Here is a 115,343-nt window from a genome sequence, read left to right as displayed (position 1 = left end):
ACGTCTATATCACCGACTGGATCGATGCCCGGATGGTGCCTCTTGCCGATGGCAAGTTCGATCTTGATGACTACATCGACTATGTCATCGCGATGATCCATCACCTGGGGCCGGATACGCATGTCGTCGCCGTCTGCCAGCCGTCTGTCCCGGTTCTCGCCGCTGTTGCCGTCATGGAAGGTCGCGAGGATCCGCTTGCCCCATCCACGATGACCCTGATGGGCGGTCCAGTGGATACCCGCGTGGCGCCCACCGCCGTGAATGATCTTGCGATGTCGAAGGGCATCGACTGGTTCCGGCGCAATGTCATTATGACGGTGCCGTTCCCGCATCCCGGCACCATGCGCGAGGTTTATCCCGGCTTCCTGCAACTGTCCGGCTTCATGTCGATGAACCTCGACCGTCACCTGATTGCGCATCGCGACTTCTTCCAGCACCTGGTCAAGGGCGATGGCGACAACGCCGAGAAGCACCGCGACTTCTATGACGAGTATCTCGCCGTCATGGACCTGACGGCCGAGTTCTATCTTCAGACTGTCGAAACGGTGTTCATCGATCACTCGCTGCCGAATGGCACGATGATGCACGGGGACACTCCGGTCGATTGCTCGAAGATCCGCAATACGGCCCTGTTGACCGTTGAAGGCGAGAAAGACGACATCACCGGCCGTGGCCAGACCCGTGCGGCCCATGATCTGTGCTCCTCGCTGCCGGACGATATGAAGGTCCATTACGAGCAGCCGGCGGTTGGTCACTATGGCGTCTTCAACGGTTCGCGGTTCCGCTCTGAAATCGCCCCGCGGATGATCGACTTCATCCTGACCCACTCTCAGGACAATCGTGCGAGACAGGCACGCGCGGCAGCAGCCTCGACCCCGGCCTCGACCCCGGCATCGACCCCTGCCTCGCCTGGTGGTGTGGCACCAGCCGCAGCCAAGACTCCACGCGCCACCCCGTCTGATCCGTTGGCGAAGATCCTGTTGTCGAAGCCGAAGGGCGTCGCAGATGATCTGAAGGCAATCACGGGTGTGGGTCCGAAGCTGGAAAAGACGCTGAACGAGGCAGGGATCTTTCACTTCTGGCAGATCGCCGGGCTGACCGAGGCGCAGATCGAGGCTCTCGACGCACGCCTTGACATTCGTGGCCGCATGGCCCGCGACCAGTGGATCGAACAGGCTCGCCGTCTGTCTGAAACAGTCGACTGAGGACTGGCCCGGCGGCGAAACCGCCGGGGCCATGCCGCAAATTTTTCCCTTGCGTCAAGCGCGTTGCTGTTGTCCGGTCCGCCGGACAACAGGAGCACTCTTGGCGTGATGCAGGATCTACTCGACGAAATCGCCGCAACGCTTGGGCCCAGGCCAGATCGTGGTTCGGTGGCAGATTACATTCCGGAACTCGCCAAGATTGATCCGCAGCAGTTCGGCATGGCCATAGCGCTGGCCGACGGGTCAGTTCATGTGGCCGGTGATGCTGATACGCCGTTTTCCATCCAGTCTGTCTCGAAGGTTTTTGCCTTGGCTTTGGCCCTTGGCAAGGTCGGGGACCAGCTGTGGCGACGCGTTGGCCGTGAGCCCTCTGGCCAGAGCTTCAACAGCATCCTTTTGCTGGAACGCGAGGAAGGTATTCCGCGCAACCCCTTCATCAATGCCGGTGCCCTTGTCACCACGGACACCTATCTTGCGTTGTCCTCACCGCGCGAGGCACTGGGCCATCTGCTACGCTTTGTCAGGGCTGCTGCAGATGATGAGGGCATTCACATCAACCACGATGTGGCCCGGTCGGAGCTGGAGACCGCGCATCGCAATTTCGCACTGGCGCATTATCTCGCCGCCTTTGACAATCTCCATAACAGTCCGGACAAGGTGCTGGGCACCTATTGCCACCAGTGCGCCATCGACATGACTTGCCGCCAGCTTGCGCTGGCCGGCCGTTTCCTGATCGAGGGGGCTGGGTTTCCGCGTCTCCTCAGCCGGGATCGACGCCGCCGCATCAATGCGCTGATGATGACCTGCGGGCATTATGACGGCTCGGGCGATTTTGCTTTTCGGGTCGGCCTTCCCGGCAAGAGCGGTGTTGGCGGCGGTATCCTCGTGATTGCACCGGGCCGGGCCTCAATCGCCGTATGGTCGCCCGGACTGAACCGCTATGGCAACTCCCTGCTCGGCACGGAGGCCATGGAAGTGTTCGCCCGTCGGACCGGCTGGTCGGTCTTTGGCTAGACCGCCGGACCTTGGTCCATGCGGGACGAATATGTCCCGGTTTGTAACAGCTCTTGAACAGGCGGCCTCGACCCCCCACGTGATTCGCTGTTGAGGTAACCGATAGGGAGCAGACATGACCGCAACTTCCGTCATCCGCCCGGGCTGGTCCCCGGTGACCATCGGCCTGATGGTCTTGGGTTTCGTCGTCTTCTGGCCGCTGGGCCTGGCGATGTTGGCCTATATTCTCTGGGGCGACCGCTTCCAGTCCATGGCTCGCGATGCCAGGGACCAGTGGAACGCCAGCCCGATGAAGGGAACTTTCTGCAACATGAGCAAGAACACCGGCTTCAGCCGCACCGGCAACGTCGCCTTTGACGACTACCGCGAGCGCGAAATCAAGCGCATCGAGGACGAACGGGCGAAGCTGGACGAAATGCGCGCTGACTTTGACAGCTATCTCCGCGAACTGCGCCGCGCCAAGGACCAGGAAGAGTTTGATCGCTTCATGGCAACCCGGGCCAACCGCACTCCGGCAGACCTGCATCAGGGCTGACCTGCAGACTGATCCTGGACCCGACCGGAAGCGGCGCCCACAGCGCCGCTTTCGTCGTTCTGGACCTTGAAGGCAGTTGGCACTCGAACTTGCGTTCGCCAGACAGCCCAAGGTTCTCTCAACGCTGGTCCCGACGGTCACAATCCCGTACTACGCTTGGGTTCCGTTTCGATTCCTTGGGCGCCGATGCTGTTCCGTTCCCGCCGTGTGAAACTGCCTGAAGCCGTCATGCTCGCCCTGACCAGTGGCGAGGTCAGCATCCGGCTGCGCCAGGATCCGCGGGCCCGCCGTTATCTGTTGCGGTTGCCGACAAATGCCCCAGAGCCTGTCCTGACCATTCCACGCGGAGGCTCGCTGGAAACTGCCCTCGACTTCGTTGCCCGCAACAGGGGCTGGCTGGAAAGCCAGTTGTCGGCACGCCCTGCCGTCACCCCTTTTGCGGCAGATGCTGAGATCCCTGTTCGCGGTGTGCTGCACCGGATTGTCGCCACGGGGCGCCTGCGCGGGCCGGTCACCTGCGTTGCCGCGCCGGACGGCCCGCAGCTGCACGTTCCAGGCGATGCTGCCCACGCCAGTCGAAAGGTCACAGACTGGCTGCGCCGTCAGGCACGCGATGATCTTGTGCAGGCTGTTGATCGCCACTGTGCCACAGTCGGCCGTCAGGCCACGGCGATTTCCCTGCGGGATACCCGCAGCCGCTGGGGCTCCTGCGCTGCGAATGGCCGGCTCTCGTTTTCCTGGCGGCTGATCCTCGCGCCGCCTGAAATCCTGGACTACGTTGCCGCCCACGAGGTTGCCCATCTGGTCGAGATGAACCACTCGGATCGCTTCTGGGCTGTCTGCCGGCGTCTTGCCCCGCAGACACCGACTGCCCGCGAGTGGTTGCGGCAGCATGGTGCGGGACTGCACACCTACGGCTGACAGCCAGGGTAGCTGGTCTCGGGGATCAGTTTCCGAAGATGCGTTCGATCAGGTTGAGAGGGCCCGGTGCCCCTTCCTGCGGCGGAACCAGCTGACTGCCTGAGCCAACATCTGCCGGTGGCAGCGGTGCATCGTCGCTTGGGGCAGGTCCGGCTTCGAGGATCATCTGCGCGGCGACACCAGGAAGCGGGGCCACAGGTAGGCCGAGATGCGCTGCCTCCATGGTTTCGCGCCAGATATCGGCAGGCAGTGAGCCACCTGTCGCTTTCTTTGTCGGGCTATTGTCATCATTGCCAAGCCAGACGGTGGCCGTGAGATTGGCAGTGTAGCCGATGAACCAGCCGTCGCGGAAATCCTGGCTGGTGCCGGTCTTGCCTGCGGCGGGGCGCTTGTCGAACAGCACCGCCTTCTTGCCCGTCCCGGTGATCAATGTCTGCGCCAGCATATGGTTCATCTGCGCCAGATGAACTGGACTGATGATCTTGCCCGGACCATTACCCTGGCGCGCATACAGCGTCCGTCCTTCCGTCGTGCGGATCCGCTTGATCACATGTGGCACAACGCCATAGCCGCCATTCGACAAGGGGACGAATGCAGCCGTCAGTTCCAGCGGTGTGACCTCAGACGTGCCGAGCGAAAGCGACAGGTTCGCGGCCATAGGCGATGAAATGCCCATCCGCCGCGCCGTGCGGATCACTGCTTTCGGTCCAAGTTCGGACATCAACCTGGCTGCAACGGTGTTGAGCGACATGGCCAGCGCTTGCGTCAGGGTGACGTCGCCATAGAACTTCTTGGTGTAGTTCTGCGGCGACCATCCCTTGACGGTGAACGGCTGGTCGCGCCGGACAGTGTCGGGTGTCAGGCCGGCTTCAAGTGCGGCGAGGAAGACAAAGGGCTTGAATGCGGAACCCGGCTGACGCCGCGCAGCAACAGCCCGGTTGAACTGGCTCTGGCTGTAGTCGGCGCCACCGACCAGCGCCTTGACGGCGCCTGCCGTATCCAGAATGACAACGGCACCCTGCCGCACCCCAAGCGTCTGGCCTTGTGCGGCAAGATTGCCGCGCAAGGCCAGTTCGGCAGCCTCCTGCATACTGCCGTCGATCGTCGTATCGACGACGATGTCCGCATCGATGGCGCCGACATATTGCGGCAGCATGTCCATCACCCAGTCGGCAACATAATTGGCGCTGGAGCTGTTCTGGATCGAAACCACCACGGCTGGTTCGTTTATGGCCTTGCGTGCGGTTCCCGCTTCAATAAAGCCAGCATCATGCATTGCGGCCAGAACCACCTGGGCCCGGTCTGCCGCCAGTTTGGGATTGCGTGTCGGTGCATAGCGCGATGGTGCCTTCAAGAGGCCGGCCAGTGTCGCGGCCTCGGCAAGCGTGATCATGCGCGCCGACTTGCCGAAATAACGTCGCGCGGCCGCGTCGACGCCATAGGCGCCGGCACCGAGATAGACCCGGTTCAGGTACATCTCCAGGATTTCGTCCTTGGAATAGGTCGCTTCAAGCCACAGCGCGAGAACCAACTCCTGGACCTTGCGGCCAAGTGTACGGTCCGGTTCCAGGAACAGGTTCTTGGCCAACTGCTGGGTCAAGGTCGACCCGCCCTGCACCAGCCGTCCGGAAGACACATTGACCGCCATCGCCCGGGCGAAACCGATCGGATCAAGGCCGAAATGGCTGTAGAAGCGTCGATCCTCGATAGCGATCACCGCCTGCGGCAGATACGGGGGCAATTGTTCCAGCCGCACGGCCTCGCCGCCCGTGTCACCGCGATTGGCAAGCAACTCGCCGTTGGCCGCAACGATCTTCACATTTGGCGGTCGTTCAGGGACATGCCATTCGGATGTCGGGGGTAGGTGCGCCGCATAGTAGCCAAGAATGCCGACAGCCGCGATCACGCCCCAGATCGACAGCACGAAACCCCAGTAAAGCGTACGCCGGACCAGCCTGCCAAGAAAACCGCGTCGTTTCCGTCTGGGCTTGCCGGAGCCGCCGCCGCGCGGAGCGGAGCGTTTTGGCCGGCCGCGGCCCGACGGGGACATCTCCTCCTCGTCAGGTTGGTCCGGCCTCTGCCTGCGGCGTTTGCCGGATGCGGGCACAGAAGTGCTCACCCGATCACGCGACGTGGGACGCAGGTCCAGGAAGGCTGCATCACCACCGTCGAATATCGGCTCGATTCGAGGTCCACTTTTGCGCTTCTGCGCCATGATCTCCCGGCAACGCTGGCAACCGCGCGCACAAATTGTTCTGCGGCCTGTCATTCAAAATAGAAGCCGGGTTTTAAGGCGGCGTTAAGCCATGGTGGTTGTTCGAAGGGCAGCACTGCATGGCTTGAGCCGTCTCGGCATTGAGGGGGGCTGAAGTCCAGACGTTGTTTGGCTCACCGGGCGCGGTCAGAAGGACCCGAAACGGTTGTGCCGGTTGCCAGAACAGGCGAAAAAGTCGAGGTTGGCGGCGCTGCCCGCATCGGGATCCCGGCAAACGGAAAGGACAGCGGAATGGCGAAAGGTTACTGGATCGGACGGGTCGATGTAACGGATCAGGAAGCCTACAAGGCCTATGTCGCGGCCAATGCCGAGCCTTTTGCGGCTTATGGCGCGCGCTTCCTCGTGCGTGGCGGACAGTTCGAATGCGTTGAAGGAGAGGCCCGGGCTCGCAATGTGGTGATCGAGTTTCCGAGCTATGAAGCCGCTCTGGCCTGCTATCAGTCGCCGGGATATGCCCATGCCAAGTCGCTGCGCGATCAGGCAGGCATCGCCGACATCATCGTCATCGAGGGTTATGAAGGCCCGCAGCCGGTATAGTTGTGTTCTGGCAAGCCGTGGTGCAGCAGGACTCCCGAAGCACTGGGGCTTGCTTGGATACGGACGGAGGGACCGGTTTGAGCTGGCGGACTTGAGTTTGCTGCGGCCGCTGCGCTCCGGAATTGGCTTCTGTGGCTGGCTCTTTGAAGCTTGAACCTTCCCCTTTGGATGCAGTTTCTCGTCCCGTGCGGACGAGAACTCCCGGCCCGGGGATATCTCCGCTTTGCGACAGGTCAACCCGGCTGTGATCTGAACCTGCTAGCAATCCTGAAGAGGCGGCAGAGCCGCCGCTCAAGACAGAAGGATGGCGATATGTCCGTGAGTGACTGGCAGAGCTTCATTTCCGAAACCGATAGCCGGATGGCCACATTGAGGGCCGGCATTCCGGGCGTTGCCAAGGGCTTCGGCGAGACGGCCCGCGCGGCTATTGGTGCAGGGGCGCTGGATTCCAAGACCAAGGAACTGATCGCGCTGGCCATCGGCATCACCGCGCGCTGCGATGGTTGCCTCGCTTATCATGCCAAGGCGGCGGCGAAATATGGCGCCAGCCGGGAAGAAATACTGGAGACCATCGGCGTTGCAGTCTACATGGGAGGTGGGCCGTCCATGATTTATGGTGCCGAAGCGCTGGCGGCCTTTGACGCCTTCGCACCCTCCGCCCCCCAGGGCTGACAGACGCAACGCAGGTCTCGGCTGCCGTTTGCCCTGCCGGCCTCCCCACCCATGGGGGCAGCAAGGCGAACGGCATGTATGACGCGGTGATCTTCGACCTCGACGGAACCCTGCTTTCCACCGAATCCGTTTCGGTGCGCGGCGGCATGAGCGCGCTCAGGTCGCTAGGGCGGACGGCTGAGGAGCACCTGTTCCACCTGCTGGTCGGCAAGGATGATGCCGCCAGCCGGCTCATTCTGGTTGACCATCTGGGTGAAGAGGCGGTGAACGCCTTCATGCCGGCCTGGGGCGACGAGTGCCAGCGCATCTTTACAGAGGAAGGCATTCCGTTGCGCCCGCGCGTGACCGAGCTGTTGGAGCATCTGGACACCACGGGACTGCCGCGCGCCATCGCGACCTCAAGCCGGCGCGACAGCGCCCGGACCAAGCTGAAGTGGGCCGGACTTGAGAGGCAGTTTGCATCGGTGGTGTGTTTCGAGGATGTGGCGCGGCGCAAGCCGGCGCCTGATCCTTACCTGCATGCAGCCGAATTGCTGGGTGTGGATCCGGGCCGCTGCATTGCATTTGAAGACAGCGAGACAGGGGCGGAAGCGGCGATGCTTGCCGGTATGGTCGTCGTGCAGGTGCCGGACCTGCTGCCGTCCGAAGGTCAGTTTGCCCATCACCTGGCTGAGGATATCTGGACCGGAGCCCGGATGGCCGGGCTGATATGAGCCGGAGGCGGCTTCCGGCCGAAACCGGAAGCCGTTGTCATTTCACGGGCGCGGGATGTGGGCGCCTGTGGCCGTATCGGTGCCGAGATAGCCGTAGCCGGCCGCTTTCCAGGCGGTGAAGCCGCCGGTGACATGGGTGATCCGATCGAAACCGGCTTCGATGCAGCGCTCGGCCATCAGCCGTGAACGAACGCCCGAGCCGCACATCAGCACCAGCGGCCGTGGCCCGCCGGTCGGCAGGCGGGCCGGATCAAACCCGGACACGGGCGCCAGCAATGCGCCGGCGACATGCTCATAGGCGTACTCGCCCGGCGTCCGGACGTCGATCAGGACAATCTCGTTGCCGTCATAAAGCGCCCGCGCCTCCTCGACGGTAAGGGTTTGCAGAATTGCAGTTCCGATGTGGTCTTCTGTCGACATGTCGCCATTCTCCAGTTTTAGATTGTTTTCGTATATTCGAAATTTATGACATTTAAAATCCGTGATTTTCGACTCATTCCTGTAGAAAGCACCGTAGCGTCAGCTTTTTGTCACATGGGCGTTGCCGGACAATTCTAGACAGGCCGCGCCGGAAAGTTTCCGAATCGAGAGGCGCTGCATGAGCACTGCCACCGTTCTGTTTGTCTGCCCTGACAATGCCCTGCTGGGGCCCCTCGCTGAAGCCTATCTGAACGCCATTGGCGGACATCGGCTGCGGGCGTTCTCGGCAGCTCCGATGCCGCGTGTCAATCTCCATCCGGCGGTTCCGCGTCTTCTGTCGGATCAGGGACTGGCTGGAACAGGGCTCATGCCGAAGAGCTGGGACATCTTTTTGTTGCCTCATGCACCGCAGCCTGACCGGATCGTCGCCTTGTCCGCATCGGTGACAGGATCGCAGCAGCCGCTCTGGCGTGGCGCGCCGCGTCAGACGCTCTGGGACATTGCAGGCAACGGCGAGCGCAATGACAGTCTTGCCGTTTGTTCGGAGTATTTCAGGCGCATCCGGTTGTGCATTGACCGGATCCTGCAGGATCCCATGGCCGCCCGGCTGCCTGCCCTCGCCAGCTGAACCGGTCCGACAACGCCGAGGTCCGGCTGGGTATTCGATCATCGCGCGGCCCTGCCACTGTCGGCATTGGCAATCGTGAAACCTTCGCGTGCTAGATACCTGTTGAGCCCCCAGAAGGCTGCCTATATGCAGGCAGCGACTGAATCGCGGCGGCAACGTTCCGCGTCCAACAGGGCGAGGGACGGAGGACCTTGCGCCCAGCCCTTGCACGGACACGCGACTTGACAGAGTACCTGAACCAGATCGTGACGTTTCTGGGCGATAATCCGGACCTGGCGGGAATCATCGTTTTCCTGATCGCGATGGGCGAGGCGCTGTTCATCGTTGGACTGTTCGTACCCAGCACCGTAGTTCTGGTGGGGGCAGGCGCTCTTGTGGGTCTCGGCAAGCTCGACCCCTGGTCCATCTTCATCTGGACGACCATGGGTGCCATTGCGGGTGATGCAGCATCCTATTGGGTTGGCTGTATCTACAAGGAAAAGTTGCGCGGGCTGTGGCCCTTGTCGCGCTATCCGGCCCTGATGGCGCAAGGAGAAGCCTTCTTCCGGCTGCATGGCGGCAAGAGCATCTTCATCGGCCGCTTTGTGCCGGGCGTGAAATCCGTCGTGCCAGGCATCGCCGGCATGGTTGGCATGAATTTCTGGTACTTCACTTTCGTCAATGTGACCTCGGCCATCGCCTGGTCGATCGTGCATCTGGGCCCCGGCTTCCTGGCCGGAACCGTGCTCAGCGCCATTGGCGAGGTCTCAGGACGTCTGGCGGCGGTGCTGGGTGGGCTTTGCGTCATCCTGTTCGTCATCATCATGCTGGGTCGCTGGCTGATCCAGATCGTGATGCCCCTGTTTCCCGGGACCCATGCGGTTGTGGTTGGCTGGTTTGCCCGCCGCCCGGACAGGCTCTCCCAGTGGGTGGCGCGCACCTTTGATCCGGAACATCCGCGCTCGGTTGGCATGCTGGCATCGGTTGCGGTGCTGCTCGTCACCATGCCGATGTTTTTCTGGCTGATCAGTGAGGTGGGCCCTGGCGAGAGCCTCGTCCAGGCGGATATAGCGATCCGCAACCTGTTCGACACGCTGCGCACGCCCATTGGAGACCGTATCCTCGTGCCGGTCACCATGCTGGGAGACGGGTTTATCATCTTCCTGCTCACCCTCGTGGTTGCTGGCTATCTGTTCCTGCGCAAGGCCTGGCGACGCGCCACCGGCTTTCTGATCTCGATGACCGGTGCGGCGCTGTTCGTGCCGCTGATGAAAGCCATCGTGCTGCGCGAAAGGCCGATGGATCTGGCCGAGGGGGTGCATGCCTACTCCTTTCCTTCCGGTCATGCGACGCTCACCACGGTCCTGTTCGGTATCGTGGCTGTGCTCGTCGCTCATGACCGCTCGGCCTGGGTCAAGGCTGGCGTCTTCACCATTACGGCAATCTTTGTCCTGACGATGGGCTTCTCCCGCATCTATCTCGGCGTCCACTGGACCACGGACGTGGTCGCCGGGCTGCTGTTCGGCACGGCAATGGTGTCAGTGTTTGCGTTTGTTTTCGGCTCGATTCACAACGAGAAAATCGGTCGCGGTGTGTTGTCCGGGTTTGTCGCCGTTTCGCTTGCCGGCATTGGCGCCTGGCATATCAGCCGGAACCTGCCGGATGCGCTGGTCGTCTACAGTCCGGTGGCGCGTGAGGAAATACTCACGCAGGACGCCTGGATGTCCGATGGCTGGACCCGGGTGGCCGGTCGTCGTATCGGGCTTGGGGGTGAGTTCAACGAACCGCTCGTGATCCAGTATGCTGGCACCCTTGACGCCCTCGCGCGGCGGCTGGAAGCCGACGGCTGGAGGCGTCCGCCGGACTGGTCCGTCAAGTCGGCCACCGGCTTTGTTGAAGGCAAGACAACGCCGGATGAACTTCCGACCCTGCCACGGACCCACAATGGCCGCTATGCAGCGCTTGCGCTGATGCGCGACGACCCTAACGGCGGTTTGGGTGGCAAGCGCTGGGTGCTGCGGTTCTGGCCGACGAGCTATCTTGTTGACGCAAGTGGCAGGACGTTGCCGCTCTATGCCGGCGGTCTGCTGCGCGAGGAAATCCTGCATCCCCTCGGCGAGTTCTCCAGCACGATGATTGACCTGCCGGCTCCAGCTCTCGCGGACAATCCTGTCACAGCACTCCCCGGTGCGGCGGTGCGCACCCGGGAGGACGGCACCCAGACCGTATTGGTGCCGGATCTGGCACCTGGCATCGAATAGTTTCGCTTTATTGAAAATAAGACTTGGCGCAGGCGGTCTGATTTCATATATTCGGAACTAGAGGGGCTTGCTTTCGGGCCAGCCTCTGCATGCGAAGAGGGGTTCGAACATGCCTACCGAGTTCACGCCGATCCTGTCATTGGCAGGCGGCGCATTGATTGGCCTTGCGGCTGTTGCATTGATGGCCACCCATGGCCGCATCGCCGGCATTACCGGCATCCTTGGTGCCTTCCTGCCTGGCTCCGGTGACACCGACTGGGGCTGGCGAATTGCCTTCCTGGCCGGCATGATCGCCGCACCTGTCGCCATGATGGTGGTCACCGGCACCATGCCGCAGATCGAGGTGCCGGTTTCGACCACTGCCCTGGTCATCGGCGGCTTCCTTGTCGGCATCGGCGCGACCTATGGCTCCGGCTGCACCAGTGGACATGGCGTCTGCGGTATTTCCCGCCTGTCGCCGCGCTCCATCGTTGCGACGCTCAGCTTCATGGCGACCGGCGGCGTCACTGTCTTCCTCGTGCGCCATGTGTTCGGAGGCTAAGCAATGCGGTTTGTATCTGCTGTCCTCATCGGCCTTGTCTTTGGTCTCGGTATCATGCTCTCCGGCATGGCTAATCCGGCCAAGGTTCTGAATTTCTTCGATATCGCCGGGACATGGGATCCCAGCCTCGCCTTTGTCATGGGCGGCGCGCTGGTGGTGACGGCCATTGGCTATCGCCTCGTGTTCCGCTCGGCCCAGCCGCTGTTTGCACCGCGCTTCCTCGTGCCGACGCGCAAGGACATCGACGTCAAGCTGGTGGGTGGCTCCGCCGTCTTCGGTATCGGCTGGGGCCTGTCCGGCTTCTGCCCGGGTGGCCTGGTTCCGGCGCTGGGCATTGGCGACAGCGCACCCTGGATCGCCTTTGCAGCCATTCTTGCCGGCATGATGGCCGCGCGTGTTCTGGCCAGCCTGCAGGCCCGCCAGAAGCTGGCCCCCGGCGAGTAACAGCAACAGCCAGCGGCTGCGGCCGCTGGTCATCCGAAACGGAACCCGCCAGTGGCACTTGATCCACTGGAGCCCGAATGGAGCACCTGATGAGCGCGTTGTCCTATCCTGTCGACATGTCCGTGAAGCCCGAGGTGACCGCATTCTTTGATCCGGCCACGAACACGATCAGCTATGTGGTGAAGGATCCGGCATCGACGTCCTGCGCTGTCATCGACAGTGTGATGGACATCGACTACGCCGCCGGCCGCATCACTTACGACTCTGCGGACAAGATCGTTGCCTTCATCGAGAGCAACGGGCTCAAGCTGGAATGGCTGATCGAGACGCATGTCCATGCCGACCATCTGTCCGGCGCGCCCTATATCCAGGGCAAGCTCGGCGGCAAGCTGGGCATAGGTGACAAGATCACCGTCGTGCAGGAAACGTTCGGCAAGATCTTCAATGAAGGCACCGAGTTCCAGCGCGATGGCAGCCAGTTCGACAAACTGTTTGCCGATGGCGATATTTACCGGATCGGGAGCATGGCGTGTTTCGTTATGTATACGCCGGGCCATACACCGGCCTGCATGACCCATGTGGTCGGGAATGCAGCCTTCGTTGGCGACACACTGTTCATGCCCGATGGCGGTTCGGCCCGTGCCGACTTCCCCGGCGGCGATGCGGGTGTTCTGTATGACTCGATCCAGAAGGTTCTCGCTCTGCCGGACGACATGCGCCTGTTCATGTGCCATGACTACGGCCCGAATGGCCGAGACATCCAGTGGGAGACCACCGTCGGGGCGGAGAAGGTGCACAACATCCATGTCGGCAGCGGCAAGAGCCGCGAGGAGTTTATCGCCTTCCGTACCGCTCGCGACGCGACCCTCGACATGCCGAAGCTGATCATCCCGTCGCTGCAGGTGAACATGCGCGCAGGCCAGCTTCCGCCGGCCGACGACAGCGGCAAGACTTATCTCAAGGTGCCGATCAACGGACTCTGAGCCAGTCAGCTCTCCGGCGGCCTTGCGATCCGCAACCGGGGATGGCACCGTCACAGGCGCCAAGGCCTGAAGAGGATCGTTCTTTCAAAAGGACCGGGGCGAGGGAACCCGGAGCCGCATGCCATGGACGGGATGGCGGCTCCGGGAACCTGATGCCGAGCAGGCAGCGGGCGCAAAGCCCCGCGACGGATGGCTGGGCCAGATGAACCTGAAGCGCTATTTCCCCATCCTCGACTGGGGCTCCACCTACACCCGCGACACGGCGACGAATGATCTCATCGCTGCTGTGATCGTGACGATCATGCTGATCCCGCAGTCGCTCGCCTATGCGCTGCTGGCCGGGTTGCCGCCGGAAATCGGGCTCTATGCCTCGATCCTGCCGCTGGTCGCCTATGCGATCTTTGGCACGAGCCGGGCGCTCGCGGTGGGCCCCGTGGCGGTCGTCTCCCTGATGACCGCCTCGGCGGTCGGCGAACTGGCGGCGCAGGGCACGGCCGAATATCTCGGCGCGGCCATCGCGCTCGCCTTCCTGTCCGGCCTGATGCTGGTGGTCATGGGCCTGTTCCGGCTCGGCTTTCTGGCCAGCCTCCTGTCGCATCCGGTCATCTCCGGCTTCATCACGGCCTCGGGCCTGCTGATCGCCGCCAGCCAGCTGAAGCATGTGCTCGGCATTGGCGGCGGCGGGCACACGATGGTCGAGATCATGGGCTCGGTGCTGTCGCGGCTCGGCGAGATCAACCTGATCACCCTCGTCATCGGCGTCAGCGCGACGGCATTCCTGTTCTGGGTGCGCAAGGGACTGAAGCCCTTGCTGATTTCCTTCGGTCTGCGGCCACGCCTTGCCGACAGCCTGGCCAAGGCCGGGCCGGTGGCCGCCGTTGCTGCAACGACGGTGGCAGCGACGGTGTTTCATCTCGGTGACCAGGGCGTGAAGCTCGTCGGCGACATCCCGACCGGGCTGCCAATGCCGACCCTGCCGCCCTTCGATGCGAAGCTCTGGCTGGATCTGGCCGGCCCGGCGCTGCTGATCTCGGTCGTCGGTTTCGTGGAATCGGTGTCGGTGGCGCAGACGCTGGCGGCCAAGAAGCGGCAGCGGATCGTGCCGGATCAGGAACTGATCGGGCTCGGGGCCTCCAACATTGCCGCGGCCGTCTCCGGCGGCTATCCGGTGACCGGCGGGTTTGCCCGCTCCGTGGTGAACTTTGATGCCGGGGCCGAAACGCCGGCGGCCGGTGCCTATACGGCTGTCGGCATTGCACTGGCGACCCTGTTCCTGACGCCGCTGCTGGCCAACCTGCCGCAGGCGACACTGGCAGGGACAATCATTGTGGCGGTGCTGTCGCTGGTGGATTTCAAGGCGCTGAAGCGCACTTGGGTCTACTCCAAGAGCGACTTCACCGCGATGGCTGCGACAATCCTGGTGACCCTCGGCATCGGCGTGGAGGCGGGGATCACGTCGGGCGTCGTCCTGTCCGTGCTGTTGTATCTGTTCCGGACCAGCCGCCCACACATGGCTGTCGTCGGCATTGTTCCTGGCACCGAACATTTCCGCAATGTGCAGCGCCACCGGGTGCTGACCGGCACGAAGGTGCTGAGCGTGCGTGTTGACGAGAGCCTTTACTTCGCCAACAGCCGCTTTCTGGAGGATCGCATCCTGGAACTTGTGGCCGAACGCCCGAGCATTTCGCATGTGGTGCTGATGTGTCCGGCGGTGAATGTCATCGACGCCAGTGCCTTCGAGACGCTGGAGGAGCTGAACCGGAGGCTGAAGGATTCCGGCGTCAAGTTCCATCTGTCGGAGGTCAAGGGCCCGGTGATGGACCGGTTGCAACAGACGGATTTCCTTGAACATCTGACCGGTGAGGTGTTCCTCACCCAGTATCAGGCCTTCTGCACCCTGGATCCGCATACGGCCCATGTGGCCGAGGCGCGCAATCCGAAACAGAAGGCCACCAGTGACCTGTGGAGCGGGCCGGAGATCTGAGGCGCGGCGAGTTGCCCCGCTTGCGGCAACGCCCCGGCAATGGCAGCATGCGCGCATGGTCGCTGTACGCAAAAGTTTTGAAGAGGGACACCGCCGCAAATTCCTGGTTGTCGTTGACGACACGCCGGAATGTGATCGCGCGATTGTCTATGCCGCCAAGCGCGCTGCCCGCACGGGCGGCGTGGTCGTGCTTTTGTTCGTGATCGCCCCCGGCGATTTCCAGCACTGGCTGGGCGTCGAGGACATCATGCGCGCCGAAGCTCAGGAGCTAGCCGAAACGACCCTGGCCAAGGCCTCGGATCGGGTACGGTCGGTCGCAAGAACCGAACCGGAACTGGTGATCCGCGAGGGCAACATGTCCGACGAGATCGTAACGCTTATTGAGTCGGACGCGGATATCGCAATTCTGGTGTTGGCCGCCGGGCTCAGTTCTGATGGACCCGGCCCGCTGGTGACCCAGATTGCCGGCAAGGCAGCCGGGCATTTCCCGATCCCGATCACGATTGTACCCGGCAACCTTGATGATGACGCCATCGCAGCTCTGGCCTGAGCTATCTGCCAGACTCCGGCTTGACCTCTGGCCTCGGTGGTCTATCTAGTTTACAAGAATTCCAACCTGGGGCTTTTCCGACCAGCCACCGCCAGTCGATTGAGCGCTGCCCCGAACGTTCGACTGAGGACAACACCGATGTTCATCCAGACCGAGGCGACGCCGAACCCGGCGACCCTGAAGTTTCTTCCCGGCCGTGTGGTCCTACCGGAAGGCACCCGTGATTTCCGTTCTGCGGATGAAGCGGCAATGTCGCCTCTGGCCCAGACCTTGTTCGCAGTGCCAGGCGTGCAGGCCATCTTCTTCGGCCATGACTTCATTACTGTCACCAAGGACGACACCGACTGGCAGCACATGAAGCCTGCCATTCTCGGTGCGATCATGGAACAGTTCATGTCCGGCCAGCCGGTCATGCTGGCGTCAGCTGGAACCGAAGAGGGAGACGGCGAGGAGTTTTTCGAGGCCGGCGACGCGGAAACCGTAACGGTCATCAAGGACCTGATCGAGACGCGTGTCCGTCCAGCCGTGGCGCAGGACGGCGGCGACATCACGTTCAAGGGCTTCAAGGAAGGCATCGTCTATCTGTCGATGCGCGGCGCTTGCGCCGGTTGCCCGTCGTCGACAGCCACCCTCAAGCACGGCATCCAGAACCTGCTGCGGCACTTTGTGCCGGAAGTCGAGGAAGTCCGCTCCATCTGAGGGCTGCCGAAGATTAAAGCAAAAAGCCCGCTCCGGCGGGCTTTTTGGTGTCCACAAACGGCGGGGCGTTAAGACGCGACGAGACGATTGCGGCCAGCACTCTTGGCGGAATAGAGATAGGTATCGGCAATCCGCAGCGCCTCCGACACATCGCTGCCGTGGACACGGGCGAGGCCGATACTGACGGTGATGCGAAAGTTTTGATCGTCGCGGATCACATCGCGGTTTTGTAGTTGAACCCGGAACCTTTCGATGAGCCCACGCGCCTCCGCTTCGCTGGAACTGCCAACGACGGCGCAGAACTCGTCCCCGCCAATACGCACGGCAAATCCGTTCTCAACGGTCAAGCGGTTTAACTCACTGGCGAGCAGCAGCAAGGCCTCATCGCCAGCACCATGACCTCGGCTGTCGTTGATCGATTTGAATTCGTCGACATCGATCAGGGCAAGCCATACCGGCTGCTGTTGCTGGGCTGCTACTTCGCAGCGTCGCACGCCTTCGCCAAAGAGATATCGGCGGTTGTAGAGACCGGTCAGCGTGTCGCGAAGGCTACGGTCCGAAAGCGTTGCAAAACGGTCAATCACGTCAAGGTTTTGCGAGATGCGCAGAAGCAATTCTTCCGGCGGGCAGCTTTTCTGCAGAAAATCGCTCGCACCATATTTCAGGAAACGGATGCGGTTCTCCGTATCCTCAAGGCCGGACATGCCAAGAACGGCCAGCTTCTCGCGACCGTACTTGCGACGCACCGTCTTCAGGAAAGCAAAACCATCTTCGTCCGGCATGAAATAGTCAACCAGGACGAGCTTGATGTCCAGATTGTTGGCCAGAAGATCGAGCCCCTCATGGGAAGAGCGGGCCTGATAGACCTTGTAGCGATGGCGCGACAGGGTTTCGGCCAGTATCGCGCGTTCAACGGACGCGTCATCAATGACCAGAACCCCGATCGACGGGTTCCGGCCAAGACGCTGGACCAGCTCACCGAGATATTCAAGGCTCGATGGGCTGTCCTTGACCACATAGTCAAGGACTCCCTTCTGGCGCATGGCTGCACGAAGGCGTGGCTCGAACCGGCTGGTGAAAACCACGGTCGGAATATCGTGGCCAATGCAAAGATCAACGATCTCGCCGTCCGGCGCATCCGGCAGCGTGAGGTCGACAAGGGCAAGGTCCGGCCTCTGTGCGTTCGAGGCAAGGATATCCTTTGCTTCGGCATAGTCACGGGCAACCAGCACCTGATGTTCGCCGATTTCGGTCAGCTTCTTGAGGGCCGCCTTCTCGAAGAAGGAAGCATCCTCAACAAGGAGGATCGTCTGCATCCGCGTTCCTGATGCTCCTGATTTGTCCAAGAAAATTGCGCGCAAATCACGAAGAAAGCGTTAGTATCTGACGCAGCGGAATCAAGTTTCATGTGAAAAATGACAGGATCGTGAGATGCGATGCCACAAGGGCAGCGCGCGCGTCAACCGGCGCTAGTGCGCACGGAGGGATCAGGGATCCGCTTTGCCCGGAACAAGATCTAGAGATGCGCGACCGAAACATCCTGGTTGGTACCAGAGGCAGCAGCCACCGCAGCTTCGAGCATAGGCAGTATATCTTCGATCCGCTCGGCGACCAGATAGGGAACCTCGGTCTCCGGGCGAATGAACGCTTCTGCGCGCATATGATCCATAAGCTCAAGCAGGGGCGACCAGAAACCGTCAATGTTGGCCAGCAGGATTGGCTTGCGATGCTGACCGAGCTGCGCCCAGGTCATCATCTCGACGACCTCTTCAAGCGTGCCAATGCCGCCGGGCAGGGCGACAAAGGCGTCCGACTTTTCAAACATCAGGCGCTTGCGCTCATGCATGTCGTCAGTAACGATAAGGTCAGTCACGTCGCGCAGCATGACTTCGCGCTGTTCGAGAAACTGCGGGATGATACCCGTGACGTGGCCACCAGCCTCAAGGGTGGAATGCGCAACGGTCCCCATGAGGCCGATAGAGCCGCCACCATAGACGCAATTCACCTCGGCAGCAGCCAGAGCTGTGCCGAACTGACGGGCAGCTTCGATATAGGCCGGATTTCGACCATTGCTCGAGCCACAATAGACGCAGACGCTTTTGAGAAGTTTCATGCTCGACTGTCTGACATTGAGGGCGCGGTGCCGTCAAGTCCGGCCCGCAATCGTTTCAAACGATGCAGACAGCAATGAAGGGTTGGTTAACAAACGAGCTTTGCTTGCCGCACTGCGAAAAGACGTATAAAGCAGCGGATAAGGAACTTGGCAGAAAATCTGTGACAAGTCCGTAAGTTGACGGGAAAAAACCCTTGCCGGGCTGTAACGTCGGGTAAGGGTGGTCGCAAGGCCAGGCGATGGTGGGCATCGCCAAAGGTGGGGTCTAATCAATGACGCGAACAGGCGTGATCTGGAGCCTTGTCGTTGCCGCAGTGGTCGGCATTGCGGCAGTTGTGACAGGTGTTCTCAACTTCGGTCCGGACAAGTTGCCGGCACCGCTGGCGGAGCTGCCTGCCCAGGCACCCGCAGCACAGGCACCCGCAGCACAGGCGCCCGCTGTTCAGGCACCAGCTGTTACGGCACCGGATACGCAGGCACCTGCCGCACCGGCTGCAATCGCCGAATCCCCGCAAGCTCCTGCCCCGGAAACACCGGCCCCGGCGGCCGCGCCATCGGGAACGGAGGCAACGTCACAGCCGGCCCCAGCACCTCAGGTTGACCAGGCCCAGGCCCCGACCCAAGCACCGGCACCGACAGATGCCGCGAACACGCCGGTTGATGTTCCCAGCTTTGACGTTGTCGGTATCCAGCCGGACGGGGCGGCGGTCATTGCCGGCCGCTCTGAACCGGGCGCAATTGTCGCTCTGCTTGCCAATGGCGCTGTTGTTGGCAAGGGCATTGCCAACAAGGATGGCGAATGGTCCATCATTCTGGAGAACCCGCTGCCCCCTGGCGATTATGACATGCAGTTGCAGTCTGAGCGCGATGGCAAGTCGCTGGATTCGGAACAGCGTCTGGCCGTCTCGATTCCGGAAGGCGGCAAGGACCGGCCTTTGATCGTGCTCAACACACCGGATGCCCCGTCGAGTGTGCTGCAGACGCCCGAACCGGTCGCCGCGCCGCTGCAGGTCGCCGAGGCACCCGTTCCCGCTCCTGCTGCTGAGCCTGCTCCGGCGCCAGCTGACGCAGTAGCAGCCGAAATTCCAGCCACTGCTCCAGCCTCTGCTCCGGCAGAGGCCCCGGCTGCCGCCCCGACGCCGGTGGAAGCACCCGCATCAGCACCCGCTCCGGTGGCAGCAGCTGCAGAAGCCGCGACACCAGCGCCAGCAGCTGAGGCTGAGGCTTCTGCTGCAGCGCCGGCTGCGGAAATCCCGGCTCCTGTTGCAGATGCTGCGACAGCCGTTGCAGAGCCGGCGGCCCCTGCCGCCCCTGTTGCATCGCCAACGCCCGAAGCACCGGCAGCCGAGATGTCAGGTCCGTTGACGGTGGAAGCTGTTGAATCTGAAAACGGCAAGCTCTACGCGGCTGGAACCAGCGCGCCTGGCGCGTTGCTGCGAGTATATGTTGCCGACCAGCATGCCGGCGATGTCGATGGCAATCAGAACGGCAGCTGGCTGCATGAAAGCCAGACCGAAGTCCCTGTCGGGTCTGTGGAGATCCGGGTTGACCAGGTTTCGCGGGCAACCGGGGAAGTCCTGGCCCGTGCGGCGGTGACCTTCGAGAAGGCTGTTGAAGACGAAATCGTCCTGTCCAAGGTCGAGGAGCCGAAGCCCGGCGAAGCGGCACAGTCTGCCGGAGAGGCGCGTCCAACACCGAATGTTATCATCCGCAAGGGCGATAACCTCTGGAATATCTCACGTCGGCTTTATGGCACCGGCTATCGTTACACCACGATTTACCAGGCCAACCGCGACCAGATCCGCAATCCGGACCTGATCTACCCCGGGCAGGTGTTCCTGACCCCGGAAGCGGCAGCACCGGCCGCTGAGTGAGTCGTATCTCCAGGCATCAAACGGCAGGAGCCCGGTGAACAGCCGGGCTTTTGTCTGTTTGGGACACGCCGCGCGAAGGCATAAGTCAAAAGCCCGGCTCGACAAGTGCGGCCCAGGGAACTAAGCGATAGGCATGAAGAGGCTACTTGCGATCGATACCGCGCAGACAACCTGCGCGGCAGCTGTTCTGGTCCAGGACGAGAACCGGGAGCATCTGGTGCGTCGCTCACGGGTGATCGGGCGCGGCCATGCTGAAATGCTGCTCGCCATGATCGCGGACGTGATGGCGGAAGCAGATTGCGCCTTTGACGATCTCGACCGCATTGCCGTGACCAACGGCCCGGGAAGTTTCACCGGCCTGCGGGTCGGGCTGTCAGTGGCCCGCGGCTTCGCCCTGGTGAAGAACACACCCGTGGTTGGCGTTTCAACTCTGGATGCAATAGCATCGGAAATGCTGGAGCGCTCTGCCGGCCATCCACTGCTCGTGGCCCTCAGCGCGCGGGAAAACGAAGTCTATGCGGGGTGGTTCGATGCGGATGGCCTGCCACGAGAGCCCGCCCATGTGGCGCTGGTCGAAGACCTGGCGGCAAACCTGACCACAGGCTGTCGGCTTGCCGGATCGGCCGCAACGACAATTGCCAGCGCAGCCCGGCTTGGCCCTGAGACGGTGCTGTCCGCCTCTGCGGAGGTGGACATCGGCACGATCGCCCGCCTTGGCCTCGCCGCTCCGGCTGATGCTCCGGCGCCGGTGCCACTGTACCTCCGGCCGGCGGACGCCAAACCTCAAACCCGGGGAAGGATCGAACGGATATGAGCTTCTGGTGGTTCTGGACTTCCCCGCCGGTGATTGAAGTGGCACTGGACGACGACCTTCCGGCACTTGCCGAAATACATGGCCAGTCATTTGCCCATCAATGGGACGCGGACGAACTGGCGCGGCTGCGTGATCAGGACGGGGCGACCCTGCTGCTGGCCCGCAGGGCCAGTCCCTATGGGACACGCCGGCCCCTCGGCTTCCTGCTGCTGCGCCAGGTGGCGGATGAGGCAGAGGTGCTGACGCTCGCAGTTGACCCGCGCCATCGCGGCCGCGGCATCGGTAAGCGCTTGATGCAGGACGGTATGTTCCGCCTCTATGGCGACCGCTGCAAAAGTCTGTTCCTTGAAGTTGATGCGGCGAATGAAGCGGCCTTACTGCTTTACAAGGCACTGGGTTTCCGCCAGGTCGGTGAGCGCAAGGGATATTACCGCGACAGCGAAGGCGGCGGCACCGCGCTTGTCATGCGGGTTGATCTTCGTTAATCGCTGGCGATGAAGCAGGTGCCAGGAACCAAGGGGCGTGCCATGACGGATGAGCGGCAATCCACGCTCGCGGATCAATGCGTTGCCAAGGGCATGCGCATGACCGACCAGCGCCGCATCATCGCCTCGGTGATCGAGGAGGCGAGCGATCATCCCGATGTGGAGGAACTCTATCGTCGTGCCTCTGCCCTTGATGCCCGGATCTCGATCTCGACGGTTTATCGGACGGTGAAGCTGTTCGAGGATGCGGGCATGATCGAGCGGCATGATTTTCGCGACGGCCGTTCACGGTACGAAACCGTGCCAGAAGAGCATCATGACCACCTGATTGATCTGCGCAGTGGCAAGGTGATCGAGTTCCGTTCGGAGGATATCGAGGCGCTGCAGGACCTGATCGCGCGGCGCCTCGGCTATCGGCTTGTTGACCACCGCCTCGAACTCTATGCCGTTCCGCTTGATCCGGATTCAAAGGAACCGGCTGATGATGGCGCTTAGGGGCGGACTGGCGCTGACCTTGCTGACCATCGTCTCGCTGACGATGATCCCGATGCAATGGTTGGCCCTGCGCTTCGACTGGTCCATCAAGCGTCATCTGCCGTGCCTCTGGCACCGGATCGCCACCCGCCTGATCGGTATCCGCATTCACCAGATTGGCCGGCCGACGGCCGGCCGCCCATTGCTGGTCACCGCCAATCATGCCTCCTGGGTGGATATCACGGTGCTGGGCTCCGTGATGCCATTGTCCTTCATCGCCAAGTCTGAAGTGGAGGGATGGCCGGTGTTCGGGCTGTTTGCCCGGCTGCAGCGGACTGTCTTCGTCAACCGCACCCGGCGCAGCGAGACCGGCGCGGTGGCCAGCCGCATTGCCGAACGGATCGGCGACGGCGACGTGATGGTGCTCTTTGCCGAGGGCACCTCGAATGATGGCAATGGCGTGCTGCCGTTCCGCTCGGCCTTGCTGGGCGCAGCGACCAAGGCCCTTGCGGATGGCAGGCCGGTCCAGGTCCAGCCCTTGTCCATCGCCTATACGCACCTGCAAGGATTGCCGATGGATCGCCGCACCCGGCCGCATGTGGCCTGGTATGGTGACATGGAACTGGCCGGGCATCTGTGGTCCATTGTGCGGGAAGGCGCGCTGGATGTGACCCTGACCTGGGGTGAACCGTTGCGGCTGGATGCCGGCACCGACCGCAAGCAACTGAGTCAACGGCTGCATCGGGACGTGAGCGCAATGACGGCGTCCGCGCTGACGGGCCGTCCTGTGAACCCGGATGACACTGACCCTGATGCCCTTCCGCTGGACATGCAGACCGGCGAGACAGAGGCGGTTGGCTGAGCCGGCTATTCTCAAGCGCGGCAAAAGCCGTTAAAGCAGGGAAAGTCAGGGAAACCCCTTGGTGTGACGGCAAACCGTCACATGTATTGCCTTACATTCACATGATCCGTGTGCCAGGTCGCGCCGTCAGGCGCCGTGCCGGCACCGGCGAGGACCATATGACCGAGCAGCCGCGTCACGTGACCATGACCAGCGATGCCCTTCCCGACGTCAGAGATGGCGGCGTTGAAGGCTCAGAGGACGCCATCGTCAGCCGCCGTGCGGAAGCCGGCCCGGCCGGCGAGAACACCAGGCGGGTGTTCGTGCGCACCTATGGCTGCCAGATGAATGTCTATGACAGCGATCGCATGACGGATGTCCTGGGCAGCGAAGGCTATCGCACCACCGACACGATGGAGGATGCCGATCTCGTCATCCTCAACACCTGCCATATCCGGGAGCGGGCATCGGAAAAGGTCTATTCCGAGCTTGGCCGCATCCGCAAGCTGAAGGATGAGCGCGGCCCTGACGGTAAGCCGCTGATGGTCGGCGTGGCCGGTTGCGTCGCCCAGGCAGAGGGGCGCGAGATTGCCCGCCGCGCGCCGGTGGTCGACATGGTGTTCGGACCGCAGAGCTTCCACCGCCTTCCCGATCTGCTTGCCCGGGCGGAGCGAGGTGAGCGTGGCCTCGTCGAGACCGAGTTCGAGAGTGATGAGAAATTCGATGCACTGACCCGGCAGTCGGATGGGCAGGCGCAGCGACAGGCGATCAAGCGCGCGCCCTCGGCCTTTTTGACCGTGCAGGAAGGCTGCGACAAGTTCTGTACCTTTTGCGTGGTGCCCTACACGCGCGGTGCCGAAGTCTCCCGGTCGCTTGACCAGATCGTCCGTGAGGCTGGCCAGTTGGCCGCAAGTGGCGTGCGTGAGATCACGCTGCTTGGCCAAAATGTCAACGCATGGCATGGCGAAGGCGCGGACGGCAAGGCCTGGGGTCTTGGGCGCTTGTTACGGCGTCTGGCCGAGATCCCTGGCCTCGACCGGCTGCGCTACACCACCAGCCACCCGCGCGACATGGACGATGAACTGATCGAGGCGCATGGCGAGCTGCCGGAACTGATGCCCTATCTGCATCTGCCGGTGCAGTCCGGATCGGACCGGATCCTGGCGGCAATGAACCGCAAGCACACCCGCGATGACTATTTCCGCCTGATCGACCGGATCCGGGCCAAGGCGCCGGGCCTGGCGCTCTCGGGGGACTTCATCGTTGGCTTCCCGGGCGAGACCGACGCGGATTTCGCCGACACCATGGATCTGGTGCGGCAGGTGGAATATGCGGCCTGCTTCTCGTTTAAGTACAGCCAGCGGCCCGGAACGCCCGGTGCCACGATGGCAGACCAGGTGCCGGAAGAGATCAAGACGGAACGGCTGCTGGAGTTGCAGGCACTCTTGACCGAACAGCAGCGGGCGTTCAACCGTTCGCGCGTTGGTATGCGCATGGACGTGCTGTTCGAGAAGATCGGACGCATGCCGGGACAGATCACCGGCCGCTCGCCCTGGCTGCAACCGGTGCAGGTGGATGGCCCGCTCGACATGCTTGGCACAATTCAAACCGTGGAAATTACCGGGATCAGTTCCAATTCCCTGTTCGGACGCCTCATCGCAGGGCACAATGATCAGGCAGCCGGGCTCCCGGCCGCCAGCACGGAGGACGCCATTTGACGCGTGACAGCCAGCCATCGGCTCGCAAGTTCCCTGCAGACCGGGGCGCAGTCCCCGCCTCAGACATGACCCACATCGTCCTTGCCTTCGATGACAACAGGCTGATCGGTGACCTGTTCGGGCAGTTCGACCAGAATCTCGCCCTGATCGAACAGCGTCTTGGTGTCGACGCGGTCGCGCGCGGCAATCAGGTGACCCTGAAAGGCAAGCATGGCCAGTGCGAACAGGCCCGGCTTGCCCTGGAGGCGCTGTATCATCGCCTGCAGCAGGGCCATGAAATCCATCCCGCCGATGTTGACGGTGCAGTGCGCATGGCGGTTGCCGCCGATGCGCAGTTGCCCCTGCCGACGCTTGAACCGCGCTCGCGTTTGTCCTTTGCACAGGTGTCGACACGGCGCAAGACGGTGGTTGCCCGCACGGCGGCGCAGGATGCCTATATCCGCTCCATGGATCGCGCCGACATGATCTTCGGTACGGGCCCGGCGGGCACCGGCAAGACCTTCCTCGCGGTTGCCTATGCTGCAGCGCTGATCGAGCGCGGCGACGTGGCGCGCCTGATCCTGTCCCGTCCGGCGGTGGAAGCCGGTGAGCGTCTCGGCTTCCTGCCCGGCGACATGAAGGACAAGGTCGACCCTTACCTGCGCCCGCTCTACGACGCGCTCTACGAGATGATGCCGCCGGAAAAGGTCGATCGTGGCCTCCAGTCCGGTATGATCGAAGTGGCGCCGCTGGCTTTCATGCGCGGCCGGACGCTGTCCAATGCGGTGGTGTTGCTCGACGAGGCGCAGAACACCACGACGATGCAGATGAAGATGTTCCTGACGCGCCTGGGTGAAAATTCCAAGATGATCGTCACGGGCGACCCGACGCAGGTCGATTTGCCGCCGGGACAGAAGTCAGGCCTGCGCGAGGCTCTTGAGCTTCTGACTGACATCGAGGGCATCGCCCATGTCCAGTTTACCGATGTCGATGTGGTGCGTCATGAGCTTGTCGGGCGGATCGTCAAGGCCTATGACGATGCCAGCCGCGATATGCTGCAGGAACGCGAGCGCCGCATTGACGCCCGGGGAGAACGAGTATGACGGCATCGCCGGATCTGGCCACCGCTGACGACATCGAGATTGAAATCGCGATTGAGAGTGGCGACTGGCCTGACGAGGACCGGTTGTTCGACCTCAGCGAGGCGGCGGTGGCCGCCGCCTTTGCCCGCGCGCCGTTGAAGGCCATGCCCGGGTCCGAGCTGTCACTTGTCTTCGTCAATGACGCAAGGATCCAGGAACTGAACGCCGAATGGCGGGGCAAGGACAAGCCGACAAACGTGTTGTCCTTTCCTGGTGGCGAGGCGATGAAAGGTGTGTTCGGTCCTCTTCTGGGGGATGTGATTTTCGCGCAGGAAACCGTTGCCCGCGAGGCTGTGGAGCAGGTTGTTTCCTTTGAACATCATTTTTCTCATCTTGTTGTCCACGGACTGCTTCATCTTTTCGGCTATGATCACCAGATGGAGGCTGAAGCCGAGGTGATGGAAGGCCTGGAACGACAGATCCTGGCCGATCTTGGCATTGCAGATCCTTATGCTGACGCACCGCTCGTGGCCGACGAGCCCGCCGCCGGGGCGGCAGCGTCCAATTGATTGACGGAACCCATGACCGTTTCTGACAGTCGAAGTATCGAAACTCAGCCCGTTCAGCCGGCAGCGCCGGCCGACACCAAGGAGAGCGGCGATCCGCGATCTCCCGAGCCCCGGAAATCGGGGCTCTTTTCCCGATTGATCGGGTATTTTTCACGGTTGCGCCGGGGTTCGGGTGCCACGTTGCGCGAGAACCTGCAGGACGAGCTGGCACGTGATGCGGGCGCCGATGCGGCCTTTTCCCCTGAGGAACGCCTGCTTTTGGGCAACATTCTTCGACTTCGCGAGTTGCGCGTCGATGACGTGATGGTGCCACGCGCCGACATCGAGGCTATCGACGACAGCGTCAGCCTCGGCCGCCTGATGGAAGTCTTCCGCGAAAACGGTCATTCCCGCATGCCGGTCTATCATGAGTCCCTCGATGATCCACGCGGCATGGTCCACATCAAGGATCTAATGGCCTTTGTCGCCGCCAAGGCGGGTGCCGGGAAACCAACCGACGAGAGCGATGGACGCAACCTGTCCATCGACCTGTCCCACGTCGACCTTGCTATGACCCTTGCCGAGACTGGCTTGCAACGACCTCTTCTGTTCGTTCCGGCCTCGATGCCCGCCACAGACCTGATGGCCAAGATGCAGGCGAGCCGCGTGCAGATGGCGCTGGTCATCGACGAATATGGCGGTACGGACGGCCTCGTTTCTCTGGAAGATATTGTCGAGACCGTCGTCGGGGACATTGAAGACGAGCATGACGAGGATGAGGAGGCCATGCTCGTCGCGACCAGCGACGGCATCTGGGTGGCGGATCCGCGGATACCACTTGAAGACCTGTCCGAGCAGCTTGGCGCCGAGTTTAATGTCGGCGAGGTTGCCGAGGAAGTCGATACGTTGGGTGGCCTGTTGTTTACGCTGCTGGGGCGTGTGCCAGTCCGCGGGGAACTGATCGCGCCGAAAGAGGTTCCTGGCTACGAGTTTGAAATCCTTGATGCGGATCCCCGGCGGATCAAACGGTTGCGTATTCGCCGCCGGCGACCGGAAAAGGCAGCGATCGATCCGCGTCGGCGTCAAAAACGCGGCGACAAGCCGGCCGAAGACATTTCCCCGGGCACCTAGCCCTGCGACGGGGCTGGACGGGATGTGGCGCTGCGCTGGCAATCCCTGAACTCTCCGGCAACGCTTGACCGCAAGCGGCGCGGGCCGCAACTGTAGCCCGACTGCCCGATCCGGAAAGATTCGCCATGTCCACCCTCGTTGCCCGTCTTCTTGTCTTGCCGGGCCTGTTCCTGCTGGCCCATGGCATCAAACGCTGGCTTCTTGCCTGTGCAACAGGTGCCGCCTGCGTTCTTGCCCTGCCACCCTTCGGCCATCTGTTCGTGTTCTTTCTGGCGGTGCCGGCGCTGGTCTGGCTGATCGACGGCGCAGCCGGGGCCCCGGGGACGCTGTCTTCAGGACGGCGCCTGCGGGTGGGCTTTGCCATCGGCTGGTGGTTCGGATTCGGGTACTTCCTCGCAGGTCTTTGGTGGATCGGCAGCGCCTTCCTTGTCGAGGCGGAGCGCTTCGCCTGGATGATGCCCTTGGCGGTGACGCTGCTTCCGGCTGGGCTGGCCCTGTTCCATGGGCTGGCCGTGGCGCTGGCGACCCGCATCTGGCCGGACAACTGGACCAGGGTCCTTGTTCTGGCAGGCTGTCTGTCAGTGTCCGATTGGCTCAGAGGGCATGTGCTGACAGGGTTTCCCTGGAACGCTTTCGGATATGTGACCGCTGAGACGCTGCCTTTGGCACAGACCGCCAGTTTGGTGGGCGTGTATGGTGTCGGGGCCTTGATCCTCGCGCTTGCCGCGGCACCAGCCCTGCTTGTCGACGGTCGTCGATCCGCAGTTGTCGGCTTCGGTGCGGTGGTTGTGGGTCTGGCTGCGATGTCCATTTGGGGGGCGATGCGACTAAATGGCACAGCTGGACTAATCGATCACAGTGTCTTGTTGCGCATTATACAACCTTCAATCGCGCAAAACGAGAAATGGAGCCCAGAAAATCGAGCGGCAATCTTCCGACGCTATCTGGAGTTGAGTTCATCTGCACGTGGTGGTGATGAAACGTCAACAACTCGCCGTGTGTATGTCTGGCCGGAATCGGCGTTTCCGTTCCTTCTGACGCAGGAGCCGGAAGCTATATCGGAAATAGATAACCTCCTTAAGCCCGGAGCGGTTCTGATTACGGGAGCAATCAGGGCTGAAAGAAACCCGGATGGTGTAAATTACTATAACAGCATCTACGGCATTTTAGACGGCGGTACGATTGTGGATGCTTATGACAAGGTCCGTCTGGTGCCATTTGGCGAGTACTTGCCCTTTGCGGAGGTGCTGGAGCAGCTGGGGCTTCGGGCGCTGGTGAACGCGCCGAGCCCGTTTCAGGCCGGCTATACCCATGCTGTGCTGTCCTCGGGCGACCTGCCACCCTTTTTACCCTTGATCTGCTATGAAGTGATTTTTCCGCAGATCCCCGGCTCACTATCAGATCGCCCCAAGTGGTTGGTAAATCTTACGAATGATGCCTGGTTCGGAGATACGGCCGGCCCTTACCAGCATTTTGCCCAGGCTCGCTTCCGGGCGATCGAGCAAGGGTTGCCGCTGGTTCGATCCGCAAACACCGGCATTTCAGCTGTCATCGATGCCTATGGACGACAAGTCGAGACGCTGGCGCCTTTCGTCGTGGGGGCAATCGAGACACCGCTTCCGGCGGCTATATCGCCGACACTTTTTGCCCGAACTGGCGACCTTGGCTTCTTTTTAATCCTGTTGCTTTTTACTGGAGTGTTTACTTTCGGTCGTTTCAACCTCTCCTCGCGTCATAATTGATGTTGATCCGGCGAGTCCGCCAGCATAGTGTTATACAACCGATGCACCACCAAGTGGCAGTGACCAGGCATCGGTGAGGGCATGACGGTTGAGGAACTGCGCTAGTGTGACCGGCAGGTGATCCGGGATCGACATTCGGCGGGAAAGCTGAATCGATCAGGACAACGCCGGGCAGGCCGCCGGGGACCGGAACGCCCTTTTTGAAACCAAGGCGGACAACCGCGGGAACAGCGAAAGACGACGGCGATGCCCAGCAAGAAAGCACCCAATCCGATTGATGTGCATGTCGGCAGTCGTGTCCGGTTGCGGCGCATGATGCTCGGCATGAGCCAGGAGAAGCTGGGCGAGGCCCTCGGCATCACGTTCCAGCAGATCCAGAAATATGAAAAGGGCACCAACCGCATCGGTGCCTCCCGCCTGCAGCACATCTCGACCGTGCTGAAAGTACCGGTCGCCTTCTTCTTCGAGGACGCGCCCGGCTCCCCGGACGACTTCGAGGGCTTTGGCGAATCACAGCCGACATCCTATGTCGTCGACTTCCTGTCTTCCTCGGAAGGCTTGTCGCTGAACAAGGCCTTCGTCCGCATCGAGGATCCGAAGGTCCGTCGCAAGATCGTTGATCTTGTTCGCGCCCTTGCTGGTGAAGAAGCCTGAGCAGCGGCTGCACTGCGCGAGAACCGTAACCATCAGGTGAGGTCCCACGCGCGCAGTGCTTGACGTCGCCCGCTGCAATCTGGTTCATGGCGCTCGGGAGCGGCGGCTTCTCCGCTGGTTCCGGACCAACTTTCCCAGAAGGACGTCAGGCCATGGCCCGTCAGGATTATCTCTTTACCTCCGAGTCCGTGTCCGAAGGGCACCCGGACAAGGTTTGCGACCGAATTTCCGATGCCGTCGTTGACGCTTACCTGCGCGAAATGCCGGAAGCGCGTGTTGCCTGCGAAACGCTGGCAACCACCAACCGCATCGTCATCGCCGGCGAGACCCGCGGCCCGGCGACCATCACCAAGGACTACATCGCCCATCTCGCCCGCCTGGCGGTGAAGGACATCGGCTATTCCCAGGAAGGCTTCCACTGGGAAAATTGCGACATTTCCGTGTATCTGCACGGCCAGTCGGCGCATATCGCCCAGGGCGTTGACGCAGCCGGCAACAAGGACGAAGGCGCGGGCGACCAGGGCATCATGTTCGGTTATGCCTGCCGCGAGACGCCGGAATTCATGCCGGCGCCTATCTATTACGCCCACAAGATGCTGCGCATCCTCGCCGAGGCACGCAAGTCCGGCCGCGAGCCGGTGCTCGGGCCCGACGCCAAGAGCCAGGTGACCGTCCGCTACGTCAACGGCAAGCCGGTCGGCGTCACCTCGATCGTGCTGTCGACGCAGCACCTCGACGCAACGCTGTCCTCATCCGACGTACGCGCCATTGTCGAGCCCTACATTCGTTCCGCACTTCCGGACGGCTGGATCGATCCCTCGACCGTCTGGCACGTCAACCCGACCGGCGCCTTCGTCATTGGCGGTCCGGACGGCGACTGCGGCTTGACCGGCCGCAAGATCATCGTCGACACCTACGGCGGCGCGGCCCCGCATGGCGGCGGCGCGTTCTCCGGCAAGGACCCGACCAAGGTTGACCGGTCTGCCGCCTATGCAGCTCGCTACCTCGCCAAGAACGTTGTCGCGGCCGAGCTGGCTGACCGCTGCACCATCCAGCTCTCCTACGCCATCGGCGTTGCCGAGCCGCTGTCGGTCTATGTCGACCTGCATGGCACCGGCACCTGCGATGAAGCCAAGCTGGAAAAGACGCTGCGTGATGTCATGCGCCTCACCCCGCGCGGCATCCGCGAGCACCTGAAGCTCAACGCGCCGATCTATGAGCGCACCTCCGCCTACGGCCACTTCGGCCGCGAGCCGGATGCAGACGGCGGCTTCACCTGGGAAAAGATCGATCTCGTCAGCGCCCTGCGCAGCGCGCTCGCCTGATCCCTCATGACCTGATGACATCCCTGCGCCGGCCGCTGAAAGGTGGTCGGCGCGGCTGTTTGAGATGCAGCACACGGCAATGACCGACTTCTACGATGGTTCCTTCTATGGCCGGCGCATGGGCAAGCCGCTCACACCGCGCCAGCGCCTGCTGATGGACAGCGACATGCCACGCCTGCGCCCGGATCTGGGCCAGCCGGCACCCGCCGACCTCACCGCGCTGTTCGACGCGCCGGTGGATGAGGTCTGGCTGGAGGTCGGCTTCGGCGGCGGCGAGCATCTGATCCACCGCGCTGTCGAGAACCCGCGCGTCGGCTTCATCGGTGTCGAGCCGTTCATGACCTCCATGGCCAAGGCGCTGAGCGAGGTTGTCGACCGCGGGCTGGGCAATTTGCGGCTCTACGATGATGACGCGATCAAGCTGCTGGACTGGCTGCCGGAGGCGAGCCTGTCGCGGGCCTATCAGCTCTATCCTGATCCCTGGCCGAAAAAGCGGCACTGGAAGCGGCGCTTCATCAATCCGCAGAATCTTGACCGCTATGCGCGGGCGTTGAAGCCGGGATCAGACTTTCGCTTTGCCAGCGACATCGACACCTATGTCGACTGGGCCCTGCGCCACATCCGCGATCACGAAGCCTTTGACTGGACGGCGGAAACCGCTGACGACTGGCGTCTGCCCTGGCCGACGTGGCCCGGCACGCGCTACGAGGCGAAAGCATTCCGCGAGGGGCGGGTTCCCCGTTATCTGACGTTCCGCCGGCGATAGGCGCAGGAACCTGGAATCGGCTGCCGGGCCGCCCGGCGGCTTTTTCCTTGCGTTTCCGAAGGAAGCGCGTATAAGAACGCCATTCATCTTCTCCAGCGGCTCGATCGGAGCAGTTTGAGAGTGGGCCCCGCGAAGGACCCGCTCTTTTTGGCTTATCCAGGCAGTTGGAACACCCGGACTGGCCCGCGCAAGACGCGGTGCCAAAGCGACAGGAGACTGGCGTGAGCCTGCATGAAGCCCGCATCGTGACCGAAGAGGGTCTGGATGCCCGCGTCGCGGCCATTGTCGAACCGGTCATTACCGACCTCGGCTATCGCCTGGTGCGCGTCAAGATCAGCGCGGCCAATGGCTGCACGCTGCAGATTATGGCCGAACGGCCGGACGGCACCATGAGCGTGCACGACTGCGAGGAAATCAGCCGCGCGGTCTCGCCGGCGCTCGACGTCGATGACCCGATCAACCGCGCCTACCACCTGGAGATCTCCTCGCCGGGGATCGACCGTCCGCTGGTGCGCGAGAGCGATTTTGTCCGCTGGGCCGGGCATGAGGCCAAGGTGGAAATGGCTGTGCCGCTCGACGGCCGCAAGCGGTTCCGCGGCATCCTGACGGGTGTCGAGAACGGCCAGGCCGTGCTGCGCCTGCTGGATGCGCCGGAAGGCGCGGTCAATCCGGTGCTGCTGCCGCTGACCGACATCGACGAGGCACGGCTCATCCTGACGGATGACCTGATCCGCGCGGCCCTGCGCGCCGAAAAGGCGGCACTGTCCGCCCGCGGCATCGACACGTCCGACCTGCCGGACGAGGACGATGACATCGAATTCGAGTATGACGCCGCGGACGAAGACGACGAGGCGGACGAAGAAGAGCGCGGCAGGGCCAACTGACCGGCCACATCCGCGAGACGGGACTGAATGGGATGCGCAGCGAAAACGGCGCGCAAGAGGAGTAGACGAGAATGGCAATCAGCGCGAACCGGCTGGAACTGCTGCAGATCGCCGATGCGGTGGCTCGCGAGAAGACGATTGACCGCGGCATCGTGATCGCTGCGATGGAAGACGCCATCCAGAAGGCGGCCCGTTCCCGTTATGGTACCGAGACCGAGGTGCGCGCCGAGATCAACCCGAAGACGGGTGAAATCCGGCTGCAGCGCCTGTTGCAGGTCGTCGATAATGTCGAGAACATCTCCACCGAGATCGCCCTCATCGATGCCAAGCAGCGCAATCCGGAAGCGATGATCGGCGACTATATCGCCGAGCCGTTGCCGCCGCTCGACTTCGGCCGCATCGCCGCCCAGTCTGCCAAACAGGTCATCGTGCAGAAGGTGCGCGAGGCCGAGCGTGACCGTCAGTATGACGAGTTCAAGGATCGCATCGGCGAGATCGTCAATGGTGTCGTCAAGCGCGCTGAGTATGGCAACGTCATCGTCGACCTCGGCCGCGGCGAAGGCATCGTGCGCCGCGACGAACTCATCCCGCGCGAGCTGTTCCGCACTGGCGACCGCATCCGCGCCTATGTCTATGACGTGCGCCGCGAACAGCGCGGTCCGCAGATTTTCCTGTCGCGCACGCATCCGCAGTTCATGGCGAAACTTTTCGCGCAGGAAGTCCCGGAAATCTATGACAACGTCATCGAGATCAAGTCCGTTGCCCGTGACCCGGGTTCGCGCGCCAAGATCGCCGTGATTTCCAAGGACAGTTCCATTGATCCCGTCGGTGCATGCGTCGGCATGCGCGGCTCGCGCGTGCAGGCCGTGGTTGGTGAGCTCCAGGGCGAAAAGATCGACATCATTCCGTGGAACCCGGATGCGGCGACCTTCATCGTGAACGCACTGCAGCCGGCGGAAGTTGCCAAGGTGGTGCTCGACGAAGATGCCGAGCGCATTGAAGTCGTGGTGCCGGACGAGCAGCTGTCGCTCGCCATCGGCCGTCGCGGCCAGAACGTGCGTCTGGCGTCGCAGCTGACCGGCTGGGCCATCGACATCATGACCGAGCAGGAAGAAAGCGAGCGCCGCCAGAAGGAATTCGTGGAACGTTCGACCCTGTTCATGGACTCGCTGAACGTCGACGAAATGGTCGGCCAGTTGCTGGCGACCGAAGGCTTCTCCTCCGTCGAGGAAGTGGCCTATGTCGATCTGGAGGAAATCGCGGCCATTGAAGGCTTTGACGACGAGACCGCCGAGGAAATCCAGGAGCGTGCACGCGACTATCTGGCCGAGCAGGAAGCCAAGCTCGATGAAGAGCGCCGGGCCCTGGGCGTTGCCGACGAGTTGCGCCAGATCGATGGCCTGACGACGGCGATGCTGGTGGCTCTGGGCAAGGACGGGATCAAGACGATCGAGGATCTTGCCGGCTGCGCCACCGACGATCTCGTTGGCTGGAGCGAGCGCAAGGACGGCGAAACGAAACGTTTCCCGGGCACGCTGTCGGGCTTCGAGCTGTCGCGGACCGAGGCTGAGACCATGGTGATGGCAGCGCGCGTTGCCGCCGGCTGGATCAGCGAAGAGGAATTTGCCGCTGCCACTGCCGCACTGGCCGAGGCGGAAGAGCTGGAAGCAGACGACGAAGAGGAAGTCGAGGACGTCGCCGAGTGATCGGCTGACGCGATCGACGACCGAACAAGGGCAAGGCAGCAGGAGGCCGGACCGGAGTGCCAAGGAAGAATGAGCCGCTTGAACGGCAATGCGCACTTACCCGAGAGGTAAGGCCTGTGTCGGAACTGATGCGGTTTGTGATGGACCCGGACGGCAATGTGATGCCCGATTTCCGACGCAACCTGCCAGGCCGTGGCGTATGGATCACGGCCAGCAAGGAAGCGCTGGATCTGGCCGAGAAGCGCCGGGTGTTCCCGAAGGCCTTCAAGGCCGAGGCCAAGGTCGAGCCGGGTTTGTCGGCACGGGTGGATGCCATGCTGGTGCGCAGCGCTCTCTCGGCCCTGTCCCTGGCACGCAAGGCCGGTGAACTCGTCACCGGCTTTGCCAAGGTCGATGCGGCGCTGAAGCGGGATCCGGTTGTCGGCCTCATTCATGCTTCGGATGCTTCCGAAGACGGAGTACGGAAGCTCGCGGGTCTTTTCGCGAGCCGATTTGAAGACACAAACGGCGGTCCGGTCGTCCGTTTGTTCGATTCGACTCAATTGGATTTGGCATTGGGTCGATCTAATGTGATACATGCTGCGCTGCTCGCAGGCCGGGCGAGTGGAGGCTTCCTTGCGCGACTACGCGATCTGGAGGCTTTCCGGGCGGGTTCCGTCGCGAAAGACAGCGACGGTGCGAACAGCGTAGCAGGGCAGGACTGAAGGCAAATATGAACGATACGAAGAATCCAGGCGACAAGACGATTAGCGTCGAGCGGAAGACCCTTGGCATCAAGCGGGGAGGCGTCGAACAGGGCACTGTTCGTCAGAGCTTCTCCCATGGCCGGTCTAAGGCTGTCGTCGTGGAGAAGAAGAAGCGGCGCGTGGTGGTTCCTGGCCAGGAAGGACGTCCGGAGGCAGAAGCCGCCGCCGCAGCTCCCGCTCCTGCCCCGGTCGAACGTCCGCGCGAGCCGGCACCGGCCGCACCGCAGCAGCCAAGGCAGCAGCAGCCCCAGGGGCAGCCGCAGCAGCAGCGCCGTCAGCAGGGCAGCTCTTCCGGGCAGCCGCAGCGGCAGCAGCAGCGTCCCGGCGGTGGTGCCGTCCTTCGCTCCCTGACCCAGGAAGAAGCCGCAGCCCGCATGGCCGCGCTGAAGATGGCGCAGGTTCGTGAAGTCGAGGAGCGCAAGCGCGCCGAAGAGGAAGCGGCCCGCCGCGCCATCGAAGACGCACAGCGCAAGGCCGAAGAGGAAATTCGGGCCAAGGCCGAGGAAGAGGCACGCAAGATCCGTGAGGCTGAAGAGGCCGCGTATCGCCTTGCCAACCCTGAGCCGGTCGCCCCGGTTGTCGCTCCCAAGCCGGTTGAGGCACCGCGTGCTGCGGCTCCTGCCGGTGCCGCTCGCCCGGCGGGCAATGACCAGCGTGGCGGCCAGCCGCAGGCACGTCGCACGGATGGTCAGCCGCAGTCGGACCGTCCGCGTCCGGGCGCAGCCCCTGCTGCTCCCGCTGCCGCGAGTGACGATGATGAGGGCAACAAGAATGCCCTGCGTACCGTCAAGCGTCCGAAGGCACCGGTTGCTCCGGTCGCCAAGCGTGGCACGGACGATCGCCGTCGGTCCAAGCTCACCATTTCCGCCGCAACCGGTGGCTCGGATGAGCAGCGCTCGCGCTCGCTCGCCTCGCTGCGCCGTCGCCGCGAAAAGGAAAAGCGTGGCGGCATGCAGGCCGTGCGCGAGAAGATTTCGCGTGAAGTCATCCTGCCGGAAGCCATCACCATCCAGGAACTCGCCAACCGTATGGCGGAACGGTCCGTTGATGTCATCAAGCTGCTGATGAAGCAGGGCCAGATGCTGAAGATCAACGACGTGATCGACGCGGACACGGCGGAGCTGATCGCGTCGGAACTGGGGCACACGGTCAAGCGGGTCTCCGAGTCTGACGTTGAAGAAGGCTTGTTCACCACCAGCGACATCGAAGGCAGCCTGCTGCCGCGTCCGCCGGTCGTGACCATCATGGGCCACGTTGACCACGGCAAGACGTCGCTTCTGGACGCGATCCGCAACTCGAAGGTTGTCTCGGGCGAAGCCGGTGGCATCACCCAGCACATCGGCGCCTATCAGGTCGAGAAGAACGGTCAGAAGATCACCTTCATCGATACCCCGGGCCATGCGGCCTTTACCCAGATGCGTGCCCGTGGCGCCAAGGCGACGGACATCGTCATCCTGGTGGTTGCTGCCGATGACGGCGTGAAGCCGCAGACGAAGGAGGCCGTGGCCCACGCCAAGGCTGCCGGCGTCCCGATCATCGTGGCGATCAACAAGATCGACAAGCCGGCCGCTGACCCGCAGCGCGTGCGCACCGAACTCTTGCATGACGAGATCGTCGTGGAAGCCATGGGCGGTGACACGATCGACGTCGAAGTCTCCGCCAAGACCGGTCATAACCTTGACCGGCTGCTCGAGATGGTCCTGCTGCAGGCTGAAGTTCTCGAACTGCGTGCCAACCCGGACCGCACGGCTGAAGGTCTTGTCATTGAAGCCCAGCTCGACAAGGGCCGAGGCCCGGTGGCAACGGTACTGGTTCAGAAGGGCACCCTGCGCGTGGGTGACATTCTCGTCGCCGGTGGCGAATGGGGCAAGGTCCGCGCCCTTCTGGACGAGGACGGCAACCAGGTGAAGGAGGCAGGCCCCTCCAAGCCGGTGGAAGTCCTCGGCTTCCAGGGCACGCCGGAGGCCGGTGACCAGGTCGCTGTCGTCGAGAACGAGGCCCGCGCCCGCGAGATCGCCGACTACCGTCTGCGCCAGAAGCGTGACCGGTTGTCGGTGCTGAAATCGGGTTCGCGCGGTTCGATCGAACAGATGATGAGCCGCCTGCAGACCGGTGGTCGCAAGGAGTTCCCGCTGGTCGTCAAGGCCGACGTGCAGGGTTCGGCGGAAGCCATCGCTCATGCGCTCGACAAGATCGGCAACGAGGAAGTCGGCGCGCGCATCCTGCATGCCGGCGTCGGTGGCATCACCGAATCCGATATCACGCTGGCTGCTGCCTCCAACGCCTCCATCGTCGGCTTCAACGTCCGTGCCAACAAGCAGGCGCGTGAACTGGCCGAGCGCGAGGGCATCGACATCCGCTACTACAACATCATTTACGACCTCGTGGATGATGTTAAGGCTGCCATGTCGGGCATGCTGACCCCGGAACGTCGCGAGACCTTCATCGGTTACGCCTCCATCCGCGAAATCTTCGACATCACCAAGGTCGGCAAGGTTGCTGGCTGTCTGGTGACCGAGGGTGTGGTCGAACGTGGCGCCGAAGTCCGCCTGCTGCGCGAAAACGTCGTCGTCCATCAGGGCAAGCTTGGAACGCTCAAGCGCTTCAAGGACGAAGTCAAGTCGGTCGAGTCCGGCCAGGAATGCGGCATGAACTTCGAAAACTACCAGGACATGCGCGTTGGCGACGTGATCGAATGCTTCCGTGTGGAGCAGATCGCCCGCTCGCTCTGAGCTGCCTGGTTCAACAAACCGAACAAGACGCCGGCGCAGGGGCAGACCCGCGCCGGCATCTTCATTTCGCAGCCGCCCCGGCCGATCCCGGCGCCGCTGCCTGACTGGATAGACAACATGGCCAAAAGCATGGGAGAGGGCGCCGGCATGCCCTCGCAACGGCAGTTGCGCGTAGGCGAACTGGTCCGCAAGGAAATGTCGGAAATCTTCAGCCGCGGCCAACTGTCCGATCCGGACCTGGATGGCGTGATCCTGACCATCCCCGAAGTGCGGATGACCCCGGACCTGCGGCTTGCAACATGCCTGGTGATGCCGCTCGGCGGCCAGAACACCGACAAGGTGGTCAAGGCGCTGAACCGCAGCGCGAAGTATTTTCGCGGTCAGGTCTCGCGCAAGCTGACGATGAAATACATGCCGGACCTGCGCTTCATTCTCGACACCCGCTTCGACGATGACGACCGCATCGGCTCGCTGCTGATGCAGCCGGAGGTCAAGCGCGACCTCGATGCCGAAGACACGGCGGACGATCAGGACGACTGATTGTTGCAGCGCCAGCATCTGCGGATGCTGCAGATTGCTGGAAGGCCCTTCCTCGCGTCATCCCGGGCAAGCGCAAGCGCAGATCCGGGACCGGAGTGATAGGGCGATATCGTTGTAAATATTAATTAATTACGACCTTGGCTTACCGGTCCCGGCTCGCGTTGCGCTTGGCCGGGATGACGCCGGGGTGGGGGTAGAGGATTTCTAAATGTCGCGTCCCCAGAAGGTCCGCCGGCCACGCAACCCAATTGATGGGTGGCTGGTGCTGGACAAGCCCTACGGCCTGACCTCGAATGATGCCCTGACCCGCATCAAGCGTCTCCTGCATCCGGAAAAGGTGGGGCATGCCGGCACCCTCGATCCGCGAGCGTCCGGATGCCTGCCGCTTGCTTTCGGCGAGGCAACCAAGACCGTTCCGATGATCATGAACGGGCGCAAGGTGTATCGGTTCGAGGTCACCTGGGGATCCGAAACGGACACGGACGACACGGAAGGTGCCGTGATTGCCACCTCTGACGTGCGACCGGATGCCGATGCCATTGTGGCGGTCCTTGGCGAATTTACCGGCACGATCCTGCAGGTTCCGCCGAAATTCTCCGCGATCAAGGTCGACGGCGCCCGCGCCTATGATCTTGCCCGCGAAGGCGCCGAGGTTGAGCTGGAAGCTCGGCCGATTGATGTTCATCGCCTGACGCTTGTCGAGATGCGCGGCAGCGATCGAAGCGTCTTCGAGGCGGAGTGCGGCAAGGGTACCTATGTCCGGGCACTGGCACGCGATCTGGGGCACCGGCTCGGGACCTGTGGCCACGTGACGGAACTGCGCCGGTTGCTGGTCGGTCCCTTCGGCGAAGCTGACATGGTGACGCTTGCGGAACTGGAAGACGCAGCTGAAGCCGCAGGCGAAGACGTCGAGCCGTTGATGGACTACCTGTTGCCGGTCCGCGAGGCGCTGGCCGATGTTCTGGAGGTGCCTGTCAGCATCGAGGAAGCCGGACGCATCCGCCAGGGCATGGCCGTTCTGCTGCGCGGAAAGTCGGCGCCCCTGGCTTGTGACCTTGCCTTCGCAAGCCACGCCGGAACTCCGGTTGCTCTTGGCAACATCGACAAGGGCCGCTTCCAGCCCTCGCGCATTCTTCACCTTTAGGGAAGGTGACACCGGCCAAAGCAAGAAATAGCTGGTGTTTCCGGCTGGTCTCCGCCATATTCCCGCGCCATCGGGCCCTATTGGCCCCGATACCTGCGCCCGACCTTTGCTGGACGACATCCCGGCCCTGGCTGAACGGCGACAGGATTTGACCCTGGCAAGCGCACTCCCTGTTCTACCGGCTCAAAAAGCAGGAGACAGGATGCTTGCCATCCGACACGGGTCCGGCCTTGCCGGACCCAGAACTTGAAAGGACACATGCGATGTCGATCACTGCTGAGCGCAAGGCTGCGCTGATCAAGGAATACGCCGTACAGGAAGGCGATACCGGTTCCCCGGAAGTGCAGGTCGCAATCCTGACCGAGCGCATCACCAACCTGACCGAACACTTCAAGGGCCATGGCAAGGACAATCACTCCCGCCGCGGTCTGCTGAAGATGGTCGCGCTGCGTCGTTCCCTGCTGGACTACCTGAACCGTAAGGACTCCGGCCGCTACAAGACGCTCATCGAGCGCCTGGGCATCCGCCGCTAATCGGCCTGGTACTGAACGCGGTGGGTGGATTTGCCCGCCGCGTTTGCTTATAGAATGTCTCATGACAGTCATGGGGCAGGATCGCAGGGTGCTGCCGCTTCGTCCGGTTCTCGGCATCCGCAGCGTCCCGCCGTCTTGCCCATGGCTCGTCACCGGTAACCGGTCCATAGGGGGCCGACCGAAACAACCCGCGCGCAGGTGCCGGGACCTGATCCGTTCTCGGATCGGCAGACCAGGCGCCGCGCGGGGACGAAGCTTGCAAGGAACTTACATGTTCAACGTACATCGCGTGGAAGTCGAGTGGGCCGGGCGCCCGCTCGTTCTGGAAACCGGCAAGGTCGCGCGCCAGGCTGATGGCGCCGTCATGGCGACCTATGGCGAGACCAAGGTTCTGGCCACTGTCGTCTCGGCCAAGGAGCCGAAGCCGGGCCAGGACTTCTTCCCGCTGACGGTCAACTATCAGGAAAAGGCTTTCGCGGCTGGCAAGATCCCGGGTGGCTTCTTCAAGCGCGAAGGCCGTCCGAGCGAGCACGAAACGCTGACCTCGCGCCTGATCGATCGTCCGATCCGCCCGCTGTTTGCCGATGGCTACAAGAACGACACCCAGGTGATCGTGACCGTGCTGTCGCATGACATGGAAAACGCCCCGGACATCCTGGCGCTGGTCGCCTCGTCCGCGGCACTGACCCTGTCCGGCGTTCCGTTCATGGGCCCGGTCGGCGGCGCCCGCGTCGGCTACATCAATGGCGAATACGTCCTCAACCCGCTGGTTGACGACATGGCCGAATCCAAGCTGGACCTCATCGTCGCCGGCACCGCCGACGCGGTTCTGATGGTCGAGTCCGAGGCTCAGGAACTGGGCGAAGATGTGATGCTTGGTGCCGTGATGTTCGGTCACCGTGGCTTCCAGCCGGTGATCGACGCGATCATCAAGCTGGCCGAGACCGCAGCCAAGGAACCGCGCCAGCTGTCGCTGCCGGATCACAGCGCGCTTTTTGCCCGCATCAAGGAAATCGCCGCCGAAGACCTGTCGGCTGCCTACAAGATCATCGCCAAGACCGAGCGCAAGAAGGCCGTTGATGCGGCCAAGGCCAAGGTCATCGACGCCGTGATCACCAACGGCGGTGACACCGTTCCGGCTGGCACCGTTGTCGGCGAGCTGTTCAAGAAGGTGGAAGCCGAGATCGTTCGCGGTGCCATCATCGAGACCGGCACCCGTATCGACGGCCGTGACCTGTCCACCGTCCGCCAGATCGTGTCGGAAGTCGGCATCCTGCCGCGCGCCCATGGTTCGGCGCTGTTCACCCGCGGTGAAACCCAGGGTCTCGTCGTTGCCACCCTCGGCACCGGTGAAGACGAGCAGTTCGTGGATGCGCTCGAAGGTACCTACAAGTCGCACTTCATGCTGCACTACAACTTCCCGCCCTACTCGGTCGGTGAAACCGGTCGCATGGGGTCGCCCGGCCGTCGTGAAATCGGTCATGGCAAGCTCGCATGGCGCGCCATCAACCCGATGCTGCCGGCCAAGCACGAGTTCCCCTACACCCTGCGCGTCGTCTCCGAGATCACCGAGTCCAACGGCTCGTCCTCGATGGCAACCGTCTGCGGCACCTCGCTCGCCCTCATGGATGCAGGCGTTCCGCTGAAGTCGCCGGTGGCCGGCATCGCCATGGGCCTGATCAAGGAAGGCGACAAGTTCGCCGTCTTGTCCGACATCCTGGGTGACGAAGATCACCTCGGCGACATGGACTTCAAGGTTGCCGGCACCGCTGACGGCATCACCGCGCTGCAGATGGACATCAAGATTGATGGCATCACCGAGGAGATCATGCAGGTTGCGCTGGCCCAGGCCCGCGCCGGCCGCATCCACATCCTTGGCGAGATGGCCAACGCGATCACTGAAGCCCGTTCGGAACTCGGCGAACATGCACCTCGCATCGAAGTGCTGAAGATCCCGGTCGACAAGATCCGTGAAGTGATCGGTTCGGGCGGCAAGGTCATCCGCGAGATCGTGGAAAAGACCGGCGCCAAGATCAACATCGAGGACGATGGCACCGTCAAGGTTGCCTCCTCCGACGGCAAGGCGATCAAGGCTGCGATCAACTGGATCAACTCCATCGCTGCCGAGCCGGAAATCGGCATGATCTACGAAGGCACGGTTGTTAAGTGCGTCGAATTCGGCGCTTTCGTGAACTTCTTCGGTGCCAAGGACGGCCTCGTCCACATCTCGCAACTTGCTCCGAAGAAGGTGGCCAAGGTCACCGACGTCGTGAAGGAAGGCGAGAAGGTCTGGGTCAAGCTGATGGGCTTTGATGAGCGCGGCAAGGTTCGCCTGTCGATGAAGGTCGTCGATCAGGAGACCGGTAAGGAACTCGAGCGTGAGAAGGAAGAGGACTGATCCTCTCCCGTCTGCGACGAACGAGATCAGGCCGGGGCATGCGCCCCGGCCTTTTCTTTATGGTCGAGCTGACGATCAGGAGCCTAGTTGACCTTTCGCCGTGCCGTGCTGCCTGTTATATCCGGCGATGATTCAACAGCGGGGTATCCCATGAGTGAGATGCGTCTTGTCGTGGTCGGAGCTGCCGGTCGCATGGGCCAGGCTCTCGTGCGCGCCATTTCGGCAATGGAGGGCGTGACCTTGAGCGCCGCCATCGAGCGCGAAGGAGCATCCGCTCTCGGCAAAGACGCTGGCGAACTTGCAGGCGTCGGTCACCTCGGCATTCCGGTCACTGACGATCCGCTGACGGCCTTTGCCGCGTCCGAGGGGGTTCTCGACTTCACGGCGCCCAAGGCAAGCTTGATGTTTGCCGAACTCGCCGCCCAGGCGCGCATCGTGCATGTCATCGGCACCACCGGCTGGGTGGACAGCGAGTTGCCGCCCCTGAAGGCCGCCGCACGTCATGCGCGCCTGGTCAAGTCCGGGAACATGAGCCTCGGCGTGAACCTGCTGGCCGCGATGGTCAGGAAGGCAGCCGCTGCCCTTGGTCCCGACTTTGATCTCGAGATTGTCGAGATGCACCACCGGCACAAGGTGGATGCGCCATCGGGCACTGCCTTGCTTCTGGGTGAGGCCGCAGCCGCTGGCCGGGGACTGAACCTCACCGACCATTCCGTGCGCGTCCGTGATGGCCATACAGGGCCTCGCCCCGTCGGTGACATTGGTTTTGCCACATTGCGCGGCGGTTCGGTCATTGGCGATCACACGGTGATCCTGGCTGGCGAGGGCGAGCGGGTGGAACTGAGCCACAAGGCGGAGGACCGCCAGATATTCGCGCGCGGCGCCGTCAAGGCAGCCCTTTGGGCCCGCGACAAGAAGCCCGGACTTTACTCCATGGCCGACGTGCTCGGCCTGAACGACTGAAACCTGCCAAAGCCTTGCGAGGAGAACGGCATATGGAACGTCTCTTGGTGCTCGTCCGTCATGGCCAGAGCGAATGGAACCTGAAGAACCTGTTCACCGGCTGGAAGGATCCCGACCTGACCGAGCTTGGCGTCAGCGAGGCCAAAGCGGCCGGCGTCAAGCTGCGGGATATGAAGCTGCAGTTCGACATGGCCTATACCTCGGTCCTGACCCGTGCCCAGCACACACTGGCGCTGATGCTTGCCGAACTTGGTCAGGAGGACCTGGAGACGGTACGGGACCAGGCCCTCAACGAGCGTGACTACGGTGACATCACCGGCATGGACAAGGATGAGGCCCGCGCGAAGTTCGGCGACGAGCAGGTGCATATCTGGCGCCGGTCCTTCGACATTCCTCCTCCGGGCGGTGAAAGCCTGAAAATGACCGCTGAGCGCGTGCTGCCTTATTACCGTGCCGAGATCCTGCCCCGCGTTCTGGAAGGCAAGCGCATCATCGTCGCGGCCCACGGCAATTCGCTGCGCTCGCTGATCATGGATCTGGAGAAGCTGACACCGGACGAGATCGTTGCCCGGGAACTGGCCACCGGTGCACCGCTTGTCTATCGTCTTGATGAAGACGGCAATGTCGTCAGCGTCGAAGATCTGGCCGACTGAGCTGGCTTCAGAACTTCGGATAAAGAGGCGCCCGGTGGGCGCCTTTTTTGTTGGTTGCGGACGTCTCGGTGCCGTTCTGTGCGTCAACGTGGCTCTCGGTTGTCACCCCGGCCGAGCAACGCGAGAGCCGGGGCCCACTCGTTTCCAGAGCAGTCCGGTTGAGGCAAGGAACGGGGGGCAATAGGGGTGCGGCACGACAGGTGCGCCGAAACTGTCGCTCTGCGAATGAGTAGGCCCCGGGTCTCCGCTTCGCTGCGCCCGGGGTGACATCAACACGTGGGGCATATGAAGAAGGCGCCCGGTGGGCGCCTTCTGGTCAGTGTTGCGTGGCCGTGTATCTCAGACCGGGAAGCCGGACTGCGCTGCAACGGCCTTCAATGGACGCTCCGGGCGGGCGCCGACATGGGTGATGACGGTGGAGGCGCAGAGGCAGCCGAGTTCGGTCGAGGTCTTCAGGTCGAAATCGCGGGCGAGGCCGAACAGGAAGCCGGAGGCGAACAGGTCGCCGGCTCCGGTCAGGTCGACCACTTCGGAGACCTTCAGCGCCGGGGCATGCACGGTTTCCTCGCGGGTGATGGCCATCGCGCCGTTGCTGCCAAGGGTCAGCGCCGTCAGCTTGCAGGTCTCGCGGGCGGCGGCAATGGCCGTGTCGAGATCAGCCGTCTGGTAGAGCGACTTCAGCTCGTGCTCGTTGGCGAACATCAGGTCGACGACGCCATCGCGCAGAAGGCCCTGGAACTCGTCGCGGTAGCGGTCAACGCAGAAGGCGTCGGACAGGGTCAGGCCGACCTTGCGGCCGTTCTCATGCGCGATCTTGGCCGCCTCCAGGAACGCCAGCTTGGCGGCCGGGGGATCCCACAGGTAGCCTTCCATGTAGGTGACCGCAGACGCGGCCACGACAGCCGGGTCGACGTCCTTCGGGCTCAGCTCGACGCAGGCGCCGAGATAGGTGTTCATGGTCCGCTCGCCATCCGGCGTGATCAGGATCATGGAGCGCGCGGTCGGGGCACCGCCCACCAGCGGATCGGTGTTGAAATAGACGCCGGTGCCCTTCATGTCATGGGCATAGCTGTCGCCCAGTTCGTCCCGGGCGACCTTGCCGAGATAGGCCGGCTTGCCACCGAGCGAGGCAATGCCTGCGGCCGTGTTGCCGGCGCTGCCGCCGGAGATGCGCACGGTCTGGCCCATCTTGTCGTAGAGACGCAGCGCCTCGCCGGTGTCGATGAGGCGCATGGAAGCCTTCACGAGGTTCTCGGCGACGAGGAAATCGTCCTCGACATGCGCGAACACATCGCAGATGGCATTGCCGATGCACAGGGCATCGTAGGTCACATTCGTCATTTGGCCTGCCTTGTGGTGTCTGGCGGGAAACTTACTGTGCGGAGTTCGGGCGCAGGGCGCGGTTGGCTTCCGGCTCGCGGATCTTTTCGCGGAACGGATTGGCCCGGTAGACGCCGAGGATCTTCAGCTCGGCGCAGAAGAAGGCGAGTTCTTCCAGCGCCAGCGCGACGTTCTTGTCGTCCGGGTGGCCTTCGATGTCGGCATAGAACATGGAGGCGAAGAACTGGCCTTCGAGCTGGTAGGATTCCAGCTTGGTCATGTTGACGCTGTTGGTGGCAAAGCCGCCAAGAGCCTTGTAGAGCGCTGCCGGAACGTTGCGCACGCGGAAGATGAAGGTGGTGATGATCGGCTGGCCGCTGTAGGCCGCCCGCGCCGGCTCGCGCGACAGGATCAGGAAGCGGGTGGTGTTGTGTTCCGCGTCCTCGACATTGCGCTTCAGGATATCAAGGCCATAGACCTCGGCAGCCATCTCCGGCGCAAGGGCTGCGGCGGTGAGATCGCCCAGCTCCGCGATCTGACGGGCGGAGCCGGCCGTGTCCGCGCCGACGATGGCCTTGAGGCCGAGGTCACGGATGATGTTGCGGCACTGGCCAAGCGCCATGACGTGGCTCTGGACGCTTTTCAGGGTCTCGATCCGCGCCCCCTTCGGGGCCATCAGCTGGAAGCGGATCGGCATGAAATATTCGCCGATGATGTGCAGGTTCGAGCGCGGTAGCAGGTGGTGGATGTCGGCGACGCGGCCGGCAATCGAGTTCTCGACCGGGATCATGCCGAAATCGGCTTCGCCCGATTCCATGGCGGCAAAGCAGTCCTCGAAGGTCGCGCAGGGCACGGCCACGTAATCCGGATAGACACTGCGGCAGGCCATGTGCGAATTCGCACCGGTTTCGCCCTGGAACACGATCTTCTTGCGGTCAGACATCAGCGTGGAAGCTTTCTTTCATCTCGGTCGGGGAGTGATGACATGTGAAGGTTACGGCCTTGTCAAAGCCCCGCAAGGGCCTTGCGGGCGCGTTCGAGGTCCTGCGGCGTATTGACATCCATCGGCGCGCTGTCGACCAGGCTGACGTCGATCCGCATGCCGGCTTCCAGAGCGCGCAGCTGCTCCAGCTTTTCGCGCTGCTCAAGCGGCGACGGCGGCAGGGAGACAAACCGGTCGAGCGCGCTGCGGCGATAGGCGTAGACGCCAATGTGCTGGAACAGCGGGCCAGGACCGGTGGGGGCCGTGGCGCGGGTGAAATACAGCGCCCGATAGCGCGCCCCGGCAATGGCCGTGACGACCGCCTTGACGAAGCTGGGATCCTGCCGGTCTTCCTCGGTGCGGATTTCCGTCATGATGGTGCCGATCTGCACCTCGGGATCTGCAAGCGGCGCGAAGGCGGCGCGGATGGCTGCCGGCTCGATCAGGGGGACATCACCCTGCAGATTGAGAATCACGTCGTGCCGGCGGTCAGGGTCCATCAGGGATGCCGCTTCGTGGATCCGGTCCGAGCCGGACTCATGATCTGTCCGGGTCAGGACGGCCTGGCCGCCATGATCGCTGACAGCCTCGAGGATGCGCTGATCATCACAGGCCACAACCACCGGGCCTATGTCGGCGGCCAGCGCCTGCTCCAGAACGCGGACAATCATCGGTTTGCCGGCAATGTCAGCAAGTGGTTTCTGGGGCAAACGGGTTGCCGCCATTCGGGAGGGAATAACTACAAGTGCGGATGTCACGACCGGCTCCGGGGCGCTCTGGACGGCATCAGGGCGAAAAAGCGTCGCCTGATAACGAATTCAGTGTGCCGCGACTTTTATACCTATGGACAGCGGCGTCAAAAAATTTGTAGGTTCCAGCCAAATTTGATGAAGGCAGATTGTGGCTCGCTCCGGAGAGGGTGCGGGCCATGGGCGCGTTAATCTGGAGCCTTACCGAATGGATTCCTTTGAGCTGAACAAGGCCGCGGGTGCGGTTTTGATGGTGCTGCTGCTGACGATGGGTGTGGGGATCGTCTCTGACGTCATCTTCACGCCGACCATACCGAACCAGCCGGGATACGAGATCGTGGTGGAAAGCGCCGAGAGCGATGCATCGACGGTTGAGGCTGTGCCGGAAACCGTTCCGCTGTCTGAGCGTCTTGTTGCAGCCACCGTTGCCGGTGGCGAGAAAGCTGCCAAGAAGTGCGCGGCCTGCCATTCCTTCGACAAGGGTGGTGCCAACAAGGTTGGTCCGAATCTTTGGGGCATCGTTGACCGCAAGCCGGCTTCGCACGAAGGGTTCTCCTATTCTGCGGCGATGGTCGCTTTTGGCGAAAGCAATCCGGCGTGGACGCTTGAACAGCTCTACGCTTTCCTGCAGAACCCGAAGGCGCATGTTCCAGGCACCTCGATGGGTTTCGCCGGACTTAAGAAGAGCGAAGAACGCGCTGACATGATTGTTTACATGAACAGCATGTCTGACAGCCCGGTTCCGCTGCAGTAATAACGACCTGGCGAAATCGGTTTCACTGAACCGCGCCTCTCGGGGCGCGGTTTTTCGTTGTTTGAACGACCGCAACAATCCTCTTTTTACGAAGCTGTCCTATGGTCAGGTTTGGGTGCGGGCCAATGGAGGTCAGCACAGGGAAGGGATCGCAGTGCTTCGCACGCTCAACCTGCTCAAGCGACGCAATGGATTCTGGCAGGCTCTGGTCACGGCGATCGTCGTTCTAGGTGTCGGGCTGGCGATGACGACCTATGTCGGCGGCCTTATCCGGGATGCAAATGTCGACCGGCACAAGGCAGCTGCTGTCTCGGTGTTGTCCGAGGCAAGGGCGCGGCTCTTGGGCGCCATAGGCCGCTCGGTGTCCCTGGGCACAGGCCTGATGAATTATGTCGTCATCAATCCACGTCTCGGTGACTTGCAGTTCCGCCGCTACAGCGCGGAAATGATGGCGTTGGACAAGGGCATTCGTTCGGTTGCGCTGGCCCCCGACAATGTACTGCGCTTCGTGCATCCACTGCAGGGCAATGAAAAGGCGATTGGCCTTAACTACGCAAACAATCGAGAGCAATGGCCAGGCATCCGCAAGGCAATGGAATCCCGCTCCGTCGTGCTGGTCGGGCCGGTGGACCTTGTCCAGGGCGGTCGCGCGATCATTGCCCGGATACCGATATTCGTACCGGCCTTTGCCGGCGCAGGAGAGAGCGCCAGAGCCTATTGGGGCGTCGGCTCCGTCGTCTTCGATGAGGAGGCAATGCTGGCTGCAGCAGACCTGAAGCCGGTGATGCTGGGCTATGACATTGCACTGCAGGTTCCAGCCAGCGGTGAGCGGGATGCTTCCGTCATTCTGGGCGATCTTGCTGTGTTCGATGCTGATGCAGCACGGCTGGATGTCGAGCTTCCCGGTGCGACCAGATGGCAGTTGGCTGCTTTTCCGCAAGGCGGCTGGATGCAGATGTCGAAGGAGCTGTGGTTGGCCCTGATCGCCGGCTATGGTGCAACCTTCATTGTTGCCGGCATGGGATTTCTGGTGGTGTTCGAAATGGTGCGTGCGCGCCAGCTTGCGCATCATGACCCGCTGACGGGCTTGCCCAACCGCCGCCTTCTGGAAGACCGGATGGAACAACTGGCGAGCCTGAGCGACCGGTCAGGTCTCGGCTTTCAGGTGTTCTTCGTCGATCTCAATGCATTCAAGCCGATCAATGACCAGCATGGCCACGCTATCGGGGACCAGATGCTGGTCGAAATTGGCCAAAGACTGAGGGCCATGACACGGCGCGCCGATACAGTGGCGCGGATTGGCGGAGACGAATTCGTGGTGCTGACACCGGGTATCATGTCGCAGGCCGATGTGACCTTGTTCAGCCGGCGCCTGGCCGCAACCGTCAGTGAGCCAATGCACCTCGGGACTATAACGGTTACCGTCCGAGCCAGTGTCGGCATCGCATCCTATCCGGAAGATGCCAAGACGATCCTCGAGTTGCTGGAACTTGCCGATACCCGCATGTATGCGCAGAAGAAGGAGCGCTTCAACGCCCTGTTTCCGGGCGTTCGGGCAGCCAGCGGATCTTAAATTTCTGTTATCTTGACATTTCTCCGGTGACGGAGCGGCCAGCTGACACTTACACTCTGTTTCAGGTGAACAGAGTCGTTCGTCGGCTCCGCTCTTGCATCGGGAGACAGATAATGACCGCAGGCCCGAAGGCCCCCAGACCCGTCTTTCTTGCCCTTGCCGCCAGTCTTTTCCTTGCCCTGCCCGTTGTTGCCCTGCCTGGGCTTGTGCGGGCCCAAACCGCCGAGCCCGCCTGGCATCACGCGACCGCTCTCGCAGGTACGCCGAAGTATGGACCTGATGCGAAACACTTCGATTATGTGAACCCGGATGCGCCAAAGGGCGGCATCGTCCGCCTGTCCGACACTGGCGGCTTCGATACGTTCAACCCGATCCTGCCGAAGGGCAATTCCGCGCGCGGGCTAGGTCTGATGTATGACAGCCTGATGGAAACGGCGCTCGACGAGGTCGACATCAGCGCCTCCTATGGCGTCATCGCCGACGCCATGCGTTATCCGGATGATTACTCCTGGGTTGAGTACCGGATCAATCCGAAGGCGCGCTGGCACGATGGCAAGCCGATCACCGCAGCCGATGTGGTCTGGTCGTTCCAGAAGGCCATCGAACTCAGCCCGCCGCAGAAATTCTATTACAAGAACGTCGTCAAGGCGGAGGAACTGCCCGGCGGCATCGTCCGCTTCGAGTTCGACACCAAGGGCAACCGGGAGCTGCCGCATATCGTCAGCCAGGTGCTGGTGCTGCCGCAGCACTGGTGGGAAGGCGTGGATGCCAAGGGCGAAAAGCGCGACATCGGGCGCGGCACGCTGGAGCCGCCGCTGGGGTCCGGGCCCTACAAGATCAAGTCCTTCGTGGCCAATCGCGACATTGTCTACGAGCGGGTGAAGGACTACTGGGGTGAAACCCTGCCGATCCGGGTCGGCACCAACAATTTTGATGAAGTTCGCTATGCGGTGTTCCTGGATCAGGCCGTGGAACTGGAGGCTTTCAAGGGCGACCAGTACGACTTTCGTGAGGAGCGGAGCGCCAGTCAGTGGTCAAAAGCCTATGATTTCCCGGCAGTGCGGGATGGACGCGTCGTGAAGGAGGAGTTCGTCGACAAGGGCTCCGGTCGGATGCAGGCCTATGTCCCGAACCTGCGCCGGGAGAAGTTCCAGGATCCACGCGTCCGGCAGGCGCTTAACTACGCCTATGATTTCGAGACCACGAACGAGATCGTATCTGCAAACCTGTTGAAGCGGATCGGTTCCTATTTCGCCGGTACAGACCTTGGTGCAACCGGACTGCCTGAGGGTTTGGAGCTGGAAATTCTGGAAAGTCTTCGAGGTGAAATCCCGGATGAGGTCTTCACGACAGAGTACAAGAACCCTGTTGGCGGCAACCCGCAGAATGTGCGGACCAACCTGAGGGAAGCGGTGAAACTGCTGACAGCCGCCGGCTACAAGCTGGACGGAGGGCGTCTGATCGACCCCAAGTCTGGTGAGCAATTCACCATCGAGATGCTCTATTTTGACAAGAGCGCCGAACGGAACCTGCTGCCCTATTCCAAGAATCTGGAAAGCATAGGCATCAGGACGATCCTGCGCATTGTCGACCAGCCGCAATATATCAACCGGATCAACACGCGTGACTTTGACATGGCGACGCTGGTCTGGGGCCAATCATTGTCGCCGGGCAACGAGCAGCGCGATTTTTGGGGTTCGGAAGCTGCTGACCGCGAGCAGTCGCGCAATTATGCCGGCATCAAGAACCCGGCAATCGACAAGCTGATTGACCGCGTTGTCTTTGCCAAGGATCGCGAGGAACTGCTGGCGGCAACCAAGGCGCTCGACCGGGTGCTACTCTGGAACCACTACGTGGTGCCGCAGTTCTATTCGGACATGGACCGCACGGTGCGCTGGAACCGTTTCGGTCATCCCAAGACAATGCCTGAGTTCACTTACGCTTTCCCCACCATCTGGTGGTACGACGAAGCGCTGGCGGCCAAGACGGGAGCGATCAAATGACAGATGTGACCGGCGTCTCGCGCCGCTCTGTACTTCAGCTGTCTGCCGCCGCGGCCGCAAGCTTGACGCTGCCATTTGGCGGCTTTGCCGGGGCGCAGCCGGCGTTGAAGCAAGGCCTGTCGGTATTTGGAGAGTTGAAGTATGGCCCCGGCTTCGAGGCCTTCGACTATGTGCGCAAGGATGCGCCGAAGGGCGGGAGGATCGCCTTTTCCGCGCCAAGCTGGGTGTTCAATCAGAACCCTCAAACCTTCAATACCTTCAACACTTTCGTACTGAAGGGCGATGCCCCGCCGCGCATGGAACGCTGCTTCGATACGCTGATGGTTCGGGCGCTGGACGAGCCGGATGCCATCTACGGTCTTGTCGCCTCCGGCGTCGAGATTTCTGCCGACGGCAACAGCTACATCTTCCATCTGCGCCCGGAGGCGAGGTTCCATGATGGTTCGAAGCTGACGGCCGAAGATGTCGCGTTTTCCTTAAACCTGCTGAAGGCGTCCGGTCATCCGCAGATCAGCCAGTCGATCCAGGAGTTCACCGAGGCCAAGGCGCTCGATGACGCGCGGGTCGAGGTTGTTTTCTCGGGCAAGCAGACGCGGCAGCTGCCGCTGATCGTCGCCACTCTGCCGATCTTTTCCAAGCGCTACTACAGCGCCTACGACTTCACCCAGTCGACGTTGACGCCGCCACTGTCCTCTGGCCCCTACAAGGTGGGCGCGCATGAGGTGGGCCGATTTGTCGAGTTCCACAGGGTTGCCGATTGGTGGGCCAAGGACCTGCCGGTAGCAGTCGGTCAGAACAACTTCGACATCATTCGCGTTGAGTTTTTCCGCGAACGGCAGGTGACCTTTGAAGCCTTCAAGAAAGGATTGCTGACCTATCAGGAGGAGTTCTCGTCCAAGACCTGGAGTACGGAATACACCTTCCCCGCTGTCACCGAAGGCAAGGTCTTGAAGGCGGAGTTTCCTGACAATCGGCCAAGTGGGGCACAGGGCTGGTTCTTCAACACACGCTTGCCGAAGTTCGCCGATGCACGGGTGCGCCGCGCCCTGGCCTTTGCGTTTGATTTCGAGTGGTCGAACCAGAACCTGTTCTACGGCATGTATAGCCGTACCCAATCGTTCTTCCAGAACTCCGACATGATGGCAACCGGGCTGCCGGATGCGGACGAACTGGCGCTGCTGGAACCCTACCGGGACCGGTTGCCGGTGGAGGTCTTTGGCGAACCGATCCTGGCACCTGCCTCGGACGGGTCGGGTAATGACCGCAACCTGCTTCGGCAGGCCTCCGAGCTGCTCGCCGAAGCTGGCCTGACACGCAAGGACGGGATTCTGCTGGGGCTCGATGGTAAGCCCTTCACCATCGAGTTCCTGGACTCCTCCTCCGCGTTTGACCGCGTGGTGCAGCCCTATATCGCCAATCTGAAACGGCTTGGCATTGCAGCAACCTTCCGCGTCGTCGATCCGGCGCAATATCAGACGCGCGAGAATGACTACGACTTCGAAGTTACAGGCCGGCGTTATTCCCTGTCGGCAACGCTCAGCGACAGCACCCGCGACATGTGGGGCAGCAAGGCTGCTGACAGGCCGGGCAGCTACAACCTCGCCGGAATCAAGGATCCGGTGGTCGATGCCTTGCTTGAAAAGGCGCTTGCAGCCGGTACACGCAAGGAGATGGTGACAGCCGCCCGGGCGCTGGACCGGGTTTTGCGCTCGGGCCACTACTGGGTGCCCCAGTGGAACAAGCCCTATCACTCGGTAGCCATCTGGGATGTCTTCGGTTATCCGGATGAACCGCCATTCTACGATTTTCCGGTTGAAACCACCTGGTGGTTTGACAAGGACAAGGCCGCGAAGATCGGCATCGCGGGCTGATCGCTTCCATTGGAAGCTGGTGATGCCGCGCGCGAGAAGGAAAATACCGAAACGATGGGCGCTTACATCCTCCGACGCCTGCTGCTGATGATCCCGACCCTGGTCGGGATCATGGCCATCAACTTCATCATTATCCAGTTTGCGCCGGGTGGCCCTGTCGAGCGCGTCATTGCGCAACTGCAGGGCAATGACGTCTCCGCAACCTCGCGGATCAGCGGCGGCGGCAATGATTTCGGTGGCGGCACCCAAAGCCAGCCGACGGCGGGCGACAGCCTCTCGACCAAGTATCGCGGCGCCCAGGGGCTGGATCCGGAATTCATCAAGGAACTGGAGGCGCAGTTCGGATTCGACAAGCCTCCGCTCGAGCGGTTTCTTGCGATGCTCTGGAATTATGCCCGCTTCGATTTCGGTGACAGTTACTTCCGCGACATCCGCATCATCGACCTCATCCTCGAAAAGATGCCGGTTTCGATTTCGCTCGGGCTCTGGATGACGCTGATTTCCTATTCGATCTCGATCCCGCTCGGCATTCGCAAGGCGGTGAAGGAGGGAACGCCTTTTGACGTGTGGACGTCAGGGATCATCATCGTCGCCTATGCCATTCCAAGCTTTCTCTTTGCCGTGATGTTGATCGTGTTCTTTGCGGGCGGATCGTTCCTGGACTGGTTCCCGCTGCGCGGTCTCACCTCCGACAACTGGGCGCAACTGTCCTGGCCGGAAAAGATCCTCGACTATTTCTGGCATATGACCCTGCCGCTGGTGGCGATGGCGCTGTCAGCCTTTGCCACCACGACGCTGTTGACGAAGAACTCGTTCCTGGAAGAAATCCGCAAGCAGTATGTGGTGACTGCTCGGGCCAAGGGCTTGAGCGAAAGCCAAGTGCTCTATGGCCATGTGTTCCGCAACGCCATGCTGATCGTGGTTGCGGGCTTCCCGGGCGCCTTTATCTCCGCGTTCTTCGCCGGGGCGCTGCTGATCGAGACGATCTTCTCGCTGGATGGGCTTGGCCTGCTCGGCTTTGAGTCCGTGATCAACCGCGATTATGCTGTGGTTTTTGCCACGCTCTACATCTTCTCGCTCATGGGGCTGCTGGTGAACCTACTTTCGGATCTGATGTATACATGGATCGATCCGCGCATCGACTTCGAAAGCCGGGAGGTCTGACGATGACTTCCCGTGATCTCGACAAGGCAGGCTTCGAAACGATCAATCCGCTGCCGGCCGAGGTGGTTCCGCCGCCGCGCCGGCGCGGACTGTCGCCGCTCAACCGGCGCCGCATCGCCAATTTCGCCGCCAACCGGCGCGGATTCTGGTCGCTCTGGATCTTTCTGGTGCTGTTCGGCCTGGCAATGGGGGCAGAGTTTTTCACCAACGACCGGCCGATCCTGGTGTCCTACAAGGGCGAATTGCTTGCCCCGGTGTTCGTTGACTATCCGGAGGAAAGGTTCGGTGGTTTCCTGGCGGTGACCGACTACCGCGATCCCTATATCCAGGATGAAATCAATGCCAACGGCTGGATGCTCTGGCCTCCGGTGCGCTATTCCTACCGCTCGGTCAACAAGGACATCCCGGTGCCTGCACCCGCACCGCCGTCGTGGATGATGGACAAGGAAAAACGCTGTTCACGCTATCCGCTCGGCGTGGCCGATCCCAATTGCACCATCGGCAACTGGAACTGGCTGGGGACCGATGACCAGGGCCGCGACATTGTCGCCCGACTGGTCTACGGCTTCCGCATTTCGGTGCTGTTCGGGCTGGCCCTGACGCTTGCCTCCTCCGCCATCGGCATTGCCGCCGGCGCGGTTCAAGGGTTCTACGGCGGCTGGATTGATCTCGGCTTCCAGCGCTTCATCGAGATCTGGTCTGCGATCCCGACGCTCTACCTGATCCTGATCATTTCCTCGGTTCTGGTGCCAGGGTTCTGGACCTTGTTCTGGATCCTGCTCGCCTTTTCCTGGGTGGCGCTGGTCGGCGTGGTGCGGGCCGAGTTCCTGCGCGGGCGAAACTTCGAATACATCGCCGCCGCGCGGGCGCTGGGCGTGTCGAACGGTGTCATCATGTGGCGGCACCTGTTGCCGAATGCCATGGTGGCGACGCTGACCTTCATGCCGTTCATCCTCAACGGCTCGATCTCGACGCTCACGGCGCTGGACTTCCTCGGCTTCGGCCTGCCGCCGGGCTCCGCCTCACTGGGTGAACTGCTGGCCCAGGGCAAGAACAACCTCCAGGCGCCGTGGATCGCGATCACCGGCTTCATCGTTGTCTCGACCATGCTGAGCCTGCTGATCTTCATCGGCGAAGCCGTCCGCGACGCCTTCGATCCGCGCAAGAGCTTTGTGTGATAGGGTGGGACGGGCTGGAAGGAGACTGACCGATGAACAGGATCGTCAAATCGGGATATCCGGTCGAGAAATTGCCGGAGGATCTCAGGGCAGGATTGCCTGCCGGGGTGAAGGTTCAGGTGACAGTCGAGACGGACAGTCCTGCGGTTGCAACGGATGAGGCCTCACGCCTGGACGAAGTGTTCAAGCGCACGCCTGACCGCTTGCGGAGGTCATCCGCGGATCTTGCAAATTTGCTGGACCATGACAGGGACGCGTGGGGAGGTTGATGCATCTGCTTTACCTCGACACCATGGTGTTCATCAGCGCTATTGAGGGGACTGAGCACGACAGCCTCGCGCAATGCGCGCGCGCCGTCCTCCGAAGTGCTGTGAATGGCACCGTCCGGGCAATGACGAGCGAACTGACCATTGCCGAGGTCCTGTCGTTTCGTGCCAAAGAGCTATCCGGGTCTGAAAGAAGCCTCCTGCGGGGAATTTATGAAGAGGTGCTGATCAATCAGCGCGCGATTGCCCTGTGCCCTGTTTCCAGAGAGCACATGTTCATCTCGGCAGACCTAAGTGCGACGCAGTCGGCAAAGGTTCGGCTTCCAGATCGTCTGCATCTAGCGGCTGCCATTGACTCCGGCGCGACGCATTTCGTTTCTCTTGACCAGCGGATCAATCCGCCGACCCCCATCCAGAAGATCGGCCTCGATGAGGCAACTTACGCCCTTCTCCAGACCCAGGTGCCTGACGCATGACCGAGACGCCCCTCCTGTCCGTCAAGGACCTCAGCGTTGCCTTCACCCAGAACGGGCAGACCAGCCTGGCCGTTGACCGGGTCAGCTTCGACATCCGGCCCGGCGAGACGCTGGCGGTCGTGGGGGAAAGCGGGTCCGGCAAGTCGGTGACGGCGCTGTCGATCCTGAAGCTGCTGCCCTATCCGGTTGCCTCGCATCCGGGCGGTACGATCCACTTCAAGGACCGGGAGTTGGTCAGCGCGGACGAGGACGCGATGCGCAAGTTGCGCGGCAACGACATCTCCATGATCTTCCAGGAGCCGATGACCTCGCTCAATCCGCTGCACACGGTGGAAAAGCAGATTGCCGAGATCCTGCGCGTGCACCGGGGCATGGGCGAGACAGCCGCGCGCACGCGGGTCATCGAACTGCTGACACAGGTCGGTATCCGCGATCCGGAAACCCGGCTCGGGTCCTATCCGCACCAGCTGTCGGGCGGTCAGCGCCAGCGTGTGATGATCGCCATGGCGCTGGCCAACGAGCCGGACCTGCTGATCGCCGACGAACCGACAACGGCGCTGGACGTGACCGTGCAAGCCCAGATCCTGAAGCTTCTGAAGGATCTGCAGCAGGCGCGCGGCATGGCGATGCTGTTCATCACCCATGACCTCGGCATCGTGCGCAAGATCGCCGACAAGGTCTGCGTCATGACCAAGGGCCGGGTTGTCGAGGCCGGACCAGTGGAAGAGGTTTTCAGCCGGCCGCAGCATCCCTACACGCAGCATCTGCTGGCGGCCGAGCCAAAGGGGCAGCCGCCCGCCGAAGACCTGACGCGCCCGGTTGTCGTGGAGACGAAGGACCTGCGTGTCTGGTTCCCGGTCAAGCGCGGGCTGATGCGGCGCACGGTCAGCCATATCAAGGCGGTTGACGGCATCGATCTCACCTTGCGCGAGGGGCAGACGCTTGGCATCGTCGGTGAAAGCGGCTCAGGCAAGACGACGCTGGGTCTCGCGATCCTGCGAATGATTTCCTCAACCGGCCAGATTGCCTTCAACGGCAACGAGATCTCGAAGTTCTCGTGGAAGGACATGCGTCCGCTCCGGCGGGACATGCAGATCGTGTTTCAGGATCCCTTCGGCGCGCTCAGCCCGCGCATGTCTGTCTCGGACATCGTCGGCGAGGGGCTTGCCGTGCATCACCCGCGCCTGTCGGCGGACGAGCGGGACGCACGGGTGGCTGCGGCGCTGGTCGAGGTCGGTCTCGATCCCTCAACCCGCTTCCGCTATCCGCATGAGTTCTCCGGCGGCCAGCGTCAGCGCATCTCGATTGCCCGCGCGCTGGTGCTCGAGCCGAAGTTCGTCATGCTGGACGAGCCCACCTCGGCGCTTGACATGAGCGTGCAGGCGCAGGTGGTGGAGCTGCTGCGCGAGCTGCAGAAAAAGCGCGGCCTCGCCTATCTCTTCATCTCGCATGACCTGAAGGTGGTGCGCGCGCTGGCCAATGACGTCATCGTCATGCGCCATGGCAAGGTGGTGGAATCGGGCCGTGCAACGGACATCTTCGACGCTCCGCAATCTGACTACACCCGCGCGCTGATGGCGGCCGCCTTCAACCTGGAAGCGGCAGAGGTTGGCGCTGTCAGCGAATGAGGCCGGGATTGTTGCCTTTTGCCCATAGCCACAGCACTTGGGTTGCCCCTTGCGAGATCTTGGCCGGATGTCCGGTCCGAAGGAGATGACATGACAGACTGCGTTGCTCTGGCCAGCCCCGGCCAAGAGACGGACTGGCTGAGCGACCCCGTTCACCGGGCATACCTGCGCCAGGACGCAGCCCGCCAGTTTTCATTCTTTGATGCCAGCTGCCGGCCGGCTGGTGGCTTCTGGACACTAGACCATGAAGGTCAACCTCTGCGCGACGAGCCGCAGGAACTGCACACCACGACGCGCTTGGTCCATTCCTATGCGTTGGGCAAGCAGGCCGGGCTGGTATCCTCCGATGCGATCATCGACCAGGGCATGGCCTATCTTTGGTCGCACCACCGGGATGCTGCCCATGGCGGCTATGTCTGGGCCCTGCACGGCAAGGACGATATCGCGGATGCGCGCAAGCTCGCCTATGGCCATGTCTTCGTGCTGCTGGCCGGTGCCAGCGCCCTTGAAGCGGGTCATCCGGATGCGCAGCGGCTGATTGACGATGTGAGGGCGATCATCGACCGGCATTTCTGGGAAGAGGACGCAGGTCTCCTGTGTGATGAATTCAACCGCGACTGGACGCCCTTTTCCTCCTATCGCGGCATGAATGCCAACATGCATGGCGTCGAGGCGTTGCTCGCCGCATTTGAGGCCACGGGTGACGAGCAGTTCCTGACGCGGGCAGGCCGCATCCTGGACTTTTTCGTTGGCAAAATGGCGCCAGCACATGACTGGCGGTTGCCTGAGCATTACACGGCGGACTGGAAGGTCGATCCTGGCTACGCCGGCAATCCGATGTTCCGTCCCGCCGGAACGACGCCCGGTCATTCCTTTGAACTTGGCCGCTTGCTGCTGCAGTACTGGGATCTCGCCGGACGTCCGGACGGCGACATGACACTGTCAGCGCGGCGGCTGATCGAAAGGGCACTGAGTGATTCATGGGACGAAGTGCGCGGCGGCTTTGCCTACACCTTGACGTTTGACGGCTCCGTGGACAATCCGAACCGATACTGGTGGCCGGTAACGGAGGCAATCGGCGCCGTGGCCACGTTGCTGAAGCTTGATCCTCAGCCGGTTGATTACGCCTGGTATGCACGGCTCTGGCGGTTTGCGGATGCGCATCTGATCGACCATGCCCGTGGCGGCTGGTATCCCGAGCTTGCAGCCGACGACAGCCTCGCCATGACCCAGTTCAAGGGCAAGCCGGACATCTATCACTCAGTGCAGGCGGCGCTGTTCCCGCTCGTGCCCGGCGTGTCGCGCATGTCCAGCGGACTGGCGACCCTGGCCGACTGACGCTGTTCACGACTGCGGGCAATGCGTCGCATGGCCTGTGCACTGCTGCTTCTGCTAGGTGTATCTGGAAGGGGCTTTCTGGATGATACGACCGCTGACGGCCATGGCTGCCTGCTTGCGCCTTGTTTGCGCCATGGCCATGCTTGTCCTCGGTTTCGCCCACCATGCCCCGAGCCTTGATGCGCGTGGACTTTCTGTCTCCGAACTGGCGCTATACACCCTGCCTGACGGCACGCTGCCCGACTTCTGCCTGAGCATCCAGGAAGAGGGATCAGGCACAACGGTGAAAAAGTCCGGGTGTGTCGCCTGCCGCATCGGCAGCGCTCTAGTTCCCCCATCGCGTGAGGATGGCTCCGGTGTGCGTATCGCCGTGCGGCTCGCGCCCCTATGGCCGCCGCGGGATCTCGGCACGCCTGACAGCCCTTTGGCGGCAATGGCGCCGCCCCGGGCGCCACCGGCACCCCATCCAGCCTGACCCCCTGACCGGCCCCGCCGGTTGTTGTGTTTGTGAGCCGGCGCGGGCCTATACCGTTGCCAGGCCTTGCCGGATGTCCCTTATGCTTGCCACTTCCAAGCCGCTTGCAGGCGCGGCCGTCGTTCCCATCGACGGATTGATCCGCCCTGGCAGTCACTCCGAAAACCGGATTGCCATCGTTCCCGCGCGCACCCGTATGTTCCTGCCGGGCATCGACCGCAGCGAAACTTTCCGCATCAAGGCGGGCTGCATCGCACTGTTTCAGTTGCTCCCCGACGGGCGGCGGCAGATTGTCGACATTCTTGGTCCGGACCGGCTGTTCGGTCGCGGCATCTCCGACCTGCACCAGTGCGGCGCAGAAACACTGTGCGAAACTGAAGTTGAACTGCTCACCGCGATGCGGCGATCGCTAGAGATCGAGATCAATCAGGCGGTGAGGCAGATGCTTCGGCGGGCCCAGGCACATGCGACATTGCTCGGCCGCAAGACCGCAGGCGAGCGCATAGCCTCCGCCCTGATCGATCTTGCGGGACAGTTCGCGGAAGACGGTGGCACCGCGTTTCAGCTTTACCTGACGCGGACGGACCTTGCCGACTGGCTCGGACTGACCCTCGAAACCGTGAGCCGCTACCTCAACCGTTTCCGGCGCGAGGGGCTCATCGACTTCGCAGGCGCAAATCACATCAGCCTCAGGGATCGGACCGCACTGACCCAGATTGCCAGTGGCCGCAACCTGGCGCTGGTGCAGTGAAACCATCCGGCTCCGTCTGAACCCGGAGCCGGCCCTCTGCTCAGCTCATCGGCGCATGCCAACTGCCCACGGCATTGCCGTGTCTTCAAAAGTGGCAAGGTACAGAGGTTTTGAGGAGATGATTGGCGCACCCGAAGGGATTCGAACCCCTGGCCTCTGCCTTCGGAGGGCAGCGCTCTATCCAGCTGAGCTACGGGTGCACTCGGCGTATGGCGTTAAAGCCTGCCGGACTTAGGTCTGATACAGGAATGATCCGGGATCGGCAACGGCTTTTCTGACGCTTTGGCAGGCCTGGTGTGTGCCATCCCCAGAACCGACTTCGGTTTGATGCTTCCAACAAGACAGCGATCCGGCATCCGGGGCAGACCTTGGGTCATTCGATGCCACCGGAAAAAATCTCCGTAACCATGGGGCGCGAGGCTCCGATCCCATCGCGCTGAAAACGAAGTCGCTGGTGATACGCAGGGCGCGCGCGTCCGTATGCGTTCGGTGACGAGATACTCTGACATCCAGGGCCCCGGATTACATGACTTCGCAGACAGACGCAGACCCAGGCCGGACGCGTAAACCCGCCATCATTCTCGTTCTGGGCGATCAGTTATCGCTGGGGCTCTCGTCCCTGCGCCGGGCGGACCGGGCGCTAGATGTGGTGCTGATGGTCGAGGCGGTGGAAGAGGCGACCTATGTCCGCCATCACAAGAAGAAGATCGCCTTCATCCTGTCGGTCATGCGCCACTTCGCCGAAAGGCTGCGATCCGAGGGCTGGACAGTGGAGTATGTCCGCCTCGATGACCCGCTGAACACCGGCAGCTTCACCGGGGAGGTCGGACGTGCAGTTGCCCGCCATGGTGCTGACCGGGTTGTGCTGACGGAACCTGGCGAGTGGCGGGTGCTGGAGGCAGCGCAGGCCTGGCCGAAGTCGTTCGGTGTCACCCTCGACCTTCTGACCGATGACCGGTTCATCTGTTCAGTGGCCGAGTTCAGCGCCTGGGCAAAGGGGCGCAAGCAATTGCGTATGGAGTATTTCTATCGCGAAATGCGGCGAAAGACCGGGCTGCTCATGACTGGCAGTGAACCGGAGGGCGGGCAGTGGAACTATGATGCAGACAACCGCAAGCCGGCCAGGGCAGACCTGTTCATGCCGAAACCGTTTCAGCCAAAACCGGACGCCACGACCCGCGAGGTTCTGGAACTCGTCGGCCACCGCTTTGCCGATCACTTCGGCCGCCTGGAGCCCTTTCGTTTTGCAGTGACGCCAGAGGATGCGGCGGAGGCCTTTGCCCGGTTCCTGACGGTGGCCTTGCCCCGTTTTGGCGATTACCAGGACGCGATGCTGCGCGGTGAACCCTGGCTCTATCACGCGGTGATTTCCCCCTATCTCAATGTCGGCCTGCTCGATCCCTTGACCGTTTGCCGGGCGGTGGAAGCTGAATACCGGGCAGGCCGGGTGCCCCTCAATGCGGCAGAGGGGTTCATCCGCCAGATCATCGGCTGGCGGGAATATGTTCGTGGCATCTACTGGCTGAAGACGCCGGGGTATACGCAGGTCAATGAGTTAGGTGCTTCCCGGGCACTCCCGGCCTTCTACTGGACCGGCGAGACGGACATGACCTGTCTCCGGGAAGCAATAGGCCAGACCCGGGACGAGGCCTATGCCCATCATATCCAGCGCCTGATGGTGACTGGCAATTTCGCCATGCTTGCCGGGATCAATCCGGCCGAGGTGCATGAGTGGTATCTGGCGGTCTATGCAGATGCGTTCGAATGGGTGGAAGCGCCCAACACCCTGGGTATGAGCCAGTTCGCCGATGGCGGATTGCTCGGATCCAAGCCCTATGCGGGTGGCGGCAACTACATCAACAAGATGTCCGACTATTGCGGCAGTTGCCGGTATGATGTGAAACAGCGAACCGGGCGCGGTGCCTGCCCGTTCAACGCGCTATATTGGGATTTTCTGGACCGCAACGCAGACAGGTTGCGGAAAAACCCGCGTCTAGGGCCAGTCTACGCCACCTGGGAGAAGATGGGGGAGAGCGCTCGTCAGGAGACACGGCAAAGCGCTCGAGCGTTTCTCGACAGCCAGGTTGCCTGGCAGGAACCGAAGAAACGCTCATAAAAAAGGCCGCGCAGCGAACAAACGCCAGCGCGGCCAAAGTTTTGTGCACATGGCCCCATCGACCACGGTGGCGAACTTTAACCGCTGTCGTGGAGCTTGTCATTATCGATTTTCAGAATTCTTTCACAATTGATGCGCCTGGCGATGGAAAAGAACTCTACGTTCTATGCCGGCGTAATATTGGTTAACAGCGGCCAGCCTTGGTTGTAACTTCACCATCTGGACCTATCACCTTGACGCGTGTCACGCCGCGGTTCAGAAATCCAAGCTCTTTTGCCGCTTGCCGGGTAACATCTATGACGCGGGACTTCACGAACGGTCCCCGGTCATTGATCCGGACCTTCACGGACTTTCCGTTATCCAGGTTTACAACTGTTACCACACTCCCGAACGGGAGATTTCGGTGCGCTGCGGTCATCATGTTCGGATTGGCGCGTTCGCCGCTGGCTGTCCGGCTGGTCAGGGCATACCAGGATGCCATTCCGCACTGGACCGGGCCGGCTTGGGCCGGCGCAAGCGGGGTCAATAGACCAAGACCGACTGACACCATGCAGCCTGCCTTACCAAGATTGCGCATCATGCGCGAGGTCGCTCTGAAGATTGGACCATCCTCCAATTCTAGGGGATTGCCCCTATGAGATATACCAGCACTTGAGTTGCGCTGAACCAGGGGCCGCAGGTGCCCTTGCAATCGGGCCATTTTGTGACGCAGCGGGAGATCTAGAGCCAACACCGTTTTGGGCCGTTTTGACGGAGTGACAACTGGATGCCCTGTGTCAAAGAACAGAAGCCTTGAATCCGAGTGAAATTGTTTAACTTCTGTTTACCTAAACCCCAGAACGAGTTCTGGAAACTTAACCAATCCTAATTCCCTGCGCCCCTTTTGTGGTACTCATCCGCGATCGATGCTGTCTAAACCCAAGATTACTTCCGGGTTTTCGAAGGAATTAATTGTCTCGAGGGCGCGAAATTGACAGAAGAAGCATCCATTTACTTCAGCTCCGACAATGCCAGGCAGGAACTTGGAGCAGAAGGCGCCCCTAATTTCGTCGAAGAAATCTTACGCAATTTGCCGTTTCCCTACGCTGTGGTGTCTGCTGCGGGCGCCATTGTCGCGGCCAATGCCGGTTTTGCCGTGTTGTTTGACCGGTTGCCGGCGAGTGTTGCCGGACTTGAGTTGTCGGCCCTGTTCGCCAAGACCGCGATGCGCCGGCTGCGTCCGGTGATCGACACCGCCCTGGCCGGGGCGCCAACGACAACCGAAGGAATGTTCGTGGCCCGGACCGGCCGCACCATTTACGCGCATGTGCAATGCCGGCCGTTGTCCGGTGTTCCGGGTGCCGCGCCGCGTGGTCTCTTGTTGGAGATCCGCGACCTGGCCGAGGATGGGCCGATCCGGACCCGGTTGCGGATGGCTGAGCAGGCTTTTCTGGCTCTTGCCGATCAGGCCTGGCTGATTGGTGCCGACGGCTGTGTCCGGGACGGGCTGCCATCCGGATCGGAGCGGTTCGAGGTGCGGGGAGGAATCGAGCGGGTCCAGGGCCGGCATCTCAGTGATATTTTCGGCGCCACGGCCTTTGCCTGCCAGCTGGAACAGCCGCTCGCCCGTGCGTTCAAAGGTCGTAGCGAGCGCGTGAGCTTGCCGCGCCATGCCCTGCGGGCGTTGGTGTGGGACGCTCCTGGCGATGCGTCCCTGACGTCGATCTTGCCAGTGCCGTCGGAGCACGACCTGCAGGGAGTGTTGCGCCCGTTCCGAGGCGAGTTGGGGACGATCGACGGCGTGCTTCTGGTGCTGCGGCAGGAAGATGACCTGCCAGCCCGCGCGCGGGAACTTGAACGGCTGGCGATGGAGGATCCATTGACCGGGCTGTCCAACCGGCGGGCCTTTCAGAAGGTCCTTGAAGACGAGCTGATCAAGGCGCGGACCGGCATATCAGGCGGGATATCCTTGTTGGCGCTGGATCTCGACGACTTCAAGACCGTCAATGACCGGGGCGGTCATGCCGCCGGCGATGCAATGCTGTGCCAGATATCGGATCAACTGCGGGACGTAGTCGGGGACAGCGGCACCGTGGCACGCCTTGGCGGCGATGAGTTTGCCATTGTGCGCTACAGCGCAGATGAGGATGAGGCTGGTCGCCTTGCCCGGCAGATCATGCTCGCAATCGAGACGCTGCATCTCGACTGGAACGGAACCAGCTTCCGCACTGGATGTACTGTCGGGGTTGCCGTGCTGGATCGCCAGTTCATCCGTACGATGAACGCCACTGCAGCCGACGTGTTGCATTGGGCAGATGATGCCTGCCTGACCGGCAAGGCGACGGGAGGCGGCCAGGTTCGCCATTTCAAGGTCGGCGAGAACCTGCTTGCCAGCCGGCGTGAAGATCTTGGCAATGTCGCGCGGGTGGAGCGCGCCCTAGCAGAGGACGAACTGCGCCTGTTTGCCCTGCCGGTGTTTGACATGGCCAGCGGTGCGCCGGTGATGACGGAGTTGCTGCTTCGGGTGAAAGGCGAGGAAAACCGGCTACTGCGGCCGGGCGCCATGATCGCCTCGGCGGAACGGCATGGTCTGATGACCTCCGTCGACCGTTGGGTGCTGGACACGGTCCTTGACCGGCTCGCCGTCGATCCAGCCGGGGTTCCGGTCTCTTTGAACCTCTCGGCCCAGAGCCTCGCCAACAGCGAGTTCCAGGCTTATCTCGACAGCCGGTTGGCTGAGCGGCCGCACCTTGCCGGGCGCATGTGCTTCGAGCTTTCCGAGGTCTCCGTTGCCCGCAATCTGCCGGCAGCGGCCCGCATGGTGGCGCTGTTGAAGCGCCATGGCTGCAAGGTGGCTCTGGATGATTTTGGCGGCGGCTGGCCGACAACGGCTCATTTGCGCCGACTGGAGCTCGACTGGCTCAAGATCGATGGAACTATCACGCGGTCGATCGTCAGCGATCCGGTGCAGCATGCCGTCCTGCGCGGCATCATCTGTGTCGCGCAGGAACTCGGGATCGATCTGATTGCCGAATTCGTGGAGGATCGCGATACGGTCAAGGCCCTTACCGAACTGGGCATCACGCTCGGGCAAGGCTATCACTTCGCCGAACCGGCGCCATGGGCGCTGGGCTAGGCGGCGGGATCTGTATTGCGGCTGACGAGGGCTGCGGCCCAGAAACAGGCAACAAGCATCAATGATCCAGCAAGGGCGGCCTGCAGCACGGCGTCATAGGAGCCGCTCGCCTGCCACAGGAGCGCTGCGGCCGCCGGAGCAAGCGCCTTGGCCAAGGTTCCAGGCAGCGAGAGCGCCCCGTTCAGTGCGCCATAGGCGGAGCGTGACAGCATCTCCGGCACAGCCATACCGCGCACGATGGTCATGATGCCATTGGCAAGACCATAAAGCCCGACCATTGCCATGGCGGACAGCAGGGTCGCCGGCAACACCTCGATGCCGAACAATGCCAGGGGGAACAGTGCAACAATCAGGCAGCCGATGACCCGCACCGAAGCGCCAGCCGCCAGGCGCCAGATGATCAGGCGGCCGGCAACCTGCGCCGGACCGATCATCATCATGGCAGTCACGACGCCCGCTGCCGACAGACCCTTCTCAAGCAACAACGGATAGAGATGAAACGTGAAAGCCGAGAAAGTTGCGGCATAGGCTGTGAAGGCCAGGCCGAGCAGCCAGAACACCGGTTGCCGCAAGGCGTCTCGCACGGGTCGGGTACCGGTCTGGCCCGGCGCCGGGCTGACACCTGCTGAAGCTTGTGCAATCGCCGGGTTTGCCTGCATGGGTTCGCCAAGATCCTGCTGGCGATCGATAACCAGCGCGTAAAGACCCGCAATCACCAGATTCACAAGCGCCAGAACCATCAGGGCGCCGCGCCAGCCAAGCCCGTCGATCAGGATCTGCACCACCGGAATGAAGACCGTGCTGGCAAATCCGCCCCAGAATGTCAGTGTGGTAATGCCATTCCGTGCCCTGGCCGGCCCGACACGCCGTGCCACCACGGCAAAGGCCGGTTCGTAGAGAACGGCGGCCTGCAGCACGCCAATGACAGCCAGCAGGGCATAGAAGACCGGCAGGGTCTGCACTTGCGACCAGGCAAGCAGGGCAATTGCGGCCAGCAGGGAGCCGCCTGACATGATCAGGCGGCCATAGCCCCGATCGATCAGCACCCCGATCGGATATGCAGCAGGAGCGGCCAGCAACAGGCCGATGGTCGCGGCCAGGAAGATATCCGGCTTGCTCCAGCCAAGCTCCACTCCCATGGCCTCGCCAACGAGCGGGAAGGAGTAATAGAGCGTGCCCCAACTCGTGATCTGGCCGAGCCCGAGCCCGGTGATGAAATGGCGGCTGCTGGCGGACTGTCGCAAGGTCGCGGCCGTTGGAAAGTTCATGAAGGGGACACTCCGGTGTCAGTCACGGTGGAGGACGAACAGCAGGAATCCAACGACGCGTGCGGGCCGGTGGCGCCGGGAAAAAGATCGCGCGAGGCGCTGTCGAGTGCACGGCTAGCTTCCGCCCAGGCAATCAGCGCTGTTCTGAGGGCGTCACGCCCCTTGTCGGTCAACGTGTAGATCTTGCGTGTCCGTCCGCCGACCACCGCTTCGGTACGTGTGACATAGCCGCCGATTTCGAAGTCGCGCAGCACCGGGTAAATGGTGCCTTCAGTCGGGGAGCAGCAGCCCTTTGTCATATCCGCGACGCAGCGGGCGATTTCGTAGCCATAAGCGGGCGCTTCGAACAGGGCGCGTAGGATAAACAGCTTGGACAGGCTCATCTTGATCGTGCCGGTCCAGTAGGACCGGTCAGTCAGGTCGGGCACTGCGGTTAAAGGCATCGAGGGTCTAGGCATGGGGTTCTATATGCCTAGACCCTCGAGGTGTCAATCTTCTTTCCGGCATCACGCCCGGGCGACCAGCCAAGGGCACGCAACACCGGACCTGAGATCGTGCCGTTGGCTGTCGGGCAGACCAAAAGAAAAGGCCCCGCCGGATGAACCGCCGAGGCCTGCTCAGGACATGGAATTTGCGCGTCAGACGTCGAGGTTGGCGACGCTCAGCGCATTATCCTGGATGAACTCGCGGCGCGGCTCGACTTCGTCGCCCATCAACTTGGTGAAGATGTCGTCGGCGTCGTCCGCCTCGCGCACGCGAACCTGCAACAGCGAGCGAACGTTAGGATCCAGCGTGGTTTCCCAGAGCTGTTCGGGGTTCATCTCGCCGAGACCCTTATAGCGCTGCAGGCTGATGCCCTTGCGGCCGATGGCGAACACGGTCGAGAGCAGGGCCTGCGGACCCCGGATCGCGTGTTCCTGATCCTTGCGGCGCAGCGTGGCGGCCTTGCCGTAGATCTCTCGGAGATAGGCCCCATGCGCATCCAGGCGACGCGCATCGGACGAGCCGAGCAGGGCCGCGTCAATGGTTGCAACTTCCTCGACGCCGCGCACAGTGCGGCGGAACACGAGGCTGCCGTCATCACGGACTTCGGCCGACCAGCCCCGTTCGAACTCGTCGGCAAGGATATCCAGCCGGCGAGCGATATAGGCCGCTGCCTCCTGCGCCTTTTCGACATTGTGCAGGACTTCCGGGTTGAGAGCGCCGGCAATGGCTGCCTGCTCGACCACGGATCGGTCATAGCGGGCGTGCAGGCCATCGAGAATGCCGCTGATGCTGCGCGCCGTCTCGACCACCTGGCGTAGATCCGCGCCCATGAGCACCTCGCCATTGGCAAGGGTAAGCGAGGTGTCGTCCAGGCCGGTGCTGATCAGGTAGTTTTCCAGCGCCGTTTGGTCTTTCAGATACTGTTCGGACTGACCGCGCTTCACCTTGTAGAGCGGTGGCTGGGCAATATAGATGTGGCCGCGCTCGATCAGATCCGGCATCTGGCGGAAGAAGAATGTCAACAGCAGGGTGCGGATATGGGCGCCGTCGACGTCGGCGTCCGTCATGATGATGATCTTGTGGTAGCGCAGCTTGTCGACGTTGAACTCTTCCTTGCCGATGCCGGTGCCAAGCGCAGTAATCAGCGTGCCGATTTCGTTGGAAGAGAGCATCTTGTCGAAGCGCGCGCGCTCGACATTGAGGATCTTGCCGCGCAGCGGCAGAACCGCCTGACGCTCGCGATGGCGTCCCTGTTTGGCGGAGCCACCTGCCGAGTCACCCTCGACGAGGAACAGTTCGGACTTGGCTGGATCGCGCTCCTGGCAGTCGGCGAGCTTGCCTGGCAGCGAGGCGATGTCGAGGGCCCCTTTGCGGCGGGTCAGCTCGCGCGCCTTGCGTGCCGCTTCACGGGCAGAGGCGGCTTCCACCACCTTGCCAACCACGGCACGGGCCTTGCCCGGATTTTCTTCCAGCCACTCCGACAGCGCCTGATTGATGGCGTTCTCCACCACCGGACGCACCTCGGAGGAGACCAGCTTGTCTTTCGTCTGCGACGAAAACTTCGGATCCGGAACCTTGACGGACAGAACGCAGGTCAGACCCTCGCGGCAATCGTCGCCGGTGAGCGAGACCTTTTCCTTCTTCATCAGGCCGGAACTTTCGGCATAGCCGGTGATCTGACGGGTCAGCGCGCCGCGGAAGCCGGCAAGATGGGTGCCGCCATCGCGCTGCGGGATGTTGTTGGTGAAGCAGAGCACCTGCTCATGGTAGCTGTCATTCCACCACATTGAGGCTTCGACGGTGATGCCGTCGCGCTCGACGATCATGGTGATCGGAGCTTCCAGCAGCGGGTGCTTGGCGCGGTCGAGATAGCGGACGAAGGCCTCGAGGCCACCTTCGTAGAACAGTTCGACCTGCTTTTCCTCGACACCGCGATTGTCCGTCAGCAGGATGCGGACGCCAGAGTTGAGGAAGGCCAGTTCGCGCAGCCGGTGCTCCAGCGTGGCGAAATCGAACTCGATATGGGTGAAGGTTTCCGGCGAGGGCAGGAAGGTCACCTCGGTGCCCTTGCGGCCATTGGCCGGACCGACCACGACCAGGGGAGCTTCAGCATCGCCGTGGCGGAAGCGCATGAAATGCTCGTTGCCGCCGCGCCAGATGCGCAGCTCCAGCCTGGACGACAGCGCGTTCACCACCGACACGCCAACGCCATGCAGACCACCGGAAACCTTGTAGGAGTTCTGGTCGAATTTTCCGCCGGCATGCAGCTGCGTCATGATGACTTCAGCTGCCGAGACACCCTCTTCCGGGTGCATGTCGGTGGGAATGCCGCGGCCATTGTCCGTCACGGTAACGGAGCCATCGGCGTTCAGCGTGACAGTGACGCGGTCGGCGTGGCCGGCCAGAGCCTCGTCGATGGCGTTGTCAACCACCTCGTAGACCATGTGATGCAGGCCGGAGCCGTCATCGGTATCGCCGATATACATGCCCGGACGCTTGCGCACCGCATCAAGTCCCTTCAGCACCTTGATGCTGTCGGCACCATATTCCTGTTCGGCGGCGGCAGTGGCGGCGGCGGTGTTCTCGGGGGTCGGGGTGTCGCTCATGCGAATCAGTCACCAATCGGTCAAGAAAGTCAGGATCCCCTTATACGGCACTGGTCCGAAGGTTCAACCAGACCCGGTCTCAGGACGGGAATCACGTTGGGGCAAGGTGGATAAAGCCACGGAAATCGGGCCATTTCGGGGCCCCTCTGTCAGGGTATCCGGTTGAGTTGTCGATCTACCGCTCCGCAAGAGGCACGATCTCGCTCCCATCGGGCAGGTCGGCGAAGAGAAGGGCATCCGTTCCAGTCATGAAGACCTGGCAGTTCAGGCTGACGAGACGCGAAAACAGGGCTGCACGGCGACCCGGATCGAGATGGGCCGCGACCTCGTCGAGGAGCAGGATCGGCGTCAATCCGGACACGGCGGCCGTCAGATCGGCGTGGGCAAGGATCAGGCCGATCAGCAGTGCCTTTTGCTCGCCGGTCGAGGCAAGGCCTGCCGGCATCGCCTTGGCCACATGCAGCACCGAAAGATCGGTCCGATGCGGGCCGTTCAGGGTGCGGCCCGCCGCCCGGTCACGAGTTCGACCATCGCGCAGCTGGCGCAGCAGCAACTCCTCCTGGTCACTGGCAGCCAGTCCGCTGGCAGCCTGCTCGAACTCGCCCTCCAGCGACAGGTTCGCGCTGGGGAAGGGAAGGCCGAGCCCGCTCTGGGCATTGATGCGCCCCTGAAGCAAGCTGACCGTCTCGCGCCGTGCGGCAGCAACGGCGAGCCCCAGACCGGCAAGCTGCTGTTCCACGGCGTCGAGCCAGGCGGCGGATCCGCCGGTGTCCAGAAGCCGGTTGCGATGGCTTAGCGCTTTCTCGAAATCGGACACCCGGCGGCCATGCGACGGATCGATGGAGAGGGTCAAGCGATCCAGAAAGCGCCGCCGGTCGCCGGCCGGTCCCGTGAACAGGCCGTCCATCGCCGGCACCAGCCACAGCACTCGCACGTGTTCGAGCAGTGCTTCGGAGGATTTTGCTTCGGTGCCATCGATACGCACGCGTCGGCCACTTTCCGTGCCCGCGTAACCGGTGCCGATCTGCACGTCGCCCAGGGGGCCGTTCAGCGTGGCCGCGACCGCCCAGGCACCTGGGCCCTCTCGCCGCGCGATCTCGGACAAGGCGGCCCGGCGCAGGCCGCGCCCGGCAGACAGGAAGGAGATCGCCTCCAGCACATTGGTCTTGCCAATGCCATTGTTCCCGACGAGCGCAACAAGACGCCCGGCGGGAACGAGCGCCAGCCGGGCGTAGTTGCGAAAATCTGTCAGAAGCAGCCGTTCAATGGCTACCGGAGCCGGGGACGTCATCGCTCCTCACCTGGCTCTGGCCGTATGCATGAAAGCTCAGACGCGCATCGGCATCAGCACGAACAGGCAGTCTTCGGTGGCATGATCTTGCACCAGTGTCGGCGAGCCGGAGTCTGCCAAGCGGAAGAGGGCTGTGTCCCCTGACAATTGTGCTGCAATATCAAGCAAATAGCGCGAGTTGAAGCCAATCTCTATCGGATCGGAATCATACTCGACGGCGAGTTCTTCGGTGGCGCTACCGGAATCCGGATTGTTGACAGCGAGAACCAGTCGCCCCTCCGACAGGGAAAGCTTCACCGCGCGCCCCCGCTCAGAGGAAATCGTCGATACGCGGTCAACGGCCTCCTTGAACTCGTCACGGTCGACACGGAGTTCCTTGTCATTGTGCTGCGGAATGACACGGCCATAGTCCGGGAACGTCCCGTCAATCAGCTTGGATGTCAGAACCACCATGCCGTTGGTGATGCGGATCTTGGTCTCTGACAGTTCCACGGTCACTTCTGCATCGCGGTCTTCCAGAAGCTTCTGGATTTCGCCAACGGTCTTGCGCGGCACAATGACACCCGGCATACCGACGGCGCCCTGCGGTGCCGGCACCTCGGCCTGCGCCAGACGATGCCCGTCCGTCGCAACGGCCCGGACCATCTCCCCATTGGCGCCGGTCACTGCGTGCAGATAAATGCCATTGAGATAGTAGCGGGTCTCTTCGGTCGAAATCGCAAACTGGGTCGTATCGATCAGTTTGCGGATTGCACCGGCCGTCAGGGTGAACTGGTGCGGGAAAGTGCCAGCCGTGAGGTCCGGAAAATCGGCTTCAGGCAGCATCTGCAGCGCAAAGCGCGAGCGGCCAGCGCGCAATTCCAGCGTCGTGCCGTCGCTGTTGGTCTCCAGCACGACCTGAGAGCCATCGGGGAGCTTGCGCACGATGTCATAGATCATGTGGGCCGGCACAGTGGTTGCGCCCGGGGCCTCGATCATTGCCGGAACAGTTTCGACGACCTCAAGATCAAGGTCGGTCGCCTTGAGTTTCAACACGCCTTGCTCTGCGCGCAGCAGGACGTTCGACAGGATCGGAATGGTGTTCCGCCGCTCGACAACCCGGTGAACGTGGGTCAAGGACTTGAGGAGGTCGGTCCGTTCGAGGGTGGCTTTCATGACGGTTCGTCCATGTACTCGTGGGCCGTGATTGTTCCGGCGCTGGATACAGTTAGCCCCGCTGGAGCGGGACGGGCACCGAACGTGCCCTTAATGCAGCGCAAAAGCAAGAGGGACGCCCGTATGGACGTCCCTCTTGTTGCCGATATTCACGCAACGCAGCTTATGCGTCGAGCATGCGCTTCAGCAGTTCGATCTCCTGCGCCAGCGTCACGTCCGCACGCGCCATTTCCTCGATCTTGCGCACGGCGTGCAGCACGGTGGTGTGATCGCGGTTGCCAAAGCGACGGCCGATTTCCGGCAGCGAACGCGGGGTCATCACCTTTGCAAGATACATCGCGATCTGGCGCGGGCGCACGATGGTGCGCGTCCGGCGGGCCGACAGGAGATCGGCCTTGGTCACGTTATAGTGCTTCGAAACGATCCGCTGGATGTCCTCGATCTTCACTCGGCGCGGTTCGCTCGAGCGGATCAGGTCGCGGAGGGTCATCTCCGCCATTTCCTGCGTGATCGGCTGGTTGGTCAACTGGTTATGTGCCATCAGACGGTTCAGCGCCCCTTCAAGGTCGCGGCCGGATGAGACGACATGCCGGGCGACATAATCCAGCACCGTGTCCGGAACCGTGAAGTTCGGATAGGACTTGCGGGTGCTGGTGACGCGGGCCGACAGGATGTTGCGGCGCAGGCTGAAGTCGGGCTCTGCGATGCCGACGACCAGTCCACCGGACAGGCGCGAACGGACGCGGTCATCCAGCGTGTCGAGTTCGGACGGAGCGCGGTCGGCGGCCACGATCACCTGGCGGGCGCCATCAATCAGCGCGTTCAGGGTGTGACAGAATTCCTGCTGCACCTGTTTGCCATGCAGGAACTGCATGTCGTCGATGAGCAGCAGATCGATCGTGCGCAGGGTCTCCTTGAAGGCCAGCGCGGACTGCGCCTTCAGGGCCGCCACGAAGCGATACATAAAATGCTCGGCGGTCAGATACAGCACCTTGCGGCCCGACGCGCGTGCCTTTGAGGCAACCGCCTGCATCAGATGTGTCTTGCCGAGACCGACAGACGCATGCAGGTACAGGGGGTTGAAGGTGACCGCGCCGCCGGCCGCCACCTGCTTGGCCGCAGCCAGCGCCAGTCCGTTGGAGTCACCCTCGACAAAGGTCTCGAACGTGTATTTCGGATCGAGGGCTGCGCCCTGCAACACGTCGCGGGCGGAGTTGTCGGCCTCGGCCCGGGCAAGGGCGGCTGTTGCCGCCTGTGCCGCTGCAACAGAGTTGGGCTCGTTCAGCGTGATCGGACGGTATTCGGACGCAGCTTGGGTCACCACGGAACGGGTCGGCGCCGGAAGACTGCTGGCCATCGGCATTTCGACCGGACGCGGACGCGCCGCGCCACGGACCGTCAGTTCGATGCGGTGCACGTTCTCACACTCACGCTGCCAAAGACCGACGAGCCGGTCGCGGTAGTGCGACTGGATCCACTGTTTCAGGAACCGGGTCGGAACGGACAGACGTACGGTCCCGTCTGCATTTTCTTCGAGGTCCACACGTGCAAACCAACTGCTGAAGACATCATCTCCAAGCTCGGCGCGCAGACGCGTTTTGACACGGTTCCATTGTTCGGAGCCTACTTCTTGTTGGATATGCATGTCGCCTCGCCTCCGTCGTCATGCCAGGTCCCGGTCCGCCACAGCCCAGGGCCTGCTGCCTTGTTCGGTATGCCGCTGAGCGGCTGTTGTTTTATGTCGCCGCGTTAAAACGGCGATAGAAATTCAAGTCGACAGATCCTGCGCGGGACGCAGCTTATGCCGCCCCGCCGACCTACCATTTCGAAACTGAAACGGGTCTAGCTTTGGACCCAGGGAAGACCCTTGGCCTTCCAGCCTGCCACACCACCCCGGTGACCCTCAGGACCCATCGGCCCCTCGAACCCTTGAGCAATGTTGTAGCACGGGCCGTATCCCGCGCTGGTCATGGCGATCGCTGCACTCATGCTGCGCGCGCCGGACCGGCAGAGAAAATAGATCGGTGCAGCCTTGTCCAGGCCACGCCGGGCAATCTCGCCACTCAGCGTCTCGACAAAATCCGGCACGGCGCTTCCGGCAGGAAAGCCCTGCCATTCGACCATCAGGACGTCCTTGCCGATGGCGCGCAGATCCGGCACGCCGACAAAGGTCCATTCTGCCCGGGTGCGCACGTCAACCAGGACCGCGTCCGGGTTGGATGCCACCGCCTGATAAGCCGTTTCGACGTCAACGTCTCCGGCATAAGCCATAGAATTCGACAAGATGCCCCCTTCGCAACGTTGAAACGCCGCGGTGTGTCGATGCCAAAGCTGAGGAGATTATTGAGTAGGTTTAAGAGCTCGCGCTGATGAAACTGACAATGACCAGCGACTTAGCCAAGCAATACCCGAATATTTGCGGAGGGGTTTCCAAGAAAGTCGTCGTGATCATTGTCTGGTCCATGCACTGTGTAATTTTTTATTTAGTTTCGAGCTTGCGCCGATGGACTGAACATACACAGGCCCTAGGTAGGGAGCAACAGCGACTCGTTAACAAAAACCGACACATTCGGCCTGTCGCTGCGTCAAATCCCGGCCATCAATCCGCCTCTCGGGAGCAAATCCGTTTTGACTCAACGTCTTTTCGCGGTGCTTATCCGGCGATGCGGTTTGGCGTCACCAGACCAAAAAAAAATCCCGTGTCCGGCTTGACTCAAACCGAATCCGGCATAGGGCCATACGTCTTTTCCAACATATCGATAAGTGCATGATATATATGGAAAAAATATGGCAGACCGGATCACCGCCTTTGGGTCGCTGGACGGTAGGAACTTAGCCGGATGGCATTTCTTTCAAGCGCGTCGGCTAACAAAAAACCCGGCCTTGCGGGCCGGGTTCATGACAGGCTTCTGGAGCTTGTCTCAGGCCTTCAGAGCCTTCACGCGTGCGTTCAGGCGCGATACCTTGCGCGAGGCGGTGTTGGCGTGAACGACCCCCTTCGAGGCGGCGCGCATCAGTTCCGGCTGGGCGGCCTGGAACGCTGCGGTTGCAGCTGCGTGATCGCCGGAAGCAATCGCTTCTTCGACCTTGCGCAGGAAGGTGCGCATGCGGCTACGGCGTGTCTTGTTAACAGCCGTCCGGCGGGCAATCTTGCGGGCCGCCTTCTTGGCCGAGGGAGTGTTGGCCATTGGCTCAATCCTGGTCCGAGTGTGAAACTAAAAACCCGATCAACATCGGAGCGCGCACCTTTAGGTCCGATCATGCTCCGCGTCAAACGAATTCGGCGGCACGCTGGATGCCACCGATTGGGGGAGGCTTATAGTCGGGCGGGTCGAAACCGTCAATGCCAAACCCGCCCGACGGTACGTTATTTGTTGCGGAATTGCGGCGCACGCTTCTCGATGAAGGCCGCCATGCCCTCACTCTGGTCCTCGGTGGCGAAGGCGGCATGGAACATGCGGCGTTCGAACCGGATCCCTTCCGCCAACGTCGTCTCATAGGCGCGGTTGACGCTTTCCTTGGTCATCATGACCACCGGCAGGGAGAAGTCGGCGATCTTTTCCGCCGCCTTCAGCGCCTCTTCCATGAGGTCATCAACCGGCACGACGCGAGAGACGAGGCCTGAGCGCTCGGCTTCGATGGCATCCATGAGCCGACCGGTGAGGCACATATCCATCGCCTTGGACTTGCCGACGAACCGCGTCAGCCGCTGGGTGCCACCGGCGCCGGGCAACACGCCGAGGGTGATCTCAGGCTGGCCGAACTTGGCATTGTCGGCGCAGATGATGAAGTCGCACATCATCGCCAGCTCGCAGCCGCCTCCGAGCGCATAACCGGCCACGGCCGCAATGACCGGCTTGCGGTTGCGCGCCACCCGGTCCCAGGGTGTGATCAGGTCGCCCATGTAGGCCTTGGCAAAATCGAAGGGCTGCATCTCCTTGATGTCGGCACCGGCGGCGAAGGCCTTCTGCGACCCGGTGATGATGACGCAGCCGATGCGCTCATCCGCTTCATAGGCGTCGAGCGCGGCGGCGACCTCGGCCATCAGCTCGGCACACAGTGCATTCAGTGCCTTGGGGCGATTGAGCGTAATGATGCCAACCTTGCCACGCTTTTCGGTCAGGATGTTCTCGTATGCCATCTGGATCCTCCGCTTGAAACGCATGCAGGCGATCGGCCTCCGATCTGCCAGCAAGCGCCGAATGCCGTTCCGCCGCGTTCCGGACATCGGCACGCGGGCACGTCATTCAAGGGGTATCCGACACCTTTCGGGCGTGCAAGCGAACGGGCAGGGACGCCAGCCCTTTGGCTGAGGTGTCTATCGCTGGCACTTCGGACAATGGAAGGTTGACCGCCCGGACTGCACCAGACGTTCGATAGTACCGCCGCAGCCTGGCGTGCGGCAGGGCTCGCCTTCCCGGCCGTAGGCAGCAAAACTGTGCTGGAAGTAGCCAAGCGTTCCGTCAGTTTGCGTGTGGTCACGCAATGTCGAGCCACCGGCGAGGATCGCCTCTTCCAGCACCTCGCGGATCGACAGGGCAAGCTTCTCGCGCAGCACCTTGCGTCCGCGTTGCGGTCCGCAGATCTCGCCAGCCGCGCGTTGCGGCGACAGGCCGGAGCGCCACAGCGCCTCGCAGACATAGATGTTGCCGAGGCCGGCAATCAGGCGCTGGTCGAGCAATGCGGCTTTCAGCGGCGTCCGCTTGTCGCGGAAGAGGCCGTCCAGCACGTCGCCATCGAGGCGGTTTCCGAGTGGCTCCAGCCCCATGGCCGCAAACAGCGGATGCGAGGTCAGCCCCGCCCTTGGCACCATCTGCATGAAGCCGAAGCGGCGCGGGTCGTTGTAGACGATCCGGGCGACTGCATCACCGCTGTCGGATCCCGGTGCCGACAGATGGAACACGACATGGTCGTGCTTCTCGTCCTTCGACCGGGCATGGGCAAAGTCACCGGGCAAATGGCTGTCCCTAGCATCCTCGACCCGGAACGAGCCGGACATGCCAAGGTGCATCACCAGCACCTCGCCGTCATCAATATCTGCCAGGAGATACTTCGCCCGGCGGGACAGGGCTGCGACACGTCGTCCCTCGACGCGCTCACTGAAGCGCTCTGGGAAAGGAAACCGCAGGTCCGGCCGGCGGCATTCCAGCTTGAGGACACGCGCGCCCTCAAGGCTCGGCGCAAGGCCGCGGCGTACGGTTTCGACTTCCGGCAACTCGGGCATGGGGCTTGCGCTTCCCTGAAAAATCGCTAGGCGGACGAGAGGCCTCGCCTATATGAGACGCATGACATAGGACTGAGGGCCGGGGCAACAATAGCGTCGGCACGCGGGCTGTACTATGGTCCCGCCGAACCGAACCCGGGCCGCCGCCTTTCCCGGTGGCCAAGGAGACCTGCATGACTGACGAGACCGCTGCGGCAGGCGCCGCCTACCCCGGCCATCGCGACCCGCGTGAAATGCCGACGAGCTTTGGCTTCCGCACCGTGCGCGAAGGCGAGAAGCAGGGCATGGTCAACGACGTGTTCCACAAGGTGGCAACCCGCTACGATATCATGAACGATCTGATGTCCGGTGGCCTGCACCGGCTCTGGAAAGATGCGATGGTCTCGGTCCTGGCGCCGCCGCACACGCCCGGCCGTGACTGGCATGTCCTGGACGTCGCCGGTGGCACGGGTGACATCGCGACGCGCATCGTCGAACGCTCTGGCCGCGAAGTCGAGGCGGTCGTGCTGGACATCAACGGGTCCATGCTGTCCGTCGGCCAGGACCGGGCCGAGAAGGCCGGACTGTCGCCCTTCATCACCTTCACCCAGGGCAACGCCGAAGTCCTACCGTTCCCGGACAAGACTTTCGACGCCTATACGATCGCCTTTGGCATCCGCAACGTGCCTGACATTCCGAAGGCGCTCCGGGAAGCCCACCGCGTCTTGAAGCGCGGCGGCCGGTTCCTGTGCCTCGAGTTCTCGGAAGTCGAGTTGCCGATGCTCGACAAGGTCTATGACGCCTTCTCGTTCCACGCGATCCCGGCGATCGGCAAGGCTGTGACTGGCGACGGCGACCCCTACAAGTATCTCGTGGAATCCATCCGCAAGTTCCCGAACCAGGAACGTTTCGCCGAGATGATCGGCGAGGCCGGCTTCGAGAAGGTCACCTACCGCAATTACACCGGCGGCATTGCCGCGCTGCATTCGGGCTGGAAACTCTGATCCGATGGCGCAGTTGATCCGCCCGACCCTGCGGCTGATGCAGGCCGGCTTCGTGCTCGCCCGTGAGGGTGTTTTCGGGCTTGTGAACCTGCCTGACCTGCCGGCGGGACCGCGCCTCGCCATCCGGCTTGCGCGCCTGCTGGAACGCCGGTCGGTGCAGGACAAGAGCGCGCGGCTGCGCCTGTCGGACGCCATGAACCGGCTCGGGCCATCCTACGTGAAGCTGGGGCAGTTTCTGGCGACGCGCGCCGACGTGGTCGGCAAGGAAGCCGCCGCGGAACTGGCGCATCTTCAGGATCGGTTGCCCGCCTTCCCGCAGGAAGAGGCCCGCGCCCAGATCGCCGAGCAGCTGATGCGCCCGGTCGACGAGCTTTATGTCGAGTTCGGCGAACCTGTCGCCGCAGCCTCGATGGCACAGGTGCATCCGGCCCTTGTGCGCCAGCCTGACGGCTCGGTCCGCAAGATGGCGGTAAAAGTGCTGCGTCCGGATGTCGCTCGCCGGTTCAACAATGATCTGCAGAGCTTCTATCTGGTCGCCCGGCTGGCGGAGCGGTTCGTGCCGGCCGCGCGGCGACTGCGCCCGCTCGCCGTGGTCGACACGCTCGCGCGTTCCGTAGCGCTGGAGATGGATTTCCGCCTCGAGGCGGCTGCCCTGTCGGAAATGGCGGAGAACACCGCTGAGGACCCCGGCTTCCGGGTGCCGGCCGTCGACTGGATGCGAAGCGCCAAGGGCGTGCTGACGATGGAGTGGATCGACGGGCGCAAGCTCTCCGACGTCGCCGGCATCACCGAAGACGGGATGGATCTGGAGGCGCTTGGCGCCAATGTGATCCAGAGCTTCCTGCGCCACACCCTGCGCGATGGCTTCTTCCACGCCGACATGCACCAGGGCAACCTCTTCGTTCAGCCGGACGGCACGCTGGTCGCTGTCGACTTCGGCATCACCGGTCGCCTTGGCCGGTCCGAGCGCCGGTTCCTGGCCGAAATCCTCTATGGCTTCATCACGCGCGACTACCGCCGGGTGGCCGAGGTGCATTTCGAGGCCGGGTATGTTCCGGCCGATCAGGACGTGGATGTGTTTGCCCAGGCGATCCGCGCCATTGGCGAGCCGATCCATGGCCATGATGCCTCTGAAATCTCGATGGCGCGCCTGCTGACGCAGCTGTTCGAGATCACCGAACTGTTCCAGATGCGCACCCAGCCGCAGCTGATCATGCTGCAGAAGACGATGGTCGTGGTCGAAGGTGTTGCGCGCACGCTCAACCCGCGCCTTGACATGTGGCGGACGGCAGAGCCTGTGGTCTCGCACTGGATTGCCGGCAATCTCGGACCTGTGGGCCGGCTGCGTGATCTCGGCACCGGCCTGACCGCGCTGGGGCGCATTGCGACGGACCTGCCCATTTTCGCTGACCGTATTGGCCGCCTGTCGCAGGAGATGGAGCGGATGGCCGAAAAGGGCTTCCGCTTCGACGCCGAGACCGCCGATGCCATCGGCCGCTCGGAGGCCCGGCACAATCGCTCCGGCCGCGTGGCACTGTGGATCATCGCGATTGCGCTGGCGGCGCTTGCATTAAAGGCCTGGGCCTGAGGCTTAGGCGGGTACTGTCACCCGCCTCAGTGTCAGGTTGATCCGCCCGCTTCCTTTCAGCAGGGTGGAGGTCCCCGGATAAAGCCTGTCGATGCCGTGAAAGGCGAGGCGGGACGCGCCGCCGAGCAGGGCCACATCTCCGGACGACAGTTTCAGGGACAGCGTCGGATCACTGCGCTCAAGTCCGCCGATGCGGAACAGCGCCGTATCGCCCAGCGAGACCGACAGAACCGGCGCGTCGAAGGTCGCCTCGTCCCGGTCCTGATGCAGGCCCATGCGGGCGTCGGCGGCGTAGAAATTGATCAGGCAGGCTTCTGGCGGCGGCGCATCGGGGGCAAGCTCTGCCCACAGGGCAGTCAGGACCGACGGCATCGCTGGCCAGGGTCTGCCCGTGACAGGATGCAGCGGCTGATAGCGGTAGCCGTGAATATCCGAAACCCAGCCAAGCGGGCCGCAATTGCTCATGCGCACCGAGAATGGTTTTCCGGTGCGCGGCATGACCGGCGTGAACAGCGGTGCCTCGGCAATAATGGCCCGCAGCTCTGCAACGAGCGCTTCCTGGTCATCGCGGGCAAGCCGTCCGGGAACATGGCGAAAGCCCTGCGGCAGCACAGCCTTGCGGCGCGCCGAAACTGCAGCCTTGTCCTCTGCCAGTGGATTGCCCTGACCCGGTAAGTCCTGCATCAGCGTCTCCCTGGATTTGCTGTGGTGCCGAGGCTTGCGTGGGTCTGACCATGTTGTGGTCAATCGCGGCCAGCAAGGGGTTTGCGGCGGCACAGTAACGCTTTGCGAAGGAATACACCGCACATGCTGTGCGGGCGAACAACATTGGCATGTGCCTTGCGGCACTTCACGCCTCAACCTATATAGCGGTCAAGCCACGCGCTATCCGGTCCTGGAGCAGGTTTTGTCCGCCAAGGCGGAAACAAAACGTCATCAGGATACGGGCAGCGTGTCCCCGGCCAAGAGGCCGGAGGCTCATCGTGAAAAGGGGCCGGATCGACGCCGACGCGGGTCCATCCGGTTTGCTGGAAAGAGAGGATAAAATGGCAAAGGTCATCGGTATCGACCTCGGCACGACGAATTCGTGCGTCGCCGTCATGGACGGCAAGGATGCAAAGGTCATCGAGAATTCGGAAGGTGCACGCACCACGCCCTCGATGGTTGCCTTCACCGACGATGGCGAGCGCCTGGTCGGCCAGCCGGCAAAGCGCCAGGCAGTCACCAACCCGACCAATACGCTGTTTGCCGTCAAGCGCCTGATCGGGCGCCGCTATGACGACCCGACCGTAGCCAAGGACAAGGGCCTGGTTCCGTTCGACATCGTCAAGGCCGACAATGGCGATGCCTGGGTTGCGACCAACAGCGGCAAGTACTCTCCGTCGCAGGTTTCCGCCTTCATCTTGCAGAAGATGAAGGAAACCGCCGAGAGCTATCTTGGCGAAACGGTCACCCAGGCGGTGATCACCGTCCCGGCCTATTTCAACGACGCCCAGCGTCAGGCCACCAAGGATGCCGGCAAGATCGCCGGTCTTGAAGTCCTGCGCATTATCAACGAGCCGACTGCGGCGGCCCTTGCCTATGGCCTCGACAAGACCGAAGGCAAGACCATTGCGGTCTATGACCTTGGCGGCGGCACCTTCGACGTGTCCGTGCTCGAGATCGGCGACGGCGTCTTCGAGGTGAAGTCGACGAACGGCGACACGTTCCTTGGCGGTGAAGACTTCGACATGCGCCTGGTCGACTATCTGGCGACCGAGTTCAAGAAGGATCAGGGCATCGACCTGAAGAACGACAAGCTTGCCCTGCAGCGCCTCAAGGAAGCTGCGGAAAAGGCCAAGATCGAGCTGTCGTCCGCCTCGCAGACCGAAATCAACCTGCCGTTCATCACGGCGGATGCCTCTGGTCCGAAGCACCTGACCATGAAGCTGACCCGCGCCAAGTTCGAGACCCTCGTTGAGGATCTGGTGCAGCGGACGATCGAGCCGTGCAAGGCAGCCCTCAAGGATGCTGGCCTTGTTGCCGGTCAGATCGACGAGGTTGTTCTCGTCGGCGGCATGACCCGCATGCCGAAGATCCAGGAAGTCGTGAAGGCATTCTTCGGCAAGGAGCCGCACAAGGGCGTGAACCCGGACGAAGTGGTGGCCATGGGCGCTGCCATCCAGGCCGGCGTGCTGCAGGGTGACGTCAAGGACGTCCTGCTGCTCGACGTCACCCCGCTGTCGCTCGGCATCGAGACGCTCGGTGGCGTGTTCACCCGCCTGATCGACCGCAACACGACGATCCCGACCAAGAAGAGCCAGACCTTCTCGACCGCCGAGGACAACCAGAGCGCCGTGACGATCCGGGTGTTCCAGGGCGAACGCGAGATGGCGGCCGACAACAAGATGCTCGGCCAGTTCGACCTGATGGGCCTGCCGCCCGCCCCGCGTGGCATGCCGCAGATCGAGGTCGCTTTCGACATCGACGCCAACGGCATCGTCAATGTGACGGCGAAGGACAAGGGCACCGGCAAGGAACAGCAGATCCGTATCCAGGCCTCGGGTGGTCTTTCTGACGCCGACATCGAGAAGATGGTCAAGGACGCTGAAGCCCACGCCGACGAGGACAAGAAGCGTCGCGAGTTGGTGGAAGCCCGCAACCAGGGCGAGTCTCTGCTGCACTCCACCGAGAAGTCCCTCAAGGACTATGGCGACAAGGTCAGCGAAGCCGACAAGGGTGCCATCGAGACAGCACTGGCGAGCTTGAAGACGGCATTGGCCAGCGAAGATGTCGCCGACATCCAGGCCAAGACCCAGGCTCTGGCTGAAGTCTCGATGAAGCTGGGCGAGGCCATGTACAAGGCTTCGCAGGCGGAAGCCGAGGGCGGCTCCTCCGACGCCGACGAGGCCGGCAAGGATGATGTCGTCGATGCCGACTTCGAAGAAGTCAAGGACGACGACAAGAAGTAACAGGCGCAGCCGGCGCTGCCCATACAGGCAGCGCCGGCTCGCTTTTTGCTTGCAAGTGGCCCGATTAAGGGACAAGAGCGAAAAGCCTCCGTTGTGCGTAATCGGCGCAAGACGGGACATGCGGGCAGTAAAGTTCTCCGGAAGTAGCTCAACGCATTGATCTGGGAGCGATTTCTCATCGACCGGCCTATCGGTTCGATTGGAAAGCGCTCCAGAATCCAGCGAGTACCTCGACTATGGCAAAGCGCGATTATTATGAAATCCTTGGCGTTGAGCGCGGCGCGGATGAAAAGGTGCTCAAGAGCGCCTATCGCAAGCTCGCCATGCAGTATCACCCCGACCGCAACCCAGGGGACGATGCTGCCGAAGCACTCTTCAAGGAAGTCAACGAAGCCTATGACATCCTGAAAGACGGGCAGCGGCGCGCAGCCTATGACCGCTTCGGTCACGCTGCCTTCGAGAATGGCGGCGGTGGCGGCGGGTTCGGTGCGCATTCGCATGACTTTGCCTCGACGATGTCCGACATCTTCGAGGAATTTTTTGGCATGAGCGGCGGCGGCCGTCGCTCAGGCGGCCGCGAGCGCGGGGCTGACCTGCGCTACAATCTTGAAATCACTCTGGAAGAGGCCTTTGCAGGCAAGACGGTCGAGATCGAAGTGCCAACCTCGATCACCTGTCAGCCGTGCGGCGGCTCGGGCGCCAAGCCGGGCTCCAGCCCCACCACCTGCCGCACCTGCGGCGGCTCCGGACGCGTGCGCGCGGCACAGGGTTTCTTCACCCTCGAGCGGGCCTGCCCGAGCTGCCAGGGGCGTGGTCAGGTCATTTCCGACCCTTGCACCAACTGCGGCGGCGTGGGGCGGGTGACGCAGGAGCGGACCCTGTCCGTCAACATTCCGGCCGGCATCGAGGACGGCACCCGGATCCGGCTGGCCGGCGAAGGCGAAGCGGGCCTGCGCGGCGGCCCCAGCGGCGATCTCTACATCTTCCTGTCGATCAAGCCGCATGAGTTCTTCCAGCGCGATGGCGCGGATCTCTACTGCCGCGTTCCGATCTCGATGACGACGGCTTCGCTCGGCGGCCAGTTCGACGTCCCGACCGTGGATGGCGGCACGACACGGGTCAAGGTTCCCGAAAGCACCCAGACGGGCAAGCAGTTCCGCCTGAAGGGCAAGGGCATGCCGGTCATGCGCTCGAACCAGCATGGCGATATGTATATCCAGGTCACCGTTGAAACGCCGACGAACCTGACGAAACGCCAACGGGAATTGCTGGCGGAGTTCGAGAAGGAGAGCTCCGGCGAGAACAATCCTGAGTCCGCAGGTTTCTTTGCCAGGGTAAAGGATTTTCTCGATAAAATAGGCAGTTAGCATGCTGTGACGTTTACGTCAGCAAAGTTCGGTCTTGAAATCGCCCGTCATGGTTTCCTAAATGGAGATTATCGTTAAGGGGATGGATCCGATGGCCGCGCACAAGCTGCTGACACACAAGGGCCTCGTGGACAAGATCCGCGACGAGCTCAGGTTTTTTCGCAGCTGGATCGACAGTCCGCTGACCATGGGCGCCGTGAGCCCGTCGGGGCCGGAACTGGCGCAGCGGATTGCTTCCTTTGTTCCCGTGCGCCCGGGCGGTCGTTATCTCGAGCTCGGACCGGGCACCGGTGTGGTGACCAAGGCGATCTTTGACCGCGGCGTCGCCCAACGAGATCTCACGGCCATCGAGTACAGTCCGGATTTTTGCCACCTGCTGCAACAGCGCTACCCAGGCATGATCACCCTACAGGGTGACGCCTACAGCTTACGCAGCACCCTTGCCCCTCAAGTGGCGGCGGGCGAGACTGCAAGGTTTTCCGCAATCGTCTCCGGTTTGCCTCTGTTCAACAAACCGAAAGAGCAACGACGCGCGCTGATCCTCGAAGCTCTCGATCTGCTGGAGCCCGGTGCCCCTTTCATCCAGTTCTCCTACGCGCTGGTTCCTCCGGTGAAGCCGGAAGCCGGACTTTTTGATCTGGCGCGGACCGACTGGATCTGGGCAAATCTGCCGCCTGCACGGGTATGGGTGTACCGACGCCCGGATTGATCCGCGCCATTCCTGGACGCCCAGACGCTAGGTCAGAGCCGAGGGTTCATGTCCGGTCATTGAACTTTCTTCGTTCTGCCCGCACTGTGCACCGCGAAACGACGCAGTGCGCCGCAGTGCCGAGGAGATTTCATGCGCCATCCCAGAATTCTGGTTTTCTCCGGCTCCATCCGGGGCGGGTCCTACAACACGCAACTGGCTGCCCTTGTTGCCAAGCAACTGGTCATGGCCGATGCGGACGTGACCCGCATTTCCCTCGCCGACTATCCGATGCCGCTTTATGACGGCGACCATGAACGGGAAAAGGGCGTGCCGGAAGCCGCGCATAAATTGAAGCGGCTGATGCAGGAGCATCAGGGTGTCTTCATCGCCTGCCCGGAATACAACACTGCCATTACACCGCTGCTCAAGAACACCCTCGACTGGATCAGCCGCCTGAATGATCCGGGCGAACCGCCGGCTGCTGCGTTCAAGAACCGCGTCTTTGCGATTGGCTCCGCCTCGACGGGCGCGCTCGGCGGCATTCGCGGGTTGATCGGTACGCGGACAATCCTTGAAATCGGGCTTGGCGCGTTGCTGATCCCGGATATGATCATGGTTCCCAATGCAGCCGAGGCCTTTGACGACAAGGGCGACCTGCGCAACGAGCGCAGCATGGCCTCGCTCAATGCCTTGGTAAAGCGGCTGATCACCGAAACAGGGGCACGGGTCTGACGGGTGCGCCAGAGCGCAGCTTGGCGTCCGGCACTTGCGTGCCTAAATAAGAACCAACGAAGCGGTGACCTGAATGTGGACCGGCCCGGATCGACAGGTCTGGACCAAATGATCTGCATTCGCGGCCGCCGTCGTCTTCCGGCATGGACGCCGGAGACGGATGCGACAGACGGACGGGACATGAGTTCAGAACACGGAATGGGCACCTGGCACGGGACCACAATCCTGATGGTCCGCAAGGGCGGCCGCGTTGTCATTGCTGGCGACGGGCAGGTCTCGCTCGGACCGACGGTGATCAAGAATACCGCGCGCAAGGTGCGGCCACTGGCCAAGGGCAGCGTGATTGGCGGCTTTGCCGGCGCCACGGCTGATGCCTTCACCCTGTTCGAGCGGCTTGAGGCCAAGCTTGAGCAGTATCCCGGACAGCTGATGCGCGCCTGTGTCGAGCTGGCCAAGGACTGGCGGACGGACCGCTATCTGCGCCGGCTCGAAGCCATGATGCTGGTTGCCGACAAGGATGTCTCGCTGGTCCTGACCGGCACTGGCGACGTGCTTGAGCCTGAGGGCGGTGTCATGGGTATCGGGTCCGGCGGCAATTTCGCGCTGGCCGCTGCCCGCGCGCTGGTGGACACCGACATGGAAGCCGAGGCGATCGCACGCAAGGCGATGGCCATCGCCGCTGACATCTGCGTCTACACCAACGGCAATCTCACCATCGAAAGCCTGGAGAGCGCGCGCTGACACGCGGCGCGCCCCCGAGAGGACCATCGACACGATGACCAATTTTTCCCCCCGCGAGATCGTCTCCGAGCTCGACCGCTATATCGTTGGCCAGAAGGACGCCAAGCGTGCCGTCGCCATCGCCCTGCGCAACCGCTGGCGCCGGCAGCAGCTGGAAAGCCCGATGCGCGAGGAAGTTCTGCCGAAGAACATCCTCATGATCGGGCCCACTGGCGTCGGCAAGACCGAGATCGCCCGCCGTCTGGCACGGCTCGCCAACGCCCCCTTCGTCAAGGTCGAGGCAACCAAATTCACCGAAGTCGGCTATGTCGGCCGTGACGTGGAACAGATTATCCGCGATCTGGTCGAGGCCGGGATCTCGCTGGTGCGCGACGTGCGCCGGCAGGAGGTCAAGGCAAAGGCTCATGTGCTGGCAGAGGAGCGCGTGCTGGACGCGCTGGTCGGCGCCAGCGCCAGCCCCGCGACCCGGGACAGCTTCCGCAAGAAGCTGCGCGACGGTGAACTCGACAACCGCGAAATCGAGATCCAGGTTCGGGCGACGCCGCAGATGCCGGGCTTTGACGTTCCCGGCATGCCGGGTGCGAACATCGGCGTCATCAACATGTCCGAACTGCTCGGCAAAGCCTTTGGCGGCCAGACCAAAAGCCGGCGCGTGACGGTCAAGGAATCGCACGACATCCTGATTGCCGAAGAATCCGACAAGCTGCTCGACGAGGAAAAGGTCATCCGGGAAGCGGTTTCTCTGGTCGAGAATGCCGGGATCGTCTTCCTTGACGAGATCGACAAGATATGCGCCCGCGATGGCCGTGTTGGCGGCGATGTCTCGCGCGAGGGCGTTCAGCGCGACTTGCTGCCGCTGATCGAGGGAACTGTCGTTTCGACCAAGCACGGTCCGGTCAAGACGGACCATATCTTGTTCATTGCTTCGGGCGCGTTTCATGTGGCCAAACCGTCAGACCTTCTGCCGGAATTGCAGGGACGCTTGCCCATCCGCGTGGAACTGAAGCCGCTGACGCGGGAGGACTTCCGCGCGATCCTGACCGAGCCGGAGGCCAGCCTGATCAAGCAGTATGTGGCCTTGCTGAAGACCGAAGAGGTGGAACTGAGCTTTACCGAGGCAGCCATCGACGAGATCGCGGCCATTGCAGTGGAGCTGAATGCCAGCGTCGAGAACATCGGTGCCCGCCGTCTGCAGACCGTGATGGAGCGGATCCTCGACGAGGTGTCCTATTCCGCACCCGATCAGGCCGGGCGGGTGGTGGCCATCGACGCTGAGCACGTGCGGTCCAACGTCGGGGAACTGGCCAAGAACGTCGATCTGTCGCGCTTCATCCTGTGACGCTGCCGCAGACACCCGCCCCTGACCCATCGGCTCATCTCCGGCACCGGCTTGCCCCCGGTGCCGGCAGCGGCCTGCTCGTCGTGGTCTATTCGCAGGTTCGGGTGCCGGACGGCAAGTTCGGGCTGGAGCGGATGTTCTCCGCCACCCGTCACGCCTGCCTGTTTCTCAACGACACGCGTAACGGCTGGTATCTGGGCCAGGAGGTGGCCATCGATGCCGCCATCGAGGCGGCCATTGCCTCGGTCCGGCCCGCCCGCATCCTGCACTACGGCGCCTCGATGGGCGGATACGCCGCGCTGGTCACCGGCCTGCGCCGGGGAGACGGAGCGATCCACGCCTTCGGGCCTGAGCTGGAGCTGGGCCGGCCTGGCAGCCAGAGCGCGCTCTATGGCCTGCCCCATCCCGGCACCCCGGCCGAGGCGCTGGCGCTGGACCCTGCGCTCGACGGACTGCGGCGGGAGCTTGCCCATCCTGTCCATCTTTACTTTGGACACCTCGATCCGGTCGACAGTGCGGGTGTCGCGCGGGTCCTGGCGCAGGGACTGGGCGGCCGGCTGTTCGATCTCGCCTCCTGCCACGCCAGCCATGACCACCTCTACACGCTCAACGTGATCCGCAAAATCACCCGTACGTTCGACCGTGATCCCGATGAAGAGCTGACGGCGCGGGGCCTGATCCGGCCCTTGCCGCGCGCCTTTCATGAGGGCTTTGCTGCCGCTGGCGAGGCCTTTGCTGCCGGTGAGCGGTTGACGCCGGAGCAGCTTGATGCGCTGGCAGCGTTCGCACCGGGCCATGTCGGCCTGCTGCGGCTGCGGGCCGAAGCCGCTGCACGCGTCGGCGATCTCGCCCTGGCGGTTGATCTGATGCAGGCGGCGGAAGCGGCCATCGCGCAAGACCCGGCCTTGCACGGGTTGCCAAAACGCTGGCGTAAGGATCTGCCGCTTGCGCGCGCCAGCTGGCTGCTGGCGCTCGGACAAATCGATGCAGCCCTTGCGCTGCTGGCCAATTGCCGCGAGACCTTTGGGCCGGACGAGCGCATCGACGCGTTGTGGATGGCGGCCGAGACAGGGCGCGGCTAAGGGCGAGACGCGTCCGGGGGGCAACTCTTGCCGAAACCGGAAAAATCCGAACAACCTTGATAAGAATTGCCGGGAACAGTGCTTGATTTTCGCGAACGGGAAGGGAACAAATAGCGAATGAGCCTCACTGATCGCCCCGCCGGCAATCGCATTGCCCTCGACGACCCCTTAACGGATGGCCGCCAGTCGGAGACCGCGCTGAAGGTCTGGCGCGGCACCGCCCGGCTGCTGCGCCTGCAGGGCTATGTCTGCCTGCCCGAACTGACGCTGGCCTCGGGCCGCCGGGCAGACCTCATCGCGCTCGGCCAGAAGCAGGAGCTGGTCATCGTCGAGGTGAAGTCCTCCATTGCCGACTTCCGCGCCGACGGCAAATGGCCGGACTACCGCGCCCATTGCGACCGGCTCTATTTCGCCACCCATCCCGACGTGCCGCAGGACATCTTCCCGGAGGAGGCTGGCCTGATCCTGTCCGACGGCTTTTCGGCCGACATCCTGCGCGAGGCGCCAAGCCATCCGCTGCCGGCGGCCACCCGCAAGGCGGTGACCCTGCGCTTTGCCCGGCACGCAGCCCAGCGGCTGCATGACCTGATAGATCCGGATGCCCGCTTCCAGTCGGGGTCGCTCTGACGCACTCCCGGTAATCCTCTGCAGGCCGGTCTGCGTAGAGGCACGATAGTTGGTCGCCCCCCCATCCTTGCGGCTGAGCTACCTCCGTTGTGTTCCGTTGCCGGTGCCATGTCCGAATTTCCGCCCCTGCAGGTCGTCTGGTTCAAGCGCGATCTGCGCAGCTTTGATCACCAGCCGCTGGTCGAGGCCGCGCGGCGCGGTCCGGTGCTGCCGCTCTACATCATCGAGCCCGATCTCTGGCGGCAACCGGATGCCTCCGGCCGGCATCACGCCTTCCTTGCCGAGTGCCTGCACGAGCTGCGGCAGGATCTGGCCCGGCTTGGCCAGCCGCTGATCATCCGCAAGGGGGCCGCAGTCGAGGTTCTGCGCGCCCTGCACGCCCGGCGTGGCATCGCCACCCTCTGGTCGCACGAGGAAACCGGCAATGGCTTCACCTATGCCCGCGATCTGGCCGTGAAGGCCTTTTGCCGCGAGGCGGGCATTCCCTGGGAGGAGCCCCGCCAGACCGGCGTCATCCGCCGCCTGAAGAGCCGCAACGGCTGGGCGCAGCGCTGGGACCGCGACATGCGCCAGCCGCTGTTGCCGGAGCCGGCGCTGACGCCGCTGCCCGGCATCGAGCCCGGTCCCCTGCTGACGGCGCAGGACCTGGGCCTTGCCCCCGACCTCTGCCCCGGCCGCCAGCGCGGCGGCCGCCGGGCCGGTCTTGCCTGTCTCGACAGCTTCCTGACCCAGCGCGGCCGCACCTATCGTGCCGCCATGTCCAGCCCGGTCACCGGCTTCGATGCCTGTTCGCGGCTGTCGCCGCATCTGGCCTTCGGCACCCTGTCGCTGCGCGAGGTCACCCAGCGGGCCGAGGACCGGCTGCGCACCTTGGTCGAGAGCGGCGACAGCGGCGCCGCGCGCCAGTGGCAGGGCGCGGTCGGATCGTTTCTGTCCCGCCTGCACTGGCATTGCCACTTCATGCAGAAGCTGGAGGATGCGCCCGAGCTGGAGTTCCGCAATCTCCACCGCGCCCACGACGGCCTGCGCCCGCGCGAACCCGACGCCGCCCGGCTCGCGGCCTGGTGCGCGGGCGAGACCGGCCTGCCCTTCGTCGACGCGACCATGCGCGCGCTCAATGCCACCGGCTGGATGAACTTCCGTATGCGCGCCATGCTGATGGCCGTGGCCGCCTATCATCTCTGGCTGGACTGGCGGGCCCCGGGCGAGCATCTCGCGCGGGCCTTCACCGACTACGAGCCGGGCATCCACTGGCCACAGGTGCAGATGCAGTCCGGAACCACCGGCATCAACACCATCCGCATCTACAACCCGGTCAAGCAGGGGCAAGACCAGGATCCGCAGGGCGTCTTCATCCGCCGCTGGGTGCCGGAACTGTCCGAGGTGCCGGATGGCTTTCTCCATGCGCCCTGGACGTGGGGCGGCGCGGCGTCGCTGCTGGGTCGACGCTATCCCGAGCCCATCGTCGATCCACTGGCGGCCGCCCGCGCGGCCCGCGACCGGGTCTGGGGCCTGCGCAAGGAGCGTGAGTTCCACCGCGAGGCGGACCGGATCCAGGACCGCCACGGCAGCCGCAAGGCAGGCATCGCCAACCGCGGCCAGCGCAGCGACGGGCCCCCGGCCGCACGCAAGGGGCGGACGAAGTCGGCTCCCGATGGACAGCTCAGCCTGTTTGCAACCGGTGCCGAACCTGCCTCCACCGGATCCGACCCGGAGCCCCATCCCGACCCCGCTCAGGCAGGCCAGATCACATGAAGATGCGCAAAAAATCCGATTTGCCGCAGAAAACCTGCGTCACCTGTGGCCGCCCCTTCACCTGGCGCAAGAAATGGGAAAAGGTGTGGGACGAGGTTCGCTACTGCTCCGACCGCTGCCGCAACGAGCGTGGCAGCAAGGAGCGGAAGGGGGCTACGCCCGGCGCTTAAGCCGTCGTCTCAGGCCAAAGCGGCGGCAATCCGCGCGGCGAGGCGACGCGCGACCTCGCCCTTGTCCAGCGTCGGCCAGTCTTCCACGCCGGCGGCCGAGACGATGCGCACCGTGTTGGCGTCGCCGCCCATCACGCCGGTTTCCGGGCTGACGTCATTGGCGACGATCCAGTCCGCGCCCTTGCGCGCCAGCTTGGCCTGCGCATTGGCAATGAGGTTCTGGGTTTCTGCCGCAAAGCCGACGACGAGTTGCGGCCGCCGGTCGCCCAGATGACCGACGGTCGCCAGGATGTCCGGATTTTCCGTCAGGGCCAGCGCAGGCGGCCGGCCGGAGCCGTCCTTCTTGATCTTTTCAGTGCCCTCGCTCGCCACCCGCCAGTCGGCGACGGCTGCGGCCATGACGGCGGCATCCGCCGGCAGCGCCGCCTCGACAGCCGCCAGCATCTGCCGCGCCGTCTCCACATGCACCGTGGTGACGCCCTTCGGATCGGGCACCGTCACCGGACCGCTGACCAGCGTCACCCGGGCACCGAGCGCGGCCAGTGCGGCGGCGATGGCGTGCCCCTGCTTGCCGGATGACCGGTTGGCGATGTAGCGCACCGGGTCGATCGGCTCATGTGTCGGACCCGAGGTGACAACGATATGGCGCCCTGAAAGAGGACCGGGCGCCGGCACCAGCATCGCCGCGACCCGCTCAGCGATGGCCAGCGGCTCGCTCATGCGGCCAACGCCTGCCTCGCCGCTTTCCGCCATCTCGCCGCTTTCCGGGCCGATGAAGGCGATGCCATCCGCAATCAGCCGCGCCACATTGCGCTTCGTGGCCGGGTGGCTCCACATCGCCGGGTTCATTGCCGGAGCGACAAGAACCGGCTTCTTCGTCGCCAGCAGCACAGCTGTGGCAAGATCGCCAGCCAGTCCATTGACCATCTTGGCCATCAGATCCGCCGTCGCCGGGGCCACCAGCACAAGATCGGTTTCCCGCGCCAAGCGGATATGACCGACATCCTGCTCTGCCTCGCGGTCAAAGAGATCCGTGTAGACCCTGTCGGCGCTCAGCGCCCCGGCGGCCAGGGGCGTGATGAACTGTTGCGCCCCGGCCGTCATGATCACCCGGACAGCGGCACCGCGTTCCCTGAGGCGGCGGATCAGGTCGAGCGACTTGTAGGCGGCTATGCCGCCGCCAATGATCAGCAGGATGCGTTTGTCCGAAAGCATGGTGTGATGCCCTTACGAGGCCGCACGGAAATCACGCGGTGCCGGAGAAATGACCTTCATACCCCCTGGCGCGATCTCATAGACGGCAAGGCCTCGCTCGCTCTCGCCATTGGCCAGGAAGCGAAAGACGCCGTCGATGCCGAGAAAGCCGTCCCGATTGGTCAGCACAGGCTGCGAGAAGCGCTGAGGCCCTGCAGACCGCACGAGGCCCGCAGCGAGGATAGTGCCATCATAGGCCAGCGATGCATTGCGCGCCGGTGCTGCGCCAAATGTTGCCTGATAGCGACCGGACAGGGCATCGAAACCCGAGCGCTCCGGCCCCGGGAACCAGGTCCCTGCCATGATCGGATTGCTGGTCACTTGCGCTGCGTCCCACTGGCCGCTGCCGAGAACCTTGATGTTGGCCAGGTTGCCGCCCTGGGTCATCAGGCTTTGCATGACGAAGGGCGCGACATTCGCGGCTGGCAGGAACAGGGCATCTGCCTGCGGCAAGGCGCTGGCGATGGCTTGCGTCTTGGCGGCAAGATCGGTCGTGTCGGACCCGGAGACCTTGTAGCGCTGGATGGAGACCACCCGCCCGCCGGTGCGCCCGACTTCCTGGCGGAACGCTGCCTCGGTGACGGCGCCATAGGCATCATCCGGCAGCAGAGCGGCATAGGATCTGCGGTTCTGTCCGGCGGCGTAGCTGATGATGCGCTTCACATCACCCGCCGGGAGAAACGAGAGAAGATAGACGCCGGGGCCGGCGACCGACGTATCCGTGGAGAATGCGACAATCGGCACGCCGGATGTGCGCGCGACACTGGCCGCGCCGCTGACCGCCGGGGCAAAGACAGGACCCAGGATGAGCTCGGCCCCTTCCGCAATGGCCGCTTGCGCTGCCGCCCGGCCGCCTTCTGCTGTGCCGGCCGTATCCTTCACCAGCAACTGGATGTCGGAGCCCTGGAAGTCCTTGATCGCCAGTTCCGCCGAATTGCGGAAAGTCGCAGCGATGGCCGATGCCGACCCGCCGGCCGACAGCGGCAGCAACAGCCCGACGCGGACGGTGCCCGTGCCGATTGTCTGGCCGGTCACGGCCGGCACGGATGGCGTCGACGGCAGGGACTGCAGTCCATCCGGCGCTGTCCCCATGGTCGAGCCCATACAGCCGGCAAGAAGCCCGGTGACCGCAAATGCGCCTGCGCAGCGCAGGGCGCTCCGCCGCAGTCCTGAAAACCAGGCGATATACACCCTGAATCCACCGGCACGGAGGCCAGCAATTGGGGCATTGGCGGCAGCAGTCGTGTTTTCCACTCGGGCCTCCTCGCATCCGCGATCAAAAACCATTACGAATTCAGAACGTTCCTGTCCAGCCGCGTGAATGAATCGCTTCGGCTTGCCCGCTGCCAACTGCGATAAAACCGCCTTCTTGCCGAAATGTGTTGCGTACCGGCCTGTAAGACGCCGACAACCGGAAAGGCCCGCCTATGGCTGAAACACTGGCTGAACGCCGCTTTTTCATCGGGGAGCATGCCTTTGCCGCCCCGGCACAGGAAAGCGCGCTCTACATCGTCTCGACGCCGATCGGCAATCTTGGCGATATAACCATTCGCGCCCTCGAGACGCTGGCCGGCGCCGATGTGATCGCCTGCGAGGACACACGTGTGACTTCGACGCTCAGCCAGCGCTTCGGCCTGAAGGCACCGCTGCTGCCCTACCATGAGCACAATGCGGAGCGGCAGCGCCCGCGTCTACTGGCTGCCCTTGCCGAAGGGCAGGTCGTGGCTCTGGTCTCCGATGCCGGCACCCCGCTGGTGTCTGACCCTGGATACCGGCTGGTGCGTGATGTTCTGGCTGCCGGCTTCAAGGTGATTCCGATCCCCGGCGCCTCAGCGCCGCTGGCTGCGCTCGTCGCGTCCGGGTTGCCATCCGACACGCTTTTATTTGCGGGCTTTTTGCCGCAGAAGGCCGGTGCCCGTGCACGCCGCCTCGGCGAACTCGCGGTTATTCCGGCGACGCTCGCCTTTTTTGAATCGCCGCACCGGCTCGCCGCTTCGCTGGCGGCCATGTCGGAGACCCTTGGTGACCGCGAAGCCGTCGTCGCCCGTGAGCTGACCAAGCGCTTTGAAACGTTCCAGCGCGGAACCGTGAGCGAGCTTTACGCCTATTACGAAGCCAATCCGCCAAAGGGTGAGATCGTCATCCTCGTTGGCCCGCCTGCGGAGGTGGTGCCTGAGGTTAGCGAGGCAGATGTCGAGGCGCAGCTTCACGCCGCTCTGGCCCGGATGTCTGTCGCTGCCGCCGCAAAGGAGGTTGCCAGGCAGACAGGCCGGGACAGGGCCGAAGTCTACCACATGGCGCTTGCGCTCAAGGCCGCCGGCAGTGAGAGTGAGGCAGATATCGGCCCGGAGCGCTCCGACACGCCATGACCTCCCCGTCCGCCCTGCCCCCCGTTCGCGAGACGCCGCGCAACCGCCGCCGCGCCTATCGGCTGGGGCATGGCGCCGAGAGCCTGGCGGCGCTGATCTTGCAACTGAAGGGCTGGCGCATTCTGGCCCGGCGATTTCGGTCCGGCGCCGGGGAGGTTGATCTCGTCGCGCGGCGCGGGGATGTGCTGGCGTTCATCGAGGTCAAGGCGCGCCGCAGCCGCTCGGCTGCCCTTGAAGCCGTCAGCGCAACCGCGCGCGGGCGGATTATTCGGGCTGCCCAGATTTTTCTGGTCCAGTACCCGGACCAGGCTGACACGATACAGCGTTTCGATCTCATGTTGATTGTGCCCTGGCGCTGGCCTGAGCATCTGACCGATGCATTCCGGCCTGATCGTTTGATGTAAAATTCCGTGACGGGTTGCAGCATTGCCATTCTGGACAAGGCGGTCCAGAAATCCCATATCGAGCCCACCCTGACGAACCGTGCCGGTCTTGGCGCGGCGCTTTATCCGGAGAGACGCGCATGTCGCTGAAGGTCGCGGTCCAGATGGACCATATCTCGTCCATCAATATTCTGGGCGACAGCGCCTTTGCGTTGATGCTGGAAGCGCAAGCGCGTGGCCATTCGCTCTATCACTACACGCCGGATCGGCTGGCATTGCACGGTGACAAGGTCTTCGCCGCGCTGGAACCCGTTACCGTGCGTGACGAGAAGGGCAATCACTTCACGCTGGGTGAATCCGTTCGAACAGATCTTGCCGACATCGATGTGATCCTGATGCGGCAGGATCCGCCGTTCGACATGGCCTATGTCGCGGCCACCCATATTCTGGAGAAGATCCACCCGCATACCCTGGTGGTGAACAATCCAGCCGAAGTACGCAACGCCCCGGAGAAGCTGTTCGTCACCGAGTTTGCAGATCTTATGCCGCCGACCCTGATCACCCGCGACCGGGCAGAGATCGACGCTTTCCGCGAAGAGCATGGCGACATCGTCATGAAGCCGCTGTTCGGTCATGGTGGTGCAGCGGTCTTCCGCATCACCCAGGACGACCTCAACTACGGTTCGCTCTACGACTTTTTCGCTGTCACTTTCCGTGAGCCATGGGTGATCCAGCGCTTCCTGCCCAACGTCAAGCATGGCGACAAGCGTATCCTGCTCGTCGATGGCGAATTCGCCGGTGCGGTCAACCGGGTGCCGGCGCCGGGCGATCTGCGCTCCAACATGGTGCGCGGTGGCTCGCCGGCCGAATCCGACCTCAGCGACCGGGAGCGCGAAATCTGCGCTCGCCTCGGCCCGGCCCTGAAGGCCAAGGGCCTGCTCCTCGTCGGCATCGACGTCATCGACGGCTACCTGACCGAGATCAACGTCACCGCGCCCACCGGCATCCGCGCCGTCAAGCGCCTCGGAGGCCCTGACATTGCCATCCGCGTCTGGGACGTCATCGAAGCGCGGCGGCGCGGATAAGCGCCAATCGGATCTGAGCAGGGGTGACCGGGCCAACGGACACCCCTCTACACCCTTGAAACTGTGCGCTTATACCAGGGCCAGGATGCGAGCGGGACCACCCGTGCCGCCCTTGTGTTTCGGGGCGCCGACAATGAGTGTGGCGCCGGCCACTGGCAGCTGCTCCAGATTTGCGATGCATTCGATGCCCCAGCGGTTGCTCGGCAGCCATTTGTAATGGGTGGCAAAGTCCGGCGATGCGCCGAAGTCAAGCGACAGGGTGTCGACGGCTATGCCGACCACCTTGGCCTCCTCGATCAGCATCGCGGCCGCCTCGACGTGGAACCCGGGAAAATGCATCACGCCCTTGTCGTCGGGATTGCGGAATTTCGGGCTGGCAACGTGCTTGTCCCAACCTGACAGCATGGCAACGCAGGCCCCATCCGGGATCTCGCCGTTGGCTGCGATCCAGGCCTTCAAATCGTCAGGCGTCACCTGCGCATCCGCAGTCTCGGCTGCCTTGGCGCGAATGTCGACGATGGCCAGCGGCGCGACCAGATTGCTGACAGGGATCTCGGCCACCGACTGGCCATCTGCCGAGAAATGCAACGGCGCATCCACATGCGTGCCGGTGTGTTCGTTCACTCTCAGCTCGTAGAGGTTGAACTTGTCTTTCTGATAGTCAAACAGCTTGTTTGCAAAGAATTGCTGTTCGCCGAAAAACGTCGGGAAGCTTTCGCTTAATTCATGCGTCAGGTCACTGACCTTTGTAGGCGTTGCCGCCATCGCCGGTATTGCTGAGCCGGTAACTGTAACGGCAGCGGCAACACTGCCGGCAGCTGCCAGCCGGAACATGTCCCGGCGCGACAGCATCCGGTTCTTAACCGCGATCATGACGCATGCATCACACATGGCAACACGCTCCCTTGTGCCCGACCTATCCTGAAGCCTCCTCATGCTGCGACGGTTTCCAGACGACTGCAAGAGGTCGAGGGTGAATTAATGTTCTCTTTACGTTCTTGACTCTCCAAAAAGTTGCCGTATCGTCTTCCTCGACCTTTCGGGGAGTTGGGGTATGGTCAGTCGCGTAACAACTGTCGCGTTTCAGGGTATCGAAGCCGTTCCGGTCGATGTCCAGGTCATGGTCGGACCGGGTATGGTGGCCTTCACGATCGTCGGATTGCCGGACAAGGCGGTTGGCGAAAGCCGGGAACGGGTCAGGGCGGCGCTGCTGGCCTCCGGCCTGGCGTTGCCGGCCAAGCGGGTGACCGTCAATCTCGCGCCCGCCGATCTGCCGAAAGAGGGGTCGCATTATGATCTGCCGATTGCGCTTGGCATCATGGCGGCGATCGGCGCCATTCCGGCTGATATGCTCGCCGATTATGTCGTGCTCGGCGAATTGGGGCTTGATGGTCGCCTGGCGCCCGTCGCAGGTGTGTTGCCGGCGGCAATCGGGGCCAACGGACTTGGCAAGGGGCTGATTTGCCCGGCGGATTGCGGACCGGAAGCGGCCTGGGCCGACAGCGAGATGAGCATCCTGGCCCCACGCTCGCTGATCCAGCTGGCCAATCATTTCAAGGGCACGCAGGTCTTGTCGCGGCCGGCACCGAAATTGCGCGGGCCGGCGGGCGATCTGCCTGACCTTTCCGACGTCAAGGGCCAGGAGAGCGCGAAACGGGCGCTGGAGATTGCCGCTGCCGGCGGCCACAATCTTCTGATGGTCGGCCCCCCGGGCGCCGGCAAGTCGATGCTTGCAAGCCGCCTGCCGTCGCTGCTGCCACCTCTCAGCCCGCGCGAGTTGCTCGAGGTGTCGATGATCGCCTCCCTGGCCGGGGAACTGGCGGACGGGCGTCTGACTGACCGCAGGCCGTTCCGCGCGCCGCATCATTCCGCATCGATGGCCGCCCTCGTCGGCGGTGGTCTCAGGGCGCGTCCAGGTGAGGTTTCGCTCGCGCACAATGGCGTGCTGTTTCTTGACGAGTTGCCGGAGTTTCAGCCGCAGGTGCTCGACAGCCTGCGCCAGCCCCTTGAAACGGGGGAGACAGTGATTGCCCGGGCAAACCACCGGGTGACCTATCCCTCGCGCATCCAGTTGATCACGGCCATGAACCCCTGCCGTTGCGGCTATGCCGGCGAGCCGGGTCATGTCTGCCGCAGGGGACCGCGCTGCGCCATCGAATATCAGGGCCGTGTCTCCGGACCGTTTCTGGATCGCATCGACCTGCGCATCGAGGTGCCGGCTGTTTCGGCTTCCGACCTGCTGGCGCCGGGGAAAGCAGAGAGTTCGGCCAGCGTTGCCGCCCGGGTTGCCATGGCGCGTGACATCCAGCGCCGCCGCTCGCAAGGGCTTGGGCTCGGCGAATGTCCCAACGCCCGTCTGCCGGCTGGTCTGGTGGATGAGGTGACCGGCATGGACGCGGGCGGCCGCAGTTTCCTGGCCGACGCGGCCAATACATTGGCGCTGAGTGCGCGCGGCTATCACCGGGTGCTGAAGCTGGGGCGAACGTTGGCGGATCTGGATGGAGCGGACACCGTCAGTCGCCTGCATCTGGCGGAAGCCTTGAGCCTGCGCGGCGAGACGGTGCTGCGACAGGCTGCCTGACAATAACGGCTTGCAAAGGCGCCCCCCGGTCAGCCTTGCAAATCATGTGGGCCGGCCGGCTGGCCTATGTCCAGCCTGTTCCCAGCCTGTTCTTTGACAAGAGAAGACGAGAACTTTCACCCCGCGATAGGCGTCTGGGCATGCCCAGGGACCAGTCGTGCGGTTCAACCGTGTCCGAAGCATCCTGCGAAAGGATTTCCGAAAGGGTTTTGCGGGCACTCTGGCTGCAACGGGAATCAACCGATATCGCCGTTGATGCGATGTCGACGGGAAAGCGATATGACGGGCCAGAGCGACAGGACCAGAGCACAATCGCCGGCGCAGTCAGGCACCGATGAGCATAATGCCGCCGGACTTAAGAGTTCTGACGTCGACCCGGATGAGACCGGTCGCTCCGGCTTTGTCGGATCGCCTGGCCATGACCAATCCGAGGGCACGGCTCCGGCTCCGGAAACAGCGTCTTCATCGCGAGGGGACACAAGCATCCGGCAGGAGATACGGCTGGAGCAGGAGCGGCCTGCAGCCGATACCAGGGCAGGTGCTGTTTCAGGTGGCACACGGAGGGGGCAGACGCGCATTCTCTCTCGAATTGTCGCCGTTGCACCAGGTCTTGGGGTCGCTCTGGCACCGATTTGTGCACTCCTTCTGGTTAGCGGCGGTGCTTTCGAGCGGCTTGCGGCTGTGGTGCTTGCGTTTCTCGGCGGCGCTCTTGCGATGTATCTGTTGGCCCGGGACGACAACGAGCGCCAGGCCGATGCGCAAAATGCGCTGGAAGCGGATCGGCAGCACCTGCGCCAATGCCTGGAGGCGGTCGAGGACCAGGCCTGGGAACTGCGGGAGGCGGCTGAACGGCAGGCCAGTATTCTCCAGGCGCTCGGTGATGTTGTCATTCGGCGCAACATGACCGGTACGGTTCTTTATGTCAGTCCTGCCGCGCAGGCGCTTTTCCGGCCTGAGGCCATGCCACAGCCTGGTCAGCCCTTGCATTTGCCTTTGGCCGTGTTGAAGGACACCGCTGGCCCCACGGCTGGTGATGTTGCGTTCGGCGATATCATGCTCGAAACCCGACACGGCCCCCGGTGGTTCTCACGTCTTGACGTCACTGTGCGGGATGGATCCCGCGATACGCCCCTGATCCAGACGCTGCTGCGAGATGTCACCGACCGGCGGATGATGGAAGAGGAACTCCTTGCGGCTCGAAATTCGGCCGAGACGGCAAGCGAAGCCAAATCCCGCTTTCTGGCAACTGTTAGCCATGAGATCCGCACGCCTTTGAACGGTATTCTCGGCATGGCTGCCTTGTTGCGCGATACAAGGCTCAGCCCCGAGCAGGCAGCATATGCAGATGCGCTCAAAACGTCTGGCGAGACACTGCTGCTGCTGATCGATGAACTGCTGGATTTCTCGCGTGCCGAAGCCGGACGCCTTGCGATCCATCCGGCACCTTGTGCGCTGGCGCCCTTGTGCGAACAGGTTGTGGAATTGCTCGCCCCGCGGGCCCAGGCCAAGGGACTTGAAATTGCGCTGACCATTTCCCCGAGCGTTCCGGACGAGGTCACGGTGGATGCGAGCCGTTTGCGCCAGGTCCTCTACAACCTGGCCGGGAACGGGGTCAAGTTCACAGATAGCGGTGGGGTCAGCATCGATATTGCTGCTGCCGAAGGCGTCTCCGGCGGCGGAGAACTGGTGATTGCGGTGGCTGATAGCGGAATCGGCTTCGCACCCCAGGATGCGGCCCGCATGTTTGGCGAGTTTGAACAGGTCGACCATGGCCCCTCCCGACGTTATGGCGGCACAGGGCTCGGATTGGCCATCGTGCAGAGGCTGGTCACTCTCATGGCGGGTAGCATTGCCGCGGAGGGCGAGGAGGGCATCGGGGCGACGTTCGTCGTCCGTCTTCCGATTCCGGAAGTGCCGGTTCGAGCGCGAGCCTGGCCGGAGATCCGGGACAGGCAGATCATCGTTGTATCAGCAGGCCAGGTCGAGGCCGCTGCTCTGTCGCGGTATCTCTCGGCTTACGGGGCTTCTGTCAGCCGGGTCCTGCCCGGGGATCCGGCGTTGATGGAACGACTGGCAGTCGCCGATCTCGTCCTGCTCGACCATGGTTCCGTCAGTGATGGTGCTGCCTGGCTTGCCGGGGCCCGTGCTGCAGGATGCCAGGTGCCGGCCATCGTCCTGATCACGCCGACTGAACGCGAACGTCTCGACCGTCTGCGCAGTGCCGGGTTTTCCGCCTATCTGATCCGGCCAGTCCGCAGCCAGACCCTTGTGCGCACCTTGACCGCGTTGCTTGCCCCGGGCGGCAGCACGGGGCGGGCGACAGATAGCGATGTGACAGTGGACGGCAAGGTGGCAAACTGGGATGTCGCTGACGCCGTCGGCACGAGCCGGGCCGGGGGCGGGTCCCCAGCGCGGGCGCTCAGCACGGACCGTCAGTTGGCCCCAGCGCGCCCGCTGCGCCTCCTTCTTGCGGAAGACAATGACATCAACCGGCTCTTGGGCGAAGCTCTGTTGCGCAAGCTTGGACATGAAACGGAACTGGCAACCAATGGTCATGAAGCAGTCGCTGCAGCCGAGCGCGGCTGTTTCGATGCCATCCTGATGGATCTGCACATGCCGGGTCTCGATGGTTTTGGCGCAATCGCTGCAATTCGTGCAAAGGAAGCGGAGACTGGCGCATCCCCGGTGCCGATCCTCGTGGTAACGGCTGATGTCATGCCGGCAGCGCGCGAGCGTGCCAGGGAGCTTGGGGTTGCGGGCTATCTCACCAAGCCGCTAAACCAAACGGCAGTGGCCGAGGAACTTGTACGGCTCGGCTCACCCTCCTGATCCCCGGTCTCCTTCACGTGTTTCACTGACCTGGATTGCCATCGCTCCTGGCCAGGATGAAAGGTCGAGCTTCCGCCTTGGAGCGTTGTGCCGTTTTCCCCAGCGCCGGAGAACGGAGGATTGATGTTGTGCGCCGCTTTCAGCCCTGCCGGCAGGCCGGGCCTAGAACTTGCGCGGTTCCGGGGTGAAATAGATGCGATGACCGGCCTGTCATGTTACTGTTGAGAAACTGTGGTCCAGTCATTGGCTAGGGTCGTGACAGGATGACACGGCATGTGTCTGACCGTCTGGACCGAAACCGCAGGCCCGTGATCGGGATGAAATCGCGAAAGCGGATTGGACTGAAGGCGACGGAAACGCCATCCCCGTGGATGCATTCAACCGCGGCGGACAGTTTCTATCCCTTCTTTCCAGAAGGTCCGGCACGCTGCTTGCGGACTTGTCCGCAGCACAGGAAAATGCGCCGCCGATTGGCGTCGCCGACAAATCAAAGCCCTGCCATTCCGAAAGGATGCAAGCCGGGCGCTGGTGGAAACGACCGAAGCAAGCGAGGGGACCGAACACACATGGTGCGGTCGGGTATTTTTTCTCCGATGAAACTCGTCGAGAAGTTCACACCAATGCGCCGGGACACCGGCTCAGCTGGGCGGTGGTTTCCGGGGCTTTCGCGTCCATTGAAGTCGAGCCTGGCACTCGGGCCGGAGCCGACGACGCTCGGGCGCATCGGTTCACTTGAAGTCCGGATTGCGCGCAGCGCCAAGGAGATCAAGGCAGCGCAACGGTTGCGCTACAATGTCTTCTATGAAGAAATGTCAGCGATTGCGGATGCGCAGACCCTCGCCTCCAAGCGGGATTTCGATCCGTTTGATGCGATTTGCGATCACATGCTGGTCATCGACCATGCCTGCCTGAAACGCAACAAGCTCGGCCGGCTGCAGCCGCAGATCGTCGGCACGTATCGCCTGCTGCGCCAGGATGTCGCAAATCGGCACGGAGGGTTCTATTCCTCGGCTGAGTATGACATCCAGCCACTGATCGACGCCAATCCGGGGCTCAACTTCCTGGAACTTGGCCGGTCTTGCGTCTTGAAGCCCTATCGTAACAAACGCACCGTCGAGCTGCTGTGGCACGGCATCTGGTCGTATGTTCTGCAAAACCGGATCGATGTGATGATCGGTTGCGCTTCGATCGAGGGCACGGATCCGGACCTTATCGCCGGTCAGTTGTCGTTCCTGCATCATCATGCAAGGGCCCCCGAAAACTGGCGCGTCAAGGCGCTGCCCGAGCGATATGTCGAGATGAACCGGCTCGCGAAAGAAGATCTCAGCGAGAAGGCCGCGTTGCGCGACTTGCCGCCGTTGATCAAGGGGTACCTGCGGCTGGGAGCCTATATCGGCGACGGGGCGGTCATTGATCATCAATTTGGCACCACCGATGTCCTGATCGTGATGCCGGTTTCAGCCCTCAATGCCCGCTATGTGAACTACTACGGCGCCGACGCCAGCCGCCACGCCAGCTGAGCGTGCCGACCCCGGTCGCAGGTTGGCGCCTGGTTCATAACCGTATTGCTTCAAAGCAAAGCGAGCCCCCGTCTGGCGTTGACGTTGTCGCCAGACGGGGGCTGGTTCCTCATCGCCGCAGGAGCAAGTGGTCCCTGGGTCGAAGTGGTAACGCTGCTGCGGGGGCAAAGGACAGGATGCCGTTTCGGGCTGTACCCGCCGCCGATCAGCTGACCGTTTGCGCGACCGGATATCAATTGAAAATGCGGTCCGCCTTTCCGACCGGTGGAAGTCGCGTTTCAGACACCTGTCGGGACATGCCCGCCGGTTCACGGCGTGCATCTTTCACTCTATCCAGCAAGTGGCGTGGCGACCGGCCCGTTCCTGCATGAGCCCGAGCGAGCGCCGGGTCTTGAAGCCGATCAGGCCATCCGGCTTGCCAACGTCATAGCCGGCCTTCTGCATCTTCAGTTGCATGTCACGCACTTTGCCGCGCGAGACGTGGGGGCTCTCCCGCCACGGCGTGACAAACCCGGCATCGGAGCCATACCGGTCCGCCAGGTGGCCAACGAACAGCGCGTAAACGTCGCTTTCGTTATAGGCCTTGAGCACATAGAAATTTTCGGTCGCCAAAAATGCCGGTCCAAGCCGCCCGGCGGGCAGCAGGATATTGGCGTCACGGGCCAACTCGCGCTCGGGGAACGCCTTGCCGCTGGCCCTAGTAACGCCTTCCCTGACGAATGTGGCGATTGGCTGACGCTGGTCCGGACCTTCGCGGCTGCAGGACACCGCTGGCGGAAGAATGACCTCATAGCCCCAGTCGCGTCCGGCAACCCAGCCCTTTTCCTTCAGATAATTCGCAATCGACGCCAGCGTATCGGGGGCCGAACGCCAGATGTCGCGCCGACCGTCGCCGTCGAAGTCGACGGCATAGGCGAGGAAGGACGAGGGCAGGAACTGAGGTTGCCCCATCGCTCCGCCCCAGGAGCTTTTCAGCTCGGACCGGGTGATATGTCCGTCGGCGAGAATTTTCAGGGCAGCAACGGTCTCGCCAAGAAAGAACGCGCGCCTTTCGCCCATGAAGGCGCGGGTCGCAACGGTCTGCAAGCCGTCATGCGGGATCTTGGCAGAGCCATATCCGCTTTCCCGCGCCCAGATTGCCAAGAGGATCCGGCGCGGCACGCCATATCGTGCCTCGATCGCCTTTAAGGTATCGGCATGCTTCTGCGCCAGAGCACGCCCGGGGCCGGCCAATGCCCGAAACTGGCTGTCCTTGAAATAGCCGGCCGGCGCGCGGAATTCCGCCTGAAAATCGACCTTGGCGGGGGCCTCCGGCTTGTCCGGGCGGCCGAGGCCCGGCAAATCCGTGTTGGGCTTGAGACCGGCAAGTTCGCGCCGGAGGACCGAATCCGGCACACCGGCCGCGCGGGCGGCAGGGATCACCTTCTCTGCCAGAAAGGTCTTGAATTCACCTTCATACGCCGCGCCTGCAGGCGCTGGGCAAGCCAGCGTGGACAACAGGCCGAAGACAATAGGAAACAGGAGACGCATGGGCAATCCGATCTGAACAAGATGCCATGGTTACCCGAACCGGACGATTTGGCCAGAGGGAGAACGGCAGAAGAGGAGGCGAAGGGAATAAGGGCGAAAGGCTGGACGCCGCCGCCGGCCTAAAGCGCCGTCCAGCCCAGTGACGGCGCAGCCTGTCGATCAAGATCGGCAGGATCGAAGACGTACCAGTTGCCACCTGAGGACTGATCATGCAGCCGTGCGATCGGCACGCCAAGCAGATGGCATTTCAGCAGCGTCCCGACACCGCCATGGCCGCAGAACAGGACAGGCTCGCCGGCTGGCAAGTTTGCAAGCGTGCTGCGGATGGCAGTGACGATGCGTGTTTGCGCGTCAATCGCCCGTTCCCAGCCGCGAATGCTCTCCTGCGGAGCGGCAAAGAAGGCGTTGGCAACCTCCTGAAACTCTGGTGGTGGCAGGTACCCTGTGGCTGAACGGTCATTCTCGTGCGTGGCTTCAACAATGCCCACCTCCAGACCGAAGGCTGCGGCGAAGAGTTCGGCTGTCTCGATGGCCTTGCGCTCGCCGCTGGAGATGACATGACGAATGCCGGGGGCCCAGTCGAGCAGAGGTGCACGCATTGCCCGCTCGCGGCCGATATCCGATAGGCCCCAATCCGGTACCGGGACGGCTGGATCGATCTGCACTTCCGGGTGGGTGAGATACACGCAGTAAGTCACGATGCGGTTTCCTGCAGCCAGCCGAGGATCAGATGATGGGCAATGGAAATGCCCGGCGGGATGCGATGTCCCTCGGGATGCGTCCCGGCCAACATGGTCTCAACCTCGGCCCGGCTGTACCAGCGGCAGGCTTCCAGCTCGTCCTGTGCGATTTCGATGTCCGTTGTCAGCGCTTCGCCGGTGCAGCCAAGCATGAGGTTGGCCGGAAAAGGCCACGGCTGGTTCAAAACCAGGCGGACATTGCCGACACGCACACGAGATTCCTCGAATGTCTCACGCCTGACCGCATCCTCAATGGTTTCACCCGGTTCCATGAACCCTGCCAGCGTGGTGTAGACGCCTTCCGCCAGCCGCGGTGGGCGGCCCAGCAGGACGTGGTCACCATGGGTGATGAGCATGATCACGACAGGATCCGTGCGGGGGAAATGCGGCGTCTGACACGCGGGACAATCCCGGCGATATCCAGCTTCGGCCATCACGGTTTTTTCGCCGCACCGGGAGCAGAACTGGTGGCTGAGGTGCCAATGTGCGAGGGCGCGGGCCTGGGCGAGGGCGCCGATATCGGCTTCGGGCAGGTCCCGGCGCAGCGCCAGGCTGCGCAGGTCGATGACTTCGAGCTCCTCACGGATCTCGAGCTGTTCATCGGAAAGGGTGGCGGTGCAGGCAAACAGCGGTGCGCCTGAGGGTTCAAGTCCGAGAAACGCTGTTTCTGCCGCGCTCTGACCAAGAGCCAAGGCTTCTGCCTGCGTGTGGCGCATGTTGGTCTGATCACGGCGCAGCACCAGCTTGCCGGCGGTGGCAACAACGAACCGGGCATCGTCCTGTTGCATCAGGCGGGCAAGCCACTCGGTTTCGCCCCGCCGCTCGGCGCAGCGGTCGAGCGGGTTGACGATGAAGCTCATGCCGCCCGGCTGGGTTGCCAGGGCATAGGCATCCAGTGCCATGGGTTTCTCCCTCAAGAATTGGTCAGGCAGGCAGCAAGGACCGTAGACGCTCGGTCAGTGCTTCAAGTTCGGCAGGTTCATAGGAACGGGCAGGTGCGGCGCCCCAGACCGGGTTCGGCCATGCAGCATCACTGCGGAACCGGGCGATCACATGCACATGCAATTGTGACACCACGTTGCCAAGCGCGCCGATGTTGATCTTGTCGCACGCCGTGGCAGTCTTCAGCGCATCGGCGCAGGCGGCAACTTCGTCAATCAGTTGCAACCTGTCCGGTTGTGCCAGATCGGTAAGTTCGACGAGATCCGCCTGGCGGGGGATCAGCAGCAGCCACGGGTAATTGGCATCCTTCATCAGCCTTACGGCACAGAGGGGAAGGTCCGCCACCGGCAGGCTGTCGCCTTCGAGGCGGGGATTGAGATCAAAGCGGATCATGTCGGGTCCGAAGCGGTGAGTGTGCCCGGACACTACACCTGCAAATGCAGGTTGGCGAGCGAGCCTGCCTTCACAATCGGCAACGGAATGTCTCCGGCTGCGGCGCCAGGCCTTGCGGATCTTAGTTGGAGGATCAACAAAGGAAAACGGCCCGGGCGATTGCCCGGGCCGTTCCGTGTTCAAGACTTGAGACCTTGCGCGAGGATTAGTCCTCGTCGCGAGCCTTCAGAGCTGCGCTCAGGATGTCGCCCAGCGAAGCGCCCGAGTCGGACGAACCGTACTGTGCGACTGCTTCCTTCTCTTCGGCGATTTCCAGCGCCTTGATCGAGACGGAGACGCGACGGGTCTTCTTGTCGAACTGGGTGATGCGTGCGTCGATCTTCTCGCCAACCGAGAAGCGCTCCGGACGCTGTTCAGCGCGGTCACGGGACAGGTCGGCGCGGCGGATGAAGGAGGTCAGGTCGCTGTCTGCGAGCTTAACTTCCAGGCCGCCTTCCTTCACCTCGATGACTTCGCAGGTGACGATGGCGTTCTTGCGGACTTCACCGGCAGCGGCGGACTCGAACGGATCACCGCCGAGCTGCTTGATACCGAGGGAAATACGCTCCTTCTCCACGTCGACGTCGAGCACCACGGCCTTGACCATGTCGCCCTTCTTGTACTCCTCGATGACCTGCTCGCCCGGACGGTTCCAGTCGAGGTCGGACAGGTGCACCATGCCATCCACGTCGCCGTCGAGGCCGATGAACAGGCCGAACTCGGTCTTGTTCTTGACTTCGCCTTCGACTTCCGTGTTGACCGGGAAGCGTTCTGCGAAAGCATCCCACGGGTTCTGCAGGGTCTGCTTGAGGCCCAGCGAGATGCGGCGCTTGACCGGATCGACTTCCAGGACCATGACGTCGACTTCCTGCGAGGTCGAAACGATCTTGCCCGGATGCACGTTCTTCTTGGTCCAGGACATTTCGGAAACGTGGATCAGGCCTTCGATGCCCGGCTCCAGTTCGACGAATGCGCCGTAATCGGTGATGTTGGTCACGCGGCCCGAGAACTTGGCGTCGATCGGGTACTTGGCTTCGATGCCATCCCACGGATCGGTCTCAAGCTGCTTCATGCCGAGGCTGATACGATGGGTGTCCTGGTTGACGCGGATGATCTGGACGCGGACGGTCTGGCCGATGGACAGCACTTCCGACGGATGGTTGATGCGGCGCCACGCGATGTCGGTGACGTGCAGCAGGCCATCGATGCCGCCGAGGTCGACGAACGCACCGTAGTCGGTGATGTTCTTGACCACGCCTTCCACGGTCTGACCTTCCTCGAGGCTCTGGACCAGTTCCGAACGCTGTTCGGCGCGGGTTTCTTCCAGAACAACGCGGCGCGAGACCACGATGTTGCCGCGGCGCTTGTCCATCTTGAGGATCTGGAACGGCTGCGGGGTGTGCATCAGCGGGGTGACATCGCGCACCGGACGGATATCGACCTGCGAACGCGGCAGGAAGGCCACGGCGCCGTCGAGATCGACGGTGAAGCCGCCCTTGACCTGGTTGAAGATCTGGCCGGTAACCTTGTCGCCCTTCTCGAAGGAGACTTCGAGACGGACCCAGCTCTCTTCGCGGCGAGCCTTCTCGCGCGACAGAACAGCTTCACCCAGGGCGTTCTCGACGCGCTCCAGGTAGACCTCGACCTCGTCGCCGACCTTCAGTTCGCTATCACGGCCCTTGACGCCGAATTCCTTCAGCGGCACGCGGCCTTCCACCTTGAGGCCGACGTCGATGACGGCAAGGTCCTTCTCGATGGCAACGATGAGGCCCTTGACGACCGAACCTTCATAGAGGTCGTTCGAGGCAAAGGACTCATTCAGAAGGGCCGCAAAATCCGCGGTGGAGGGGTTCAGTTGGCTCATATAATCTCCTGGTGCCATTTCTGGCGGGCGCCGGCGGGTTTGTGTTGTGGTCCGGATCCTTCACCTCCCGGGAGCCGTCTTCTGGCTCCAGCCATCCAGCCTGCAAAGCGCAGAGGGAATGGGCCGGCGGGCGGAAGCCGGAGGATCCGGGTCTTCCAGTTAAAGACGTGCGGTCGGGCTCGTCTTGAAAATCGCGTGTTCCCATTCTGCAAGACCTGCCTGCAGCCTGGCGGCATCCTGAAGCGATCAGGCCGAAACACCCGGAGGGCGTAGGGCTGGTCAATCACGGAGCCGGATGCTGGTCTTTAAACCAGATCGCCCCGCCACCCGGATCTCTACCGGACTGGCGGGCCGTCAAGACGGCATTGGTCGCGATGCTCGCTCAGGAAGCCCGGTTGGCTGTCACGATATCCACAGCCGCCCGGAACGCCGTCTCTATATCCATTTCGGTCGTATCAAGCAAGTGCGCGTCTGCGGCCTGTTTCAACGGGGCGACGGCACGGGTCTGGTCGCGCTCATCGCGGCGCTTCAGGTCCTCAAGAACAGACACAAAGTCTGCTTCCTTGCCCTGGGACAGGATTTCCGCCGTCCGGCGTCTGGCCCGCGCCTCAGGTGCTGCAGTGATGTAGAGCTTCACCTCTGCATCCGGACACACAACGGTTCCGATGTCGCGTCCATCCAGCACCGCACCCGGAGGCACCATGGCAAAAGCACGCTGCAATCGCACGAGCTCCTCTCGAAGACCTGGCAAAACCGCCATGCGGGATGCAGCCTCGCCGATCTCATGGGCGGACAGCACGCTCCGGTCCATGTGGCCAAGGTCAAGACGGTGGGCAATGTCGACGGCAATGGCTTCGTCGCCGAGCGGCAAACCATTGGCCAGCAGTGCCGCCGCGACGGCGCGGTAGGTCAGGCCCGTGTCCAGGTGGCGCAGGCCGAAATGGCTTGCCAGCCGCCGGGCCAGGGTACCCTTGCCGGACGCTGCCGGGCCATCGATGGCGATGATCATGCGCCAACGTCCTCGAGTTCGGAAATGTCGGCCCCAAGGCCGGTGAACAGGCTGGTGAAGGTCGGGAAGCTCGTGGCGATGACGGCGCCATCGTCCACGGTCACGGCCGTATCACTGGCCATGCCCAGCACCAGGAAGCTCATGGCAATCCGGTGATCGAGATGGGTTGCAACCGTTCCACCACCCTTGCGGTTTGCCCCGCCTGTGACGGTCAGTTCCGTCTCGCCTTCCCGGCAGGGAATGCCATTGACTTCGAGGCCGCGCGCCACGGCCGCGAGACGATCGGACTCCTTGACGCGGAGTTCGTCGAGACCGGGCATGTAGGTGTCGCCCTCGGCAAAGGCGGCCGCAATGGCCAGCACCGGATACTCGTCAATCATCGACGGGGCCCGGCTCGCCGGAACCGCAACGCCCTTGAGCTTGCTGTAAACCACACGAATGTCGCCGACGCGCTCGCCGCCGGCCATGCGCTCATTCTCGATGGTGATGTCGCCGCCCATCTCGATCAGCGTGGTGATCAGCCCGGTGCGGTGCTCGTTGAGGAGCACGTTCTCGACCGTGATGTCCGAGCCTGGCGTTATCAGCGCAGCGACAATCGGGAAGGCAGCAGAGGACGGGTCACCCGGCACATCGATGGCCTGGGCTTTCAGGTCCGGCTGGCCTTTCAGGCGGATGATGCGCGCGCCTGCGTCATCGATGGTGACGGAAATGTCGGCGCCGAACCCGGCCATCATTTTTTCCGTGTGGTCGCGCGTGGCAATCGGCTCGATGACGGTGGTTTCACCCGGCGTGTTAAGCCCGGCCAGCAGCACTGCCGACTTCACCTGGGCCGAGGGCATCGGCACCCGGTAGGTGATCGGCAGCGGCACTTCGGCGCCACGGATTGACAGCGGCAACCGGTCGCCGACCCGGGCGACGACCTGCGTGCCCATCAGGCGCAGCGGATCCAGCACCCGGCCCATCGGCCGGCGCGACAGCGAGGCATCGCCGACAAAGGTCGCGGCAATCGGATGCGTGCCGAAAATACCCATGGTCAGACGCACGCCGGTGCCGGCATTGCCGAAATCGATGACGTGATCTGGCTCCATCAGGTTGCCCAGACCAACGCCGTCGATCAGCCAGGTTCCGTCGGCTGTCTTCTCGATCCGTGCTCCGGCCGCGCGCATCGCACCGGCAGTGTTGAGGACATCCTCGCCCTCCAGCAGACCGGTCACAGTGGTGCGGCCAAGCGCCAGTGCGCCGAACATGAGTGAGCGGTGCGAGACGGATTTGTCACCGGGCACACGGATGCGTCCGTGCAGGGCAGAACCGGCACGGGACCGCAAGGGACGGGGTGACGAATGGTGCGACATGGGTGCTTCCGGAAGCTGGTAGGTCAAAAAAGGTTGTCACTCCTATCACGGGGGCTCCGGTCCGTCATCAAACAGCAGGCGGGAAGCTCGAATTTTTGCTTGTACGCCGACTGAGAATGCTTCAGAGAACGTGACCGATCATTTAGCCTTTGACAGATGGGCGCGACGGCGTTACGGGCCGCGCCACTCCGACGAGGGCATTCTGGACACCCCTCAAGCTCGAACAAAGGGTAAGCACGGTGGCAAAACCTGAACTCGGTACAAAGCGTCTGTGCCCTGGCTGCGGCGCCAAATATTACGACCTGAACCGCACCCCGATCACCTGCCCGAAGTGCGGCACCCTGTTTGACATCGTGTCGAGCACCCGTGCCGCCAAGGCCGCCCGCGTGGTGGTGCAGGAAGAGGACGAGGACGATGAGGTCGATCTGGCGGCCCCTGAGCTGGTCACGCTGGAAGAGGCCGACGCCGAGGTCGAGGGCGATGTCGTGCCGGATCTCGAAGAAGACGACGAAGCCGACATCGGTGACGATGCGGTGGATGACGTCTTCATCGATGTCGAGGACGAAGAGGACGAGGACGTTCCCGGCATCGTGCTGGAAATCGACGACGATACAGACCGTTAAGCGGTTAGCCGGTCTTGGTTTAAGGGGGTCGGGATTGTCCACAGGGCTGTGAGGAAAAAACTTCCAACAAGCTCTTGATCAATCTGCAGACCCCCTCTATAAGCCAGCTCCACAAGACGCCGGTACCCAAGCCGGCGCGAGAGACACGGGGCCATAGCTCAGTTGGGAGAGCGCTTGAATGGCATTCAAGAGGTCGTCGGTTCGATTCCGATTGGCTCCACCACTTCAAAGGCAGGTTCGGCAACGAACCTGCCTTTTGGTTTTTCCGACCTTTGCCGGTCTTGCCTCGGTCCCGGCGCGCGTCAGTCCCTTTGGTCTGGCGGGGCCTCGAATGCCCGTGTAGCGTTGCCCGAGTTTTGTGGATGCAGTGCAGTGGCGCCCGGCACGTTCGCCTTGATCATCTGTCCGGAGCTCGTTTGAACCTTTGGGCCCTGCGTTGCAAATCAATCGGCCGACCTGTTCAGGACAAACCCATGCAGCACTTCCTTCCCTTTGACCTTGACCGCCTCACCGCCGAAACGGACACACCGGCGCCGGAAAAGATCGTGTCGGGCTCGCCGCAGTTCACCACGTGGCTGGTCGAGACGCGGGACGACGACCGCCAGTTCACCGGTGTCTGGCAGTCCACGCCGGGGGCGTGGCGCGTATCCTATGACGAATGGGAATTCTGCTCGATCCTCAGCGGCCACTCGCGCCTGACCGACGCCAGCGGCGCTGTCCGGGACCTCAAGGCCGGCGACAGCTTCATCATCAAGCCAGGTTTTTCCGGCATCTGGGAGGTCGTCGAGACGACACGCAAGCTGTTCGTCATCCGACTGCCGGACTGACCCTCATCCTGCGGCGCTACGCGCTCCTCAGGCAAGGCGCAGCGCCTCTCCTTGATCCTGGCCGGGTTCCGCCAGTCTGCTCTTCAGCATCAGCCCCTGCTCTTCAAGGATCGGGTGCGCCACGGTCACCAGCAGGGAATTGATTTCCTTGAACGCCCGCACGACCTCCAGATGCATGTTCGACGTGGCAATGCTGTCGGCGTTGCCGGTCTGAAGCCGCTTCAGGTGCCGGGCATGGCTGTCGCGCTCGAGCTGGCGCATGGCCTCCTTCTCGCGCATCAACTGTTGCGCCGACTGGATGTCGCCGGAAATCAGCACATTCATCGCCATCTGCAGATTGGCCAGAACCCGGGCATGCAGCCGCAGCATCTCGGCCCAGCCTTCATCGGAGAAACTCAGGCGCAGGCGGTTCTTCTCGTCGGCAAGCGGCAGCAGGGTCTTGGCGATGATGTCGCCGATGTGCTCCATGTTGATGGCGACGTCGGTGAGTTCCAGCCCTCGCCGCGCCTCGTCCTCACTCAGCTTGCCCCGGGTCATCTCGGCAATGAATAGCTTGATGTCGCGGTGACGGCGGTTGACCTCTGTATCAAGGTCGCGCACGGCGCCGATGCGCGCGCCGTCGGCTCCGGCCATCAGGTCCATCACGGGCCGGAACATCTGCTCGACGGTTTCCCCCATCAACAGCAGTTCCCGCTTGGCAGAGGCCAGCGCAAGGCCCGGCAGCGCCAGCGTCGAACGGTCGAGGGCGCTTTGCGGCCGCTGGCTGGCCAGCACTTCCGGCACTGGCTTTTCTCTCAGCAACCGTTCGGCAAGACGGTACACCGGGCGCACGAAGGGAAGCGCTGCGAGCGCCAGCAGACCGTTGAATGCAAGATGCGCGTTCACCAGTTGCGCCGCACCGCCGTCGCCCAGCCAGTCCGGACTGACCGGAACGAGGGCAAGCAGGACCAGCCCGCCCAACGCCGCCAGCGCCCGGACAAGAAGATTGCCCAGCGGAATGCTGCGCGCCGCCGGCGCCATGTCGCGGGTCAGCCAGACGGCGATGAACCCGGCACCCAGATTGGCCCCCAGCACCATCGGCAGCGCAGCATCGAGTGGCAGCACACCTGCACCGGCCAGGGTCGCCAGCAGCAGGATCATCGCGACCGACGAATGCAGCCCGAAGGTCAGGAGGGCGATCAGCGCGAAGGCGGTCAGGGCATCGCCTTGCAGATATCCGATCACCGCCGGCAGCACCTGGCTCTGCCGCAGCGGCGCAGTCGCCTCGCCGATCATCTGCAGCGACAGGAGCACGAAGCCGATGCCCAGCACGATGCGGCCGATCTGCCGCGGCTGCCGGCCTTCAAATTTCAGGAACAGCACGCAGCCAACAAGGATCAGCACCGGGATGAGAGCCGACAGGTCCATCGACAGGATCCGCACCACCAGCGCCGACCCGACATCGGCACCGATCAGTGCCGCAAGCCCCGCTGCGCCGCCCAGCAGACCCGTCGCGGCAAACCCGGCGGCCAGCAGGCCAACAGCGGTGGAACTCTGCAGCAGCACCGCCAGCACCGCCCCGGCCAGCGCCATGCCGGCCACGCCGCCCTGGGCCTTGCGCAGGCCATCGCGCAGGGCCGCGCCATAGGCCCGCTCCATGCCGGTGCGCACCATGCGCACGGCCCAGAGAAGCAGCATGACCGCCGCGGCCAGATGCAGCAGAAGCAGGAGTGGGTGCATGATCGCCCTCCGGTGCGCGTCCAGACCGCTGAACGTCATCAAACCGTCACATCGTGCCTGACGACTATGCCAGGATTGCGGCCAGGTTAAGCAGTGTGATTGAAAATGTCGTGTTCTGACAGATGCATGTCGCACACGGATGAATTACGCCGGCAAATGAAAATGCTGACCGTTCATTTGTGCTGATGCTGCCCTCGTGCCAAAAAGAAACCCCGGCGCGCGCGAAGGGTCGCGGCCGGGGCTGGGGGAAGTGCCTGGTTTGT

101 protein-coding genes and 2 tRNA genes (1 of these 103 running past the window's edge) are annotated in these 115,343 nt (G+C 62.8%); 72 read left to right on the top strand and 31 right to left on the bottom strand.

Annotated elements, in window-relative coordinates; genetic code table 11:
• From phaZ to C8348_RS08180, 4 genes are all read left to right on the top strand, one after another.
• On the top strand, positions 1-1,205 hold the 3' portion of the coding sequence (gene phaZ, locus C8348_RS08195; RefSeq protein WP_244293966.1) for a polyhydroxyalkanoate depolymerase. It extends 355 nt beyond the left edge of the window; the window shows 1,205 of its 1,560 coding nt (coding positions 356-1,560); its start codon lies off the left edge, out of view; it ends in the stop codon at positions 1,203-1,205.
• A 108-nt stretch (positions 1,206-1,313) separates the two neighbouring features.
• On the top strand, positions 1,314-2,219 hold the full coding sequence (locus tag C8348_RS08190) for a glutaminase (protein ID WP_106752802.1): 906 nt from the start codon (positions 1,314-1,316) through the stop codon (positions 2,217-2,219).
• 115 nt (positions 2,220-2,334) lie between these two features.
• A complete protein-coding gene (locus tag C8348_RS08185) occupies positions 2,335-2,754 on the top strand; it encodes a DUF2852 domain-containing protein (protein ID WP_106752801.1) in 420 nt (139 codons plus the stop codon).
• 186 nt (positions 2,755-2,940) lie between these two features.
• Positions 2,941-3,675, top strand: coding sequence for a M48 family metallopeptidase (locus C8348_RS08180; RefSeq protein WP_106752800.1), 735 nt, complete (start codon positions 2,941-2,943; stop codon positions 3,673-3,675).
• A gap of 25 nt (positions 3,676-3,700) precedes the next feature.
• Here C8348_RS08180 and C8348_RS08175 read toward each other — a convergent pair whose 3' ends face one another.
• The gene (locus C8348_RS08175; RefSeq protein ID WP_106752799.1) at positions 3,701-5,890 is read right to left on the bottom strand and encodes a transglycosylase domain-containing protein; all 2,190 of its coding nucleotides are present in this window, start codon (positions 5,888-5,890) and stop codon (positions 3,701-3,703) included.
• A 291-nt stretch (positions 5,891-6,181) separates the two neighbouring features.
• On the opposite strand from C8348_RS08175, the gene C8348_RS08170 reads away from it, so the two are divergent.
• The 3 genes from C8348_RS08170 to C8348_RS08160 all read left to right on the top strand — a co-directional run bounded on the left by C8348_RS08170 (position 6,182) and on the right by C8348_RS08160 (position 7,872).
• On the top strand, positions 6,182-6,487 hold the full coding sequence (locus tag C8348_RS08170) for a DUF1330 domain-containing protein (protein ID WP_106752876.1): 306 nt from the start codon (positions 6,182-6,184) through the stop codon (positions 6,485-6,487).
• Between the two features lie 312 nt (positions 6,488-6,799).
• The gene (locus C8348_RS08165; protein WP_106752798.1) at positions 6,800-7,159 is read left to right on the top strand and encodes a carboxymuconolactone decarboxylase family protein; all 360 of its coding nucleotides are present in this window, start codon (positions 6,800-6,802) and stop codon (positions 7,157-7,159) included.
• A 74-nt stretch (positions 7,160-7,233) separates the two neighbouring features.
• Positions 7,234-7,872 (top strand): HAD family hydrolase, encoded by a 639-nt coding sequence (locus C8348_RS08160; RefSeq protein ID WP_106752797.1) that lies wholly within the window; start codon positions 7,234-7,236, stop codon positions 7,870-7,872.
• 42 nt (positions 7,873-7,914) lie between these two features.
• Here the strand turns inward: C8348_RS08160 and C8348_RS08155 are convergent, their stop codons facing one another.
• Complete coding sequence (locus C8348_RS08155; protein ID WP_106752796.1) at positions 7,915-8,292, bottom strand: rhodanese-like domain-containing protein; 378 nt, start codon at positions 8,290-8,292, stop codon at positions 7,915-7,917.
• Between the two features lie 178 nt (positions 8,293-8,470).
• Between C8348_RS08155 and C8348_RS08150 the strand changes: the two genes are divergently transcribed.
• From C8348_RS08150 to C8348_RS08115, 8 genes are all read left to right on the top strand, one after another.
• Complete coding sequence (locus C8348_RS08150) at positions 8,471-8,920, top strand: arsenate-mycothiol transferase ArsC (protein WP_106752795.1); 450 nt, start codon at positions 8,471-8,473, stop codon at positions 8,918-8,920.
• Between the two features lie 221 nt (positions 8,921-9,141).
• On the top strand, positions 9,142-11,160 hold the full coding sequence (locus tag C8348_RS08145) for a bifunctional DedA family/phosphatase PAP2 family protein (RefSeq protein ID WP_106752794.1): 2,019 nt from the start codon (positions 9,142-9,144) through the stop codon (positions 11,158-11,160).
• A gap of 109 nt (positions 11,161-11,269) precedes the next feature.
• The gene (locus C8348_RS08140; protein WP_106752793.1) at positions 11,270-11,701 is read left to right on the top strand and encodes a YeeE/YedE family protein; all 432 of its coding nucleotides are present in this window, start codon (positions 11,270-11,272) and stop codon (positions 11,699-11,701) included.
• 3 nt (positions 11,702-11,704) lie between these two features.
• On the top strand, positions 11,705-12,145 hold the full coding sequence (locus C8348_RS08135; RefSeq protein ID WP_106752792.1) for a DUF6691 family protein: 441 nt from the start codon (positions 11,705-11,707) through the stop codon (positions 12,143-12,145).
• An 89-nt stretch (positions 12,146-12,234) separates the two neighbouring features.
• The gene (locus C8348_RS08130) at positions 12,235-13,128 is read left to right on the top strand and encodes an MBL fold metallo-hydrolase (RefSeq protein WP_106752875.1); all 894 of its coding nucleotides are present in this window, start codon (positions 12,235-12,237) and stop codon (positions 13,126-13,128) included.
• 202 nt (positions 13,129-13,330) lie between these two features.
• Positions 13,331-15,112: a SulP family inorganic anion transporter gene (locus tag C8348_RS08125; RefSeq protein WP_106752874.1), complete on the top strand. Its 1,782-nt coding sequence runs from the start codon at positions 13,331-13,333 to the stop codon at positions 15,110-15,112.
• A gap of 55 nt (positions 15,113-15,167) precedes the next feature.
• Positions 15,168-15,662: a universal stress protein gene (locus C8348_RS08120; RefSeq protein WP_106752791.1), complete on the top strand. Its 495-nt coding sequence runs from the start codon at positions 15,168-15,170 to the stop codon at positions 15,660-15,662.
• A gap of 138 nt (positions 15,663-15,800) precedes the next feature.
• Positions 15,801-16,361 carry a NifU family protein gene (locus C8348_RS08115; RefSeq protein ID WP_106752790.1) on the top strand — a complete coding sequence of 187 codons (561 nt, stop codon included), beginning with the start codon at positions 15,801-15,803 and terminating at the stop codon, positions 16,359-16,361.
• 68 nt (positions 16,362-16,429) lie between these two features.
• Here the strand turns inward: C8348_RS08115 and C8348_RS08110 are convergent, their stop codons facing one another.
• Both C8348_RS08110 and C8348_RS08105 read right to left on the bottom strand, forming a co-directional pair.
• On the bottom strand, positions 16,430-17,677 hold the full coding sequence (locus tag C8348_RS08110) for a GGDEF domain-containing response regulator (RefSeq protein ID WP_106752789.1): 1,248 nt from the start codon (positions 17,675-17,677) through the stop codon (positions 16,430-16,432).
• 200 nt (positions 17,678-17,877) lie between these two features.
• Complete coding sequence (locus tag C8348_RS08105; protein WP_106752788.1) at positions 17,878-18,474, bottom strand: LOG family protein; 597 nt, start codon at positions 18,472-18,474, stop codon at positions 17,878-17,880.
• Between the two features lie 272 nt (positions 18,475-18,746).
• Here C8348_RS08105 and C8348_RS22515 point away from each other — a divergent pair, with 272 nt between their 5' ends.
• The 23 genes from C8348_RS22515 (at position 18,747) to C8348_RS07990 (ending at position 44,206) form a co-directional block, all read left to right on the top strand.
• Positions 18,747-20,348: a LysM peptidoglycan-binding domain-containing protein gene (locus tag C8348_RS22515; RefSeq protein WP_106752787.1), complete on the top strand. Its 1,602-nt coding sequence runs from the start codon at positions 18,747-18,749 to the stop codon at positions 20,346-20,348.
• A gap of 133 nt (positions 20,349-20,481) precedes the next feature.
• Complete coding sequence (gene tsaB, locus C8348_RS08095; protein ID WP_106752786.1) at positions 20,482-21,162, top strand: tRNA (adenosine(37)-N6)-threonylcarbamoyltransferase complex dimerization subunit type 1 TsaB; 681 nt, start codon at positions 20,482-20,484, stop codon at positions 21,160-21,162.
• Positions 21,159-21,647 (top strand): GNAT family N-acetyltransferase, encoded by a 489-nt coding sequence (locus C8348_RS08090; protein WP_106752785.1) that lies wholly within the window; start codon positions 21,159-21,161, stop codon positions 21,645-21,647. The genes tsaB and C8348_RS08090 overlap by 4 nt, the downstream gene beginning before the upstream one ends.
• A 42-nt stretch (positions 21,648-21,689) precedes the next feature.
• A complete protein-coding gene (locus C8348_RS08085) occupies positions 21,690-22,142 on the top strand; it encodes a Fur family transcriptional regulator (RefSeq protein ID WP_106752784.1) in 453 nt (150 codons plus the stop codon).
• The gene (gene olsA, locus C8348_RS08080) at positions 22,129-22,983 is read left to right on the top strand and encodes a lyso-ornithine lipid O-acyltransferase (RefSeq protein WP_198646968.1); all 855 of its coding nucleotides are present in this window, start codon (positions 22,129-22,131) and stop codon (positions 22,981-22,983) included. Before C8348_RS08085 ends, olsA begins: the two co-directional genes overlap by 14 nt.
• Before the next feature lie 158 nt (positions 22,984-23,141).
• The gene (gene miaB, locus C8348_RS08075) at positions 23,142-24,680 is read left to right on the top strand and encodes a tRNA (N6-isopentenyl adenosine(37)-C2)-methylthiotransferase MiaB (protein ID WP_279629384.1); all 1,539 of its coding nucleotides are present in this window, start codon (positions 23,142-23,144) and stop codon (positions 24,678-24,680) included.
• A gap of 65 nt (positions 24,681-24,745) precedes the next feature.
• Entirely contained in the window at positions 24,746-25,762 is a 1,017-nt protein-coding gene (locus tag C8348_RS08070) for a PhoH family protein (protein ID WP_106752783.1), read from the top strand.
• Positions 25,759-26,310, top strand: a complete 552-nt coding sequence (gene ybeY / locus C8348_RS08065) for an rRNA maturation RNase YbeY (protein WP_106752782.1) — start codon at positions 25,759-25,761, stop codon at positions 26,308-26,310. Before C8348_RS08070 ends, ybeY begins: the two co-directional genes overlap by 4 nt.
• 180 nt (positions 26,311-26,490) lie before the next feature.
• Complete coding sequence (locus tag C8348_RS08060) at positions 26,491-27,420, top strand: transporter associated domain-containing protein (RefSeq protein ID WP_425270811.1); 930 nt, start codon at positions 26,491-26,493, stop codon at positions 27,418-27,420.
• A gap of 125 nt (positions 27,421-27,545) precedes the next feature.
• Positions 27,546-29,162 (top strand): apolipoprotein N-acyltransferase, encoded by a 1,617-nt coding sequence (gene lnt, locus C8348_RS08055; RefSeq protein WP_106752780.1) that lies wholly within the window; start codon positions 27,546-27,548, stop codon positions 29,160-29,162.
• 246 nt (positions 29,163-29,408) lie between these two features.
• The gene (locus C8348_RS08050; RefSeq protein ID WP_106752779.1) at positions 29,409-29,816 is read left to right on the top strand and encodes a helix-turn-helix domain-containing protein; all 408 of its coding nucleotides are present in this window, start codon (positions 29,409-29,411) and stop codon (positions 29,814-29,816) included.
• Positions 29,817-29,968: 152 nt separating this feature from the next.
• A complete protein-coding gene (gene metK, locus C8348_RS08045; protein ID WP_106752778.1) occupies positions 29,969-31,141 on the top strand; it encodes a methionine adenosyltransferase in 1,173 nt (390 codons plus the stop codon).
• A 79-nt stretch (positions 31,142-31,220) separates the two neighbouring features.
• A complete protein-coding gene (gene trmB, locus C8348_RS08040) occupies positions 31,221-31,907 on the top strand; it encodes a tRNA (guanine(46)-N(7))-methyltransferase TrmB (protein ID WP_106752871.1) in 687 nt (228 codons plus the stop codon).
• A gap of 221 nt (positions 31,908-32,128) precedes the next feature.
• Positions 32,129-32,791, top strand: a complete 663-nt coding sequence (rimP, locus tag C8348_RS08035; RefSeq protein WP_106752777.1) for a ribosome maturation factor RimP — start codon at positions 32,129-32,131, stop codon at positions 32,789-32,791.
• Positions 32,792-32,862: 71 nt separating this feature from the next.
• On the top strand, positions 32,863-34,497 hold the full coding sequence (gene nusA / locus C8348_RS08030; protein ID WP_106752776.1) for a transcription termination factor NusA: 1,635 nt from the start codon (positions 32,863-32,865) through the stop codon (positions 34,495-34,497).
• A gap of 56 nt (positions 34,498-34,553) precedes the next feature.
• Positions 34,554-35,201, top strand: coding sequence for an RNA-binding protein (locus C8348_RS08025; RefSeq protein ID WP_106752775.1), 648 nt, complete (start codon positions 34,554-34,556; stop codon positions 35,199-35,201).
• Positions 35,202-35,209: 8 nt separating this feature from the next.
• The gene (infB, locus tag C8348_RS08020) at positions 35,210-37,975 is read left to right on the top strand and encodes a translation initiation factor IF-2 (protein ID WP_106752774.1); all 2,766 of its coding nucleotides are present in this window, start codon (positions 35,210-35,212) and stop codon (positions 37,973-37,975) included.
• A 117-nt stretch (positions 37,976-38,092) separates the two neighbouring features.
• Positions 38,093-38,515: a 30S ribosome-binding factor RbfA gene (gene rbfA / locus C8348_RS08015; RefSeq protein WP_106752773.1), complete on the top strand. Its 423-nt coding sequence runs from the start codon at positions 38,093-38,095 to the stop codon at positions 38,513-38,515.
• 208 nt (positions 38,516-38,723) lie between these two features.
• Positions 38,724-39,659: a tRNA pseudouridine(55) synthase TruB gene (truB, locus tag C8348_RS08010; RefSeq protein ID WP_106752772.1), complete on the top strand. Its 936-nt coding sequence runs from the start codon at positions 38,724-38,726 to the stop codon at positions 39,657-39,659.
• Positions 39,660-39,922: 263 nt separating this feature from the next.
• A complete protein-coding gene (gene rpsO, locus C8348_RS08005) occupies positions 39,923-40,192 on the top strand; it encodes a 30S ribosomal protein S15 (protein ID WP_106752771.1) in 270 nt (89 codons plus the stop codon).
• A gap of 271 nt (positions 40,193-40,463) precedes the next feature.
• Complete coding sequence (gene pnp / locus C8348_RS08000) at positions 40,464-42,590, top strand: polyribonucleotide nucleotidyltransferase (protein WP_106752770.1); 2,127 nt, start codon at positions 40,464-40,466, stop codon at positions 42,588-42,590.
• 150 nt (positions 42,591-42,740) lie between these two features.
• Positions 42,741-43,553 (top strand): 4-hydroxy-tetrahydrodipicolinate reductase, encoded by an 813-nt coding sequence (dapB, locus tag C8348_RS07995; protein WP_106752769.1) that lies wholly within the window; start codon positions 42,741-42,743, stop codon positions 43,551-43,553.
• Positions 43,554-43,585: 32 nt separating this feature from the next.
• Positions 43,586-44,206 carry a 2,3-bisphosphoglycerate-dependent phosphoglycerate mutase gene (locus tag C8348_RS07990; protein ID WP_106752768.1) on the top strand — a complete coding sequence of 207 codons (621 nt, stop codon included), beginning with the start codon at positions 43,586-43,588 and terminating at the stop codon, positions 44,204-44,206.
• A gap of 339 nt (positions 44,207-44,545) precedes the next feature.
• On the opposite strand, the gene C8348_RS07985 is transcribed toward C8348_RS07990, so the two are convergent.
• From C8348_RS07985 to C8348_RS07975, 3 genes are all read right to left on the bottom strand, one after another.
• On the bottom strand, positions 44,546-45,547 hold the full coding sequence (locus C8348_RS07985) for an adenosine kinase (protein WP_106752767.1): 1,002 nt from the start codon (positions 45,545-45,547) through the stop codon (positions 44,546-44,548).
• 31 nt (positions 45,548-45,578) lie between these two features.
• Positions 45,579-46,469, bottom strand: a complete 891-nt coding sequence (locus tag C8348_RS07980) for a prephenate dehydratase (RefSeq protein WP_106752766.1) — start codon at positions 46,467-46,469, stop codon at positions 45,579-45,581.
• A 62-nt stretch (positions 46,470-46,531) separates the two neighbouring features.
• On the bottom strand, positions 46,532-47,266 hold the full coding sequence (locus C8348_RS07975) for a 3-deoxy-manno-octulosonate cytidylyltransferase (protein WP_106752765.1): 735 nt from the start codon (positions 47,264-47,266) through the stop codon (positions 46,532-46,534).
• A gap of 199 nt (positions 47,267-47,465) precedes the next feature.
• Between C8348_RS07975 and C8348_RS07970 the strand changes: the two genes are divergently transcribed.
• From C8348_RS07970 to C8348_RS07920, 11 genes are all read left to right on the top strand, one after another.
• Entirely contained in the window at positions 47,466-48,011 is a 546-nt protein-coding gene (locus tag C8348_RS07970; protein WP_106752764.1) for a c-type cytochrome, read from the top strand.
• 154 nt (positions 48,012-48,165) lie between these two features.
• Positions 48,166-49,584 (top strand): diguanylate cyclase domain-containing protein, encoded by a 1,419-nt coding sequence (locus C8348_RS07965; RefSeq protein WP_157950404.1) that lies wholly within the window; start codon positions 48,166-48,168, stop codon positions 49,582-49,584.
• 113 nt (positions 49,585-49,697) lie between these two features.
• Positions 49,698-51,587: an extracellular solute-binding protein gene (locus tag C8348_RS07960; protein ID WP_106752762.1), complete on the top strand. Its 1,890-nt coding sequence runs from the start codon at positions 49,698-49,700 to the stop codon at positions 51,585-51,587.
• Positions 51,584-53,458, top strand: coding sequence for an extracellular solute-binding protein (locus tag C8348_RS07955; protein WP_106752761.1), 1,875 nt, complete (start codon positions 51,584-51,586; stop codon positions 53,456-53,458). The genes C8348_RS07960 and C8348_RS07955 overlap by 4 nt, the downstream gene beginning before the upstream one ends.
• 54 nt (positions 53,459-53,512) lie before the next feature.
• On the top strand, positions 53,513-54,622 hold the full coding sequence (locus C8348_RS07950) for a microcin C ABC transporter permease YejB (protein WP_106752870.1): 1,110 nt from the start codon (positions 53,513-53,515) through the stop codon (positions 54,620-54,622).
• Between the two features lie 2 nt (positions 54,623-54,624).
• Positions 54,625-55,800, top strand: coding sequence for an ABC transporter permease (locus C8348_RS07945; protein WP_106752760.1), 1,176 nt, complete (start codon positions 54,625-54,627; stop codon positions 55,798-55,800).
• Positions 55,801-56,068: 268 nt separating this feature from the next.
• Positions 56,069-56,542: a type II toxin-antitoxin system VapC family toxin gene (locus C8348_RS07935; protein WP_106752758.1), complete on the top strand. Its 474-nt coding sequence runs from the start codon at positions 56,069-56,071 to the stop codon at positions 56,540-56,542.
• On the top strand, positions 56,539-58,170 hold the full coding sequence (locus tag C8348_RS07930; RefSeq protein WP_106752757.1) for an ABC transporter ATP-binding protein: 1,632 nt from the start codon (positions 56,539-56,541) through the stop codon (positions 58,168-58,170). The genes C8348_RS07935 and C8348_RS07930 overlap by 4 nt, the downstream gene beginning before the upstream one ends.
• Positions 58,171-58,260: 90 nt before the next feature.
• On the top strand, positions 58,261-59,508 hold the full coding sequence (locus C8348_RS07925; protein WP_106752756.1) for an AGE family epimerase/isomerase: 1,248 nt from the start codon (positions 58,261-58,263) through the stop codon (positions 59,506-59,508).
• An 82-nt stretch (positions 59,509-59,590) separates the two neighbouring features.
• A complete protein-coding gene (locus C8348_RS21920; protein ID WP_157950403.1) occupies positions 59,591-59,983 on the top strand; it encodes a hypothetical protein in 393 nt (130 codons plus the stop codon).
• 82 nt (positions 59,984-60,065) lie between these two features.
• Positions 60,066-60,734, top strand: coding sequence for a helix-turn-helix domain-containing protein (locus C8348_RS07920; RefSeq protein ID WP_157950402.1), 669 nt, complete (start codon positions 60,066-60,068; stop codon positions 60,732-60,734).
• A gap of 123 nt (positions 60,735-60,857) precedes the next feature.
• Here C8348_RS07920 and C8348_RS07915 read toward each other — a convergent pair.
• A tRNA-Arg gene (locus C8348_RS07915) sits at positions 60,858-60,934 on the bottom strand.
• 326 nt (positions 60,935-61,260) lie between these two features.
• Between C8348_RS07915 and C8348_RS07910 the strand changes: the two genes are divergently transcribed.
• Positions 61,261-62,850: a cryptochrome/photolyase family protein gene (locus tag C8348_RS07910; RefSeq protein WP_106752754.1), complete on the top strand. Its 1,590-nt coding sequence runs from the start codon at positions 61,261-61,263 to the stop codon at positions 62,848-62,850.
• A 184-nt stretch (positions 62,851-63,034) separates the two neighbouring features.
• Here C8348_RS07910 and C8348_RS07905 read toward each other — a convergent pair whose 3' ends face one another.
• Positions 63,035-63,427, bottom strand: a complete 393-nt coding sequence (locus tag C8348_RS07905) for a septal ring lytic transglycosylase RlpA family protein (protein ID WP_106752869.1) — start codon at positions 63,425-63,427, stop codon at positions 63,035-63,037.
• Positions 63,428-63,820: 393 nt separating this feature from the next.
• On the opposite strand from C8348_RS07905, the gene C8348_RS07900 reads away from it, so the two are divergent.
• Positions 63,821-65,965 (top strand): putative bifunctional diguanylate cyclase/phosphodiesterase, encoded by a 2,145-nt coding sequence (locus C8348_RS07900; RefSeq protein ID WP_106752753.1) that lies wholly within the window; start codon positions 63,821-63,823, stop codon positions 65,963-65,965.
• Here C8348_RS07900 and C8348_RS07895 read toward each other — a convergent pair.
• From C8348_RS07895 to mutM, 10 genes are all read right to left on the bottom strand, one after another.
• Complete coding sequence (locus C8348_RS07895; protein ID WP_106752752.1) at positions 65,962-67,233, bottom strand: MFS transporter; 1,272 nt, start codon at positions 67,231-67,233, stop codon at positions 65,962-65,964. The two genes, C8348_RS07900 and C8348_RS07895, sit on opposite strands and share 4 nt — an antisense overlap.
• Complete coding sequence (locus C8348_RS07890; protein WP_198646966.1) at positions 67,230-67,676, bottom strand: PadR family transcriptional regulator; 447 nt, start codon at positions 67,674-67,676, stop codon at positions 67,230-67,232. The genes C8348_RS07895 and C8348_RS07890 overlap by 4 nt, the downstream gene beginning before the upstream one ends.
• 195 nt (positions 67,677-67,871) lie before the next feature.
• Positions 67,872-70,325, bottom strand: coding sequence for a DNA topoisomerase (ATP-hydrolyzing) subunit B (gyrB, locus tag C8348_RS07885; RefSeq protein ID WP_106752751.1), 2,454 nt, complete (start codon positions 70,323-70,325; stop codon positions 67,872-67,874).
• Positions 70,326-70,500: 175 nt separating this feature from the next.
• Positions 70,501-71,616 (bottom strand): DNA replication/repair protein RecF, encoded by a 1,116-nt coding sequence (gene recF, locus C8348_RS07880; protein WP_106752750.1) that lies wholly within the window; start codon positions 71,614-71,616, stop codon positions 70,501-70,503.
• 36 nt (positions 71,617-71,652) lie between these two features.
• Complete coding sequence (gene dnaN, locus C8348_RS07875; protein ID WP_106752749.1) at positions 71,653-72,771, bottom strand: DNA polymerase III subunit beta; 1,119 nt, start codon at positions 72,769-72,771, stop codon at positions 71,653-71,655.
• Between the two features lie 163 nt (positions 72,772-72,934).
• Positions 72,935-74,416, bottom strand: coding sequence for a chromosomal replication initiator protein DnaA (gene dnaA / locus C8348_RS07870; protein ID WP_106752748.1), 1,482 nt, complete (start codon positions 74,414-74,416; stop codon positions 72,935-72,937).
• A 197-nt stretch (positions 74,417-74,613) separates the two neighbouring features.
• Positions 74,614-75,042 (bottom strand): rhodanese-like domain-containing protein, encoded by a 429-nt coding sequence (locus C8348_RS07865; RefSeq protein WP_106752747.1) that lies wholly within the window; start codon positions 75,040-75,042, stop codon positions 74,614-74,616.
• Between the two features lie 650 nt (positions 75,043-75,692).
• Positions 75,693-75,959, bottom strand: coding sequence for a 30S ribosomal protein S20 (gene rpsT, locus C8348_RS07860; protein WP_106752746.1), 267 nt, complete (start codon positions 75,957-75,959; stop codon positions 75,693-75,695).
• Between the two features lie 179 nt (positions 75,960-76,138).
• Positions 76,139-76,912 carry an enoyl-CoA hydratase gene (locus C8348_RS07855; RefSeq protein WP_106752745.1) on the bottom strand — a complete coding sequence of 258 codons (774 nt, stop codon included), beginning with the start codon at positions 76,910-76,912 and terminating at the stop codon, positions 76,139-76,141.
• 177 nt (positions 76,913-77,089) lie between these two features.
• Complete coding sequence (mutM, locus tag C8348_RS07850) at positions 77,090-77,995, bottom strand: bifunctional DNA-formamidopyrimidine glycosylase/DNA-(apurinic or apyrimidinic site) lyase (protein ID WP_106752744.1); 906 nt, start codon at positions 77,993-77,995, stop codon at positions 77,090-77,092.
• Positions 77,996-78,168: 173 nt separating this feature from the next.
• Between mutM and ubiE the strand changes: the two genes are divergently transcribed.
• Both ubiE and ubiB read left to right on the top strand, forming a co-directional pair.
• Complete coding sequence (gene ubiE / locus C8348_RS07845; RefSeq protein ID WP_106752743.1) at positions 78,169-78,978, top strand: bifunctional demethylmenaquinone methyltransferase/2-methoxy-6-polyprenyl-1,4-benzoquinol methylase UbiE; 810 nt, start codon at positions 78,169-78,171, stop codon at positions 78,976-78,978.
• Between the two features lie 4 nt (positions 78,979-78,982).
• Positions 78,983-80,566: a 2-polyprenylphenol 6-hydroxylase gene (ubiB, locus tag C8348_RS07840; protein WP_106752742.1), complete on the top strand. Its 1,584-nt coding sequence runs from the start codon at positions 78,983-78,985 to the stop codon at positions 80,564-80,566.
• 3 nt (positions 80,567-80,569) lie between these two features.
• On the opposite strand, the gene C8348_RS07835 is transcribed toward ubiB, so the two are convergent.
• On the bottom strand, positions 80,570-81,250 hold the full coding sequence (locus C8348_RS07835) for an alpha-ketoglutarate-dependent dioxygenase AlkB family protein (protein WP_106752741.1): 681 nt from the start codon (positions 81,248-81,250) through the stop codon (positions 80,570-80,572).
• 362 nt (positions 81,251-81,612) lie between these two features.
• Here C8348_RS07835 and dnaK point away from each other — a divergent pair, with 362 nt between their 5' ends.
• From dnaK to C8348_RS07785, 10 genes are all read left to right on the top strand, one after another.
• A complete protein-coding gene (dnaK, locus tag C8348_RS07830) occupies positions 81,613-83,517 on the top strand; it encodes a molecular chaperone DnaK (RefSeq protein WP_106752740.1) in 1,905 nt (634 codons plus the stop codon).
• A gap of 236 nt (positions 83,518-83,753) precedes the next feature.
• On the top strand, positions 83,754-84,884 hold the full coding sequence (gene dnaJ, locus C8348_RS07825) for a molecular chaperone DnaJ (protein ID WP_106752739.1): 1,131 nt from the start codon (positions 83,754-83,756) through the stop codon (positions 84,882-84,884).
• Positions 84,885-84,975: 91 nt separating this feature from the next.
• Positions 84,976-85,593, top strand: coding sequence for a class I SAM-dependent methyltransferase (locus tag C8348_RS07820; protein ID WP_106752867.1), 618 nt, complete (start codon positions 84,976-84,978; stop codon positions 85,591-85,593).
• A 132-nt stretch (positions 85,594-85,725) separates the two neighbouring features.
• A complete protein-coding gene (locus tag C8348_RS07815) occupies positions 85,726-86,307 on the top strand; it encodes an NADPH-dependent FMN reductase (RefSeq protein ID WP_106752738.1) in 582 nt (193 codons plus the stop codon).
• Positions 86,308-86,487: 180 nt separating this feature from the next.
• A complete protein-coding gene (gene hslV / locus C8348_RS07810) occupies positions 86,488-87,048 on the top strand; it encodes an ATP-dependent protease subunit HslV (RefSeq protein ID WP_106752866.1) in 561 nt (186 codons plus the stop codon).
• Between the two features lie 34 nt (positions 87,049-87,082).
• Positions 87,083-88,387, top strand: coding sequence for an ATP-dependent protease ATPase subunit HslU (hslU, locus tag C8348_RS07805; RefSeq protein ID WP_106752737.1), 1,305 nt, complete (start codon positions 87,083-87,085; stop codon positions 88,385-88,387).
• Complete coding sequence (locus C8348_RS07800; protein ID WP_106752736.1) at positions 88,384-89,469, top strand: hypothetical protein; 1,086 nt, start codon at positions 88,384-88,386, stop codon at positions 89,467-89,469. Before hslU ends, C8348_RS07800 begins: the two co-directional genes overlap by 4 nt.
• A gap of 117 nt (positions 89,470-89,586) precedes the next feature.
• The gene (locus C8348_RS07795) at positions 89,587-90,096 is read left to right on the top strand and encodes an MmcB family DNA repair protein (protein ID WP_106752735.1); all 510 of its coding nucleotides are present in this window, start codon (positions 89,587-89,589) and stop codon (positions 90,094-90,096) included.
• Positions 90,097-90,204: 108 nt separating this feature from the next.
• Complete coding sequence (locus C8348_RS07790; protein WP_106752734.1) at positions 90,205-91,851, top strand: FAD-binding domain-containing protein; 1,647 nt, start codon at positions 90,205-90,207, stop codon at positions 91,849-91,851.
• A 2-nt stretch (positions 91,852-91,853) separates the two neighbouring features.
• Positions 91,854-92,021 (top strand): DUF2256 domain-containing protein, encoded by a 168-nt coding sequence (locus C8348_RS07785; RefSeq protein WP_208983652.1) that lies wholly within the window; start codon positions 91,854-91,856, stop codon positions 92,019-92,021.
• Positions 92,022-92,030: 9 nt separating this feature from the next.
• Here the strand turns inward: C8348_RS07785 and coaBC are convergent, their stop codons facing one another.
• Both coaBC and C8348_RS07775 read right to left on the bottom strand, forming a co-directional pair.
• On the bottom strand, positions 92,031-93,236 hold the full coding sequence (gene coaBC, locus C8348_RS07780) for a bifunctional phosphopantothenoylcysteine decarboxylase/phosphopantothenate--cysteine ligase CoaBC (RefSeq protein WP_106752732.1): 1,206 nt from the start codon (positions 93,234-93,236) through the stop codon (positions 92,031-92,033).
• Between the two features lie 12 nt (positions 93,237-93,248).
• Complete coding sequence (locus C8348_RS07775) at positions 93,249-94,529, bottom strand: penicillin-binding protein activator (protein ID WP_208983623.1); 1,281 nt, start codon at positions 94,527-94,529, stop codon at positions 93,249-93,251.
• Positions 94,530-94,702: 173 nt separating this feature from the next.
• Here C8348_RS07775 and rsmI point away from each other — a divergent pair, with 173 nt between their 5' ends.
• The 3 genes from rsmI to gshB all read left to right on the top strand — a co-directional run bounded on the left by rsmI (position 94,703) and on the right by gshB (position 97,112).
• Positions 94,703-95,644, top strand: coding sequence for a 16S rRNA (cytidine(1402)-2'-O)-methyltransferase (gene rsmI / locus C8348_RS07770; protein ID WP_106752730.1), 942 nt, complete (start codon positions 94,703-94,705; stop codon positions 95,642-95,644).
• Positions 95,641-96,048 carry a YraN family protein gene (locus C8348_RS07765; protein ID WP_106752729.1) on the top strand — a complete coding sequence of 136 codons (408 nt, stop codon included), beginning with the start codon at positions 95,641-95,643 and terminating at the stop codon, positions 96,046-96,048. Before rsmI ends, C8348_RS07765 begins: the two co-directional genes overlap by 4 nt.
• Positions 96,049-96,167: 119 nt before the next feature.
• Entirely contained in the window at positions 96,168-97,112 is a 945-nt protein-coding gene (gene gshB, locus C8348_RS07760; protein WP_106752728.1) for a glutathione synthase, read from the top strand.
• Between the two features lie 69 nt (positions 97,113-97,181).
• Here the strand turns inward: gshB and C8348_RS07755 are convergent, their stop codons facing one another.
• A complete protein-coding gene (locus C8348_RS07755; RefSeq protein WP_106752727.1) occupies positions 97,182-98,003 on the bottom strand; it encodes a cyclase family protein in 822 nt (273 codons plus the stop codon).
• A gap of 163 nt (positions 98,004-98,166) precedes the next feature.
• Here C8348_RS07755 and C8348_RS07750 point away from each other — a divergent pair, with 163 nt between their 5' ends.
• The 3 genes from C8348_RS07750 to olsB all read left to right on the top strand — a co-directional run bounded on the left by C8348_RS07750 (position 98,167) and on the right by olsB (position 104,042).
• Complete coding sequence (locus C8348_RS07750) at positions 98,167-99,693, top strand: YifB family Mg chelatase-like AAA ATPase (RefSeq protein WP_106752726.1); 1,527 nt, start codon at positions 98,167-98,169, stop codon at positions 99,691-99,693.
• Between the two features lie 714 nt (positions 99,694-100,407).
• Positions 100,408-102,522: an ATP-binding protein gene (locus C8348_RS07745; RefSeq protein WP_208983622.1), complete on the top strand. Its 2,115-nt coding sequence runs from the start codon at positions 100,408-100,410 to the stop codon at positions 102,520-102,522.
• Between the two features lie 620 nt (positions 102,523-103,142).
• The gene (gene olsB, locus C8348_RS07740) at positions 103,143-104,042 is read left to right on the top strand and encodes a l-ornithine N(alpha)-acyltransferase (protein WP_482811894.1); all 900 of its coding nucleotides are present in this window, start codon (positions 103,143-103,145) and stop codon (positions 104,040-104,042) included.
• A gap of 324 nt (positions 104,043-104,366) precedes the next feature.
• On the opposite strand, the gene C8348_RS07735 is transcribed toward olsB, so the two are convergent.
• From C8348_RS07735 to aroA, 7 genes are all read right to left on the bottom strand, one after another.
• Positions 104,367-105,572 carry a lytic murein transglycosylase gene (locus C8348_RS07735; RefSeq protein WP_106752723.1) on the bottom strand — a complete coding sequence of 402 codons (1,206 nt, stop codon included), beginning with the start codon at positions 105,570-105,572 and terminating at the stop codon, positions 104,367-104,369.
• Between the two features lie 119 nt (positions 105,573-105,691).
• Positions 105,692-106,270, bottom strand: a complete 579-nt coding sequence (locus C8348_RS07730) for a histidine phosphatase family protein (RefSeq protein WP_106752722.1) — start codon at positions 106,268-106,270, stop codon at positions 105,692-105,694.
• Complete coding sequence (gene nudC / locus C8348_RS07725; protein ID WP_106752721.1) at positions 106,267-107,214, bottom strand: NAD(+) diphosphatase; 948 nt, start codon at positions 107,212-107,214, stop codon at positions 106,267-106,269. The genes C8348_RS07730 and nudC overlap by 4 nt, the downstream gene beginning before the upstream one ends.
• A gap of 22 nt (positions 107,215-107,236) precedes the next feature.
• A complete protein-coding gene (locus C8348_RS07720; RefSeq protein WP_106752720.1) occupies positions 107,237-107,647 on the bottom strand; it encodes an HIT domain-containing protein in 411 nt (136 codons plus the stop codon).
• Positions 107,648-107,852: 205 nt separating this feature from the next.
• A complete protein-coding gene (gene rpsA / locus C8348_RS07715; RefSeq protein ID WP_106752719.1) occupies positions 107,853-109,550 on the bottom strand; it encodes a 30S ribosomal protein S1 in 1,698 nt (565 codons plus the stop codon).
• A 382-nt stretch (positions 109,551-109,932) separates the two neighbouring features.
• Entirely contained in the window at positions 109,933-110,559 is a 627-nt protein-coding gene (cmk, locus tag C8348_RS07710; protein WP_106752718.1) for a (d)CMP kinase, read from the bottom strand.
• Positions 110,556-111,911, bottom strand: coding sequence for a 3-phosphoshikimate 1-carboxyvinyltransferase (gene aroA, locus C8348_RS07705; RefSeq protein ID WP_106752717.1), 1,356 nt, complete (start codon positions 111,909-111,911; stop codon positions 110,556-110,558). Before aroA ends, cmk begins: the two co-directional genes overlap by 4 nt.
• 239 nt (positions 111,912-112,150) lie before the next feature.
• Between aroA and C8348_RS07700 the strand changes: the two genes are divergently transcribed.
• From C8348_RS07700 to C8348_RS07690, 3 genes are all read left to right on the top strand, one after another.
• Complete coding sequence (locus C8348_RS07700; protein ID WP_106752716.1) at positions 112,151-112,534, top strand: TIGR02300 family protein; 384 nt, start codon at positions 112,151-112,153, stop codon at positions 112,532-112,534.
• Between the two features lie 147 nt (positions 112,535-112,681).
• Positions 112,682-112,757: transfer RNA gene (locus tag C8348_RS07695), tRNA-Ala, on the top strand.
• 250 nt (positions 112,758-113,007) lie between these two features.
• Entirely contained in the window at positions 113,008-113,361 is a 354-nt protein-coding gene (locus C8348_RS07690) for a cupin domain-containing protein (protein WP_157950400.1), read from the top strand.
• 27 nt (positions 113,362-113,388) lie between these two features.
• Here the strand turns inward: C8348_RS07690 and C8348_RS07685 are convergent, their stop codons facing one another.
• The gene (locus tag C8348_RS07685; RefSeq protein WP_106752714.1) at positions 113,389-115,080 is read right to left on the bottom strand and encodes a Na/Pi cotransporter family protein; all 1,692 of its coding nucleotides are present in this window, start codon (positions 115,078-115,080) and stop codon (positions 113,389-113,391) included.
• Between the last annotated feature and the right edge of the window lie 263 nt (positions 115,081-115,343).

Origin of the sequence: Pannonibacter carbonis (assembly GCF_003012935.1) — a bacterium.
Classification (GTDB): Bacteria; Pseudomonadota; Alphaproteobacteria; order Rhizobiales; family Stappiaceae; genus Pannonibacter; species Pannonibacter carbonis.
Note: the sequence above shows the minus strand (reverse complement) of the source record. Positions and strands in the feature narration are given on the sequence as shown.

Coding starts and splice junctions, on each gene's coding strand:
- C8348_RS08130 (WP_106752875.1), top strand. CDS start 12,235: ATGAGCGCGTTGTCCTATCCTGTCGACATGTCCGTGAAGCCCGAGGTG.
- C8348_RS08160 (WP_106752797.1), top strand. CDS start 7,234: ATGTATGACGCGGTGATCTTCGACCTCGACGGAACCCTGCTTTCCACC.
- olsA (WP_198646968.1), top strand. CDS start 22,129: ATGATGGCGCTTAGGGGCGGACTGGCGCTGACCTTGCTGACCATCGTC.
- C8348_RS08185 (WP_106752801.1), top strand. CDS start 2,335: ATGACCGCAACTTCCGTCATCCGCCCGGGCTGGTCCCCGGTGACCATC.
- trmB (WP_106752871.1), top strand. CDS start 31,221: ATGACCGACTTCTACGATGGTTCCTTCTATGGCCGGCGCATGGGCAAG.
- rpsT (WP_106752746.1), bottom strand. CDS start 75,959: ATGGCCAACACTCCCTCGGCCAAGAAGGCGGCCCGCAAGATTGCCCGC.
- C8348_RS07690 (WP_157950400.1), top strand. CDS start 113,008: ATGCAGCACTTCCTTCCCTTTGACCTTGACCGCCTCACCGCCGAAACG.
- C8348_RS07765 (WP_106752729.1), top strand. CDS start 95,641: ATGACCTCCCCGTCCGCCCTGCCCCCCGTTCGCGAGACGCCGCGCAAC.
- dnaA (WP_106752748.1), bottom strand. CDS start 74,416: ATGCATATCCAACAAGAAGTAGGCTCCGAACAATGGAACCGTGTCAAA.
- C8348_RS07890 (WP_198646966.1), bottom strand. CDS start 67,676: ATGCCTTTAACCGCAGTGCCCGACCTGACTGACCGGTCCTACTGGACC.
- C8348_RS07865 (WP_106752747.1), bottom strand. CDS start 75,042: ATGGCTTATGCCGGAGACGTTGACGTCGAAACGGCTTATCAGGCGGTG.
- C8348_RS07950 (WP_106752870.1), top strand. CDS start 53,513: ATGGGCGCTTACATCCTCCGACGCCTGCTGCTGATGATCCCGACCCTG.
- pnp (WP_106752770.1), top strand. CDS start 40,464: ATGTTCAACGTACATCGCGTGGAAGTCGAGTGGGCCGGGCGCCCGCTC.
- C8348_RS07855 (WP_106752745.1), bottom strand. CDS start 76,912: ATGGCATACGAGAACATCCTGACCGAAAAGCGTGGCAAGGTTGGCATC.
- C8348_RS07925 (WP_106752756.1), top strand. CDS start 58,261: ATGACAGACTGCGTTGCTCTGGCCAGCCCCGGCCAAGAGACGGACTGG.
- C8348_RS07750 (WP_106752726.1), top strand. CDS start 98,167: ATGGTCAGTCGCGTAACAACTGTCGCGTTTCAGGGTATCGAAGCCGTT.
- truB (WP_106752772.1), top strand. CDS start 38,724: ATGTCGCGTCCCCAGAAGGTCCGCCGGCCACGCAACCCAATTGATGGG.
- coaBC (WP_106752732.1), bottom strand. CDS start 93,236: ATGCTTTCGGACAAACGCATCCTGCTGATCATTGGCGGCGGCATAGCC.
- ybeY (WP_106752782.1), top strand. CDS start 25,759: ATGACGGCATCGCCGGATCTGGCCACCGCTGACGACATCGAGATTGAA.
- C8348_RS07745 (WP_208983622.1), top strand. CDS start 100,408: ATGTATCTGTTGGCCCGGGACGACAACGAGCGCCAGGCCGATGCGCAA.
- C8348_RS08190 (WP_106752802.1), top strand. CDS start 1,314: ATGCAGGATCTACTCGACGAAATCGCCGCAACGCTTGGGCCCAGGCCA.
- rbfA (WP_106752773.1), top strand. CDS start 38,093: ATGGCCAAAAGCATGGGAGAGGGCGCCGGCATGCCCTCGCAACGGCAG.
- C8348_RS07835 (WP_106752741.1), bottom strand. CDS start 81,250: ATGCAGGACTTACCGGGTCAGGGCAATCCACTGGCAGAGGACAAGGCT.
- gshB (WP_106752728.1), top strand. CDS start 96,168: ATGTCGCTGAAGGTCGCGGTCCAGATGGACCATATCTCGTCCATCAAT.
- C8348_RS08115 (WP_106752790.1), top strand. CDS start 15,801: ATGTTCATCCAGACCGAGGCGACGCCGAACCCGGCGACCCTGAAGTTT.
- C8348_RS07955 (WP_106752761.1), top strand. CDS start 51,584: ATGACAGATGTGACCGGCGTCTCGCGCCGCTCTGTACTTCAGCTGTCT.
- C8348_RS07685 (WP_106752714.1), bottom strand. CDS start 115,080: ATGCACCCACTCCTGCTTCTGCTGCATCTGGCCGCGGCGGTCATGCTG.
- C8348_RS08090 (WP_106752785.1), top strand. CDS start 21,159: ATGAGCTTCTGGTGGTTCTGGACTTCCCCGCCGGTGATTGAAGTGGCA.
- hslU (WP_106752737.1), top strand. CDS start 87,083: ATGACCAATTTTTCCCCCCGCGAGATCGTCTCCGAGCTCGACCGCTAT.
- C8348_RS07970 (WP_106752764.1), top strand. CDS start 47,466: ATGGATTCCTTTGAGCTGAACAAGGCCGCGGGTGCGGTTTTGATGGTG.
- olsB (WP_482811894.1), top strand. CDS start 103,143: ATGCGCCGGGACACCGGCTCAGCTGGGCGGTGGTTTCCGGGGCTTTCG.
- hslV (WP_106752866.1), top strand. CDS start 86,488: ATGAGTTCAGAACACGGAATGGGCACCTGGCACGGGACCACAATCCTG.
- C8348_RS07920 (WP_157950402.1), top strand. CDS start 60,066: ATGCTTGCCACTTCCAAGCCGCTTGCAGGCGCGGCCGTCGTTCCCATC.
- C8348_RS07895 (WP_106752752.1), bottom strand. CDS start 67,233: ATGAACTTTCCAACGGCCGCGACCTTGCGACAGTCCGCCAGCAGCCGC.
- C8348_RS07910 (WP_106752754.1), top strand. CDS start 61,261: ATGACTTCGCAGACAGACGCAGACCCAGGCCGGACGCGTAAACCCGCC.
- lnt (WP_106752780.1), top strand. CDS start 27,546: ATGTCCACCCTCGTTGCCCGTCTTCTTGTCTTGCCGGGCCTGTTCCTG.
- C8348_RS08170 (WP_106752876.1), top strand. CDS start 6,182: ATGGCGAAAGGTTACTGGATCGGACGGGTCGATGTAACGGATCAGGAA.
- C8348_RS07795 (WP_106752735.1), top strand. CDS start 89,587: ATGAGCCTCACTGATCGCCCCGCCGGCAATCGCATTGCCCTCGACGAC.
- C8348_RS08135 (WP_106752792.1), top strand. CDS start 11,705: ATGCGGTTTGTATCTGCTGTCCTCATCGGCCTTGTCTTTGGTCTCGGT.
- C8348_RS07945 (WP_106752760.1), top strand. CDS start 54,625: ATGACTTCCCGTGATCTCGACAAGGCAGGCTTCGAAACGATCAATCCG.
- C8348_RS08165 (WP_106752798.1), top strand. CDS start 6,800: ATGTCCGTGAGTGACTGGCAGAGCTTCATTTCCGAAACCGATAGCCGG.
- C8348_RS08140 (WP_106752793.1), top strand. CDS start 11,270: ATGCCTACCGAGTTCACGCCGATCCTGTCATTGGCAGGCGGCGCATTG.
- C8348_RS08150 (WP_106752795.1), top strand. CDS start 8,471: ATGAGCACTGCCACCGTTCTGTTTGTCTGCCCTGACAATGCCCTGCTG.
- C8348_RS07790 (WP_106752734.1), top strand. CDS start 90,205: ATGTCCGAATTTCCGCCCCTGCAGGTCGTCTGGTTCAAGCGCGATCTG.
- C8348_RS07930 (WP_106752757.1), top strand. CDS start 56,539: ATGACCGAGACGCCCCTCCTGTCCGTCAAGGACCTCAGCGTTGCCTTC.
- nusA (WP_106752776.1), top strand. CDS start 32,863: ATGGCAATCAGCGCGAACCGGCTGGAACTGCTGCAGATCGCCGATGCG.
- C8348_RS08180 (WP_106752800.1), top strand. CDS start 2,941: ATGCTGTTCCGTTCCCGCCGTGTGAAACTGCCTGAAGCCGTCATGCTC.
- dnaN (WP_106752749.1), bottom strand. CDS start 72,771: ATGAAAGCCACCCTCGAACGGACCGACCTCCTCAAGTCCTTGACCCAC.
- C8348_RS07980 (WP_106752766.1), bottom strand. CDS start 46,469: ATGTCTGACCGCAAGAAGATCGTGTTCCAGGGCGAAACCGGTGCGAAT.
- C8348_RS07935 (WP_106752758.1), top strand. CDS start 56,069: ATGCATCTGCTTTACCTCGACACCATGGTGTTCATCAGCGCTATTGAG.
- dnaK (WP_106752740.1), top strand. CDS start 81,613: ATGGCAAAGGTCATCGGTATCGACCTCGGCACGACGAATTCGTGCGTC.
- ubiE (WP_106752743.1), top strand. CDS start 78,169: ATGACTGACGAGACCGCTGCGGCAGGCGCCGCCTACCCCGGCCATCGC.
- C8348_RS07820 (WP_106752867.1), top strand. CDS start 84,976: ATGGCCGCGCACAAGCTGCTGACACACAAGGGCCTCGTGGACAAGATC.
- rpsO (WP_106752771.1), top strand. CDS start 39,923: ATGTCGATCACTGCTGAGCGCAAGGCTGCGCTGATCAAGGAATACGCC.
- rsmI (WP_106752730.1), top strand. CDS start 94,703: ATGGCTGAAACACTGGCTGAACGCCGCTTTTTCATCGGGGAGCATGCC.
- C8348_RS07720 (WP_106752720.1), bottom strand. CDS start 107,647: ATGATCCGCTTTGATCTCAATCCCCGCCTCGAAGGCGACAGCCTGCCG.
- C8348_RS22515 (WP_106752787.1), top strand. CDS start 18,747: ATGACGCGAACAGGCGTGATCTGGAGCCTTGTCGTTGCCGCAGTGGTC.
- C8348_RS07905 (WP_106752869.1), bottom strand. CDS start 63,427: ATGCGCAATCTTGGTAAGGCAGGCTGCATGGTGTCAGTCGGTCTTGGT.
- C8348_RS21920 (WP_157950403.1), top strand. CDS start 59,591: ATGATACGACCGCTGACGGCCATGGCTGCCTGCTTGCGCCTTGTTTGC.
- gyrB (WP_106752751.1), bottom strand. CDS start 70,325: ATGAGCGACACCCCGACCCCCGAGAACACCGCCGCCGCCACTGCCGCC.
- C8348_RS07755 (WP_106752727.1), bottom strand. CDS start 98,003: ATGTGTGATGCATGCGTCATGATCGCGGTTAAGAACCGGATGCTGTCG.
- C8348_RS08085 (WP_106752784.1), top strand. CDS start 21,690: ATGACGGATGAGCGGCAATCCACGCTCGCGGATCAATGCGTTGCCAAG.
- recF (WP_106752750.1), bottom strand. CDS start 71,616: ATGACGTCCCCGGCTCCGGTAGCCATTGAACGGCTGCTTCTGACAGAT.
- C8348_RS08110 (WP_106752789.1), bottom strand. CDS start 17,677: ATGCAGACGATCCTCCTTGTTGAGGATGCTTCCTTCTTCGAGAAGGCG.
- C8348_RS08120 (WP_106752791.1), top strand. CDS start 15,168: ATGGTCGCTGTACGCAAAAGTTTTGAAGAGGGACACCGCCGCAAATTC.
- dnaJ (WP_106752739.1), top strand. CDS start 83,754: ATGGCAAAGCGCGATTATTATGAAATCCTTGGCGTTGAGCGCGGCGCG.
- dapB (WP_106752769.1), top strand. CDS start 42,741: ATGAGTGAGATGCGTCTTGTCGTGGTCGGAGCTGCCGGTCGCATGGGC.
- miaB (WP_279629384.1), top strand. CDS start 23,142: ATGACCGAGCAGCCGCGTCACGTGACCATGACCAGCGATGCCCTTCCC.
- metK (WP_106752778.1), top strand. CDS start 29,969: ATGGCCCGTCAGGATTATCTCTTTACCTCCGAGTCCGTGTCCGAAGGG.
- cmk (WP_106752718.1), bottom strand. CDS start 110,559: ATGATCATCGCCATCGATGGCCCGGCAGCGTCCGGCAAGGGTACCCTG.
- C8348_RS08105 (WP_106752788.1), bottom strand. CDS start 18,474: ATGAAACTTCTCAAAAGCGTCTGCGTCTATTGTGGCTCGAGCAATGGT.
- nudC (WP_106752721.1), bottom strand. CDS start 107,214: ATGGCACTGGATGCCTATGCCCTGGCAACCCAGCCGGGCGGCATGAGC.
- C8348_RS08155 (WP_106752796.1), bottom strand. CDS start 8,292: ATGTCGACAGAAGACCACATCGGAACTGCAATTCTGCAAACCCTTACC.
- infB (WP_106752774.1), top strand. CDS start 35,210: ATGAACGATACGAAGAATCCAGGCGACAAGACGATTAGCGTCGAGCGG.
- ubiB (WP_106752742.1), top strand. CDS start 78,983: ATGGCGCAGTTGATCCGCCCGACCCTGCGGCTGATGCAGGCCGGCTTC.
- C8348_RS07990 (WP_106752768.1), top strand. CDS start 43,586: ATGGAACGTCTCTTGGTGCTCGTCCGTCATGGCCAGAGCGAATGGAAC.
- aroA (WP_106752717.1), bottom strand. CDS start 111,911: ATGTCGCACCATTCGTCACCCCGTCCCTTGCGGTCCCGTGCCGGTTCT.
- C8348_RS07960 (WP_106752762.1), top strand. CDS start 49,698: ATGACCGCAGGCCCGAAGGCCCCCAGACCCGTCTTTCTTGCCCTTGCC.
- C8348_RS07985 (WP_106752767.1), bottom strand. CDS start 45,547: ATGACGAATGTGACCTACGATGCCCTGTGCATCGGCAATGCCATCTGC.
- C8348_RS08125 (WP_106752874.1), top strand. CDS start 13,331: ATGAACCTGAAGCGCTATTTCCCCATCCTCGACTGGGGCTCCACCTAC.
- tsaB (WP_106752786.1), top strand. CDS start 20,482: ATGAAGAGGCTACTTGCGATCGATACCGCGCAGACAACCTGCGCGGCA.
- C8348_RS08070 (WP_106752783.1), top strand. CDS start 24,746: ATGACCCACATCGTCCTTGCCTTCGATGACAACAGGCTGATCGGTGAC.
- C8348_RS07785 (WP_208983652.1), top strand. CDS start 91,854: ATGCGCAAAAAATCCGATTTGCCGCAGAAAACCTGCGTCACCTGTGGC.
- C8348_RS08050 (WP_106752779.1), top strand. CDS start 29,409: ATGCCCAGCAAGAAAGCACCCAATCCGATTGATGTGCATGTCGGCAGT.
- rpsA (WP_106752719.1), bottom strand. CDS start 109,550: ATGAGCCAACTGAACCCCTCCACCGCGGATTTTGCGGCCCTTCTGAAT.
- C8348_RS08175 (WP_106752799.1), bottom strand. CDS start 5,890: ATGGCGCAGAAGCGCAAAAGTGGACCTCGAATCGAGCCGATATTCGAC.
- C8348_RS07735 (WP_106752723.1), bottom strand. CDS start 105,572: ATGCGTCTCCTGTTTCCTATTGTCTTCGGCCTGTTGTCCACGCTGGCT.
- C8348_RS07815 (WP_106752738.1), top strand. CDS start 85,726: ATGCGCCATCCCAGAATTCTGGTTTTCTCCGGCTCCATCCGGGGCGGG.
- mutM (WP_106752744.1), bottom strand. CDS start 77,995: ATGCCCGAGTTGCCGGAAGTCGAAACCGTACGCCGCGGCCTTGCGCCG.